Origin of the sequence: Flectobacillus longus (genome assembly GCF_030056705.1) — a bacterium.
Taxonomy (GTDB): domain Bacteria; phylum Bacteroidota; class Bacteroidia; order Cytophagales; family Spirosomataceae; genus Flectobacillus; species Flectobacillus longus.
In genome coordinates this window covers 57,672-173,014 of the sequence record NZ_JASHIC010000014.1, presented here as the reverse complement: position 1 = coordinate 173,014, position 115,343 = coordinate 57,672, and the positions used below count along the sequence as shown (strand labels likewise).

The 115,343-nt window shown below is 36.8% G+C and carries 88 protein-coding genes and 1 tRNA gene (2 of these 89 cut by a window edge); 44 read left to right on the top strand and 45 right to left on the bottom strand.

Going from position 1 to position 115,343, the window contains the following annotated elements; all coding sequences use genetic code 11:
• The 3 genes from QM491_RS12095 to QM491_RS12085 form a co-directional block, all read left to right on the top strand.
• Positions 1-255: the 3' portion of a mevalonate kinase family protein gene (locus tag QM491_RS12095; RefSeq protein ID WP_283327751.1), read on the top strand. It extends 819 nt beyond the left edge of the window; only the last 255 of its 1,074 coding nucleotides appear in the window; its start codon lies off the left edge, out of view; it ends in the stop codon at positions 253-255.
• Between the two features lie 237 nt (positions 256-492).
• On the top strand, positions 493-1,368 hold the full coding sequence (locus tag QM491_RS12090; RefSeq protein WP_283327750.1) for a sugar phosphate nucleotidyltransferase: 876 nt from the start codon (positions 493-495) through the stop codon (positions 1,366-1,368).
• A 66-nt stretch (positions 1,369-1,434) separates the two neighbouring features.
• Positions 1,435-2,793 (top strand): Gfo/Idh/MocA family protein, encoded by a 1,359-nt coding sequence (locus QM491_RS12085; protein ID WP_283327749.1) that lies wholly within the window; start codon positions 1,435-1,437, stop codon positions 2,791-2,793.
• Between the two features lie 557 nt (positions 2,794-3,350).
• On the opposite strand, the gene QM491_RS12080 is transcribed toward QM491_RS12085, so the two are convergent.
• A complete protein-coding gene (locus tag QM491_RS12080) occupies positions 3,351-5,951 on the bottom strand; it encodes a carbohydrate-binding domain-containing protein (protein WP_283327748.1) in 2,601 nt (866 codons plus the stop codon).
• Positions 5,952-6,671: 720 nt separating this feature from the next.
• Between QM491_RS12080 and QM491_RS12075 the strand changes: the two genes are divergently transcribed.
• The gene (locus tag QM491_RS12075) at positions 6,672-7,898 is read left to right on the top strand and encodes a pyridoxal phosphate-dependent aminotransferase (RefSeq protein WP_283327747.1); all 1,227 of its coding nucleotides are present in this window, start codon (positions 6,672-6,674) and stop codon (positions 7,896-7,898) included.
• Between the two features lie 345 nt (positions 7,899-8,243).
• Here the strand turns inward: QM491_RS12075 and QM491_RS12070 are convergent, their stop codons facing one another.
• Together QM491_RS12070 and QM491_RS25540 are read right to left on the bottom strand one after the other, a co-directional pair.
• Complete coding sequence (locus QM491_RS12070) at positions 8,244-13,697, bottom strand: BACON domain-containing protein (RefSeq protein WP_283327746.1); 5,454 nt, start codon at positions 13,695-13,697, stop codon at positions 8,244-8,246.
• A gap of 114 nt (positions 13,698-13,811) precedes the next feature.
• Positions 13,812-14,102, bottom strand: coding sequence for a LytR/AlgR family response regulator transcription factor (locus QM491_RS25540; protein ID WP_374761255.1), 291 nt, complete (start codon positions 14,100-14,102; stop codon positions 13,812-13,814).
• Positions 14,103-14,672: 570 nt separating this feature from the next.
• On the opposite strand from QM491_RS25540, the gene QM491_RS12065 reads away from it, so the two are divergent.
• The 12 genes from QM491_RS12065 (at position 14,673) to QM491_RS12010 (ending at position 30,781) form a co-directional block, all read left to right on the top strand.
• Positions 14,673-15,647, top strand: a complete 975-nt coding sequence (locus QM491_RS12065) for a hypothetical protein (RefSeq protein ID WP_283327745.1) — start codon at positions 14,673-14,675, stop codon at positions 15,645-15,647.
• A 797-nt stretch (positions 15,648-16,444) separates the two neighbouring features.
• Positions 16,445-17,224, top strand: coding sequence for a queuosine precursor transporter (locus tag QM491_RS12060; protein ID WP_283327744.1), 780 nt, complete (start codon positions 16,445-16,447; stop codon positions 17,222-17,224).
• A gap of 212 nt (positions 17,225-17,436) precedes the next feature.
• The gene (locus tag QM491_RS12055) at positions 17,437-17,691 is read left to right on the top strand and encodes a hypothetical protein (RefSeq protein ID WP_283327743.1); all 255 of its coding nucleotides are present in this window, start codon (positions 17,437-17,439) and stop codon (positions 17,689-17,691) included.
• 168 nt (positions 17,692-17,859) lie between these two features.
• A complete protein-coding gene (locus QM491_RS12050; RefSeq protein ID WP_283327742.1) occupies positions 17,860-22,302 on the top strand; it encodes a hypothetical protein in 4,443 nt (1,480 codons plus the stop codon).
• Positions 22,303-22,307: 5 nt separating this feature from the next.
• A complete protein-coding gene (locus QM491_RS12045) occupies positions 22,308-23,363 on the top strand; it encodes a PQQ-binding-like beta-propeller repeat protein (protein WP_283327741.1) in 1,056 nt (351 codons plus the stop codon).
• A gap of 158 nt (positions 23,364-23,521) precedes the next feature.
• Positions 23,522-24,130, top strand: a complete 609-nt coding sequence (locus QM491_RS12040; protein ID WP_283327740.1) for a hypothetical protein — start codon at positions 23,522-23,524, stop codon at positions 24,128-24,130.
• 173 nt (positions 24,131-24,303) lie between these two features.
• Positions 24,304-25,134: a glycosyltransferase family 2 protein gene (locus QM491_RS12035; RefSeq protein ID WP_283327739.1), complete on the top strand. Its 831-nt coding sequence runs from the start codon at positions 24,304-24,306 to the stop codon at positions 25,132-25,134.
• A gap of 94 nt (positions 25,135-25,228) precedes the next feature.
• On the top strand, positions 25,229-26,383 hold the full coding sequence (locus tag QM491_RS12030; RefSeq protein ID WP_283327738.1) for a glycosyltransferase family 4 protein: 1,155 nt from the start codon (positions 25,229-25,231) through the stop codon (positions 26,381-26,383).
• 72 nt (positions 26,384-26,455) lie between these two features.
• Positions 26,456-27,436 (top strand): glycosyl transferase, encoded by a 981-nt coding sequence (locus QM491_RS12025; RefSeq protein WP_283327737.1) that lies wholly within the window; start codon positions 26,456-26,458, stop codon positions 27,434-27,436.
• 60 nt (positions 27,437-27,496) lie between these two features.
• Positions 27,497-28,528 (top strand): glycosyltransferase family 9 protein, encoded by a 1,032-nt coding sequence (locus QM491_RS12020; RefSeq protein WP_283327736.1) that lies wholly within the window; start codon positions 27,497-27,499, stop codon positions 28,526-28,528.
• Between the two features lie 17 nt (positions 28,529-28,545).
• Positions 28,546-29,523, top strand: coding sequence for a hypothetical protein (locus tag QM491_RS12015; RefSeq protein WP_283327735.1), 978 nt, complete (start codon positions 28,546-28,548; stop codon positions 29,521-29,523).
• Between the two features lie 133 nt (positions 29,524-29,656).
• Complete coding sequence (locus tag QM491_RS12010; protein WP_283327734.1) at positions 29,657-30,781, top strand: hypothetical protein; 1,125 nt, start codon at positions 29,657-29,659, stop codon at positions 30,779-30,781.
• Between the two features lie 56 nt (positions 30,782-30,837).
• On the opposite strand, the gene QM491_RS12005 is transcribed toward QM491_RS12010, so the two are convergent.
• From QM491_RS12005 to QM491_RS11975, 7 genes are all read right to left on the bottom strand, one after another.
• Entirely contained in the window at positions 30,838-32,040 is a 1,203-nt protein-coding gene (locus QM491_RS12005) for a glycosyltransferase family 4 protein (RefSeq protein WP_283327733.1), read from the bottom strand.
• Positions 32,041-32,151: 111 nt separating this feature from the next.
• Entirely contained in the window at positions 32,152-32,703 is a 552-nt protein-coding gene (locus QM491_RS12000) for a WcaF family extracellular polysaccharide biosynthesis acetyltransferase (protein ID WP_283327732.1), read from the bottom strand.
• Positions 32,704-32,757: 54 nt separating this feature from the next.
• Positions 32,758-33,666, bottom strand: coding sequence for a glycosyltransferase family 2 protein (locus QM491_RS11995; protein ID WP_283327731.1), 909 nt, complete (start codon positions 33,664-33,666; stop codon positions 32,758-32,760).
• 11 nt (positions 33,667-33,677) lie between these two features.
• On the bottom strand, positions 33,678-34,820 hold the full coding sequence (locus QM491_RS11990; RefSeq protein ID WP_283327730.1) for a glycosyltransferase: 1,143 nt from the start codon (positions 34,818-34,820) through the stop codon (positions 33,678-33,680).
• Positions 34,817-35,887 (bottom strand): acyltransferase family protein, encoded by a 1,071-nt coding sequence (locus QM491_RS11985; RefSeq protein WP_283327729.1) that lies wholly within the window; start codon positions 35,885-35,887, stop codon positions 34,817-34,819. The genes QM491_RS11990 and QM491_RS11985 overlap by 4 nt, the downstream gene beginning before the upstream one ends.
• 115 nt (positions 35,888-36,002) lie before the next feature.
• Positions 36,003-37,154 (bottom strand): glycosyltransferase family 4 protein, encoded by a 1,152-nt coding sequence (locus QM491_RS11980; RefSeq protein WP_283327728.1) that lies wholly within the window; start codon positions 37,152-37,154, stop codon positions 36,003-36,005.
• A 7-nt stretch (positions 37,155-37,161) separates the two neighbouring features.
• Positions 37,162-38,493, bottom strand: a complete 1,332-nt coding sequence (locus QM491_RS11975; protein ID WP_283327727.1) for an O-antigen ligase family protein — start codon at positions 38,491-38,493, stop codon at positions 37,162-37,164.
• Between the two features lie 336 nt (positions 38,494-38,829).
• Between QM491_RS11975 and QM491_RS11970 the strand changes: the two genes are divergently transcribed.
• Positions 38,830-39,237, top strand: a complete 408-nt coding sequence (locus QM491_RS11970; RefSeq protein WP_283327726.1) for a VOC family protein — start codon at positions 38,830-38,832, stop codon at positions 39,235-39,237.
• Between the two features lie 86 nt (positions 39,238-39,323).
• Here the strand turns inward: QM491_RS11970 and QM491_RS11965 are convergent, their stop codons facing one another.
• From QM491_RS11965 to QM491_RS11955, 3 genes are all read right to left on the bottom strand, one after another.
• The gene (locus QM491_RS11965; RefSeq protein WP_283327725.1) at positions 39,324-39,977 is read right to left on the bottom strand and encodes an ABC transporter ATP-binding protein; all 654 of its coding nucleotides are present in this window, start codon (positions 39,975-39,977) and stop codon (positions 39,324-39,326) included.
• Between the two features lie 192 nt (positions 39,978-40,169).
• Positions 40,170-41,531 carry a RagB/SusD family nutrient uptake outer membrane protein gene (locus QM491_RS11960; RefSeq protein ID WP_283327724.1) on the bottom strand — a complete coding sequence of 454 codons (1,362 nt, stop codon included), beginning with the start codon at positions 41,529-41,531 and terminating at the stop codon, positions 40,170-40,172.
• 42 nt (positions 41,532-41,573) lie between these two features.
• Positions 41,574-44,627, bottom strand: coding sequence for a SusC/RagA family TonB-linked outer membrane protein (locus QM491_RS11955; protein WP_283327723.1), 3,054 nt, complete (start codon positions 44,625-44,627; stop codon positions 41,574-41,576).
• 544 nt (positions 44,628-45,171) lie between these two features.
• On the opposite strand from QM491_RS11955, the gene sucC reads away from it, so the two are divergent.
• Positions 45,172-46,371: an ADP-forming succinate--CoA ligase subunit beta gene (sucC, locus tag QM491_RS11950; RefSeq protein ID WP_283327722.1), complete on the top strand. Its 1,200-nt coding sequence runs from the start codon at positions 45,172-45,174 to the stop codon at positions 46,369-46,371.
• A 131-nt stretch (positions 46,372-46,502) separates the two neighbouring features.
• On the opposite strand, the gene QM491_RS11945 is transcribed toward sucC, so the two are convergent.
• On the bottom strand, positions 46,503-47,354 hold the full coding sequence (locus tag QM491_RS11945; protein WP_283327721.1) for a M48 family metallopeptidase: 852 nt from the start codon (positions 47,352-47,354) through the stop codon (positions 46,503-46,505).
• A gap of 316 nt (positions 47,355-47,670) precedes the next feature.
• Between QM491_RS11945 and QM491_RS11940 the strand changes: the two genes are divergently transcribed.
• From QM491_RS11940 to QM491_RS11895, 10 genes are all read left to right on the top strand, one after another.
• Positions 47,671-48,282 (top strand): fumarylacetoacetate hydrolase family protein, encoded by a 612-nt coding sequence (locus QM491_RS11940; protein WP_283327720.1) that lies wholly within the window; start codon positions 47,671-47,673, stop codon positions 48,280-48,282.
• Positions 48,283-48,498: 216 nt separating this feature from the next.
• Positions 48,499-50,373 (top strand): M23 family metallopeptidase, encoded by a 1,875-nt coding sequence (locus QM491_RS11935; RefSeq protein WP_283327719.1) that lies wholly within the window; start codon positions 48,499-48,501, stop codon positions 50,371-50,373.
• Between the two features lie 180 nt (positions 50,374-50,553).
• On the top strand, positions 50,554-51,006 hold the full coding sequence (gene bcp, locus QM491_RS11930) for a thioredoxin-dependent thiol peroxidase (protein WP_166553442.1): 453 nt from the start codon (positions 50,554-50,556) through the stop codon (positions 51,004-51,006).
• A gap of 43 nt (positions 51,007-51,049) precedes the next feature.
• Positions 51,050-51,907 (top strand): transketolase, encoded by an 858-nt coding sequence (locus tag QM491_RS11925; protein ID WP_283327718.1) that lies wholly within the window; start codon positions 51,050-51,052, stop codon positions 51,905-51,907.
• Between the two features lie 54 nt (positions 51,908-51,961).
• Positions 51,962-52,945, top strand: a complete 984-nt coding sequence (locus tag QM491_RS11920; RefSeq protein WP_283327717.1) for an AAA family ATPase — start codon at positions 51,962-51,964, stop codon at positions 52,943-52,945.
• Entirely contained in the window at positions 52,939-53,523 is a 585-nt protein-coding gene (locus tag QM491_RS11915) for a hypothetical protein (RefSeq protein ID WP_283327716.1), read from the top strand. Before QM491_RS11920 ends, QM491_RS11915 begins: the two co-directional genes overlap by 7 nt.
• A gap of 10 nt (positions 53,524-53,533) precedes the next feature.
• The gene (locus tag QM491_RS11910; protein ID WP_095163453.1) at positions 53,534-54,493 is read left to right on the top strand and encodes a transketolase family protein; all 960 of its coding nucleotides are present in this window, start codon (positions 53,534-53,536) and stop codon (positions 54,491-54,493) included.
• 152 nt (positions 54,494-54,645) lie between these two features.
• Positions 54,646-55,191 (top strand): RNA polymerase sigma factor, encoded by a 546-nt coding sequence (locus QM491_RS11905; RefSeq protein ID WP_283327715.1) that lies wholly within the window; start codon positions 54,646-54,648, stop codon positions 55,189-55,191.
• A gap of 176 nt (positions 55,192-55,367) precedes the next feature.
• Positions 55,368-55,820 carry a hypothetical protein gene (locus QM491_RS11900; RefSeq protein ID WP_283327714.1) on the top strand — a complete coding sequence of 151 codons (453 nt, stop codon included), beginning with the start codon at positions 55,368-55,370 and terminating at the stop codon, positions 55,818-55,820.
• Positions 55,821-55,877: 57 nt separating this feature from the next.
• Entirely contained in the window at positions 55,878-56,381 is a 504-nt protein-coding gene (locus QM491_RS11895; protein WP_283327713.1) for a Spy/CpxP family protein refolding chaperone, read from the top strand.
• A gap of 668 nt (positions 56,382-57,049) precedes the next feature.
• Here QM491_RS11895 and QM491_RS11890 read toward each other — a convergent pair.
• Positions 57,050-57,436, bottom strand: coding sequence for a response regulator (locus QM491_RS11890; protein ID WP_283327712.1), 387 nt, complete (start codon positions 57,434-57,436; stop codon positions 57,050-57,052).
• Positions 57,437-57,664: 228 nt separating this feature from the next.
• Between QM491_RS11890 and QM491_RS11885 the strand changes: the two genes are divergently transcribed.
• Positions 57,665-57,865 carry a YtxH domain-containing protein gene (locus QM491_RS11885; protein WP_095163449.1) on the top strand — a complete coding sequence of 67 codons (201 nt, stop codon included), beginning with the start codon at positions 57,665-57,667 and terminating at the stop codon, positions 57,863-57,865.
• An 83-nt stretch (positions 57,866-57,948) separates the two neighbouring features.
• Here QM491_RS11885 and QM491_RS11880 read toward each other — a convergent pair whose 3' ends face one another.
• Positions 57,949-58,383: a response regulator gene (locus tag QM491_RS11880; protein ID WP_283327711.1), complete on the bottom strand. Its 435-nt coding sequence runs from the start codon at positions 58,381-58,383 to the stop codon at positions 57,949-57,951.
• Positions 58,380-59,780 carry a sensor histidine kinase gene (locus QM491_RS11875; protein ID WP_283327710.1) on the bottom strand — a complete coding sequence of 467 codons (1,401 nt, stop codon included), beginning with the start codon at positions 59,778-59,780 and terminating at the stop codon, positions 58,380-58,382. The genes QM491_RS11880 and QM491_RS11875 overlap by 4 nt, the downstream gene beginning before the upstream one ends.
• Positions 59,781-60,019: 239 nt before the next feature.
• Here QM491_RS11875 and rpoN point away from each other — a divergent pair, with 239 nt between their 5' ends.
• Positions 60,020-61,426: an RNA polymerase factor sigma-54 gene (rpoN, locus tag QM491_RS11870; protein ID WP_283327709.1), complete on the top strand. Its 1,407-nt coding sequence runs from the start codon at positions 60,020-60,022 to the stop codon at positions 61,424-61,426.
• A 226-nt stretch (positions 61,427-61,652) separates the two neighbouring features.
• On the opposite strand, the gene QM491_RS11865 is transcribed toward rpoN, so the two are convergent.
• The 3 genes from QM491_RS11865 to porQ all read right to left on the bottom strand — a co-directional run bounded on the left by QM491_RS11865 (position 61,653) and on the right by porQ (position 66,720).
• The gene (locus tag QM491_RS11865; RefSeq protein WP_283327708.1) at positions 61,653-64,028 is read right to left on the bottom strand and encodes a ChbG/HpnK family deacetylase; all 2,376 of its coding nucleotides are present in this window, start codon (positions 64,026-64,028) and stop codon (positions 61,653-61,655) included.
• Between the two features lie 119 nt (positions 64,029-64,147).
• Positions 64,148-65,539 (bottom strand): ATP-dependent protease ATPase subunit HslU, encoded by a 1,392-nt coding sequence (gene hslU, locus QM491_RS11860; protein WP_283327707.1) that lies wholly within the window; start codon positions 65,537-65,539, stop codon positions 64,148-64,150.
• Positions 65,540-65,691: 152 nt separating this feature from the next.
• Positions 65,692-66,720 (bottom strand): type IX secretion system protein PorQ, encoded by a 1,029-nt coding sequence (gene porQ, locus QM491_RS11855; RefSeq protein WP_283327706.1) that lies wholly within the window; start codon positions 66,718-66,720, stop codon positions 65,692-65,694.
• Between the two features lie 567 nt (positions 66,721-67,287).
• On the opposite strand from porQ, the gene QM491_RS11850 reads away from it, so the two are divergent.
• The 5 genes from QM491_RS11850 (at position 67,288) to QM491_RS11830 (ending at position 75,265) form a co-directional block, all read left to right on the top strand.
• On the top strand, positions 67,288-68,844 hold the full coding sequence (locus tag QM491_RS11850; RefSeq protein ID WP_283327705.1) for an acyl-CoA carboxylase subunit beta: 1,557 nt from the start codon (positions 67,288-67,290) through the stop codon (positions 68,842-68,844).
• A gap of 169 nt (positions 68,845-69,013) precedes the next feature.
• Positions 69,014-70,084 carry a M42 family metallopeptidase gene (locus QM491_RS11845; protein WP_283327704.1) on the top strand — a complete coding sequence of 357 codons (1,071 nt, stop codon included), beginning with the start codon at positions 69,014-69,016 and terminating at the stop codon, positions 70,082-70,084.
• Between the two features lie 365 nt (positions 70,085-70,449).
• On the top strand, positions 70,450-71,856 hold the full coding sequence (locus QM491_RS11840) for a sigma-54-dependent transcriptional regulator (RefSeq protein ID WP_283327703.1): 1,407 nt from the start codon (positions 70,450-70,452) through the stop codon (positions 71,854-71,856).
• A gap of 395 nt (positions 71,857-72,251) precedes the next feature.
• Positions 72,252-73,805, top strand: coding sequence for a sensor histidine kinase (locus QM491_RS11835; protein WP_283327702.1), 1,554 nt, complete (start codon positions 72,252-72,254; stop codon positions 73,803-73,805).
• 8 nt (positions 73,806-73,813) lie between these two features.
• A complete protein-coding gene (locus tag QM491_RS11830) occupies positions 73,814-75,265 on the top strand; it encodes a hybrid sensor histidine kinase/response regulator (protein WP_283327701.1) in 1,452 nt (483 codons plus the stop codon).
• 200 nt (positions 75,266-75,465) lie between these two features.
• Here QM491_RS11830 and QM491_RS11825 read toward each other — a convergent pair whose 3' ends face one another.
• Complete coding sequence (locus QM491_RS11825; RefSeq protein WP_283327700.1) at positions 75,466-76,215, bottom strand: DeoR/GlpR family DNA-binding transcription regulator; 750 nt, start codon at positions 76,213-76,215, stop codon at positions 75,466-75,468.
• A 100-nt stretch (positions 76,216-76,315) separates the two neighbouring features.
• Here QM491_RS11825 and QM491_RS11820 point away from each other — a divergent pair, with 100 nt between their 5' ends.
• From QM491_RS11820 to QM491_RS11805, 4 genes are all read left to right on the top strand, one after another.
• Positions 76,316-76,702, top strand: coding sequence for a VOC family protein (locus QM491_RS11820; protein WP_283327699.1), 387 nt, complete (start codon positions 76,316-76,318; stop codon positions 76,700-76,702).
• A 226-nt stretch (positions 76,703-76,928) separates the two neighbouring features.
• On the top strand, positions 76,929-77,462 hold the full coding sequence (locus tag QM491_RS11815) for a 5' nucleotidase, NT5C type (RefSeq protein WP_283327698.1): 534 nt from the start codon (positions 76,929-76,931) through the stop codon (positions 77,460-77,462).
• A 36-nt stretch (positions 77,463-77,498) separates the two neighbouring features.
• Positions 77,499-78,647: an MFS transporter gene (locus QM491_RS11810; RefSeq protein ID WP_283327697.1), complete on the top strand. Its 1,149-nt coding sequence runs from the start codon at positions 77,499-77,501 to the stop codon at positions 78,645-78,647.
• Positions 78,648-78,665: 18 nt separating this feature from the next.
• Positions 78,666-79,142, top strand: coding sequence for an NUDIX hydrolase (locus QM491_RS11805; protein WP_283327696.1), 477 nt, complete (start codon positions 78,666-78,668; stop codon positions 79,140-79,142).
• Between the two features lie 54 nt (positions 79,143-79,196).
• Here the strand turns inward: QM491_RS11805 and can are convergent, their stop codons facing one another.
• The 6 genes from can to QM491_RS11775 form a co-directional block, all read right to left on the bottom strand.
• Positions 79,197-79,862, bottom strand: coding sequence for a carbonate dehydratase (can, locus tag QM491_RS11800; protein ID WP_283327695.1), 666 nt, complete (start codon positions 79,860-79,862; stop codon positions 79,197-79,199).
• Between the two features lie 186 nt (positions 79,863-80,048).
• On the bottom strand, positions 80,049-81,644 hold the full coding sequence (locus tag QM491_RS11795; RefSeq protein WP_283327694.1) for a SulP family inorganic anion transporter: 1,596 nt from the start codon (positions 81,642-81,644) through the stop codon (positions 80,049-80,051).
• 208 nt (positions 81,645-81,852) lie between these two features.
• The gene (locus QM491_RS11790; protein WP_283327693.1) at positions 81,853-82,176 is read right to left on the bottom strand and encodes a hypothetical protein; all 324 of its coding nucleotides are present in this window, start codon (positions 82,174-82,176) and stop codon (positions 81,853-81,855) included.
• Positions 82,177-82,566: 390 nt separating this feature from the next.
• A complete protein-coding gene (locus tag QM491_RS11785) occupies positions 82,567-83,949 on the bottom strand; it encodes a sensor histidine kinase (RefSeq protein ID WP_283327692.1) in 1,383 nt (460 codons plus the stop codon).
• Between the two features lie 13 nt (positions 83,950-83,962).
• Positions 83,963-84,640 carry a response regulator gene (locus QM491_RS11780; protein WP_283327691.1) on the bottom strand — a complete coding sequence of 226 codons (678 nt, stop codon included), beginning with the start codon at positions 84,638-84,640 and terminating at the stop codon, positions 83,963-83,965.
• A 692-nt stretch (positions 84,641-85,332) separates the two neighbouring features.
• Complete coding sequence (locus tag QM491_RS11775) at positions 85,333-85,626, bottom strand: hypothetical protein (RefSeq protein ID WP_283327690.1); 294 nt, start codon at positions 85,624-85,626, stop codon at positions 85,333-85,335.
• A gap of 827 nt (positions 85,627-86,453) precedes the next feature.
• Between QM491_RS11775 and QM491_RS11770 the strand changes: the two genes are divergently transcribed.
• Both QM491_RS11770 and QM491_RS11765 read left to right on the top strand, forming a co-directional pair.
• The gene (locus tag QM491_RS11770) at positions 86,454-87,515 is read left to right on the top strand and encodes a GntR family transcriptional regulator (protein ID WP_283327689.1); all 1,062 of its coding nucleotides are present in this window, start codon (positions 86,454-86,456) and stop codon (positions 87,513-87,515) included.
• Between the two features lie 41 nt (positions 87,516-87,556).
• Entirely contained in the window at positions 87,557-88,360 is an 804-nt protein-coding gene (locus QM491_RS11765) for a ThuA domain-containing protein (RefSeq protein WP_283327688.1), read from the top strand.
• A 57-nt stretch (positions 88,361-88,417) separates the two neighbouring features.
• Here the strand turns inward: QM491_RS11765 and QM491_RS11760 are convergent, their stop codons facing one another.
• The 5 genes from QM491_RS11760 to QM491_RS11740 all read right to left on the bottom strand — a co-directional run bounded on the left by QM491_RS11760 (position 88,418) and on the right by QM491_RS11740 (position 95,239).
• A complete protein-coding gene (locus QM491_RS11760; protein ID WP_283327687.1) occupies positions 88,418-92,254 on the bottom strand; it encodes a hydantoinase B/oxoprolinase family protein in 3,837 nt (1,278 codons plus the stop codon).
• 110 nt (positions 92,255-92,364) lie between these two features.
• The gene (locus QM491_RS11755; RefSeq protein WP_283327686.1) at positions 92,365-93,048 is read right to left on the bottom strand and encodes a pseudouridine synthase; all 684 of its coding nucleotides are present in this window, start codon (positions 93,046-93,048) and stop codon (positions 92,365-92,367) included.
• Between the two features lie 154 nt (positions 93,049-93,202).
• Positions 93,203-93,652, bottom strand: a complete 450-nt coding sequence (locus tag QM491_RS11750; RefSeq protein ID WP_283327685.1) for a GNAT family N-acetyltransferase — start codon at positions 93,650-93,652, stop codon at positions 93,203-93,205.
• Positions 93,653-93,799: 147 nt separating this feature from the next.
• Complete coding sequence (locus QM491_RS11745; protein WP_166552648.1) at positions 93,800-94,018, bottom strand: hypothetical protein; 219 nt, start codon at positions 94,016-94,018, stop codon at positions 93,800-93,802.
• Positions 94,019-94,219: 201 nt separating this feature from the next.
• Entirely contained in the window at positions 94,220-95,239 is a 1,020-nt protein-coding gene (locus QM491_RS11740; protein WP_283327684.1) for an RluA family pseudouridine synthase, read from the bottom strand.
• A 177-nt stretch (positions 95,240-95,416) separates the two neighbouring features.
• Between QM491_RS11740 and QM491_RS11735 the strand changes: the two genes are divergently transcribed.
• A complete protein-coding gene (locus QM491_RS11735; RefSeq protein ID WP_283327683.1) occupies positions 95,417-96,343 on the top strand; it encodes a 1-aminocyclopropane-1-carboxylate deaminase/D-cysteine desulfhydrase in 927 nt (308 codons plus the stop codon).
• A 118-nt stretch (positions 96,344-96,461) separates the two neighbouring features.
• Here the strand turns inward: QM491_RS11735 and QM491_RS11730 are convergent.
• From QM491_RS11730 to QM491_RS11700, 7 genes are all read right to left on the bottom strand, one after another.
• Positions 96,462-96,545 (bottom strand) — tRNA-Leu (locus tag QM491_RS11730).
• Between the two features lie 165 nt (positions 96,546-96,710).
• Positions 96,711-98,369 (bottom strand): hypothetical protein, encoded by a 1,659-nt coding sequence (locus QM491_RS11725; protein WP_283327682.1) that lies wholly within the window; start codon positions 98,367-98,369, stop codon positions 96,711-96,713.
• A 102-nt stretch (positions 98,370-98,471) separates the two neighbouring features.
• Positions 98,472-100,676, bottom strand: a complete 2,205-nt coding sequence (locus QM491_RS11720; protein WP_283327681.1) for a hypothetical protein — start codon at positions 100,674-100,676, stop codon at positions 98,472-98,474.
• A complete protein-coding gene (locus tag QM491_RS11715; RefSeq protein WP_283327680.1) occupies positions 100,673-101,857 on the bottom strand; it encodes a BatA domain-containing protein in 1,185 nt (394 codons plus the stop codon). Before QM491_RS11715 ends, QM491_RS11720 begins: the two co-directional genes overlap by 4 nt.
• Before the next feature lie 48 nt (positions 101,858-101,905).
• A complete protein-coding gene (locus QM491_RS11710; protein ID WP_283327679.1) occupies positions 101,906-102,757 on the bottom strand; it encodes a DUF58 domain-containing protein in 852 nt (283 codons plus the stop codon).
• Between the two features lie 90 nt (positions 102,758-102,847).
• Entirely contained in the window at positions 102,848-103,834 is a 987-nt protein-coding gene (locus QM491_RS11705) for an AAA family ATPase (RefSeq protein ID WP_374761254.1), read from the bottom strand.
• A 142-nt stretch (positions 103,835-103,976) separates the two neighbouring features.
• The gene (locus QM491_RS11700) at positions 103,977-104,591 is read right to left on the bottom strand and encodes a DUF4159 domain-containing protein (RefSeq protein WP_166552657.1); all 615 of its coding nucleotides are present in this window, start codon (positions 104,589-104,591) and stop codon (positions 103,977-103,979) included.
• Here QM491_RS11700 and QM491_RS11695 point away from each other — a divergent pair.
• On the top strand, positions 104,562-104,762 hold the full coding sequence (locus QM491_RS11695; protein ID WP_283327678.1) for a hypothetical protein: 201 nt from the start codon (positions 104,562-104,564) through the stop codon (positions 104,760-104,762). The two genes, QM491_RS11700 and QM491_RS11695, sit on opposite strands and share 30 nt — an antisense overlap.
• Positions 104,763-104,915: 153 nt before the next feature.
• On the opposite strand, the gene QM491_RS11690 is transcribed toward QM491_RS11695, so the two are convergent.
• From QM491_RS11690 to QM491_RS11675, 4 genes are all read right to left on the bottom strand, one after another.
• The gene (locus QM491_RS11690; RefSeq protein WP_283327677.1) at positions 104,916-106,256 is read right to left on the bottom strand and encodes a TldD/PmbA family protein; all 1,341 of its coding nucleotides are present in this window, start codon (positions 106,254-106,256) and stop codon (positions 104,916-104,918) included.
• 42 nt (positions 106,257-106,298) lie between these two features.
• A complete protein-coding gene (locus QM491_RS11685) occupies positions 106,299-107,939 on the bottom strand; it encodes a TldD/PmbA family protein (RefSeq protein WP_283327676.1) in 1,641 nt (546 codons plus the stop codon).
• A 442-nt stretch (positions 107,940-108,381) separates the two neighbouring features.
• Complete coding sequence (locus QM491_RS11680) at positions 108,382-109,698, bottom strand: TldD/PmbA family protein (protein WP_283327675.1); 1,317 nt, start codon at positions 109,696-109,698, stop codon at positions 108,382-108,384.
• Between the two features lie 24 nt (positions 109,699-109,722).
• On the bottom strand, positions 109,723-111,369 hold the full coding sequence (locus QM491_RS11675; RefSeq protein ID WP_283327674.1) for a TldD/PmbA family protein: 1,647 nt from the start codon (positions 111,367-111,369) through the stop codon (positions 109,723-109,725).
• Between the two features lie 621 nt (positions 111,370-111,990).
• Between QM491_RS11675 and QM491_RS11670 the strand changes: the two genes are divergently transcribed.
• Positions 111,991-112,986, top strand: coding sequence for an AraC family transcriptional regulator (locus QM491_RS11670; protein WP_283327673.1), 996 nt, complete (start codon positions 111,991-111,993; stop codon positions 112,984-112,986).
• A gap of 253 nt (positions 112,987-113,239) precedes the next feature.
• On the opposite strand, the gene QM491_RS11665 is transcribed toward QM491_RS11670, so the two are convergent.
• Entirely contained in the window at positions 113,240-114,190 is a 951-nt protein-coding gene (locus QM491_RS11665; protein ID WP_283327672.1) for an NAD-dependent epimerase/dehydratase family protein, read from the bottom strand.
• A 224-nt stretch (positions 114,191-114,414) separates the two neighbouring features.
• On the bottom strand, positions 114,415-115,343 hold the 3' portion of the coding sequence (locus tag QM491_RS11660) for a RagB/SusD family nutrient uptake outer membrane protein (RefSeq protein ID WP_283327671.1). Its footprint extends 706 nt past the window's final position; the window shows 929 of its 1,635 coding nt (coding positions 707-1,635); its start codon lies beyond the right edge, outside the window; the stop codon is at positions 114,415-114,417.

Below are 115,343 nucleotides of genomic sequence, written 5' to 3'. Positions count from 1 at the left end.
TTGGGACAGTTGTTGAGCGCTCATCAGGACAACTTGAGAGACGCAAAACGAGTTTCTACACCTAAAATTAATAGAATGATAGAAGCCTCCCTAAAAGCAGGAGCTTTGGGAGGTAAAATCAATGGTTCAGGAGGTGGAGGCTGTATGTTTGCCTATGCACCCACCAACACCGAAGCTGTGGTAGAAGCCATCGAAAGAGAAGGTGGCAAAGCCTATATCATCGAAGTAGCAGAAGGTTCGAAAGAAGAAATATAATCTTACGAAGACGGTAGAATATCATTACCGATTTACCAAATAAGTTAGTGGGCTAAATGAAATTAATTTTACCCGCAATAGGCATTAAGCCCAAAAGCTTTTTTGAATTCATTAAGAATATTTTTGCCGAAAGCCCATTGTTGAAAGTCGAAAGCAAAAAAATGTATCAATTCTGATAACTGATACACGATTAACTAATAACATCTTATTACCATCAAATTATACATCCAATTTTCTATGAAAACTCAAAGAATTGTAATCCTTGCAGGGGGTGCAGCTACTCGCATGAAAAAAGCTGCACCTGACCTAACAGACCTTGATCCTACGTTGGCTAATCAAGCCGATACGTTGACAAAAGGGATGATTGGTCTGGGGGATTCGGGAAAATCTTTAATAGATTATCAGTTAGAAAATGCCTCAAATGCAGGATTTAATGAGGTTTTGATGCTACTTCATCCAGACGATGATTTTACACAACAGTATTACGAAAAACTAGCGCAAGAAGGTAATAGTTGGGGCATACATTTTGTATTTGCCCGACAACATATTCATGCAGATAGAGTAAAACCCGCAGGAACTGCCGATGCTGTTTTACAAGCATTAGAGCAACATCCTGATTGGCAACAAGGGCGAATTGTAGTTTGTAACAGCGATAACTTGTATTCGACACAGGCTTTTGAAGCACTTTGGCATAGTCCTAATCCTAATGCTTTGATAAGTTATGATAGAGATGCTTTAGATTTTCCACTGGAGCGAATCAAAGCATTTGCCATTGTAGAACCAGATGAGAATAATTATTTACAAAATATCATAGAAAAACCTTCAGACGAACAGGCAGAAGCTATTGCTCATCGCTACGGTCGTATTGGTGTAAGTATGAATGCTTTTGTGTTTGAAGCCTCAGATTTGTTTCCTGCCTTACAGAAAACCCCTTTTCACCCTGTAAGAAATGAAAAAGAATTACCAACGGCTTTGTTAATTATAACCAGAGAATTGGGAAAACCTATTTCTTGTATTCCAATGGCAGAAAATGTACCTGATTTAACTTCAAAACAAGATATATTAGTAGTACAAGAATACCTTAAAAAAGTAAAAACATTGACATTACATTAAAGAAACCCTAAGACTTTGCTAAAGTCGATACCTCATAATTTACCATTTAAACCCAAATAATTGGCAATGAAAAATAATACACTTCAACGACGCGATTTTATTCAAAAAGGAGGCTTGGCCTTAGCAGCAGGGCTGGTTTTACCAAAAGATGTCTTTGCTAAAAAAGACGACCGCAAAGTACGCCTTGGTTTTATTGGCACAGGTCTCCGCGGGCGAAACCACCTTGCCAATGCCATGGCTTTTCCAGAAGTAGAAGTCACTTGTATTTGTGATATTGACCCTAATGCCATAGCAAAAGCTCAAAAAATTCTCAAAGAGAAAGGCCGTAAGGAAGCAGTAGCCTATGGAAAAAATGAGAAGGATTTTGAAAACATGGTAAAACGTGATGATATCGACGGTGTAATTATTGCCACACCTTGGGAATGGCACGTACCGATGGCATTGGCGACCATGAATGCAGGAAAATATGCAGGCTTGGAGGTATCTGCTACAGTTAAATTGCAGGAATCATGGGACTTGGTTAATACTTTTGAAAAAACAGGTTCTCACTGTATGTTGCTCGAAAACGTATGTTATCGTCGTGATGTGATGGCGGTACTTAATATGGTGCGAGAAAACCTATTTGGTGAAATCACTCACTTGGAATGTGGCTATGAGCACGATTTGCGTCATGTCAAATTCAATGATGGTAAACAAGCTTATGGTGGTGGTGTAGAATTTGGAGAAAAAGGCTTTAGCGAAGCCAAGTGGCGTACACAACACTCAGTAGACCGCAACGGAGACCTTTATCCTACACATGGTTTAGGTCCAGTTGCCGAAATGATTAATATCAACCGTGGTAATCAATTTTTGTATTTGACTTCAATGGCATCGAAGGGAGTAGCATTGCATAAATATATTGTTGACAAAGGAGGAGCCAATCACCCAAATGCGAAAGTAAAATTCAAACTTGGTGACGTGGTTCAAACAATGATTAAGTGTGCTAACGGAGAAACCATCTTAATTACGCATGATACCAACTCTCCTCGTCCGTATTCGCTTGGTTTTAGAGTACAAGGTGATAGCGGATTATGGATGGACGATGGTAACCAGATTTATGTAGAAAATGTATCTGCCAAAGCGGATGTTTGGGAATCGGATGAGGCATATATGAAAAAATATGATCACGGTATCTGGAAAAGATTTGAATCTGAAGCTGTCGGCGCAGGTCATGGTGGTATGGACTATTTTGTTTTGAGAGATTTTATTAATTCTGTTAAAAACAAAACTACCCCTCCTATCGACGTGTACGATGCAGCAGCTTGGTCAGCTATTAGTCCATTGTCAGAAATGTCGATTGCCAAAGGTTCAGCTCCAGTTCAAATTCCTGATTTTACTCGTGGAAAATGGAAAACGAATAAGCCGATTTTCGGGTTTGAAGTATAGATTCATTGAGTGAGTGGCGATTGAGTGGATGAGTGATTATTTTTAAAAATATCTAGTTCGAGACTTAGTATCGGACTAGCGTTTGTTTCAGTTTTAAACTGTTAAAAAAATAAGTTCAAGACTAAGTCTTGAACTAGTAATTTCAAGTTTTTCTAGAAATAAAAAGGTGGTCGAAATTAATTTTCTAACCACCTTTTTTCATGATAAAATCCACAAATCAAAAATCATAACCTTTTGGTTATGAACACCATAAACTATCAAAAATAATACCTTCTTACTCAAATAATCGTGTAAAATAAAAATTAATAACCAAAATCACCTTGTATTTCATTGTAAAAGCGCCGTAGGTGCGACAGAAAGCCAAAATCTTGAAGTCTGTCGCACCTACGGCGCTCTTTTAACTGTTCAAGGGAATGACTATTTACTACCAAACTGTCGCTCCTACAGAGCTGATGAAAAGATCGGTTCCTGAAAAAAATCCTAATAAACAGGCATATCTGTGGTGGATAATTGATAAATTTTCTACTTATGATTAATTAACAACTAAGAAAAGTCCCTTAGAATGTTATGGTATTCACAGTGCTAGAGGTTGAAGTCGTGGTGGTTGATTTCAATGTCGCACCAGAAGTGGAATACGTTCCTCCTGTATATAAACCCCAACCCGATGAACCTCCAATATAACTACCTCCTGTATATGCTCCTCCAAAATAGATTTTGTACTGAGCTCCTTTAGCCATACTCGGAGTAGAAACATGGAGATATCCTGAAGCACTTTTAGGCTTGAATGTTACGATGTCTTTTCCATTTGCGTCTTCAATATGAAATAACGAAGAAGTTGCCACGGATGCACTGGATTTTATAAACATACCCACTTGTGTAGAAGCCGTCCCCATTGCTTTTGTCATATTACTGGCGGGTTCTGCTCCCATTAACGTTCCTCCATTAACCAAGAAATTTCCATTCACGTCAATATCTTCATTTCCGTTGGTAATCACATATCCTCCACTAATCGTAAAATTACCATTGCTATCTATTGCATCAGAACCTGTTACGATTAATACGCCACCTGTAACTTTCAAATGACTATTATCGTTTGATTCTGTACCTCCCGAAACAGTTCCGTAAGAAGTATTAATACCGTCATTGCTGGCGGTCAAGTTACATACTCCACCAGCAATGGTAATGAAGATTGATTCCATACCCTCATACGACTTGGTAACATTGACATTTCCATCATTAATCGTAATGGAAGTATTTGATTTTAAACCATCGTCAGAAGCTGAAATATTAAGTGTGCCTCCATTCATAACAAAAGTACCATCACTCTTAAAACCTTTTGCTTCACTCGTATTAGCAGAAGTATAGGTATAAGTAGCGCCAGATGCTGTAATTGTAGTCGTACCTCCATTAACAGTAGCAGTTCCATCTACAGTTATGCCTTTTCCTCCTTGTCCAGTACTTGTAATAGTCAAATCCCCTCCCTTGATAGAAAGATTTTTATCACAATTGATACCTGCAGGCGCAACAATGTCAAGGTCTGTGGTATTGTAATATGCTACGCCAGTAGTCGTAATTTTAATAGTTCCAGAAGTCAGCGTAAAGTCTCCCCCCGTTTTAATACCTTTCGAGCCCTTGCCAGATACAGTCAAAGTCACAGCGTCTGAAGTACCAATAGTGGTATAACTTTCACTTTTGATGGCATTGCCTTTTTCGCCTGAAGTATTGACAGTAATCTTTCCTCCTTTGACCAAAACATAAGGCGTAATCGAAGCATCCGAACCATCATAAGAAGCTGTAATTCCATCATCTACACTTGAAACATTGATCGTACCACCATTTACCACAATATAACCTTCATCGGCTTCTACTCCATCGCCAGAAGATGTGACCGATAATGTTCCATTATCCATCTGGAAATAATCTTTGGCATGAACACCATCACTAGCCGCAGATTTAACGATGATAGTTGCTTCACTTATGGAGATATAATCGTCAGCTGCGATGCCATGTTTGTTATTTCCAGTAACATTCAAAGTACCTGTGCCCTTAAAGAGTAATTGTCCTTCACTAAAGAATGTTCCTTTTTGATCTTCGGTACTGGTGGTATAGGTAGCGCCGTCTACAAGCGTATTGGTAGTTCCAGCTACAATATTAATCGTACCTTTTTTACTAGATTGAACATTAATTGCAGGCCCTACACTATTGGTTACACTTAGCCCTTTCATAGCAATATTGTATTTGTAATCACTGTACAACTTGAAACTTCCCTTACTAGCAGTTCCTGACAATAAATACACGATTTCTTTGGTAGTATTTGTCGATTTTACCGTTACATCTGCTCCACTTGTAGTAACAGTTACGCCAGCACTTTGATATGGATTACTTACCGAAGCGGTTGTTCCTGAATACACAATTACTACGGTATCAACAGCTGGAGTGGCAGTTCCTGAGCTACCAGCGGTAACGGTAATTGTGATAGTACAGGTCTGTCCGCCAAAACTTAAATTAAAGGTCGCGGTTCCAGCGGAGGTTGGTGTACCTGATATTTTGTAAGTCAATGTACCCGAACCTGAAACAAGCGTTCCAGCATCTAATGTTGCTGTCAAACCCTCTACACCTGTCGAAGAAGCCGTTGACACATCATAAGTTCCACTATTACTTCCTGTATAAGCCAATGTGGCAATACCTGTATATGCCGTGCCACTCACACCTGCCGCAGGCACAACACTACTCAATACCAAGCTAGCAATACTTGCTTTTGAAGCTACAACGGGCAAAGACAATGTACAAGATTGTCCACCCAAATCAATCGCAAAAGTAGCAGTACCAGCCGATGCAGGCGTTCCTGTAATTACAAAGGAAGCTGTACCACTTCCACTAGTCAGTTGCCCCGCCGATAAAGTTGCTGTTAGACCTGTTACCCCTGTAGACGCCACTGGAGTTCCAGCTTGATAGGCCGCGCCATTTCCGCCTGTGTAAGGAACTGTTGCCGTAGCAGTGTAAGATGTTCCACTTGTTGCTGTAGCTGAAAAGGTAGCATCGCTACAATTTAATCCTGTAATACTGGCAGAAGCTGTAATATCGTCAGTCTTACACGACTGGATACTTAAGATAAATGTTAGCAAAAGGCTAAACGCAATAAAAAATCTTTTAGTCATAAGTATGTGTTTTTAGGAAATATATTGGTGCAAAATTTTATTTTATCCTGCTGCAATAAATGACCAGAAAAGGAGTAAAAACGTTACAGATTTTTAAAAAACAGCATACTTTATCAAAACACTATTTAGAAAGATTATAAAATAAAAAATTAATTTCAATCAAAATAAAATAGCATTTAACACTCCAAATAAATATCTATAAAATACTGATTAAAAACACATTATATTAATTAACCACAAAAAGCACTAAACTTTAATTATTCGCATTACTTAAAAAGTATAGTTAATTAATAGGAGTAAACTTTCTTTCAATTGTAGACAAATACGTACAAAACGTATACTCTTTTATCTACACAAAATCTTAAGTTTTGAGTAATTGTGCTGAGTCCGAGACCAGATAGTCAAGTCGAAACACCTAGTTTCTTTACAAAAAATATCTCTAGTGCTTAAGTAGGATTCATATTTTTTTCGGAACTTTACCGCTATTACTTATTTGAAACAAAACTATTTAGCCCCAAGCTTGGATTTAGTCAAGAACAGCCATCTAGTTTACGGTATTGTAGTGTCGCAAGAGGAGTTTGAGTACAACCAAGTCTAGTACAAAAGATGTAGTGTTAACCAGCCCAAATAAATCAATTAGCAGATTCTCTTTCCCCAACTTAGGTCCTATTCTCGTCTAACTTCCTGCCGAACGACTAAATATTTCTTACAAAAGCAATTATGGAAATCCTAAAAAGTAGTCGCCTTGACGCGCTCCGCTACGACATTCGTGGTCCCGTTTACGAGAAGGCTCTCCAATTACAACGTGAGGGCTACAAAATCACTTCTCTAAACATCGGCAACCCAGCGGCATTTGGCTTTGAGACACCAGACGAAATCATTCATGACATTATCATGAATATTCGCAATGCTCAAGGTTATGCCGATTCTAGAGGGTTGTTTGCCGCCCGCAAGGCCGTTATGCAGTATTACCAAAGTCGCGGTGTAAGAAAAGTCGAAATCGAAGATGTTTTCATCGGAAATGGGGTGAGTGAGTTGATCACAATGGTAATGACTGCTTTGTTGAATAATGGAGATGAAATTTTGATACCTTCACCAGATTATCCTCTTTGGACAACTTCGGTAGGATTAGCGGGTGGTACTCCAGTACATTATGTATGTGATGAAGCTTCGGACTGGAATCCAGATTTGAAAGACATCGAATCTAAAATTACCAAGAAAACCAGAGGTATCGTTTTAATCAACCCTAATAATCCAACCGGAGCAGTTTACGAAAAAGAAATTGTAGAAGGAATTGTTCGTATTGCAGAAAAACATAAGTTGATTGTTTTTGCAGACGAAATTTATGATAAAATTTTATACGACGGAGCGGTGCATCACACCACGGCAGGGATGTCTGAAGAAACCCTCATTATTACCATGGGTGGTATGTCTAAAAACTACCGTGCTGCAGGTTTCCGTGGAGGATGGATGGTGTTGACAGGGGCAAAACATAAAGCAAAATCCTATATCGAAGGTTTGACTTTTATGGCTAGTATGCGTTTGTGCGCCAATGTAATTACCCAATACGGTATCCAAACGGCGCTGGGAGGCTATCAGTCAATCAATGATTTGGTGATTCCGACGGGTCGTTTGTACAAACAAATGAATTTGACACACGAAAAGCTTGTGGCTATTCCAGGAGTGTCTTGTGTAAAGCCTAAAGGTGCGATGTACCTTTTCCCAAAATTTGATTTAAAACAATTTGACTTCAAAAATGATGGTGATTTTGTATTAAGTCTTTTGGAAGAACAGCGTATTTTGGTTGTGGCTGGAACAGGCTTTAACTTCAAAGAACCAGACCATTTCCGAATTGTATTTTTACCGCATTTGGAACAACTAGAATTAGCCCTCGGCAAAATCGGAACGCATTTCGAAAACCATAGAAAAGGTAAGCCCAAAAGCTAGTGGTTCTAATTTGAGGATTTGAAAATGAAACTTCTTTGTAATTACTAGTCCAAGACTTAGTTCTGAAGTTAATAACACATGAATCATCCCAAATTTAGTAATTGAGTGCATGAGTGATTATTTTTAATCTGCATTTTACTAGTAGAAACGTAAAGCTTTGCGTCTAAAGAGATCTCATGTTGAAATATAGTATGCAAAAAGGCGGTCGAAATGAGTTTTTCGATCGCCTTTTTGCATAAACAATACAATGGTTCACCTTGTGAATCCCAATAAGTACAAACAAGAAGTCTCTATTTTAAATTATTCCAAAATTAGGGATGACTTAGGTTTTCATCATACAAGTTTTTAGCGTTGTATTTCAATTTTTTTACTTACTTGATAGTTACCAGATTGCAACCTGACAATATATATACCTACTGGTTGATTACTCAAATTTAGCTGTAATTGACCTGAAGCATGAGTTCCCATTTCTTGTTGAAGTACCACTTGTCCAAGCATATTGGTTACAGATAATATTATGCCATTTTGTACTACTTCCTCTTTTAAGTTATATGTTAGTGTTGGTTTACCTTCATTAGGATTAGGGTAAATATTCAATAAGCTATTATCTTGCTCCTCCATCGCTACAGACAATGCTGTTGATTTTAGGGTGTCAGCTGGAATAGAGAGACTGCTGCTTCCATAAATATCTTTTGTTGTTGCCAAGATTGTAAAAGTCTGCGGAATTTTACGAGGTGATGATTCAGCAATACATGTTTCACTTTCTTTGAAGTAGCCGCCTATACCGTATGCTTGAGAAGAACCTCCTCCATCAAATAATACTATTTTAGTTGCGTTTTTTTGTATTTCTGTTAAAAAGATACTACCATCCTGATTTTCTGTAAAGAAATAGGGAACTCCTAGTATCTTCATTAGCTTACACGCATTATGGTTTGTACTCTTACCAATATAAATAACCATTTTTTCAAACCCAGCTTTTTTTACATCTGTATCAATCCCACTTATTATAGTTGTGTTTTCCTTTTTCTTATAGAAGTCTGAATTATCACAAGCACTGCCACAACCAGTAAAACTATACCAATCGCTTTCCTGACACGTTACATTCATAAAATTTCCTGTTATCACATGAGCAAACCCTGGTATTGGTAGTTTTGTATTATTATCAATACTTTCGATTTCAAAATTTCCACTGTAACCTGTCATTTTTAGAGCCTGGTAAAATCTTGAACTCTTGCCTGTTAGCATACCACCTATTACGAGTGGGGAATTTTCAATCTGAAGAGAGTATTTAGCATTAGATGACTTATCAAACATTTCCCCATTTATTGTTGTAATAATATTATTTTCTCCAAAATAAGTCCCTCTGTCTTTAATAAGTTTCTCAAACACTTGTTTCGCAGAAGATGAAGATTGATATTTAGGAATAATCTGTGCTTTACTCATATCTACTACAAAAATTACTTCAGCATCACTTGAGCCTCTATTCTTAGTATAAATCACAACACCGTTGTTTTTATGAGAAATGTCAACAACATCAAACTTTATTGCTTGTCTATTTCTTTCTTCATCAGAAAGGATTCCTCCTGTTTGTGTAATTTTAGCAGAAGCCAGAGCAGCTTTTATCGTTTTAATGTTTAATGTAGATACTCTAGTACCGTCTACAGCTAACCTCCCTCCTGCCAAAGCGTAATCCAAATAGCTAAGTGTTAGTTTCTGTCCCTTTCCTGCATTACCGCTTTTGGGGCTAACGCTTAGCCAAGAAGCATCAGTACTAGCTGTCCATGACTCAGATGCATCTAAAGTTACTTCAAAACTGCCTGCATTATTAGCTACATTTTGGGTGTTTGGATATACAATCAAGCGAGAGTCAAAGCAATACTCAGCAGATTCGGCACTTCTTCCACCGTTAGCACATATTGCTATTACCTTGAAACAAAAATTGGTATTGGGGCTAACAGCTTTAGTAATGTAGGTGTTGTACGAGTTTTCTAAAAAAGACCAGTCATTTTTTTCAAATTTAGCATATACCTGATAGCTCGAAGCGCCATCAACAGGCAACCACGATACCGTTGCCCAGTCATTAGAATTCAACGTATGTCCTAGGCTTACAGGAACATCACAAACAGGTGGCGGCGGTACTACATATTGTCCTGCTTGAGTAATGCTTACCGTTATGGTTTGTGACGTAGCTCCCCCTTTTTGACGTACTACAAAACTACCAGTACGGGTTTCTGTGCTAAAGTTTTCGTTTATATTTATCGTAATTTTACCATCTTGAAGGTTATTCTGAGGTGTCATAGTTATTTGGTGTGTAAAAAAACCACCCGTAACATTCACAACCTCCCACTCGGCAGTAGAAAATACAAAAACATTTGGACTACCACCTTTTGCCAAAGCATTTATCTGTGTTGTACTTGTGGCAAATTTTGCACTAATGCTTCCAACACATAATTCTTTAGACCAACCAATCCAACCAGCGGGACAATTAGGACTAAGTTGTACACAAAGTGTTTGGCCTGCCTGATAAGCAAAATCTTTGTATGTAGCTGTAGTAGAGACCATTTGGGTGCCACCATTAATACTCAAACTATAATCCATAATATCGGGTACAGCATCCCATTCAAAACGAGCAGTATTGCTATTCAAAATAGTATAACGAAAATTGGGAGGCATCATACATTTACTAGGAGGAGGGGTTTTCACACAGACCTCTGCACTCGATTCACTCGTTAGTCCGTTGGCACACGTTGCCTCAATCCTGATACAAGCATTGGCAGAAGGCTTAGCATAAAAACCACTGTATTCGGCAATAGTGGGAGAACTCCGCTGAACATAAGGATCCGAGTTTTCGCTATACCAAACTTTATAGCGAGTTGCACCACTCACAGGCACCCAAGTAGCTTTTATTAAATCACTGACAATGCTTACTTTTAGATTTTGAGGTTTCCCACAAGTCGCAGGCACTGGAGGTGCTCCAGCTTTTTGCATAACTACAATAGTACGCTGTACATTTTCTCCTGTAATATAAATCGTGCCCGTTCGACTTGCCAATGTTGTATTAACATCTATTGTGAAGGCAATATGAGCATTTCCAGCCTGTCCTGTTGTTGTACTTACTTTTAACCAAGTTACATTTGAGGTTATTGACCAGTCGGAGGTTGCAAATAAGTCTATAAAACGGTTTAATCCATCTACGCTCTCAGCTTCTACAGCAGTAGGTAGTACAGAGAGCACTGCTTTATATCCTGCCTGTTCTAAACGAATATTTTGTGATAAAACGCCATTCGTAATAACTAGCTCTCCTTGTCGAATATCATACCCTTTATTATTTGAAACCGAAACAGTAAGTGTACCGCTACTTAATCCCGTTTCAGGTGAAACCATTACCCAATTTGGTTTTTCACTCACTTGCCATTTTGTATTACTGTTAATAGTAATAATTTGATTATCAGACGTAATTGGGGTTGAAGGAAAAGATAATAGTTGAGGGCTTGCAGTCAAAATATATTGAGCCCCTGCCTGTGTAACTGTAAACACCTGTGAGAGACTCCCAGACTTAAAGGTTAACTTAGCTATACGACTTGTCGTTCCTGAATTAGATTGATAATCAAATCCTACTACTTGATTGCCCGTTCCTGTCGTAACCTTAGGTACTAGCCAAGAACCATCGCTACTCACTGTCCAATTAGTATTAGAACTTACAGACAACGTCCCTGAGCCACTCGTCAAAGGAGCTGAAAATGTACTCGTGCCAATACTAAGAGTTGGTGCAATACCAGCCTGTGTAACTGTAAATACCTGTGAGAGACTCCCAGACTTAAAGGTTAACTTAGCTATACGACTTGTCGTTCCTGAATTAGATTGATAATCAAACCCTACTACTTGATTGCCCGTTCCTGTCGTAACCTTAGGTACTAGCCAAGAACCATCGCTACTCACTGTCCAATTAGTATTAGAACTTACAGACAACGTCCCTGAGCCACTCGTCAAAGGAGCTGAAAATGTACTCGTGCCAATACTAAGAGTTGGTGCAATACCTGCCTGTGTAACTGTAAATACCTGTGAGAGACTCCCAGACTTAAAAGTTAACTTAGCTATACGACTTGTCGTCCCTGAATTAGATTGATAATCAAACCCTACTACTTGATTGCCCGTTCCAGTCGTAACCTTAGGTACTAGCCAAGAACCATCGCTACTCACTGTCCAATTAGTATTAGAACTTACAGACAACGTCCCTGAGCCACTTGTCAAAGGAGCTGAAAATGTACTCGTGCCAATACTAAGAGTTGGTGCAATACCTGCCTGTGTAACTGTAAACACCTGTGAGAGACTCCCAGACTTAAAGGTTAACTTGGCAATACGACTTGTCGTCCCTGAATTAGATTGATAATCAAACCCTACTACTTGATTGCCCGTTCCTGTCGTAATCTTAGGTACTAGCCAAGAACCATCGCTACTCACAGTCCAATTAGTATTAGAACTTACAGACAACGTCCCTGAGCCACTCGTCAAAGGAGCTGAAAATGTACTCGTGCCAATACTAAGAGTTGGTGCAATACCAGCCTGTGTAACTGTAAATACCTGTGAGAGACTCCCAGACTTAAAAGTTAACTTAGCTATACGACTTGTCGTCCCTGAATTAGATTGATAATCAAATCCTACTACTTGATTGCCCGTTCCTGTCGTAACCTTAGGTACTAGCCAAGAACCATCGCTACTCACTGTCCAATTAGTATTAGAACTTACAGACAACGTCCCTGAGCCACTCGTCAAAGGAGCTGAAAATGTACTCGTGCCAATACTAAGAGTTGGTGCAATACCTGCCTGTGTAACTGTAAATACCTGTGAGAGACTCCCAGACTTAAAGGTTAACTTAGCTATACGACTTGTCGTCCCTGAATTAGATTGATAATCAAACCCTACTACTTGATTGCCCGTTCCAGTCGTAACCTTAGGTACTAGCCAAGAACCATCGCTACTCACCGTCCAATTAGTATTAGAACTTACAGACAACGTCCCTGAGCCACTTGTCAAAGGAGCTGAAAATGTACTCGTGCCAATACTAAGAGTTGGGATTGTAGCAGTGTCTTGAAATAGAGCTAATACTTCAGCATCAGTCAATGAACGATTATATAGACGTAATTCATCAATTTTACCATTAAAATAGTATCCCCAACAATTCATTCCGCCAATTACCAAGTTGGCATTATTAGAATCCGTAAAATCTATTTTAGTTACCTTAGTAGAGAGTAACTTACCATTCTTATAAAGTTTCATTTGTGCTCCGTCATAACTAGCAGCCAAGTGCATCCATGAACCAACGGAAAAAGGTATTTTATCCACAGAGTTCCCTCCATACCAAGTTCCCGCATTAAAAGAGCACTCTTGCTGAGAGGAGTATCCGAGCCCTGCATAAAAATTTAATCTATCGCAATTTTTTGAAAAGATTGGATGATAGCCATAATTATTATTTCGCCCATAACCATCAATACCTGCTGTAGATAATGGCATTACCCAAACGCTAAATGAAAAACCTGTGGTGAATTTCAAAGAATTACTATTAGCAACTCTAATACCTCCTTGCACAGCAACCTGATAAGCGGTATTGCTAGTATTATTTTTATCAGTAGTAAATGTTCCTCCACTAATAATACCATGATTATTATTACCACTTCCATCATTAGCATTATTATTAAACGAGTAATAAGCAACCTGTCCCTGTGTAGGGATGTTTTGAGCTACTAATGATGAAGAGATCATTAAGCTCACAAACCAGTATAATAGGTATATTTTTTTCATAAATAATTGCTTTTTGTATAAAATAAATATTTTGAATTCTAATTATTTGGCAATACCAATAAACTCAAGTTGAGCTCTTGATAGACATACTTTTTCTAATTATTAGGCTTTATATCAGCAATTTTCTAGAACTACTCTTTGCTCAAATAGTGATTTTTTTCGCCTTGCTACTTGAAGATTATGCCCATTTGACAACTCTACTGTACGAGTCCAAGGAGCATATTTATGGAGATGCTCAAGATTAACATAAAAGGAGCGATGTATTCGAAAAAATCGGTTTTTAGAACATCCCTGAGCTATTTTATTACTAAGGTATTTTAATGTCCTTGCGTAGAGAACCTTTTGTCCATTCAAAAGATGAATGATTGAATAGTTAGTTGCCCCCTCTATGTATATAATATCCATATACTCAATAGATTCTTTATTTTTATTACGGATATACAATGAATTTTTAGTAGTAGTCTGGAAAGTCATAGTTAGTTTTGATAGTTTGAGCTTAGACCATAAGAATTGTAAAGGCCAAAATAATTTGGTATATAAAAAGAACTAAACCATATCTCGATTAAACAACTCCTTTTCTTAAACAAATGAGTTCTATCTATTCGCTAAAACTAGCTACCATGAAATCATAGCTATTTAATTGTACTAATAATAGTAGCATGAAAACTAGTCAATATTTTAGTGTGCAAAATCGAATAAATTAAGAGTCAATTGATACTTGGTATATGTTATTAAAAGAAACTTATGTTGTTATTTTCTGAAATTACATCTGTTGAAAATTGTGAGCTAAATAAAAATTTTGTGTAATATCTTTGAGAAGAGTTTTTTAGGTACACAAGAACATGAAGGCTTAGAATATTTACTTTGCGAAGAACAAAAAAATATATTAATTGCATGAATAATATAGATTTATAAATCTATATTATTCAATATATTATATATAAACTTAGAAAAGTTCAAAACCTACAACAAAAAATGAAAATACTAACGTTAAAATCATTAAATAATTTCACGATTAAAGTCAGTAAAAGAAAGTTTTTGGACGAGCTAAGAAAGCAGTTTGTTCTTGAAATAAAAGAATTTTATTATAACACATACGTAAAGATTACAGACGAAGCTGAATATGTTTCTAATTTTGAAGATGACATGGTGAAGCTACGATTTGCCAATAAATTAGCAGAATATTTCGAAGAAAAAGTAGAGGAAAAAATCGAAAAACTTAAGTTTTTAAATCTAGAGATTCCTCAAATTGGAATCAAAAATACACAATATGGAATATCGGGGACATCACTTCTTAACAATTACCTGAAACCGAATAAATTGAGTAATGCTGTCAAAGACGCTACACTTTTACGTATTTGTCTTTTTTTAGGATACAATGATTTTAATGATTTTCAGAATAAAAATACTTTAGCACTTCAACCTTTTTTAATAAAGCAATGTATTTTTTATCCATACCGAATAGTATTCTTTTTACTCTTCTGTATGGGATTATGCTATCTAAAAACTGGAGCCCCATCTGACCAACAGATTAAAAGTACCATCATTACTGCAAATAAAATCGAGTTCGACTCCTACAAAAAACTAAAGCTAACGGATTCATTAACTACCCTTATTGATAGATACTGGGCTAAGCATATTGCAAGAGAACGGATTTTGAATATCATCAAAAAGCACCCAATAAGAGGTCGAATTTTAATAGATACATTAAATTCCTCGCAAGCAAAAATCCTCAATATAGATGTGGTTTTTAAATCTCGATACTATATAAGAGTTGAAACCGAAGAAAGTTGGAAACTTATTTGGTTCAACACAAAACTAAAAATAGTTGATGTTTCTTATGATAGAATTGACAATCAAGTTTATGAGTTAGTAATAGTGGATGGAAAATTGAAAATATTCGATAACTGGCACATTAAGAAGCCTTTAGACATAAAAGTTAGTAACTAAACAAACTACTATGTATTTTTTCATCTTAAGTTAGTAGGCAAAATAAAATTTAAGATTGGGCTTTGTGCTTTCAGGTGACGGCTTTCGGCGGTAGGCTTTGGAAAAAAGCATGGCTGTGGTTATTAAAAAACATTTTAACACTCTTTGCCTTGTGCCTGTTGCCTAGTGCCTAAACACATAACCTAAATCTTATTCTGCACGATTACTTAAGTATTAATGCAAAATAAAATTGCATTAATACGCTTTAGGCTGTAAGTCTTAGGCATTAGGCAAAAAAGTTTCTATTACTACATGAGAAATACTTTTCAACTTATAGCCTATAGCATAAAGCCTAGAGCTTAAAGCGGGTAAAATTTATTTTAATTTTGCCTACTAACTTACCTTTTTTATTTTAAATAATAGCTGTTTAAAACAATCAGGATTTTCTTAATAGACATTGTAGACTAATTTACTCCACAGATTTGCCGTAACAGGAAGTATAATAATTGCACTCAAAATAAGCTTTAAAAACTAATACGCCCTAAAAAGGACTCTAAAATAAATAGTTCAAGTCGTTGTCTTGAACTCGCTCTTTCAAAAGTTTAAAAACTTTTTTTATATCTATCCTACTAATCAAAACGTTCAAACAAACACTTCTATCTATTTTTGAGTTAAACCATTAGCTTTCGAACCATTCTGTTTGAACTTTTACGGCTTTGTTCGTATTTTAGAATTAAAATCTATCTCAATAGTGGTGATTTTACCCTAAAACCAACAATTCAACTAATAAATAGCTTTATCATTAAGCGCACTTACTTATGCACATCGAAACTTCGACCTTGGACTCGAAACGTACTAAACTGTATATCTTTCTTTTTGGAATATTCCTTACCAATGCCATTGTAGCCGAAATTGTTGGTGCCAAGATTTTTTCAGTAGAAAAAACTTTGGGTTTTGAACCACTTCACCTCAATACCTTTTTTGGTATTTGGGACTTAAATCAAACCGCTGGAGCGCTCAACTGGCCATTTGTTTTTATTACTTCCGATATTATCAATGAATATTTTGGTAAAAAAGGCGTAAAACGTATTTCTTATTTGACGGCTGGTTTTATCGCTTATAGTTTCTTGATTATTTACGGTGCAACCCTACTAGTACCAGCAGACTTTTGGTTAGATGTAAACAAAGGCGACCATAATTTCAATATTAATGAAGCTTTCGCCAAAATCTTCCGTCAGGGATTGGGTATTATCACAGGTTCATTAAGTGCATTTTTGATTAGCCAAATTCTCGATGCGTATGTGTTCCATTCAATTAGAAAAGTAACGAAGGGGGAGAAGATTTGGCTTCGAGCTACGGGTTCTACCTTGGTATCGCAACTAATCGATAGCTTTGTTGTAATTGGTATTGCATTCGTCGTATTCGGTAACTGGACAATAGACCAATGGATTTCTACTTCCCTGAACAATTATCTATACAAATTCTTCTCGGCCATTGTCATGACCCCATTAATTTACCTAGCCCATAATTTGATTGATGGATATTTAGGAAAAGAACTATCTGATCAACTCATTTCGGAGGCTGGTCAGCAGGAGTAGATAAAGATTTTTTGAATGATACAAAAATGAGCTTCAAATAGAACTTTAATGGTTTTGTTTGAGGCTCATTTCTATTAGAAATTTTTCGGAAATATTTCTGCAACTCTAAAACCAATAAGATAATCAAGTTTAAGTCAAACTAAACAAATAAAAACCCTGATACTTTATGGAGCTAAGTTAGTCTCAACAAAAAACTAATCTAACAGTTCTCCATGAAGAAAATCTACCACTTATTCTTATTTCTGGTTTTATACCTCAATCTCTCATTACCTAACGCCTACGCACAGAATTACTCTATTTCAGGCTATGGTGCTTTTATGACACCCTCGTCTCTCACTTGGTCGAGTCTTTACAATACCCAAGCACTCAATCTTACTCTAGTAGCCAAGGATATGGGTAGTACACCCGGTGAAATATTTGCTCGGATACGTTTGTCCCGTGTGGGTATTGAAATAGTTAACCCCTAAAGTTTTGTAGCCACTAAAGGCATAAAAGTCAACTTTGGATCTCCTCTGCAACTCTCAGGAATAGATTTCGCTGAGAACTTCAACTATCAGAATTTAGACGCCTCTGGAGTTTCCGAAAGTCTCTTTACCCAAGGAGGAGTATTACCCAATGGCTTTTGGACGATTGAGTTGACTTTCTTTGAGTTAGATGCTTCTAGAAATCACCGACAGGTATCTGACAAGATTTCAATAGCCTTTACTGTCAATAATGGGCAAGCTCCTTTGCTAAACCTTCCTAGTAACGAATCGGAAATAGATGCTCGTTATGGACAGAATTTTAGTTTTGCATGGACTCCCCGAGGAACATCCTTGTCGGGTGCTGGAGGTTTGACCTATAATTTTAGCCTCTGGGAATTGGGCGAAGACGAAAACCCTTACGATGTAGCCGAAGGTAAAACACCTATTTACACCAGTAGTGTATCGGTACCAATGTTAGCGTATGATCCCACCAAACCTCTTTTGCAAGTAGGTAAACACTATGCTTGGCAGGTGCAGGTAGTAGACCCTTTTGGTAACAATGTCTACGAAAACAATGGAAAAAGTGAAGTATGGGAGTTTAGATACGGACTCAAATGTCAAGCACCCGCACTCAACTTCAAAAGTATAGGTTCTGGCTACACCGAAATCTATTGGGACAAAATCAATCAAGCTCAAAACTACGACCTACGGTGGCGCATACAAGGCACCAATGAGTATAGTCACTATATTACTTTAGGGAATTATCATCGATTAGCCTTTCAAAAGAATCAGGTATATGACGTAGAAATTCAAAGCCAGTGCTATGGAGGCGAATATAGCGATTGGAAGTCAAGCAAATATCCTGAAAATACTACCCCAATGCTCACTCCTGCAGCTCCTGTTGTTGTTTATACACGGGAAGAAGCCATCAACCCTGCGGATATTCCCGTGAATGGCGCTGATGTTGACCCTACTGTCTACGATAATTTGGTCAATACCTTGAACGCTGAACCAAAATCCGAAATTCGATGTGGGAAAGTAAATCAAACTGCCGTATTCGCTTGCCAACCAGACGATGTTTCTGATTATCAGGGAACAAAAGATTTTACCAGTAAGCCTAATGGTACATTTTATGTCAATGGTTATGATGTTCGTATAACCAAAGTAGTCAACCAAACCTCTGGGGAAGGCTTGTTGTATATGCCTCTTTTTGGGCAACGTATCCCTGTAGTTTGGAGTGGCATTACCCTCAAAGAAGGAGAAGGAAAAGACTATATGGGAAATGCTTATGGCTGTCTGACCTCTGGCGAGGTAATAGTTGCAGGTTCCAATCCCAACCTCATAGTCGGTGACCTTAATACACAATACCAAGCACTTTACAACTCGCTCAACAGCCCCGGGAGTTATTCAGGTACTTTTGGACAGGCAATTGAAGCCATGAAGGCGAAGGCCCAAGAGTTGATTGATAAAATAAGTCAGAAGCAAACACCAACAGAAGAGGAACTTAAAAACTTTAAGAGTATCTGTAAGGCTGTAAAAAAAGGCATAGCTGCTTGGGAGGACGACCTCAACAAGGAGTTTGGTAAGGATACCAAAAACACCTATATCCTCCAGTTAAAAAAAGACTTATTAGCCAACAGCAAAAAACTCCAAGACTTGTTGGATTGTGATAAAGTTGGCTATTCGCCAATCAAGCGAAAGTCCAATGAGTTACCTGCCTTATATGCATCTGCTCAAAAGGGTTTGTTAGGCACGAGTATTTCGTTAGTAAGTTTATTAGCACCTTGTCATATAGAGGATGCTGCGCCAATGGCTGAGCTTATGACTAATGGATTCAATGAAATTGAGAAAATCAAAAATAATAAGCTAGACTTGGGTGATAATACAGGATATTACGTCATGACCATCTATGATGACCCAGAAAAGAATGTCTATATAACCAACGATGCAAAGAAATTTTACTTTACCAATGGGGCTAAATTGGTTGAAAAATCCACACAAAATGTCATTAGAGTTGAGATAAATGGCGTAGTTGAGGAATATGTACCCATGTATCATGTTGAAAAAGAAGGCGACAAATATGTGCAGAAAGGTTTTGCCATTTTTTATAAGAAGGCGTATTTAGATAATCCTCCTAGTTGTACAAACACTATCGGCTACAACATCAAATCATTGAAGAGTACCCCCGCTTGTAATGATGGTATCTTAGACCCCAAATACTATACTCAATCGCATACAGGCAATAAGTTTTATGAAGACATTCGTTTGAATGCTAGTCTGGCAGATGCCAACAAGGATTTAGTCAATCAAATCGATGATTTGGTTGAAGAGTTGCTGTCATTCAGCGTCTACAGAGAACTACTCCAAACACCTATCAAACAAAAAGGTGTCAACAAACTCACCGTAGCAGACCTCCAAAGAATAAAGAAATTACTCGAGGATTATAAGGCAACCATGCCTTCAGGAATTGAAACTTCTACCGATTTGCGCTTGAGCCACATCAGCCAGTTGTGGGATATCATCAAAAGCTGTTGGAATTCAGCCCCAAATGACAATAGCGCTTGTAATGTCTCGCCAGGGATTTTACCAAGATGCCTTTGGGATAACAGCGACGCAACCAATATTGTCTTAAATGAAGCAGGTCTAGTAGCAGGTGCTATCGATGGTGCAGCCGAAATGGTCAAAGGGCTGTATGATGTAATTGAATTTTCTACTTGTTGGGCAAACCCACTTTTAATTACCGATGATTGTTCAGCTACTCGAAGTCAGACTATCAGCGCAATGAAGCAAATAGGTGACTTGAAAAACAAAGTAGGCTGGACAGGCCTAGGAAGCCAATTGGGTAGCACCTTAGGTACCGAATTTAATGATTGGCTTACCCAAATAGTCGCATTAGAGCCCAACCTAAATGTAAACTGTAGGTCTTATCAGATGGGCAAACTCATTTTTAATGTAGGCTCTTTATTTATAGGCGCAGGCGAAATCAACGCAGGCGTAAGGGCAACAAGTTTGATGGACAAGGTAATCCAATCCATGGGGTCGGTTAAGAAGCTATCGAGGCTATTTGACAAGACCAAACAAATCGCAGTAGGATTGGGTAAAGTTGCCCAAACTGTTGCCAATAATGTAGCCACTAGAAGGCTTCCACTACTATTAGACGGAGTCGAAATAGCAGGAGCAGTAATTTATCAAGGCTTAAATCAATCGATACACCTAGGTTTTAGGGTATCAGGGTCTAGAGCATTGCTTGAAACAGAACGATTGCTATTTAAAGCTGCTCCCAAACTCGAAGAACTAGGCGAAATAGGCATAAAAGTAGGTGATGACCTATTAGAAGACGGTGCAATGGTTGTTAAAGAAATAGAGGATGCAGGTAAAACCAAACGTCTTTTCGGCAAGATGCTACCCAAACCCACAGGCGATGGTACTATCTTTAAACCCATAGCATTGGTAGGCATGACGGGCAAGTTGGTAGACGAAATTGTAAAAATTACCGACGATGGCATCGACGAACCTGAGTGTACTATTTGCTTGGCTCGAAAACCAAGTATAAGTTTATGTAGAAAGCTGGAGCAGTTGGCAACTCGCGGAGCAAACCGAAGTGCTGTTGAAGACAAATTATGTAGTAACATTTCAGACGCAAAACAATTAGAGTCTGTTGTTACTAAATTATTAATGTTACAAGACAGTGAAATTAAAGCGTTTTTGGGGGATATTACCAATACCTCAGTATGTTCATCAGGTGGTTGTTTAGCCAATAATGTCAGCAACTTAACCGTAAATTTGATAGATGCGTGGAAGATTGTTTATGATGGACGTTGTGCTGGTGTTACCAATTGCAATGAGAATGTCAGAAAAGACTGGGCTGTCCTTTTCCAAGTAAATAGTATGTATCAAGATAATGCTGTACTTACAGCTTTGGGAAATAGAGCGGGATTAGTAGAAATTATACAAAAAAATGAACGTACCCCTTGTAATACTTGTGGAAGTGGCGGAGCATCCTATCTAAACAAGATGGATGTTTATTTAAAAGATGTTGAGTATTTTGTCGAAAACTACCAAGGTATAAGTGGTTGGAATACTGTAATAGGAAGCCAAGGAATAAAGAATGGTGGTGTAAACCAAGTAGAAGCAACGGCGTTTATGCTGAGAGTTTTGCACGAAAACCCAGTAGAGTTTGAAAGCCAAGTGAGTGGCTTCGAGGTATCCACAGGTGTAGGCAAACGTAAAATGGATATTCAAAAACACAGTGGCACAAATGTAGAATGTAAAAGTTGGGACGATAATGCCGATACCTTTGCTGATTTTGTAGCAGGCACAAGCAACTCTTACCAACAATTCTTAGCTTATTTGCAAGTAGCACCAGATTTGAGTAAGTTGGAGTATTGGTTAGATGGTAAGAAGCTTTCGGGTTCAGACAAACTACAAACGGCAAAATTGAAGTTTCAAACTTTGTTTCAGAATAAAGCAATTGAAATATTCAGAGAACCTATCAATGGAGGGATTGGGTTAGCCAAATGTCAGCAACTTTTTCAAATTATAGATATTTCTGATTTCCTAAATAAAGTTTCAAATACATCAAGTTCAATTTATAGTTTTATAAAAATTAAATAAAATATATGATAAAATTATTTGAAGTAAAAAAGATGATTAAACACAGTCAAATGTGTTTTGCTAAAAATTTTGTTTTTGGAATCCAGAATGTAGAAGGTCAATTATATTTGAAAAAATACGATAGGACTACACTAAATCCTTTACTTTCAAAAATTAGTCCTAAAGAAGTTGAATTAGGACATTGTATTTATTCAACTGATGAAGAACTCATATTTGTCAATATGTTCAGTCAAATTCTCAAGTTTGACTCTAATTTGAATTATTACAAATGTGAAAATAATTTAAGTTTTAACTTATCTTCAAATATTGTTAATGCCAAAATAGTAATCCTATTGAGAAATGAGTTAAACGTTCGTTTAGTCGGACTATTTGACATAGAAAAATTTACTTTGTTATGGAGTTTGGAAGAGAGTATTGGTTTTTTAAATTACCAATACATAGATAAGATATTTTGTAATCATCAACACGATAACTTTAAAATACTTGCATTGAATACTAATGGAGCTATTATATGGCAAACACAACTAAACCGCAATGGAAAAATATTAAATTTCTTAGGTGTTCACGAAGATGTCTTAGTGGTTTGTTTGCAATTTGGCAATACTTATGGTTTAATGGGGCTTGATATCAATACAGGTAAAATCTTATGGAATCGTGATGATTGGGGTTTGCTTCAAGGACATCACACTACGATGCAAAATGGTAAAATATTTAGCCTAAAAGGTGGAGCTTTTAGCGATAGCTATTATTTAGAAGCCGATATTGCCACTGTAAGTTTACTTCGTTATGGCGAAGTACCCAACCTAAAAAAACATGGTTTCAGTATCTTCAATTATACTCTTTATGAAAATTTTATTTACTTCACTGCTAGCAAAATAGGCACATCTGAGGCAACTATTGTTGGCGTTTTAGCTTATGATAGCTTAGAACTACTTTGGTGGCAAGAAGTGGAGTTAGAAAACGGAGCATTTTTAGCCCAAAAACCTCAAGTAGATGGTGATAAGCTATATATTTTAGATACTGGTGGTACACTCCACATCTTCGAAAAAGAACAAGCCTAACAAAATCCCTCTTTTAACTACGGTTAGAAGAGGGATTTTTGTTGAAAAGACGAACCTGAGTGTACTATTTGCTTGGCTCGAAAACCAAGTATAAGTTTATGTAGAAAGCTGGAGCAGTTGGCACAACGAGGAAATAATATCCCTGCAGTAGAAAAATTATGTACCAACATCACCGATGCCAACACATCTATGCAGGCAGAAGCGGAGCAAATGACCGACAACGCACTGATTTTGAAACTATCAAAAATGTTAAAGCTATGCGTGATGTGGCTTTATTGCCTGCCGCTGAGATTTCTAAAATAATAGAAAAAAATGTATTGGCTGGTTGTAATACTTGTGGTACAAGTGCTGCCAGTCATGTAAACAAGATGGATAAATATATCAAAGATGTAGCATATTTTATTAATACCTTTAAGAATACATCAGGTTATAGCTCTGTATTTAGTTCAGGGATTACATCAGGAAACCAAGGTCATGTAATTGGAGCTATGTCTATGCTAAAAGTACTAAATAGCGACCATTCGATAATTCCGACCCAATTTGAAGATCGGTTAACAGGGCCTTTAGCCAATTGCGAACCAGATGCCCGAGTAGGCACAAAGATATTAGAGTTTAAGAGCTGGTCACCTAATCCAGGGGATACAGACATAGGTTCAATGGGTGATGATGAAGATTATGCTACAATCGGTGGTAGCTCCGCCTTTTTAAAATTTGCCAATAACAGATACGCTATCAACGATTTCCTTCCTTTTATTCAAGCACATTAATTTGTCTTTTTGAAACTAAACTAGACTTCAAAAACCTGACTAATCACCCTTTAATAACTTATACTCTAAAGAAGCAATACGTTTGAAACATTCCCATAATTATCTTTGCTTGCTCAGCATTTTCCTAGCATTTTTGTAGGCTCATTGTCTAAACAATGTTAAAAAATTGATTTATGGAAAAATTGCCCAAAGTAAGTATCCTTGTGCCTGTGTATAATCATGGTAAATTCATTGCGCAAATGTTGGATGGAGCACTCACACAGCAGGTGAATTTCGAGTATGAAATTGTCATTGGCGATGATGCTTCTACAGACAATAGCGCCGAAATCATTCAGACGTATAGCCAGCGTTATCCTCAAATTAAAGCTTTTTTACATCCTATCAACCTTGGACCTACCTCTCCTCGTGAGTTGGGTGGGAAAAATAACGTAGCCTTTATTTTTGGTAAGGCTCGTGGTGAATACATCGCTTTGTGTGAAGGTGACGATTATTGGACAGACCCACATAAGCTCCAAAAACAAGTAGATTTCCTAGACCAACATCCAGATTTTGCTTTAACTCACCATCAGCTTGAAGTCATTTATGAAGATGGTTCTGAAAGCCATCCTTTTAATGTCTTAAATCAAAAAGAAGTTTCAACGCTAGATGACTTATATAAGGACGAAGAATGGATTTTGGGTACTGCTAGCACTGTTTTTCGGAATGTTTTCAAAAATGGCTTAGCTCCTTGGTGGTGGAAAAGCGCCAGTGGTGATATTGGAATCTTTATTCAGGCCGCTAAATTTGGCAAAATAAAGTTCTTCCCAGAAACGATGGGCTGCTATCGCAAGCACCGTGGCGGCATGACGAGTATTCATACGCCTCAGAATTACTTTTTTCTGGAAAACCGCAAACAAATGTTTGAGGCTTTGTTGGCTGAGTCTGAAGAAAATTTACAAAAAACTTTAACTAAAACCATACAGCGTTACGAGGAAATTCTTGAGGGTTTGAAATTGTCCCAATAAGCCGAGCATTCTTGCGATGAACGAGTAGAAGGTTCAGAGAATCCAAGATTATTTTGTAATTTTGAAATCCAAATTTCCGTCGAAGCTTATTTTTATGATACAAAACATACTTTTTGTGGGTCACGATGCCAATCGTGCAGGCTCCCAAATTTTATTACTCAGATTTTTGAAATTGCTAAAATCCTATGGTAAAGTAAAGTTTTCGGTACTTCTCAAGCACGACGGTCCATTAGTTCAAGAATACGAATCCATTGCCCCAACATACCTTCTTCATCAGGAGAAAACAATCGGATTAAAAAATCAGATTCTTCAAAAAATAAAATCCAAATTGGGTCAAACCAGCACAGAAAAGAGTCATGTTTGGCAGACCTTAGCAAGTCAAAAATTTGACTTAATCGTATCAAACACTTTTACCAATGGTGATATTTTCGAAGAATTAAGTCAACTCAATATTCCTATTTACTCGTATATTCATGAGCTTCGAATGGGTATCGAAATGTATAATGGGTCGCAACAGGCAATAAACAATACCTTACGTTGCACCCAAAAGTTTATTGCTTGTGCCAATTCGGTCAAACAAAATTTGATGCAACAGTTTGAGATTCCTGAGCAAAAAATAGATATTTTATGTTCCCTTTTACCTGAGTCAGCGCAAGATTATCACATTTCTAGCACTAAAGTTGATACTCTCAAACAAGAACTTGGAATACCACAAGACGCCTTCGTGGTTGGTGGTATGGGCACCATCGATTTAAGAAAAGGAACAGATTTATTTGTTCAACTTGCACATATTTTGCAGCAACAAAATATCTATTTCCTTTGGATAGGTGGCTCACACTCACAAAATGATTTTAAGATTTTTTCAATAGATTCTCAACGATTAGGCTTACACAATATCAGGTTTGTAGAAGCAGTAAGCAACCCATTAGACTACTTGGCTGTTTTTGATATTTTTGCACTCACTTCTCGCGAAGACCCTTATCCTTTGGTGGTTTTAGAAGCAGCTTTATTACAAAAACCGATGGTTTGTTTTGAAAATGCTGGTGGTGCTCAAGATTTAATTGAAACAGATGCAGGTATTATTGTGCCTTATCTTTCGCTGAATGCTATGGCAAATGCCATTGTAAGTATCAAAGAAAACCCAGCGTGTCGCTTACAAATGGGAAAAGTTGCTCGAAAGAAAGTCCTTCAAAGACATGCAACAGAAAAAGCATTTCATGAATTTTTGACAATTTTGCATATTTCCTAATAGTTCTCAACCGAACCCAAAACAACTTAATTAGACTGGCGCAATTTGCCAACAGTTTAGCTGAAAACGATTATGACTTTAGCATTTACTATTTGTTCGATTAACTATTTGGCCCAAGCCCAAACCTTGGGGCAGTCCTTGCAAGAACAAAACCCATCCATAGAATTTGTAATTGGTTTGGTAGACAGGCTCGACAAAGTGGCGCTTGAATCAGATAAAATCCCTCCTTTTCAAATGCTCGAAATTGATAAAATCAATATCGAATCATTTGAACAAATGTGTGAAAACTATAATATCACTGAGCTCAACACCGCCGTAAAGCCCTATTTTATCGATTATTTCTATAAGAATCGCCCTGATATTCAAAACGTTATCTACTTTGATCCAGACATCATTGTTTTTGATAGCTTGAAACCTCTCGAAGATTCTTTGAAAAAATATCCGATGGTGATAACACCACATATATGCTCACCTATCAATGACGATCTGAATACTAAAGAAACTGACCATTTGAGCACGGGGCTTTATAATCTAGGATTTATTGCAACCTCTCGAAGTGAAGCCACTTATCACATGGTAAACTGGTGGAAAGATCGCTTAGAGAAAGATTGTAGAATTGACCTTTGCAATGGCTTATTTGTAGACCAGCATTGGATTAATTTTGTCCCTTTATTCTATCCAAATGACGTATTGGTAGATAAATATCCAGGTTATAATATGGCTTATTGGAACTTGCACGAGCGCACAGTGAGTACGAGAGATGGTAAATATTTTATCAATGAAAAGCCATTGATTTTTTTCCATTATAGTGGCTATGAATTAAAAAAACCTAACGAGGTTTCGAAATACCAAAATCGCTCGAGCTTTGAAAACAGACCCGATATTGTGCCATTGTTTCAGTATTATGCCCAAAAACTGAAAGACAACTTTAACGATTATTATATCAAAATTCCTTGTTTTTACATCAAACCACCCAAGGTTAAACGTTATATACGTGTCAGAAAGGCTTTACAAATGCCTTTTCGCAAAGTGGTTTCCCTATTAAATCGTTAATTTATATATGTTGGATAGTCATAGCTATCTAATTAATTTCAGACAAATCTTAAAGTAAAAATGGGCATTCAGCGTTTTATTGACCTCTGGAAACATCGCTATAATAAATACATTGTTCAACAATATATCCCAGCTTGGAGATTCGCTCAAAGTTATTTGTTTGTTGGTCAGATTAAATTAAAAAATCCCAAAAAACAGATGATTGGCGTACTACTAGCCGAGCATTTTGGAGATATTGTAGCCGCAGAGCCTCTCTCTCGTATTATTAAACAAAAGCATCCAAATAGTAAGGTATTTTGGATTGTTCGCAAACCATTTAGAGAACTCATTGATAGTAATCCCCATATCGACTACACTATTGAAGAAACCAATTTGTATCAAAGTATCCTCACTAGCAGGCACCATAACTTTGATATTTTTTATAATCTTCACATGCCAGAGTTACGCCTTCATATACCAACACTTACTTTTTTGACAAACCCTTATGCAGAACAATTAGGAATTCATGTGAAAAATTATTTCCAATTTGGAAATTTATTAGAAGTGTTTGCCAAAGTAGGCGGTTTGCCTTTGAGCGAAGAAACTCCCAAAGTATATATCAGCGAAGACGACAAACAAAAAATAGACCTGCAAGCTCTACCTCAAAAATTTGTTGCAATTCATTGTCACTCCAACTTTTCGCCCAAAGATTGGCAAACATATCATTGGGAAAACCTCATTCAACGCCTCCATACTCTTGGCTATCATGTTGTTGAAGTAGGCTTAAAAAGTAGCTTGAATCAATCTTTAGCAGGATATATTAATTGTTGTGGTAAATTTAGTTTGCTCCAAACAGCCGAGATTATCCGTAGAGCACAGTTCTTTATAGGCGTTGATAGTGGACCTGCTCATTTGGCCAATGCCGTTGGAACGTATGGATTACTATTATTCGGAAGATTTGTGAATTTTGATAAATATCTTCCCTACTCAGGTGGATATGCTACCAACAATGCCACTATTATTACCGATGGACAAAAACCTTGTGCTGATTTGCCATTTGAAGTAGTTTGGGATGTGATAGAAAAACATATTCAAAGTACTTCTATATCCTAACATCACTCCATTCAAATATGATACAATTAGTTTATACAGTTTGCTCAATCTCTCAAATACCATTTGCACTTGTATTGGGCGAAGACTTACAGAAACACGAACCTGATACAAAATTTGTCATCGGTATTGCAGACCGTTTGCCTAGCAATTTACCCGCTACAGCATTTCCTATCATAGGTGCCGATGAATTAGGTTTGCCTTTTTTATCAGAAATGGCAGAAAGATACACAGTGGATGAATTTACCCGCTCGCTAAAACCTTATTTTGCGTCATTTTTGGAGAAAAAGTACCAAGCAGACAAAATTGTTTTTCTTGAAAGTCAAACTCAACTTTTTCAATCTTTAGCAAAAACTTGGCAAATTCTTGATGAACATGACATTGTTTTGAGCTCAAATATTACACAACAACGTAATCCAAAGCATCCTATCAATGAGCCATCATTTTTAAATGCTGGACTCTATAATGCTGGATTTTGGGGCTTCAAACCAAGCACACAAGCCCATAACTTTTTAACCTATTGGAAAGAAAGAACGAAAGATAAAGGTTATTTCGATTTTTGTCATGGATTTGGTGCAGAACAACTTTGGTTAAATTTCATTCCCATTTTTCAAGAAAAGGTATATATACAATCTGAAATAGGAACTCATTATCACCCATACAATTGGATCGAAAATCCGCTTTCAATTAATGAAAATGGCAATTATGTTGTAGCACAGTCATTTCCATTGCATATTCTTCAATGGCAACAATTGTCCTTAACTACGCAAAAGGGCTATTTCAAAAATCAGATTGGACTCAGTGAGTCAACACTCAAAACCTTAAAGAAGTTACAAAGTGATTATCTCATGAACGTCAAAAAGTATAAGGGGTTTGAAAGCTTTGTACCAAGCATGGGCAAAGTAGAGGTTAAAGTATCAAAAAACTTTTTGAGTAGTGCTATCGAAAAGGGATGTTTAAAAATGATTGATTGGATCGAAGAGTTTGAAGTCCAGTAACTTAATGGAATATGTCGAAAAGAGCTGAGATTCGGCATGTTTTTTGTTCTCCTCCAATCGTTAGTCATTTGCTCAGTAGTAATCAATCTTATAACCTCTACTACGGAATCCACAACATTCCTTATTCCTTACGATGGATACAAATTATTCACAAAATATTCTTGAACCAGAAGATTCAGAAACAGCATACCGTGCCATGAGAGACTCTATTTTACAGGTTTTTCATTTGGGTACCAAAATCGCTAAAGAGTCTAATCCAGACCATGAATTACAAGTTTCGTGGGACTTGGCAGATACCTCTTTGATGAACTGGATTAGTGATACTCATTGTTACTTAAGCCGAAAAGGTCACAAACTTCAATTTTTGGCTCGTCCATCTAAACTAGACATCATTAGTTTTACCCTAAACGAAGGTGACAAGTTATTGATATGTAGCGAAAGCTTAAGAAAGCATCTATCTGATAACGAAATTGACGAAATTTTGCAAAAAAGTAATACGCCAGAAAATGGTATTCAAAATTTGCAAAACGCTGTAGACCCTCAAAAAAAGTTAAAAATTAACCTTGTCATTTTAGAAGTTATCAATAGTAAAAAGTCTGAAGAATCACCAGTCGTAAAACCTTTAGTACCTGTTGAAGAAGCTAAAGTTGAGAAAGTAATCACCTCTACTCCCTCGGTCAGTAAACCTAAGAGTAAAGACAAAGAAACAAATTCGCTTATTCTTTGGACAAGTTTGGGGTTAATCGCTGGCGGGATTGCCTTCTTTCTCTGGTACAGTTCAAATAGCCATCGCTTAAACGGTGATACAATTCCAATTGTCGACTCGGTTCAGCTCAGCAAAACTCCTAGCGCCGACTCTACTGCAATTGCCAAAGCAAATGCTCAATTAAGTGAAGAATTAGGAATCGATACCAATAGTAGCAATACAAGTACCTCTCAAAATTCAACTAGTACCACAGAGACAACACAAAAATCGAGTACTTCAACAGTAGGGTTTCAATCTTCTGACAAAAATTCAACTGAAAGCTCATCTTCGAAAAATAATACTAGAACTAAACGAGCACTCACACAAGATGAGGCTGTTTTGCAACAAGAATTATTAAATCAGCAGAAAACGAAATGGACTTCAATTAGAGATGCTCTCAAACAAGAAGTAGACAATGGCTCGAAAGAAAGTATAGAGAAGCTTAAAAATAGTGAAATGGTACTTAGTAGAATTGATAAAAAACTTAAAGAAACTGCAAAATACCTTCCCTAACACCATAAAAAACCCTGTTAGTATTGCTAACAGGGTTTTATTTTATATCGTAATCACTATCGAATTTCTAAAGCAGGCTTGGCTAATTTCTTTTCCTCTAATAAAATAGCTTGTTGTTCTTGAATTTCTTTTTGTCTCTCTGCTTCAGCTTCCTCTGCATCAAGTATTTCTTGACGTCTAGCGTTTCTAGCTTTCAGAATATGTGATAACCACATATAAACCCCAAATAACCCTGCAAGAATGTAAAGAGAAGTGGTATTATCACTATTTTTAGTAATAAACAAAAAAGCAATAGTAGATACAACCGTAAACACCCAAAGTACAACAGAAGCCTGAAGGTGAGTCATGCCGCTATCTATCAAAATATGATGTAAATGGTTTCTATCGCCAACAAAAGGCGATTTTTTATCTTTTAATCTAACAATGAAAACACGGAGTGTATCAAAAATTGGGACAATCAGTACAACAATTGCCAAGATTGGTGCACTAAATAAGGCATTAGGATCAAAACGGTAAGCAATGTTTAATTGAACAAACTTAATGGCAAACATTGTCAATAAAAACCCGACTATTAAAGATCCAGTATCACCCATAAAGATTTTGGATGTTTTAGAATAATTAAAACGTAAAAAACCTAAAAGTGAACCAGCCATTGATGATGCCAAACAAGCTAATGCAAAATAGCCATTCAAATAAAACCACAAGCCAAATAATCCTCCGCAAATCATACCTATCCCACCTGCTAATCCATCAATTCCATCGATAAGATTAATGGCATTGATCAAAGCAATAAATACAAATACGGTAAGTGGCAAACTCAAAATATAAGGAATCTCGTCGATACCAAAAATTCCAAACAAATTTTCGAGACGAACATCACCAAACACAACCACTAACGCTGATGCTGCAATTTGTACATACATCTTTTTCTTGGGAGACAGTACCAGAATATCGTCTTTGACTCCTAAGAAAAAAAGAATCACCATTGCCGAAATAGAAAGGTGCACAAATTCTCCTTCATCAGGATTGCTCCAAAGGAAGTAACTAATAAGCGTGGATGCAAAGATAGCGACACCGCCTAAAGTAGGGGTCTTTTTGATATGTGAGCTTCTTTCGCCAGGTTCAGCCATCAGATTTTTCAAACGAGAAATCTTGATAATTACAGGTATAGCGGCCACCGAAACAATAACTGCTACTATCGCTGAAACTGTAATTTGAAAAAGCCTATCATTGTATATTTCAGTAAAAATACTATTCATAACCACTTAACTAAATGCCCTAAAATTCAATTTTTAGTAAGAGCAATATCGGAGAAACTCCTTAAAATTTATTATCGAATTTACAACTATTCTATAAAACAACAAGAATTACTAGGATAAAATGCTTCGGTCTCTAACTTTAACCGCAGGGTTACCTTGGTATATAGAGTACGAATCTAGGTTTTTGGTTGCAATAGACCCTACAGAAAGTACTGCATGTGATTCAACGGCTACTCCTGGGCACACAACAGCCTTGGCTCCTATCCATGCCCCTTCTGCCAGTTTGATTTCGCCAATCATAAGTCCAAAACCAGAGCTTTTATAGTTATGATTGCCAGTCAGTAGCATCGCCCCTTGCGATATACATGAATTATTTTCTAAGGTTACCCATGTATAATTATCAATCCAAACCTCCTCTCCTATCCAGACATAATCACCGACTTTCAAAAACCAAGGATACTTGATATTTACCTTTGGTTTTATCATGACACCTTTACCTATCTGTGCTCCAAACAACCGTAATACTACAATTTTCAAACCAACTGGAATAGGTAGGTAATTATTAATTACACAGGTATTGACTAAGAACCAAAGTATGATTTTTACTTTTGACCCTGGATTATACCATGAATTATCATATTTAGACAAATCTGTTTTGAACATTGTCTTCAAGTTATCTCTTACGCTATTATCGCTTCCCTCCATTTATTATTTAAACTACGAACGAAGGTTCTTATTATATTCTTTTTGAAAAAAGTCAACAATTGCATTCTTATCTTTCCCAACACGCTGATACACTTCAAATATTTTAGCATCTACCAAAAAACGATACCAAAAACCCTGTAAAAAATGCCAAACCAAACCTTTGGTTCCATCCAAAAAACCTAACCTAAAAAAGTATCTATATATGAAATACATAAAAGGTCTCGTAAATAAAGGTAAAGAGGCATATTTCATTTTCAAATACCTTTTCCGCTGTTCTTGAGAACCGAATAACTTTGGCTCGACTGATTCAAAATCCCGAAAGTCGTATTTCATATTGAGTAAGTCTATTACTTCTCTAATAGCATACAGGTTATGTTTTTGAGTCCACCAAGTTAGATTATTCAAATTGTGATCTACTATGTCATTCAAAAAGTTCTGGGTGGTGCCTTCCGTAATTTTGATATGTTCATCCATCCAAGTTTCTTCACAAACGCCTTTTCCATTTTTCCAAATTCTAAGCAACCAAATAGGATAATATGCACCATGACGAATCCATTTATTAAAAAACATTACTCGACGCTTTACATATATTCCCGAAATATTGTCAGATAAATTCCCTAATTTTTGGGTAATCTCTTCTGATAATTCAGGCATGATATACTCATCCGAATCCATACGCATCAACCATTTGGTTTTATGAGGGTTGTTTTCAATACCAAAATTAAATTGTTGCGCATAATTTACCCAAGGATTGTACTGAACTACAGCACCTAAACTTTCGGCAATTTTCACCGTTTTGTCGACAGAGCCAGAGTCAACGATAAAAATTTTATTAGTAAATGGCAAAATCGACTTAATACAGCGGGCAATATGTTTTTCCTCATTAAAGGTCAGAATGATTACTGATATATCTTGTTGCATACTGTAATTGTTTATTTCATAATTTTAACAAACTCATTCATAATTCGTTTTCCTACCACACGAATATCATATTGAGTTCGCACCAAATGTTGACCATTTTTGGCAATACGTTTACCTTCCTCTTCGTCACTCAAAAGCCTGTTTATTGCATTCTTAATGGAATCTACATCCAAATCTACGATTATAGCCGACTCTGTTTCAATAATTTCTTCAGCAAAACCAACTTTATCTGAAAAAACGGAAGGAGTACCAGACATCAATCCCTCTAATGCTGCAATAGAAAATGCCTCGGTATGAGATGGCAATACAAATATATCTGCTCCTGCAAATGCGTCAAGCTTTTCTGAACCCGTCTTCATCCCTATCCACTTTATATAATCTTCAGCTCGATTTTGTTTAATAAAAGTATTCGTAAAGTCTAAATAACCACTATCAGGGCCTGCTAATACAAGGATAAAATCGCTACGTTCATTAGATAATTTTTGAATAGCAGGGAGCAATAAATCAAGCCCTTTTGTGAAGTCTATTCTTCCTAAGAATAAGATTATTTTTTTATTTTCAGGAAAACCCAGCGAAGTTTGAAAGTACGTTTTTGAGGTGAGATTTTCAAAAGGCTCTATTTCTATTCCATTGGGAATTATGACAACATTGGGATGAGATTCGCCCAGAAACTCCATTACATCATGATATTCTTCTTTTGAATATACATGTATCATTTCGGCATTAAGTAATGCTTTCTTTTGAAAAAGCCATTTGAATATAAGCTTTTTCCAGTATCCATTTCGGTATGCCCATGGACGCAACAAGCCGTGTATTGTTATACACTTTGAAGCCTTTAATCCTAACAAAAATGGGGCTACACTTCCAAAGTGCCATATTCCATGCAAATGCAATATATCAAATGTATCGCCATTGTTTTTTAACCAAGTATATAACTCTGGTGAAAACTCAGTCCAAAATCGAGCTAATTTATGACGTTTACAAGCAACTACATTTACTCCATCGGGGGCAGGATACAGCTTTTGTCCCTCAGAAATTGGAGTTAGTATCGTAACTTCAGCTCCATTGGCAACTTGAATTGCTGCATTGTCATATATAACTTTTGGGGGGCCTCCCATGTCCCAAGTATAGGCGCAAATATGTAAAATTTTCATTTATTAGATCTCTTAAAATAATGGCTTAACTTAGTAGTAAGTGGTAATTCTATTTTTTTGTGAATTAAAATGGCCAAAAGTACATTTATTAAAATTACCATGTAATTAAATATTGAAGCATTAGTGGCATCAAGCTTTATTCCGATGGCCGATGGAAGTTTGTTCATTATCAGGAATGTCGGAAAATGTATCAAATATAATACATAAGATGCCCCCCCTAATAAAATTAGAGATTGAGGCGCCTTTATTATTCCTGCATTTTCTAGGCTTAAAAAACTAACTAAAACTAAACACGCACTAGAACCAAAAACTAATATTCTTTTAAAATTATCATAGTCACCCACATCGTACCCCCAAACCCCTATTATACACAAAGCTGCCAGTAAGACTCCCAAAGACATAAATACGCTCAGTTGTATTTTTTCTAAATATCTACAAATGAGACATCCCAATAAAAACTCAATATTATAATTGCTGAATAAAAAGTTATAATACGAAAATCCCGAAGAAGGTTCTCCGTAGGGATGAAAGAAAGAATTATGAACCGACAAGCAAAATACGATAATAGGTAAAAACCATAAACGTTGTGACAGAATTAGTAATGAAAATAAAGTATAGAAATACAATTCATGACTCAATGTCCAAGTAACAGGGTCTATGGCAATATGATTAGGGAATAAGGTATATGTCTTTAGCGTATTCCAAAAATTCATATCATACTCAACTGTAAAATGGACCACATGGAGTTGTTTGGACAAAAACCATTGCAATAACTGAATCGACAAAATTACAAGCCAATAAATAGGAAACACCCTAATACTTCTTTTACTCCAATAGCTCAAAAACTGATTAGGTTTTCCAATCAAACCATTCGCTGTGTAGTAAATAATAAAGCCACTAATCACAAAAAATAAATCTACTCCAGCAAAGCCAATTCGAAATATATCTCCGAAAATTGCTTGAGAATAATGCATTTTCTGATAACTAGACACATGATATATTAGTACAACAAATGCGGCAATTCCTCTTAATACCTGTATTGAGTTTAATATTCTTTTTGGAGGCATATTTATCTTCTGTATAAAGATATTTACTTAAAAGTAACTTCTTTTATGAATAAAATGACAGTAAATTCTGGATACAGATATGCTTACACTCGTACACAAAATTCCATTTTTATACTTATTTATTAAGCACTTTTTTAAAAGCGGCATACATTTCTTCTGCTACTGTTTTGGGCGTATATGAATTGATGATTTCTTCAGAGACCATTCCCATAGTAGGAATTTGGTCTGAGTTGCTCATAAAATATGCCAACTTTTCAACTAGAGATTCGATTGAATGCGGATTGAAGGTAAATCCATTTTTCCCATTTTGCACTAAGTCAGGTGCACAACCACACGATTCCGAAACTAAAACGGGCATTCCACAGACCATAGCCTCATTTACAACCAATCCCCAAGGTTCTGAATAACTTGCCAAAACCAAGACATCAGACAACGCCAAGTATGCTGGCACCTCTTTCCAGCCCACTCCTGGCAAAAATGTTACATCTTGAATCTTTTCATTTGATACTATCGAGGCTAATTCTGATTTCTGTTCACCATCGCCCAATATAATTAATCCCCATTCAGAGCTACATTTAGCTTTAGCCTGTTTAAATGCCTGCAATAAAAAAGCTAAATTTTTGAATGGAATCAGTCTACCAACAAATATAAAGTTATGTTTTGAAAGATGTAACTGCCTTTTTCTTTGTTCGCCTTTGGTATATTCTTGATTATATATCAAGCGAATAGTATCATTATCGACACAACTTTTATTTACTAGCTGTTGCTCTGGTTTGGCACCTAATTCGACCATATAAAGAGATGATAATGAACCAAAATTAAAAAAACCATTCATCTGTGAGACAAATATCTTTTTCAATAATTCACGTAAAGTACTACGAACATGGTCATTTGCTGTAGACTCATTAGATAATATAACCTTTATTCCTTTAACCTTACAATATAGTGTAACAGCCCAAAATGCCAAATCATAGTATCCTGCCACATTTACTACATCAGGTTTGAATTTGGCTATTGCATTAATCATTCCTTTGGTTCTAGTCGATAAAGATACCTCTTCAATAATTCCATCGTGAATTAACTCGTAAGGATATTTTATTGTTGATGTATCAAAATTCCCCATCGCCAAACGGCTTTTTTCTGTTTTTGCAATTTGACAAACCAATAATTCAAAATCGTCAACTTGCTGACTTACGTTATAGAGCTCATCAAATAATATAGACTTATAATGTGCCCAAAGGACATTATGAAAAATTAATACCTTCATGCTACACTTATATGGTCGGATTAACTGAACTGTTAGTACTTTTTTCTATGTGAGATGCTGTTGGAGTCAGCTCAAGGTATTTTACTCCAACAAAGCGAATCATAACAGCAAACACAAACCAGTATGCAGAATCGTTGGGTCTTCCTCCTGTAAATAATCCTAGAAAATAAGTTAGATAAAAGTAACCAAGAAACATAGTGAACATATTATCACGTCGCTTCATGGCAAGTAATGATTCTTTCAAAATTAGCAAATTCATTAAGCCAAAACTCCAAAAACCTATAATCCCATAATCCAACAATGATTCTACAATAGGCATATCCATATACCAAAATCGATACCCTTTACCCAAAATTAAAGAATGTGGCTCATTGAATAGAATAGCTTTAAAAAACTCAAGATTACTTACTCGACCCAACGCAGAATAGTCGAGTGTTTTTTCATCGGCCATACCCGCAGCAGTCAATAAAGCTTTGGTAAGAGCAGTACTCGAATTTTCATAATAATTAAGTAGAATACCTAAGACAGCTTCATGAGTCATGAAAAAATAGACTACCCCAGCAATGAAAAATGCGAAAACTAAGATGTTTCTCTTACTAAAGAATCCTTTTATCAAATTCTTGATATCTTTAGCCGAAGAATTATAATAAACATATAGCGCAACTGCGATAAAAAAAGTGAGGAGAATCGTTCTCACCTGTGCCATGACTAATAATACCAATGAGATAATTATATTCAACGCACAAAAGATTTTCCACAACGAGTTTTTTGTTTTTAACATAAAAAACGAAGCAAATATCCCAGCAAACGCATTTCTTGCATATACGTGAGGGTTTCCACCTTGTGCTGAGGTTCCATCACCAAATACAACTGTTGCTCTTTGTCCTAAAATAAATAAGGGATTACTAATCATAGAGTAGATCAAGCAGATACTCCCAATAAAGGTCAACACTACAACTACAGGCAGGAAATAGTCTTTGATTTCATTAGAAACAAAGATTAGCATAATAAAATAAATGGCAATCAACGCATAATTAGCTATATCTCTCCCTACGATATAGCTATCGGTGTACACATCATTATAGGCATAAAAGTAAATCAGAGAAATCCCTGTAAAAATCATCCCCAAGCGAAATATAGGTATATTTAATTTGTAGAACTTTCTAAAGGTATCTCTGGATAACATCAATGCAAAACCCACAAAAAAACTTGCTAATGTGAATGTTGAGGAACCTCCAAAACCTAGTGCTTCTTTGAAGAAAAATATCAAAGAAGACCCCATAAATACGAGGAAAATACCAATGGATTGGCGTGTATATTTAAAATCAAAAAGTTTCATCTCTGCAAAAATAATGAATCGCCTACAGTATCTTATCAAACAACACGCAATTTAACACTAATCTCTTTGTAAAGTAAACAAACAACTTGTCAACTTAGTATTCGATAGTATCAACACGTCAATTGTCTTCTCTTACTACTTTTACGACCTTTATACAATAAAACTATTACTAAAACTTTATCGTGAGCATCTGTCTCATCACAGACCATTGAAGTTCAACAGATTACTGTTAGTTTATCTTTTTTTTCATTAACATTGTATCAAATTTCAGGTAGTATATAACAATTTTGAAATTGTCTGCCTTGCTTAGTCAAAACCAAGTTAACAATAATATAGATGAAAAGAGTGACAGGAATCGGTGGTGTCTTTTTTAAATGTAAAGATCCACAACAATTAAAAAATTGGTATGAAGAACACCTCGGCTTCAATACTGATGAATATGGAACAAACTTTGAGTGGCGTCAAATGGATGAACAAAAAGGCTTTACTCAATGGAGCCCTTTTCCTGATAGTACTCAATACTTTGCACCATCCAATAAAGAGTTTATGATTAATTATCGTGTCGATAATTTAAAAGAATTAGTAGAAATACTCCGACTTGAAGGTGTGACTATTTTGGATGAAATAGAAGAATTAGAGTTTGGCAAATTTGTTCATATTTTGGACATTGAGGGCAACAAGATTGAGCTTTGGGAGCCCTACGACACCGAATACGATAAAATTGTCGGTGGTAGAACAAGCTAATAAATAATATTATGCTAGGTATAATTTTTAAGATTCTACAATTTACCTATCTGAAGCTTTTAATACCTAGCATAATACAATTCAAATCAATTTACAATCAAACCATCTTGCATAACGAGCTTTCGATCTGCCATGTTGGCAAGTTCCTCATTGTGAGTAACAATCACGAAAGTTTGCTGAAATTTATCTCGTAAGGTAAAAAACAACTCATGTAGTTCTTGTGCATTTTTGGAATCTAAGTTACCCGAAGGTTCATCGGCAAAAATAATGGCTGGAGCATTCATCAACGCTCTAGCTACAGCAGTACGTTGTTGCTCGCCGCCCGACATTTGCGAAGGTAGATTGTTGATTCTATCTTTGAGTCCTAACATTACCAGTAATTCTTCTGCTCTTTCTCTTATAGCTTTGTCTCCCTTTCCATTAATAAATGCAGGCATACAGACATTTTCTAGTGCTGAAAACTCTCCTAAAAGGTTATGAAACTGAAAAATAAAACCAATTTTTTCATTTCTAAAAGTAGCCAAAGCCTTCTCTCCTAGCTGAGTCACATCTTGCCCATCGATGATTAAACTTCCAGAATCTGGCTGATCTAAAGTACCAAGTATGTGTAATAAAGTACTTTTGCCAGCCCCAGAGGCACCAACGATTGAGACAACTTCCCCTTTAGTGATATTCAAATCAATTCCCTTAAGAACCTCCAACGAAGCATAACGCTTGATGATATTTTTTGCTATTAACATTCTTAGCTGCTGTTTTAGATGCACTACATATAACTTACAACCTTCTCTGCATCTTGATTAAAACGGTAAAACCGATTGCTTCCTTTTGAAATAGCAAAAAAACGATAATATTTCTGAAAAAGGAAATATCTCTAAAAACAAAAGGCATCAACTCTTTTGAGCTGATGCCTTTTGTTTTAAACAATCCTATGATTAATAACCTTCATTCTGAATCAACTGAGTATTTGCATCAGTTTCTCTCATTGGAATTGGGAATATCAATTTTGGTGAGTTATAAGGATATACTCTTACATCACTACCATTCGTTTTTACAATTGTTTGCTTGTTGCGTTTAATATCGTGAATCAAATGACCTTCAAATGCCAACTCAAAGCGTCTTTCTTTTAGAATGGCATCTAGAGTTAAAGTAGTGTACAATGACGCATTTGAGCGAGCTCTTACACGGTTAATATCTGCCAAAGATGTAGCTCCTACAGGCGAGCCTCCCAATCGGAAGTTAGCTTCGGCACGAATCAAATACATTTCTGCCAAACGAATCACTGGGATATTGGCAAACTGATCAGCCCATTTTGCAGTAAAGATATCACCTGATTCATAGAAGAATAAACCACGGTCATCGCCAGGCTCATAAGAACCTAAATGTTGGTCTGTTATTTTAATGTCACCTCTACCACCATAGTCAGGCGATGCAAAAAAGGTATTATATCCGTTGTCATTGTCTTGCTCAGTCTGCTGAACTGCAAAAATATCTTCTGAAGAGTTTGAACGATTATTGAAAGCTAAGTCAAAAGATTTAGCCAAATCATACGCCCCTGAAGAAATAACTCTATTGGCAGCTTGACGAGCCAACTCATAATTTCCTTGAGACAAATACACTCTTGCCAAAATAGCTGCTACTGTATTTTTACCGATATAAAACCCATTTGTTGATGGCAACAATGATTCTGCACTAGTCAAGTCTGTAATAATTTGTTGATAGACTTGCTCAACGGTGTTTCTCGAAGTAAAGCTCGCTGTCGTAATTTCTAAGGTTGGCGTTGTAACAATAGGAACACCCAAATTAGTCTTAGGGTCGCCATCAACGTATGCCTTTGCATATACACGTACTAAGTTGAACAACATCCATGCACGGATTGCTTTGGCCTCGCCTTCTACTTTACTTTTCTTGGCAGCAGTTACTACACCAAGGTTAGCCAATACAATATTTGCTACGTTGATTGTACGATACGTATCCAACCACGTAGTTGCAGCTTGACCATTATCTCTCAACATATTTTTATTAAATATCTGAGCAGGGGGAACAAAAGTACCCTGCCATTCGATATCACCATTATCACCAATGAGTTCTGCATCGCGTTGAGGGTTTCCGCCCAAAACATCTGCATCACCCATCGAATCGTAAGCACCAATCAAGATTGCTTCAACATCGGCAGATGTTTGAACTGCTGATGAAGCATCAATATTGGTGACAGGCTTTACATCTAATTTATTGTCACAACTCGACAGAAATAAGCCAAGTGCGATGGTATATATTAATTTATGCTTTAATTTCATTTTTTCTTCAATTTTAAGTTAACCTTTTCAACTTCGTCCTAATTAAAAACCTAGATTCAAACCTACTGTGATGGTCTTAGGTTGTGGTGCTGAGTAAAAATCGTTACCAGCAGCTACACCACCCAAATAGTCCGTGTTAACTTCAGGATCCCACCCTGTGTATTTAGTGAATGTCAACAAGTTGTTAGCTGTTGCATAAACTCTTAATTTGCTCAATTTTAATTTATTCACAACCGAGCTTGGGAAAGTGTAACCCAACGTTATCGTTTTCAAACGTGTATAGCTAGCATCTTGCAAATAACGTGAAGATTCAGCCGTACCATTACCTCCTAAATATCGAGCCTGAGGTACGTTTGTAATATCACCAGGTTTTTGCCAACGACTCATCTGGTCAATAGTTTGGTTATCATAAAAATCACCATTGGCTGACATAAATTTACCAGCACCATTATAAACAGAGTTACCATAAACACCTTGGAAAGTAAACGAGAAGTCAATTCCTTTATAAGAGAATTCGTTTGTGAAACCACCAATCCATTTCGGGTTTGGATTACCAATCACTACGTATTCAGCTTGATTCACATCGTTGGTAGTACCTCTGTCAATCGAGCCATCAGTATTTTTAGTATTTTTGTAGTATAGGGCATCTCCATTGGCAGGATCTACACCAGCGTATTCAGGCCCTACAAAAACACCTAAAGGCTGACCTTCTACAGCTCTGTTTAAGAATCCTCCTGTAATTACTTGACCTTGCAAGTTCAAAATTTTATTGGCGTTGGTTGCAGCGTTAATTGATGCTTTCCACTTCAAATCACCAAATGAATTATCAGTTCTCAATACAAACTCCCAACCTTTGTTTTCTAACTCACCTACGTTTTTCAACAAAGTAGAATAACCACTTGTACCAGGTACGTTTACATTAAGCAACAAATCCGTTGTTTTCTTTGTATAATAATCTACTTCAGCAGAGATACGGTTATTCAAGAAGCCAACCTCTAAACCAATATCAGTCTGAGCGGTTTTTTCCCATTTCAAATCAGGATTGGCCAATTGTACTGGTCTTTGACCAGGCGTACCAACGTACCCGAATGAAGCAGAGTATAAACCTAATGCAGCGTAGTTGTTAATCTCTGCATTACCCGTCAAACCATAACTTGCACGTACTTTCAAATAGCTAATCTGTGGAATATTCTTAATAAATTCTTCCTCCGAAAGAAGCCAACCTGCCGATGCAGATGGGAAGAAACCATATCTGTTATTAGTACCAAAGCGAGAAGAAGCATCTACACGACCTGTAAATCCAAACAAATACTTATTGTTAAGCTTATAATTTACACGACCAAAGTATGATAAGAATGAATAAAAGTTCTCTGTAGAGTTTGCATCTGCCTTTGTAGCTCCAGAAATCAACATTTTGTAAGAATCACTCGGAAAACTTCTTGCAGTTGCATCCAAATAGCTTCTCTTTGACTGTTGATAGGACATACCTGCTACTGCCTGAATATCATGCAAATCATTAAGATTTTTATTGAATGTAAAGAAGTTGTTAGTAGAATAGTTAAACATCAATGTATTTGTTTTGTATGCTTCACCATTCACTGCGGTAGTATTGTTACGTGAAGTTTCTTTACCATAGTATTGTTCTTCATTTTGGAACAACATATCATAACCATACTCCGAACGGAACGATAATGAAGGCAAGATATTCCACTGCCCATAAACATTACCAATACTACGATATACCTCTGTATTGTTATCTGTATATTTTATTGACAACAACGGGTTGTAATATTGAGTTACTACAGCACCATTATAACTATCGGTATATTCGCCGGTACGAGGGTCAATCACAGGAGAAAGTGGCGCTAATGCAATAATTTGCATTGGAGTAGAGAAAGCATTGTCATTAGACAAACGAGTATTGAAAGTTCTCGCCATACTGAAGTTAATACCCAACGACACCTTATCTGATGCTTTATGGTCTACATTCAAACGGCTTGAGATACGTTCGAAGCTATTTTTAACAATAATACCATCTTGTTTACTATAAGAGCCAGAAGCATAAAACTTAGTTTTGTCATTACCACCCGTAATACTCAAATCAAACTGATTAATTTTACCTGTTCTTAATACCTGTTTCTCCCAGTTTGTACTTGTATAGTTTGCCGAAGTTGGGTCTTGCCAACGAGCTCTTTCTCCCAAAGCATATCTATCAAAGCGAGTATATCCACCAGACGCTGAATATCCATTGTTTACACGAGCTTCTGTAAATAATTCAACATATTGTGCAGTATTCAAGAAGTCTCTATGTCCTGTAGCTTCGCTTGAACCTGAGAAATAATTGATATTTACGTTTGTTTTACCAGCTTTACCTCTCTTGGTTGTGATGAGAACAACACCATTTGAAGCACGTGAACCATAAATAGCAGAAGCTGCTGCATCTTTCAATACATCAATTGATTCAATATCATTGAAGTTGATATCAGCAATTGGGTTAGTTGGTCCACCAGTAGTAGATTGATCATTGGAAGTAATCGGAATACCATCCACCACGTACAATGGGTTATTTCCTGCCGAAACAGAAGAAGAACCACGAATACGAATCTTTACTCCTTGCCCAACTTTACCGTTTCCAGATTCGATAAAAACACCGGCTGCACGTCCTTGAATAGCTTGTTCTGTTGATATTACAGGCAAGCCTTCGATAGACTTAGAACTAATCTGAGCCACATTACCTGTTAAGTTAGTTTTGGTTTGTGTACCATACCCAACTACCAGTACCTCCTCAAGTGCCTTTGAATCTTCCTTTAAGGTAACATTAAGGATCGTTTGGCTACCAACAGGTATTTCCTGTGTTATAAATCCTACAAAACGAAATGATAATACAGATTTCGAACTCGGTACAATGATTGAATAATTTCCTAGTGCATCTGTTTGAGTACCTTTTGTAGTACCCACCACCTGAACTGTCACGCTCGGTAATGCCGAACCATCAGCAGAAGATGTAATCTTTCCTGTAATCTTGCGTTCTTGGGCATTTGATTGAAACAAAATACCAACCACAAGCAGGAAACTCATTAGTAAAAGCTTCTTCATGAAGTGTATGTGTTTAGTTAAAAAATGAAAAAAAATAGAATAATTAGACTGCATTGAGCACAACGCACCCTACAAGTTTACACCCGTAAAAATAAAAAATGAAAATAAATTCACTAATAACTACTTTAAAGATGAGTATAAACTACTAGTAGCAAAAAAACTCAACTTAAATTAGTTATAATTCTGGGAAGAGAAATGATATAATTATTGGCGAAATTATGTTAGTGAGTCCAAGTTGTAAAAAAATCGTTAACAAGTCAATTTTTTTAATTCCGAAGGACAAAAATAATTTCGATTTTTACGCCTGTCAATGTACCTGTTACAACTCATTTTAAGGATAAATAATCAACGGGCTATAAATATTTAGCAAAGAAAAATACTATGTTTAGAACTTTGTCAGTAATTTAGCAAGCGATTTCTTCAATAGCTGTATTCTACGACATTTTGTGTGTCTTAAACCTTATACCGTTATTGAGGCATTGTCCCAAAAGGAAGCTTTTTTCCAGTATTGTATATTAAAGTTTCATAAACAATTGTATATCAAATGAACATTCACGAGTATCAAGCTAAAGACATTTTGAAAGGCTACGGTGTTCGCATCCAAGAAGGCATCGTTGTTGATACACCAGCACTGGCAGTAGAAGCTGCCCGTGAATTAACGGCCAAAACTGGTACCGGGTGGCACGTAGTGAAGGCTCAAATCCACGCAGGTGGACGCGGTAAAGGAGGAGGTGTTAAACTTGCTAAAAACCTAGAAGAAGTTCGTGAAAAAGCTGAACAAATCTTAGGAATGCAGTTAATTACACACCAAACTGGTCCAGAAGGTAAAAAAGTTCACAAAGTTTTGATCTCGGAAGATGTTTACTATCCAGGTCCTTCTGAAATTAAAGAATACTACCTTTCTATCCTATTAGATCGTGCTAAAGGTTGCAATGTAATCATGGCCTCTACAGAAGGTGGTATGGACATCGAAGAAGTTGCTGAACACTCTCCAGAGAAAATCATCAAAGAATGGATTGATCCTCGTGTTGGCCTTCAGCAATTCCAAGCTCGTAAAGTAGCTTTCGCTCTTGGTTTGTCTGGCGATGCTTTCAAAGAAATGGTGAAATTCATCAACGCTCTTTACAAAGCTTATTTAAACACTGACTCTTCAATGTTCGAAATCAACCCTGTGTTGAAGACTTCAGATAATAAAATCTTGGCAGTTGATGCTAAAGTGAATCTTGATGATAACGCTTTGTTCCGTCATCCAGACTTTATCGCTTTGCGTGATACTAGCGAAGAGGATCCTTTGGAAGTTGAAGCTTCTGCAAACGACCTTAACTATGTAAAACTAGACGGTAACGTTGGTTGTATGGTAAATGGTGCAGGTTTGGCAATGGCTACAATGGACATCATCAAACTTTCTGGTGGCGAGCCTGCTAACTTCCTTGATGTTGGGGGAGGCGCAAACGCTAAAACAGTAGAAGCTGGTTTCCGTATTATCTTGAAAGATCCAAACGTTAAGGCTATTCTTATCAACATCTTCGGTGGTATCGTTCGTTGTGACCGTGTTGCTACTGGTGTTGTTGAAGCTTACAAAGCTATTGGTGATATTCCTGTACCAATCATCGTTCGTTTGCAAGGAACAAACGCTGCTGAAGGTGCTAAAATCATCGACGAGTCAGGTCTTAAAGTTTACTCTGCTGTAGTTTTGAAAGAAGCTGCTGAAAAAGTAGAGAAAGTTTTAGCTGGAACTATCTAATTCTAGATATACTCACAACAAAAAAGCTATCCTTCGGGATAGCTTTTTTTATTTAACACGATTCAAGATATTGGTGAATGGTGAGTACTAATTCACAACTAATCATTCATCATTCAAAACTCATCACTCCTTTAGTTTCTCTGTACTCCACCCGAACCTGCTGGTTTGTAATATTTCATAGCCTCTGGTAAGATGCTTCTAATATCAGCAATACGCTGTTCGTCAGTTGGGTGGGTTGACAAAATTTTAGGAGGCTTTGAACCTGAGCCTAATTTTGCCATTCTTCCCCAAAAACTAACCGCTTCGTTTGGATCATATCCTGCCATTGACATAAAAATCAATCCCAAATGGTCAGCTTCTGATTCTTGTCCACGACCATTTGCCAATAATGTCAGTTGTGCTCCTGCTGGTGCGGCTACGCCAAAAACAGAATTCCATAAGTTTTGGGTTGCTTGGGGTTTATCTTTCATCGCAACTCCCAAACCCACTTGTCCAGCTGCCAAAAGCCCTTGAGCAATCATACCTTGACTCATACGCTCAGCACCGTGTTTTGCAATTGCATGTGATACTTCATGACCCATTACTACGGCAAGACCTGCTTCATTTTGTGTTACTGGTAAAATACCTGTATAAACTACCATTTTGCCACCTGGCATACACCAAGCATTTACTTCGCTACTTTGTACTAGCTCTGTTTGCCATTGGTACCCTTTCAAATAATTAGGATTACCAGTTTGCTCAAAATACTGCTGAGCTGCCCTAGCAATTTTATCTCCTACCTTTTTTACCATCGCAGCCTGTTGAGTAGTAGGAGATATTACTTTATTGGTATCTAAAAATTGCTTATAACTCGTCAATGCCATCGAGTTCATTTCATCGTCAGATACCAACAAAAATTGTTTACGTCCTGTAATAGGTACACTACCACAAGCCCACACTAACCCCGCTACTACAAGCGGAATGTATAATAAGATACGTTTCATAATGATATGTAAATTGATAAATAAAAAATGACGGTTGGCATTTCGAGACTGTAATTATTGAAAATACCAGTGTGACTATACATATTTTGTATTCAGACGCAAAAGTTGTAAAAAGGTACTAAATTTTCTAGTATTTCGACGTAGTTTTGTAATAAAGTATAACATTCGTCAACCTTGCTAACCCAATAAGCGTCCATTGTTTGATGATATCTAAGCATTAGCTCTGCGCTATGAGACTGATAATCATCGTTTTTTGAGCATATTCGATGAAATAGTACTTAGAGAACTCTTTCAATTTCACTATTAACGATTTCTTATGAAAATTTTGTGTATAGGTCGTAATTACGCCGAACATATTGCTGAACTTCAGAACGAACGTCCTTCTGAGCCCGTTATTTTTATCAAACCAGATACTGCGCTCCTTCGTGACAATGAACCTTTTTATATTCCTGATTTTTCAAATGATTTACATTATGAAGTTGAAATCGTTTTGAAAATCAATAAGATAGGTAAAAACATAGAAGCAAAGTTTGCCAGTAAATACTATGATGAAATCGGTATTGGTATCGACTTTACTGCACGCGATGTACAAGCCAAATTGAAAGAAAAAGGCTTACCTTGGGAAAAAGCAAAAGGATTTAATGGCTCTGCTCCTATTTCTGGTTTCTTTCCTAAATCAGAAATTGCAGATATGAATAACCTTAATTTTCGTCTAGAAATAAATAATGAAATTCGTCAAAATGGAAATACATCTATGATGCTGTGGAATTTTGATGAAATCATTGCCGAAATTTCAAAATATTTTACCCTCAAAACAGGTGACCTTATTTTTACTGGTACTCCTGCGGGTGTGGGCGCTGTAAAAATTGGCGATCGACTCACTGCTTATATCGAAGACAGAAAAATGCTTGATTTCGAAATCAAGTAATTCAATTCATATTCTGGTCAGCAGGTTCTTGCCTGCTGGCTTCTTCTTTTCATCAACGCTTCAAAATATATACTGCCCTATTTTAGTTAATTCATCCAACACAGATTCATCTTTTAATTATAGCGTGTTTTGAAGAAAGTATTATTCTTTTTATTCTGTAGTTTATCTCATGTAGTTTTTTCTCAAAAACTTGTATTGCCATACCCAAAAGGGAGTATGCTTTTTCCCATTAATCCTCACAAGCTCAATTATTTGGCAGGTGGTATGGGTGACTTACGTCATAATCACTTTCATGCAGGGTTAGATATCAAAACTCAAGGTCGCGAAGGCTTGCCAGTATATGCTTCTGACGATGGATATATTTCGGAAATGCGTATCCAAACCCGTGGTTATGGACACGTGATGTATGTAACACATCCTAAAACAGGGCTTATTACAGTTTATGGTCACCTAAAAGGCTTTGCAGAACCGATGGCTTCGTTTGTCAAGCAAGAGCGTTTGAAAAAGCAAACTTTCGAGATTTCTGTAAAACCTTCTCCTAATGAGTTTCCTGTACAAAAAGGGCAGCTGATTGCCTATTCAGGAAATACAGGAGGTTCTGCTGGGCCACATTTACATTTCGAAGTTCGTGATAGTCGTAATAATCTCCTGAATCCTTTACTATTTGGCTTTACAGAAATCGTCGATAATACCCCTCCTACTTTTCAAGAAATTGCCGTAAAACCGCTCGACACACAGGCAAGAGTTATGGGTGATTTTGAAACACACCGATATAGCCCTACAAAGTCTGCTGATGGTATTTTTTCGATTGCTGGTGGAGAAATTCTAGCAAATGGTTGGGTTGGTATCGAAATGATGGCAGTTGATCGCATGAATTATACCCATAATACCAATGGCTTGAATTGTGTTGAAATGATGGTAGATAATCAGGAATACTATTTTTTTCATTTAGAGCAATTCCCTGATGCACATTCCAACGACATTAATATCCATTTAGACTATCCTACTTACAAGAGCACAGGTAGAAAAATGCAAAAGCTTTTTATAGACGATGGCAATATAAATTTACCTGTTTATAAACCTATTGCTAATAAAGGTAAAATTTTTGTCAAAGAAGGAGAAACGCATCAGGTAACTATCAAAATTTGGGATAGTAACGAAAACCTGAGTATCATGCACTTTACCCTGAAAGGTCAAGCTAGCTCTACTACCGTACCAAGCGTGATTCCAAGCAATGTGCCTACGCAGGTTTCAACTCAGGTAAATGAGAATACTTTGGTTATTAAGGCCAAAAATATCAAAACGCCAACGTCTAATTGTGAGGTTATTACTGCTCATAAAAGCGAGCTTTTGCCGATTCATTTTGTTCGCAACAACTCTGCTATCTATTTGTGGGATTTAAGAAAGGGAGTTCCAAGGACTATCCGAATTGACTCGACCGATTTTTCGGCGGGTATTCAAGAAGCAATTTTATCTGGAATTGAAAAAACGTTTCAATCTTCGGGCGTCAATATTCTCTTCCCAGCAGAATCTTTGTACGATACTTTATATCTAGATACCAAAATAGACAAGAATAAAATTCAGGTTTCAAATGATTTAATTCCTTTGAAAAAACCTATCACAGTTACCTTTAGACCAAACACTTCTATTATTTCGCCTGATAAAACGGCAGTTTATAATCATGACCGAAAATACTTAGGAGGTACTTGGCGTAATGGTTCGGTAACTTTCAAAACTGATATTTTAGGAGATTTTCAGGTATTAAGCGATACGATTCCTCCGAGAGCTACCATAGTCAACAAAACAAAGGATGCTTTCTCATTTCATGTTTCTGATAATTTATCAGGCATCAAATCTTTTAGAGCAACTGTAAATGGGAAATTTGTTCTGTGTGATTATGAATATAAAAAATCATTGATTTGGTCTGTCAAAAGTGATTCTGCACAGACTTTTGTCGGAAATTTAGCATTAGAGCTAACAGATAACCAAGGAAATAGTAAAACATATACTGCAATTATCGACAGCTTAAAAGCGCCACATGTTGTTAAAAAGGCTTCGATAAAGGCTACGAAAAAAAATAGAAAAAAATAAGTGTTCTACACTGTTCTAAATAAAATTTTTCTCATATATTTGTGGAATATTCAAATCGTGTCTTTTTGACACCATACACTTAAACCTCTAAAAATCAAAAACCTACTAGTAGCGGGATTTTTTTCTCGGATTATGTCCTAATATTTCCCGATATTTGTACTAGAATAAAACCATGAAGATATGTCACTAACAGTAGGCTCAGTAGCTCCAGATTTTGAACAAAAAGACCAAAATGGGGATTTAGTAAAACTTTCGGATTATAAAGGTCAAAAAGTTGTCCTTTATTTTTATCCTAAAGATAGCACCCCTGGATGTACTGCACAGGCTTGTAACCTAAATGACAATTTGGATGCACTTAAAGCTAAAGGATATGTTGTGTTAGGTGTAAGCGTAGACAGTCCAAAATCTCATAAAAAGTTTATCGAAAAATACGGTTTAGGATTTACCCTTATTTCGGATGAAGATCACAGTGTTGTGGAAGCTTACGGAGTTTGGGTCGAAAAATCTATGTATGGTCGTACCTATATGGGTACAGCTCGTACCACTTTTATTATCGACGAAAATGGCATTATTCAAAATATCATTGGTAAAGTCGATACCAAAAACCATACGAATCAGGTGATTTCTGAATAATCGTATGTCTCAATTTAGCATTATAACTTATAACTAATCAATAATGGAAATTTCAGAATTACAGAAAGTTGCTTCACAAGTAAGACGTGACATTGTGAGACAAGTTCATGCATGCCAATCTGGTCACCCAGGTGGTTCATTAGGCTGTACAGATTTGCTTGTAGGGCTTTATTTTGACCAAATGACGCTTAAATCTGACGAATCTGGTAAAAGAGTATTTGATATGAACGGTACTGGCGAAGACTTATTCTTCTTGTCAAACGGTCACATCTCACCAGTATTTTATTCAGTGTTGGCTCGTTCAGGGTATTTTCCAGTAGCAGAACTCGCAACATTCCGTAAATTAAATTCTCGTTTACAAGGTCACCCAACTACTCACGAACATCTTGAAGGTATTCGTATTGCTTCAGGTTCATTGGGTCAAGGTTTATCAGTATCTATCGGTGCAGCACAAGCAAAGAAATTGAATAACGACAATTCTTTGGTATTCTGCTTGATGGGTGATGGTGAGCAAAATGAAGGTCAAGTTTGGGAAGCAGCGATGTACGCTCCACACCACAAAGTTGACAACCTAGTAGCATTTATTGACTTGAACGGTCAGCAAATCGACGGTCCTACTGAAAAAGTAATGAACAACCGTGATTTGGGCGCTAAGTATGCTGCGTTTGGTTGGAACGTTATCACTATGCAAGGTAATGATATGGCTGATGTAGTGAAAGTTTTGAACCAAGCTCGTGAACTTTCAGGAAATGGTCAACCAATCATGGTATTGATGTACACAGAAATGGGTGCAGGTGTAGACTTCATGATGGGTTCTCACAAATGGCACGGTGTTGCACCAAACGATGAACAATTGGCAGCAGCATTGGCTCAATTGCCAGAAACTTTAGGCGACTATTAATCATTGAGTGAATTAGTGATTTACTGAATGAGTGAATATTAAACTTTTATCACTTTGAAAATCAAAAAATTACATATCAAAAATTTTAAATCTATTGCAGATTTAGAAATCATTGAACCCAATCCATTTACGGTCTTTGTTGGCCCAAATGGATCAGGGAAAAGTAATATTTTTGAGGCACTGGAGTTTTTTATAAATCCTTTACCTATAGAGGATAAGGTTCATTTGTTTGGGGGAAAAGATGAAATCAATAAAAGAGACATATCCGATAAAGAATGTCAGATTGAAATTATTCATGAGCTTTTTGATTTCAGCGAATCAACATCATTCTATCCAAATACGAAAACAATTCCTTGGGGAGAACTGAATGACTTGTTTAGAAATTCAAGTGACGAAGAGGGAAAAGCAAAAGGTAACTTTCTTTATTCATTTAGGCGCTTGTTCATAAAGAACTTAGAAAAACAAAAAATTAACTTTTCAGATAGTTATAAACTTTCATTTTCAGGTAATAATCTCGAAAAAGTTCTAAAGCGAATTTTACTTGATGAAACTAAAAAGGGCGAAATATCTGAATGGCTTGATTTATTTATTCCAGGTTTTGAAAGAGTAGAAGTTGCTACAAGTGATTTAAGTAACACCGATACTTTACTGATTTATGAAAAAGGTATCAAAAAACCTTTTCCTAAAAATTTAATCTCAGACGGTACATACAACATTCTGGCTCTTTTAACAGCCATTTTTCAATCTGATGAACCTCAGTTTTTGTGCATCGAAGAACCTGAAAATGGACTTACTCCCGATGTGATTAAAGAGATGGTTAATTTTTTCAGAAATGCTTGTGAAGAAAAAGGTCATTATATTTGGCTCAACACTCATTCGCAATCATTGGTGTCTCAACTCAGTTCTGATGAAATAATCACGGTAAATAAAATCAAGGGTGAAACAAAAATAAAGCAGTTCAAAGGAGAAGATTTTAATGGTTTGAGTATGGATGAAGCATGGCTGACTAATACCTTAGGAGGTGGGTTGCCATGGTAAACATTGGTTTTATTTGTGAAGGTTATACTGAGCTTTTTATTTTAGAATCCAACATTTTTAAGGCTCTTCTGAATCAACTCGGACTTCATTCTGTTGGCGTAATCAATGTCCAAGGAAATGGCAATTTATTACCCCACAATATTAAAAGTCACAGAGAGAATCTTTTTAAAAAAGGTGCCTCAGTTATTTTTATTTTAACAGACCTTGACCAAGACCAATGTATTACTAAAACTCGATTGAGGATTACTGAATCTGAAAATCAAATTATTATCGTAGCTATTAAGCAGATTGAGTCTTGGTTTCTATCAGATAATTCCGCAATGAATCAGATTTTTCAAGGCGATTATTCATTTGAATATCCTGAAAATGAAGACATTCCTTTTGAAACTATTCGAAATAAATATTTGGAAAAGTTTAACAGAGGACTTGTGGGGAGAAATGAAAAGAAAAGGCTCGCTCAAAAAATGATTAACTCAGGTTTCTCCATTGAAAATGCAGCTAACCATCCCAATTGCCCTAGTGCAAATTATTTTTTAACAAAACTAAAGCAATGTGCCTCGATAAAAGCAATCGAGTAAAAATAGGAAGATGAAAAAATACACATTCACAGAGAAAAAAGATACTCGCTCAGGTTTCGGAGCTGGTATGCAGGTGTTGGGACAAACCAACCCAAATGTCGTAGCACTTTGTGCTGACTTAATTGGCTCTCTTAAACTAGATGCTTTTATTAAAGAAAACCCTGAGCGTTTCTTCCAAACGGGTATCGCTGAGGCTAACATGGTAGGTATTGCAGCTGGTTTGACAATCGGTGGCAAAATTCCTTTCGCTACAACTTTTGCTAACTTCGGTACTGGTCGTGTTTATGACCAAATCCGTCAGTCAGTAGCCTATTCAAACAAAAACGTTAAAATTGCTTGTTCACACGCAGGTTTGACATTGGGTGAAGATGGTGCTACTCACCAAATTTTGGAAGACATCGGTTTGATGAAAATGCTTCCAGGCATGACTGTAATCAACCCATGTGACTTTAACCAAACTAAAGCTGCGACTATTGCTGTTGCCGAATACGAAGGTCCAGTTTACTTACGTTTTGGTCGTCCAGTAGTACCAGTATTTACTCCTGCTGACCAAAAATTCGAAATTGGTAAGGCTTGGATGGTAAATGAAGGTACTGATGTGAGTATCTTTGCTACAGGTCACTTAGTTTGGGAAGCTATCCAAGCAGGTGAAATTTTAGCTGAAAAAGGTATCAATGCTGAAATTATCAATATTCACACAATTAAACCTTTGGATGTTGAAGCTGTCTTAGCCTCTGTTAAAAAGACAGGTTGTGCAGTTTCGGCTGAAGAACATCAGGTAAATGGTGGCTTGGGCGATTCTATTGCACAAGTTTTAGTACAACATCATTATGTACCTCTTGAATACGTAGGTGTAAACGATTCATTCGGTGAGTCTGGTACTCCTGCACAATTGATGGAAAAATACGGCTTAAATGCTGCTAGCATAGTCGAAAAAGCACTCAAAGCTATCGAACGCAAAAATGCATAATATTCTGAGATAATTCTCTTTTTTATCTTTCAAAAAGAGACTATCTTGGTTGTTAACCCAATGAAGATAGTTTCTTTTTGAAAGAAATTGTTTACGTTTTCGTTAGTTGATAGACTTCTTCTTATCGACTTTCTAAACATTGAGAGAATTATATGAACGATCACGAGTTAATCGAAAAATTTAACCACCCCGACTCTCGAAATTATGCTTTCAATTTGTTGGTACGCAAATACCAACAAAAGGTATATTGGCATATCCGAAAAATGGTTATTGACCATGACGATGCCGATGACCTTACGCAAGAAACCTTCATTAAGGCTTGGCGTGGCCTCGAAAACTTCAAAGGTGAATCTCAACTCTACACTTGGCTTTATCGCATTGCTACCAACGAATGCTTGAATTTTTTGGCCAAGAAAAAACGTCGATTCTTTCTTCCTATCAACGATATTACTGAAGAACTTTCTAATAAGATTGAGTCTGCCGATTTGATATCGGGTGAGCAAATTCAACTTAAATTACAGAAAGCCCTCCTCACTCTTCCTGACAAACAGCGTTTGGTTTTCAATATGAAATATTTCGACGATATGAAATATGATGATATTGCAGAAATTACAGGTACTTCTGTAGGAGCACTCAAGGCGTCTTATCATTTGGCCGTAAAAAAAATTGAGCTATATTTTGAAGAGCATGATAATTAGTAAGTCTTGTCCTTTCTAATACTCAGAAGCATCGATAAATCACTTAATTTCTGATAACTAAATTTCAAACATTTTTTATCCTGTATTAAACCTTACAAAATTTGGCCTGTCAAAGAACCAAAATAGTAAGAACAATATTGAGGCCTCGATATTTATCCTTTACTAAATTTAATGCCATGGAATATTCATCCAATAAATTTGATCTTGATAAACTCCCAAAGGAAACCATCTTTCAAGTTCCTGATGGGTACTTTGAGGATTTGCCTATGCGAATTCAAGCACGGACCTCTGCCAAAAACCAAACGGTTCCTTTGGTGACATGGTCGGCAAGACGCACTTGGGCAAGCCTAGCTGCTTGTACACTCGTAGCGGTATTGGGGTATTTTACGCTAATGCCTCGTCAAGACTCAATTGGTGAAGAATCTCTCTCTGGTGTGAAAACAGAGGACATTGAAGGCTATTTAGTTCATCAAAATATTCATCAGGCTGATTATATCGAGCATATCGACGAAACCGAAGTTAGTGCTTCTACAAATATTGAAGATTCGGAGGTATTAGATGAACTAAAATTATCTTCTCAAGACATTATTCAAAGCATCGACACACAAGATGTGGTCGAGGATATTTAGGTCTTTGGTGTTTCTGTATCTAAGCAACAAATAGATTATTTAAAACTTACCAAAAACATGAAAAAGTTATTTGTTTTAATCGCATTATTAGGTTTCGCTGTGAGCTTTACTGCAACCGCACAGGACGATCCGCAACAACGTGGTGGTAGAGAAAAAATAAAAGCCGCTCGTCTAGGACTGATTACTAATCGTCTAAATTTGACTGAAGAACAAGCTAAAACCTTTTGGCCTATTTTTAATGATTATGATACCAAAAGAGGTGAAATTCGTAAGAATGTTCGCCAAATTACTGCCGAATCTCGTAGTTTGACCACTAGCGATGATAAGATTGCAGCCAACTTGAAAGAAATTCTTAATCTAAAACAAAAAGAAGTTGATTTAGAAAAAGAATATCAGACAAAATTCTTGAAAGTACTAAATGTTCGTCAAGTTTCTGAATTATATAAAACAGAACAACTGTTTAATCAAATGTTGATGAAAAGATTGAGAGGTGGCGAAGGTGACCCTCGCGAGCAAGGTGACCGTGGAGGAAAGCGTGAGCATTTTGGCAAAAACAGATAGTAGCATAAGTTATATTTTAGTCATTGTATTAAAAAATCCCTTGAGCATCTTTTTGTTCAAGGGATTTTTTAATGGAAACGGCTCCACTTAAGCGAAGCCGTCCATTCAGATTTCAACGTGTTTCACAAGTAGGAGGGCATCAATGCAAAAGCATTGTTATCTATATACGCACGGAAAATTACATGCAAAAACAGCATCGAAAATGAATATTTTGAAAGTTAATATATCTGCAAATAAAGCAAAGAAATTAAACGTGTTAGGCAAAAGATTGGACATATACTCTTACTTCAGAAGGGCGGAACAAAGCTTGAGTTTTTGAAACATTGATGCAAATATAGCTTTCAACTTCTTAACAAGGCTTAATAGCAAATATTTTTAGCTCAACAACTACTCTTTTATGTCAAAAGGAATTAGTTTTAGTATAAACAGTTATTGACTTTTGTTAAGATTATAATTGTAGAATTCTCGCCCCTATCTTGTAGAAATTTTCTCACATGAGTGATGCGTATTTTTAATTAAAAATTATAAACCACTTATTGTCAGCTACATAAAAGAAACGTTTTAAATGGCACAATTTTGTCAACTAGATACCTGCATTTATAATCCTTACTTTAACAAAAAAGGAGAGTCTTACAATTAAGACTCTCCTTACTTTTTATATCTCTTCACTAATGAATAGCGCATTCAATAGAGGCAAATGATAGAGGCTTTTCAATAAACTTGTCTACCCCCAAACTAAATGCTATATCCTTAATTTTACCCAAAGCAGTAATCATTACAATCTGAGTTTCAGGAGAAATCCGTTTTATATCGTGTATTTTATCGATACCATGCCCGTCAGGTAAATTATTGTCGAGAAATACCCATTTAGGCGATAGGTCTATTATTTTAGAAAGACCTTCGCTTAAGGAATGAGCTTGGTAGGCTTCAATTCCTTTTTTATGTAAAAATAGTTTGATGAGTAAACAAGTATCTACTTCATCATCCACAATCAGGGCATAGGGTTTTAAAATACCTGAGTTTTCTGACTGTAAAACATCAGTTGTTGTCAACATGCAAAAGCAATAAGGTTATAAGGGATAATAATGGGTTTCAATCGTTAAATAAATTAAGACATATTTTATGCCTATACAAATAGAGAAAAAAATCATGCCAAGCTACACATCTAACCGCTTACTCAAATTTTAAGTCAATTTTAAGCTCTATTCGGTAACATTTAAGATATTGTAGGCGTTTAAAGTATATAAAGTAAAAACGTCTCCAACTTATAAATCCTTTGTACCATGACAAAAAACACGAAAATTGCATTGAGCTTGTTCGCAGCAGCAGCCGCTGGAGCAGTGGTTGGTATGCTCTTAGCACCTGAGAAAGGGAAAGACTTACGTAAGAAAATTAAGGATGGGACTGGCAATCTTACAGATGATTTGCTTTCAACACTAAAGACTGGCAAAGCCAAGTTGCAAGAAGTAACCAACAAGGCATAGTTAAATAGAGTGATAAAATGTTTTATCCTTACTCAAGAATTTTAAAAATCAAACGCCCTCAATTAAATTGAGGGCGTTTGATTTTATTGCGGTAATGAAGCAGTTACAAACCAAAATTGTTGTAGATTTTTAATAATTTCGAGCAAGCCTTCAAAAGAAGATGGTTTTGTAATAAAGCTATTCGCTCCTAATTCGTAGCAAGTTCTAATATCACTAGGTGCATTAGAAGTACTCAATACTACAATTGGAATAGCTCTAAAATTGGTATTTGCCCGCATTTCCTGAATAATTTCTCTTCCATCCTTTTTAGGCATATTCAAATCTAAAAGAATCAACGAAGGCTGCTTGTACACATTGGCATCGGCATAAGCATTTTCATTATTCAAATACTGCATCAGTTCTAATCCATCTTGTACAAAAAACAATGAAATGGAAGAACCGCACTCCTCAAATGCTGCTTTAATCAAAAATCTATCATCTTCGTCATCATCGGCAATTAAGATTGGTAAGTGTTTCATTCTTCGTTGCGGTTATTTGGCAAATAAATAGTAAATGTGGCACCATGACCTGAAACAGATTCGGCCTTGATGTATCCATTATGATTAGTAACTACACGCTTACAAACTGCTAAGCCAATTCCAGTACCTTCAAACTGACTTTTTGCGTGTAATCGTTGAAAAATCATAAAGATTTTATCGGCGTACTCCTGCTCAAAACCAATCCCATTGTCTGAGATTGTTATTTCATGATAGGTTAAAAATGGTTTAACTTCTGGAATATTAAATATTTTGCTTCCCAGCAATAATCTATAACGGATAGTAATATGAGGAGCAATACCATTTTTACTAAATTTAAGTGCATTGCTAATCAAATTCAATAATAGTTGATGTAATTGAAAACTCACACCTGAAATTGTCGGCAAATGATCGTACTCGATAATGGCATTTTTTTCGATTGTCAACATCGAAAGATCTTTTAGCACATCTGAAAGTAGAATATCCAAAGATACAGTTTCTACATTTTGAGCATTTTTGTTAACCAATCTCGAAAAGGCCAATAAATCATTAATCAGATTTTGTAATCTTTCTGAACTTTTAGCGATTTTTTGAAGTGTCGACTTTCCATCTTCGTTCAGAACGGCTCTTTGGCGTATCAATAACATATCGCTAAATGCCCTGATTTTACGCAAAGGCTCCTGCATATCGTGTGAAGCCACATAAGCAAACTGTTCTAATTCAGAATTGGAGCGTTTTAATTCTTCTATTTTGCGCTCTAATTCATCTTGAAAAGTAATTCGTTTTCGTAGTTCTGAAAAAATTAAGCCAAAGCTTACCAATAGTAAAATCACCGTAAATAATGCAAATAAGAACATTTTTCGACTCATTTGATTATCAGTCTGATCTTTTTGCATGCCCCGAACCGACAATAATTGCTTTTGATAATTTTGGAAACTACTCAAATCACGCAACATTTGATTTGCTTGAATTTGGCTTTTAGAGACTGCATCGTTATCAACTTTTCCTGCAGTACGAATTGCTCGAATACTATTATTCAAAAAAGCTATATGTTTTCTAAAGCCCCGCTTAAAAGACTCTAATCGGAACAACTGACTTTCGTTGTCTTTTACTTTTCGTTGTAGCGAAGCCAAAAGCTTACTGATTTGTTCTTTACTTGCAAAGATTAAGTTTAAATATTGATCTTCTTTCGTAAAAACATAACCCTTATGTGAATTTTCAAGCTCCTTGAGTGTTGCTCCTAGCTGTTCTGCCTCATGCTGAATAATATGTATTCGCTCCACAGATTTTGCATATTCAAGGGATTCTCGAACCTCATGGTAAGCCGAAAAGGAAAGCATACCTAGTAGCACAATACTTCCTGCAAATAATATGACTACGTTTCGGAGAGAGTTATACATGAACAAAAGTAATGTGGTAAGTTTTCTACAGAATGTAGAGGTTTCTCTATAATAACAAATTCGCTGTAGTACAAACTTACAGGCTTTCGTAGATTTTTCATCAATATACTAGCCTTTTTTTACTGTTTACTTCTATCTAGGTGATATTCGTCGGAATTCCTCTTTTTTTTTATATTTTTAAAAAATTCGGTGCTTTCTTTGACATAACTTTTATACACTGAAATATGATACATGAAAATATGCTGAACCTAACACAAAATACCAAACAACAACTCAAAATATCATCTAAACAAATTCAATGGCTTAATTTTCTTCAATACTCTACACTCGAACTTCATACCAAAATAGAAGAAGTACTTACCGAAAACCCCCTCTTAGAATTAGAAGAAAATCCCAACAGTGAATTTGAGCATGAACTATCAAACTCATCTTCATTGTCGGAAAACTCCAATTTTAAAGATTGGGACGAAATAGATGAAGAAAACAGTTCAAACTATAACTTTACCGAAACAAATTCAGGCATTTCGATTGAATCACTCCAACTTAGACAAGATACTTCATTGCTCGACGAAGTACTTGAGCAAATCTACCATTTAAGTATTTCTCACAAACAAGCAGAAATTTGTCGATATATCATACATTCATTAGACGAACACGGCTTTTTGCCATACGAACTTGAGGATTTAGCTGATGACATCTCTTTTGCTCAAAATACCTTCGTTAAAGAATCAGAGATAATCGATGCTATTATACTTATTCAGCAACTAGAGCCTCAAGGTCTAGCAAGCAAAAACCCTGCCTCATATTTGTTTTTCCAACTTAAAAACGATTTTTCTCCACTTGCCGAAAACTCTAGAATAATAATCACTCAATATTTTCAAGAATTTGCCAATAAGCAATTCGATAAAATTATGCGAGAATTAGCATTGAGTGAGGAAGAGTTACAAGCAGTTCAAAAGCTAATTTTATCATTAAATGTACATCCACTTCATACTAAGTTGCTTGCATCTTCCTCTCAAGAATACGTCGTACCTGACTATATTATCATTCAGGGAATGAATCAGTTAGAAGCAAGTCTCAATTCTAGATCACTTCCCAAAATCAAAATCAATGAGCCTGTTGTTACTAATCTTCAACAGCAATTTACTAAAAATGCGTCGTCGTTTATTCAACAAAAAATAACACAAGCACAATGGCTTATTCAGGCGATTGAGCAACGAGAAAGAACAATGCAAAAGGTTATTAAAACGATTATTAGATTACAAAAAGACTATTTTCAATCGGGAGATATTCAGTTGCTTAAACCCATGATTTTGAAAGATGTTGCACATATTATTGATATGGATATTGCGACTGTTTCGAGAGTTACAAGTGGAAAATATGCCCAAACGCCCTTTGGCCTAATTCATTTAAAGGATTTATTTTCAGAGGCTACACAAAAAGAGGATGGCAATTGGGTATCAAATAAATCTATTCAGCATGTAATAAGAGATATTGTTACTTGCGAAAACCCTAAATCTCCACTAAATGACTCACAAATAACAGATATTTTGAAGGAAAGAGGCTTTCCAACTGCCCGAAGAACAGTCGCTAAATATAGAGAACAATTAGGTATATTACCCGCTCAGTTACGGAAAGTATTATAATATGCCTTAGGTTATAAGCCGTAGGCATTAGGCAAAAATGTATTCCTGATTTTATTAGAAACACATTTATACCTTCAGCTTACGGCATATTGCTTAATACCTATTTCGGGCAAAATTAAATTTAAGATTGGGCTTTGGGAAAAAGTATGTCTTTGGCTATTAAAAACATTTTAAAACTCTTTGCCTAGTGCCTGTTGCCTAGTGCCTAAAGCACACAACTTAAATCTTATTTCAATTTTTGTAAAGCTTCCTTATAGCTTACAAGTTCAATTCCTTTTTTTACTACTGCTTCTCGTACTTCTTCACTTGTAAAAATAGTCGTTACGTCCTGACGGCCTTCGGCTACGTCTTCGTAGCCAATGTGCGAAATAGCTCGTAATTCATGATTATCGAGCCCAGGATGCTCTACAAAAACATACGTTTTGCCATCTTCGAGCTTATCAAACATCTCGATAAATGCTTTTACTTTTTGTTGTGTATTCAATCCTCTTGTGTCAAAACCAGTATAATTGATTTTATAATCCTGTGTACCATCGGTATCAACCATGGGTAGATTATACTGTTTGGCAACTCGTTTTGCCATTTCTTTGACCTCAGGCGCAAAGCCCAAACTAAACATGTGCCCCGAAACATGGCTCAATCTTGGGATATACTTCAAGGCTATTTTGATTTGGGCATGGAGTTCTTTTTCTATATCTTCTATTTTCCAATCTTGATCCATTACCGCTTGTTTGGGGTAATTTTTATTATGAAAAAGCATTGGATAAAAATAACCATCAGCATTTTTGAGACTAGGACAATCAGTGAGTGGACGCCATTTTACATTATCCCACTCGCTAGTAATAGCAAAGTGTAAACCTACATCGATATTAGGATTATCTTTCAACAATTTTACCGCTTCAGGAAACCAAGACGAGGGAACAATCACCTCAATAGAAGTTTCGATGCCATTACGATATGATTGAATCAGAGCGTCATTTCCTGAATGTGAATATCCCATATCGTCGCCACGAATAATTAATTTAGGCGCATTGGTGCGAGAAACCGTCTGAATACCTTTGAATAGTGTTCGCTTTGTATTTTGATTAAAAATATTCTGGAAATCAACTGATACTTTATCGCCATCAAACTTACATACGATGGTTTCGGTATGTGGACTTTCGATATAACGCAAGGTAAGCATCAAGGTATTATTGTCTTGCCAAGTATAGCTTCCTGCAATCTTAAAAGCAGGCAAACCTGTGCGGTTAGCTTTTGCGCCAGCCACCAAATAAGGACCTCGCTTAGTAGTTTGGTCAAAAATCCATTTGCCTGAACCAAACTTTAGTTCATGAGCTACAGTATCTGTTCCTAATTTTACGACACATACACCATCCTGAAAATCAAATTTTATATTCTTAAAACTCACATCGCCAGAAGTTATCGCAAAGGTCTTTCCTTGAATACTTGACTGCATCGTTGAACTTGTCTGTTGCTGAGGGATTGGCAAACTGAGGCTCTGAATTGTATTTTTCAATTTTGCATAAGCTGTTTTATTGGCAGGTACTTTTTGCGTTTTGAGCGCTGGCAAAAGGTATTCCCAAACCAAATTAATTTCAGACTGCATATCTGGTGCTTCAGCCGTAATGATTACAACAGCATCTTGCTCTGGCATGACGATAATAAATTGTCCGTTGGCACCATCCCCTCTAAAAGCATTATTTCGACAACGCCACATTTGATAACAATAGCCCTGTAACCAATCGCTAGCATCTTTTTTATCCTGTGGTGCTGATGGGTCTTGCATGATTTTCATGGTAGAAGCCTCCTCAACCCACGCTTTTGGTAAAATTTGTTTGCCGTTCCAAATGCCTTTTTGTAAAAATAGTTGCCCAAATTTGGCCATATCCTCCGTCTTTAAACGCAAACCCCACCCTCCTACATTAATACCTTGGGGGTCTACTTCCCAATCGATTCCCTCTACTCCTAGTGGGTCAAATAGGCGTGGCTTTAAATAGTCTAAAATCTTTTGACCTGTAACTTTCTGAACAATTGCCGAAAGCATATAAGTTGCTGCCGAGTTATACAAAAACTTTGTGCCCGGCTCGTTGACAATTTGCGTATTCAAAAAAGCTTTTATCCAATTTTCATTCTTGCTCGCAATCTCAAATGTTGGATCCATTTTGTGCCCTACACTCATCGAAAGCAAATCTTTAATCTTCAATTGCTTTAAAAATTCGGACGGTTGAGCGGGAGTTTCTTCTGGGAAAAATGAAATCACAGGATCATTTACTGAAAGCTTTTTTTCACTTACTGCAAAACCTACAGCAGTAGCTGTAAAACTTTTACTAACCGAATACATGGTATGTTTCAAATCAGAGCGATATGGTGACCACCAAGCTTCTGAAATCACTTTGCCATGGCGTAACAACATAAAACTATGAAACTCATGTTTGCTTTTGCTGGCAGCTTCGATAAACTGATTGATTGCTTCGGAAGATACACCTTCGGCTTCGGGGGTGCTTCGAGGTAAAGAGCGATTAGTTTGAGCAAAAAGCAAGTTGATGCTCAAAAGACTCAAAGCTAAAACCTTTAAGCCCCTAGGTAATACATAGTTAAACATAGGATTTATAATTAGTATTTGTTTGGATAATAAAAAGCCTGAAGCTTTTAGCAAATTTATCAATTTACATAAAAAAAGCCCTCTATTTCTAGAGAGCTTTTTGATTATTCTAATACAATTTATAAAATAAACTGGCTCAAATCACGATTTTTCACCAATCCTCCTAAACGTTCCTGTACTAATTCTTTGGTTACAACCACCTTGGCATTTGGTGCAATTACATCAGGTATATCAAACATTAAGTCATTGAGTAAATGCGACATAACTGTTTGCAAACGACGAGCACCTATATTTTCAACTTCGGTATTGACGTTATAGGCAATACTCGCTATTTCCTGAAGCGCATCGTCATTGAATGATAATTCTACATTTTCAGAAGCTAATAATGCTTCGTATTGTTTTGTCAACGCACCTTTCGGTTCTTTTAAGATTCTATAGAAATCCTCTTCTTTCAGACTTTGTAGTTCGACACGAATCGGAAAACGTCCTTGAAGCTCTGGAATCAAGTCACTCGGCTTGGACACATGGAAAGCCCCTGCCGCAATAAACAAGACGTGGTCGGTATTGATAACACCATATTTGGTATTTACCGTTGAGCCCTCCACAATTGGTAAAAGGTCTCGTTGTACTCCTTCACGGCTTACATCTGGGCCACCACCTCCACTACGATTAGAAGCAATTTTATCTATTTCGTCAATAAAAATAATTCCCAAATTTTCAGCTTTACGAATCGCCTCATCTTTTACCTCGTCCATGTCAATCAATTTTGAAGATTCTTCCTCCATCAAAATTTTGCGGGCTTCGGCTATGGTAAGTTTTCTTTTCTTTTGTTTTTTAGGAATCATTCCCCCTATCATCTCCTGAATGTTCATCATAGACATCTCGTCAATAGGACCACCCATTACACCGATATTGGGAGAATTAGAAGCTTTCACATCAATTTCTATCTTACGATGTTCCAATTCGCCACGACGCAATTTTTCACGAAATAACTCTCTTGTTTTATGATTCAACTCCTCGTCCGAAACAGGCATTGCATCAGGATTGGCAGCAGCCTCTGCTTTGGCTTTTTTCGAAATCTTTGGCATTGCAGGCACAAGCGCTTCCAAAATAATTTCTTCAACAGCTTCGGTAGCCTTATCCTTTACGGCTTCTTTCTTGGAAAGTTGTACCAAATGTACCGATGATTCTACCAAGTCTCTGACCATTGATTCGACATCGCGACCTACATAGCCAACTTCAGTAAATTTGGAAGCCTCAACCTTGGTAAAAGGGGCATCAGCTAATTTGGCCAAACGACGAGCAATTTCAGTTTTACCAACGCCCGTCGAACCTATCATCAAAATATTATTAGGCGTAATCTCTTTTTGAATATCAGCAGGGGTATTCATTCTTCTCCAACGGTTGCGTAAGGCAATCGCAACGTTTTTCTTTGCATCGTGCTGACCGATAATATGTTTGTCTAGCTCTTCTACAATCTGTTTTGGAGTCAATACATCTAAGTTTGTCATATTCATATTTTCAAGTGTGAGAATTACATGAGTAAGTATAAGTTAAACTCAAGTAATTCTAAGGTTTTCGTTAGGGAAATTAGTTAACGTATATTTTCGACAAATTTATTGAATTCTTTGAGTGCTATCACAACACTTTCAAAAGAGAAATATCATTTTACTATTTTTTTCAAGTCTAAAATCAATCCAAAGCTATTGGCTGAAGCACTAGCATGATAACCCGAATAGCTATAGGACAGTTCAAGGTATTTAGTCTTGAAACGTAAACCAACCGAAAAGCCACCAAAGCTTGAGCCTTTTGTCAAACTTAATTCTCGGTTTCGAAGGTGGTTATATCCGATGAGTGCTTGGAGGTTTTTACTAAACAATAATTCTACGCCAAAGACCAAATGCCGTGCTACCTGATCAACCACACCCGCTTTCTGGCTTATCACATTGCCATTTAGGTCAGTAACTACTACATTAGGGTTTGTGTAAGCAATATCGTATTTGTAAAGATGATGACCCATCAACGAAAACCTAGCTGGCATATTAATGGGTTTGAAATGTAACCCCATTTGAACGTCCAACGGTACTTGACTATCGCTTGTTGGGGAGTAATCTTTGAGCACAAATCCAAAATTTTTGACTACTAAAGAATATGAAATTTCTTTAGTAGGATGTATAAAAATAGCCCCAAAATCTGCCAATAAAGCTGTAGAGTTGTATTGTTCAATCGTAGAGCCTACCAATTTGAGACTTGTACCAAAACGGATATTGCCTTGCTGTTGTGATGTTCCTAGACTAACAGCAAAATCATTGGCGTTGAACTGCCCTTGCTGATTTCCAAGTGGGTCAGTCGTCACAAAATCCCCATAATCTAAATACTGTACTCCTATCCCCCAACTACGTCCCAGAGCCGAAAAATTGCTCGTAACTGAAAGCAGTTTTGCCTGTTGAAAATAAGGCATAAAATTGAGCGACATTTTACCTTTTTGAGAAGAATCTACGAGTGCAGGATTTTGGAAAAAGCCATTTACATCTTTTATGTTATTCTGAATACCACCCAATGCTGCTATAGTAGGTGCTGTTGGTATTTTCAAAAAACTGTAAGCTTGCGTGTCATTACTTTGAGCAAAAACATCTATACATATTCCTATAAGTAATACGCTCAAGGTTATCTTCGTAATTGTTTGTAACATATACCCTCTAAACACGGTAAAGCTATTTTTTATTGTTATATCAAAACGATGCAGTCGAATCAAAATCTTCCTCCACTCACTTATGAAACACAAAGATAGGACTTCTCAATATAAGTAAGTGCGAGTTGTGAATTTTGCGTGCGGAGTTATGAGTGCCGTAGGTGCGACAGAATTCAAGATTATGGCTTTCTGTCGCACCTAAGGCGCTCAAAAAAGGTTTTTCTCAAAACTTATTGCTACCAAACTGTCGCTCCTATGGAGCTTTTACAAAGGAATACAAGCTGATTCTGTTTATTGAGTTTTATTTTGCACAAATACTTTAGTAACAGAAAAAATTCAAGTAAAATATATCTGTGTCATCCGTTGAGAGTATCTTTCTGATTATTAGTACTGTTCAAATGAACAGATATACCATTAACGAATAACTATCCATTGCCTTTCTCAAAATAATTCAAAATTAAAACTTCAAAATATACAATTTTAAATAAACTATATCAATTTTACACGTTATCTAATTTCTGCCCTTTATATTTGACACAAATACAAAACAAATACCATAGGAATACCATGAAGGTAAAGACAAACCAAGAGAAATTTGAAATTTTAGAGCGTAAAAACGCCGAGGCTCTTTTAGGAGGTGGCGAAAAACGTATTGAAGCTCAACATAAAAAAGGCAAACTTACAGCTCGTGAGCGTATCGCTTTGTTGATGGACGAAGGTTCTTTTGAGGAAATTGGCAAATTTGTCATGCACCGTTGTAAGGACTTTGGTTTAGAAAAAGAATATTATCTAGGCGATGGCGTTGTAACGGGCTATGGTACCGTAAATGGTCGTTTGGTGTATGTCTTTGCTCAAGACTTTACGGTTTTTGGAGGCGCTTTGTCAGAAACTTTTGCTGAGAAAATCTGTAAAATCATGGATCTCGCTATGAAAAGTGGTGCTCCAGTGATTGGTTTAAATGACTCAGGTGGTGCGCGTATTCAAGAAGGTGTGATGTCATTGGCAGGATATGCCGATATTTTTTATCGCAATACTCTTGCTTCGGGTGTTATACCACAAATTTCGGCTATCATGGGGCCATGTGCAGGAGGTGCAGTGTATTCTCCAGCCATTACCGACTTTATTATGATGGTCGAAAACACCTCATATATGTTTGTAACAGGACCTAACGTTGTTAAAACGGTTACGCATGAGGTAGTTACATCTGAAGAACTTGGAGGCGCATCAACACATTCTACGAAGTCTGGGGTGACACACTTTTCATGCTCAAACGAGGTAAGCTGTATCAACGACATCAAGCGATTGCTTTCTTACATCCCTCAAAATTGTGAAGAGACCGCTCCTGCCCTAGCGTATGAATCCACTGACGAAATCAGAAAAGAATTAGATAAAATTATCCCAGAGAATCCCAACCAGCCTTATGATATGAAGGAAGTTATCGACCACATTGTTGATAGCGATTCTTTCTTTGAAGTACACAAAAACTACGCAGAAAATATCGTGGTGGGTTTTGCACGCATTGGTGGTCGTAGCATTGGGATTGTTGCCAATCAACCAGCTGTGATGGCAGGTGTATTGGATATTCAGGCAAGTATGAAAGCGGCTCGTTTCGTTCGTTTCTGTGACTGCTTCAATATTCCGTTATTGGTACTTGAAGACGTGCCAGGCTTTATGCCTGGTACCAATCAAGAGTGGGGAGGTATAATCAATCATGGGGCAAAATTACTTTATGCTTTCTGCGAGGCTACGGTGCCACGTATCACAGTAATTACTCGCAAAGCCTATGGCGGTGCCTATGACGTAATGAACTCGAAGCATATTGGTGCCGACATGAACTTTGCATGGCCAACTGCCGAAATTGCAGTGATGGGTGCTAAAGGTGCTGCCGAAATTATTTTCAAAAAAGAAATTGCAGTTGCCGAAAATCCAGAAGAAAAACTACAAGAAAAAGTAGACGAATACACAGAGAAATTCGCTAACCCATATCGTGCTGCACACCGTGGCTATATCGACGAAGTGATTTTACCATCAGATACTCGCCAAAAATTGATTCGCTCATTCAAAATGTTAGAAAATAAAGTAGCGAATCTTCCACGCAAAAAGCACGGAAATATTCCATTATAATCAGCATTGATGGTATTATTTTAGATTTAGAACCCCAAGGGCTTTTAAAACCTTTGGGGTTTTGTATTTTTGTGAAAAGCAGATTTTTTATTATTTCAAAAATTAATATCCTATTCTTAGTGTTATTTACTAAAAGGTTATTAATACAACAATAGAACTCATTTTTACAATGACAGAACAATCAAAAACTTTCCTCTACGAATATTTGAATAACGCTTCGCCAACTGGCTTTGAAGCTTCGGGTCAACAAATTTGGTTGGATTACCTAAAACCTTATATCGACGAAACCATCATTGATGTCTATGGTACTGCTGTTGGTGTTATCAACCCTGGGCAGCCTTACAAAGTGGTGATTGAAGCACACGCCGATGAGATATCGTGGTTTGTTAATTATATCGATGATAATGGTTACATTTTCGTACGTCGCAATGGCGGTTCTGACGCCGTTATTGCTCCTTCAATGCGCTGTAATTTACACACCAAAAAAGGTGTCGTAAAAGGTGTATTTGGATATCCTGCCATTCATGTGCGTGACTTGGGTAAGGATAAAGCTCCTACTGTAAACGATATTTTCATCGACCTTGGTGCTGCCAACAAGAAAGAGGTAGAAGAAATGGGAGTTCACGTAGGTACGGTAGTTACTTTTGAAGATGGACTGACCGAACTCAATGAGCGTTATTATGTAGGTCGTGCCCTCGACAACCGTGTGGGTGGCTTCATGATTGCAGAAGTGGCTCGTCTTTTAAAGGAAAACAACATTCAACTTCCTTACACTTTGTACGTAGTAAATGCAGTACAAGAAGAAATTGGTTTGCGTGGTGCCGAAATGATTGTTCGTCGTTTGAAACCAGACGTTGCTATCGTAACTGACGTAACTCACGATACACAATCGCCTATGTACAACAAAAAAGAACAAGGTGACTTGAAATGTGGTAAAGGTCCTGTAATTTGTTATGGTCCTGCTGTTCAAAATAATCTTCGTGATTTTATTATTGACGTAGCAAATGAAAAAGAAATAGCTATTCAACGTCAGGCAGTATCTCGTTCTACAGGTACAGATACGGACTCGTTTGCTTATGCTACAGAGGGTGTAGCTTCAGCTTTGATTTCGCTACCACTCAAATACATGCACACAACTGTCGAAACTGTTCATAAAGATGATGTTCAGGCGGTAATCAACTTGATTTATGCGTCTTTATTGGCATTGAAAGGCAATGAAGATTGGCGTTATATCAAATAGAAATTAATCTTAATGATTTTGGAAAGTTAGAGGTAGCTAGGAAAACTTTAAATTCGCCATCTAACATTTCAAAGTATCTACTCTGCCCAGTAAATGTAGAAATATCATTTACTGGGTATTTATTTTTATAAAATCTATGTCTATTTGTTAGATAAGCTTTTTTTATAAACACTTTTTAGGGAAAAAATCAAAAATAAACTAATTTCGACTTCTTGGTAATTCTACCCTACCGTCAGCAAATGAATTACCCTTACCCATTATGCTCCTAAAACATGATTTACAGCACTCACCTATAGTTTGGCTTTTATGACTGCTATATCCCAACCAACTATTTTCTTTTAATAATAATTTAAACAAACTAAAGAATGCAAAAAATTCTTGTAATTGACGACGATACAGACATTTGTATGCTGTTGCGTCGCTTTCTTACAAAAAATGGCTATGAGGTAGCAATTTCTAAAAGTGGTAATGGAGGACTCGTGTTACTTGATGAGTTCCACCCTGACTTAGTTATGACCGACTTCAGATTGGGAGACATGACAGGAGCGACTATTTTACAGAAAATCCATGAAAAAAAACCTCAGCTTCCAGTATTAATTATTACTGGATACTCGGATATCAAAACAGCGGTTAATGTCATGAAAATGGGTGCCGTAGACTATATTACAAAGCCCTTATTTCCTGATGAAATCTTAGTAACGATCCAAAATGCTTTACAAAAAGCAACACATACACCGAGTACATCGCTGAACAAACCCAAAGCCAACAGCCCTAAAAAAGGCTTAACTCTAAAAGACCATATTGCAGGTTCGGGACATGAATCCAAAAACTTATTTAGACAATTAGACCTTGTTGCACCAACCAACTATAGCGTAATTATCTATGGAGAAAGTGGCTCTGGGAAAGAATCTATAGCCCAAGAAATCCATACAAGGAGTAAGCGAGCTAGTGGACCTTTTGTTGCTATGGATTGTGGGGCTATTTCAAGAGAATTGGCAGCTAGTGAGCTATTTGGTCATGAAAAAGGATCATTTACAGGTGCAATCAATCAAAAAATTGGACATTTTGAAATGGCTGATGGTGGTACTTTATTTCTCGACGAAGTTGCCAATCTGCCCTATGACGTTCAGGTATCTCTGTTGCGTGTAGTCCAAGAAAGAACCTTAAGGAGAATTGGCGGTAACAAGGAAATATCGGTAGATGTAAGAATCATTGTTGCCTCCAATGAACGTTTGCTAGAATCAAGCAGAAAAGGAAAATTCAGAGAAGATTTATACCATCGATTCAATGAGTTTAGTATCGAAGTTCCTCCGCTTCGCCAGCGAAAATCAGATATCATGGAATTTGCTCATTTCTTCTTGGCTCAGACCAATGAAGAACTCGGCAAAAACATTACCACATTTGCTCCTGAGGTAGAAGCGGTATTTAAAACCTATGGTTGGCCTGGAAATCTTCGAGAGATGCGCAATGTCATTAAAAGAGCTACGCTACTTTCTGAAAAAGATTACATAGAAGCCAAAAGCTTACCGTTCGAACTCATGAATCATGAGAGACTCTTGGTTTTTGAAACCCCGTATGAGCAACGTACTCCTGAAAGCATTTATCAAGAACCGACTCAAAACCTTAACCTTAAATCTATAGCATCTGATGCAGAATACGAAACTATTTTGCAAGTTCTAAAACAAGTAAACTATAACAAAAGTAAAGCCGCTAAACTTTTGGGAATTGACAGAAAAACACTTTATAACAAAATGAATAATTATAATATGTAAATAGTAGTAATGAATTGAAAGTGATAAATTATGGATATAATTTACTATTTATCAAAACTTTACATTCAAAAATAACACACTATCATTTGTAATATTACGCATTAGGCAATCGGTTGTTGATATTTGACAATGTAATTTTAAATCAGCAATAGCTTAGTGACTCACAATTCTACATTATTACTTTACTCTTCCAGCTCAACATATATTTCAAAAAAACAGATAAGTAAATACGAGAATACCTACTATACTATACAACTTAAACAAAGCTAGGAATAGTTTTTTATAACAATATTATCATGGTAGTGCTCAGAAAATACTTTATGAAAAACAATACGCTACTTTGTTTGTTCTTTGTTTGATTAGTTGATCTTTTCCAAATCTAAAAATAGAACCCAATGCCTTTATACCAACGAGACAATATACCTTTAGAAAAGTTTATCCAACTCATTCCAGATTTGGTTTATCTCCAAGAGTTTCCATCAAAAAAAATCACCTTCATCAATCGAAAGTTTACGGATATTCTTGGTTATCAAAAAGAAGATTTAGTTCAAAATGACTTTTTATTGGACTTTGCATTAAGTGAAGGTGAATTAAAAAAATGGGAACTCAGACTCGAAGAATATAATAAAGTCCTAAATACAGGCGAACGTATTGAATATAATATTGAAATAAAACATAAGAATGGGTTGAAAGTTATTCTACGCCATAGAAGTATGGTATTAAAAAGCCAAAATCCAGAAGCTCAATTTGAAATTCTTCATATTGCAGAAGATATTACGCAACTCCAAAAACACAATGAATTGATTCTGCAACAAAGAAATCAGCTCAATGAAGCTGAAAAAATTTTTAAATATGGTAGTTGGGAATGGTATGTAGGAGCTGATACTGTTCGATGGTCAGACGGACTATATGAGGTATTTGGTTACAATGCAGGAGATTTTGAAGATAAAAAAATGACTTATGGTTTTTATCAAAAGCATATTCCAATTCATGAACTAGAGTACACAAAAAATATTTCTATTCAATCGGTACAAGACAAAAAAACCTATTATGAGCTAGAACACTCGATTATTGATGCCAAAGGTGTCTTCAAATATTTGGCCGTAAAAGGAAAATGTTATCTTGATACGGCAGGTAATGTCATCAAGGTATTGGGTACTACTGCTGATATTACCCAAATTAAAAATTATGAATTAGCGCTAGAGAAAAAAATAGAAGAGCTATTTCGCTCGAATCAAGATTTGGAGCAATTTGCCTATATTGCCTCGCATGATTTGCAAGAACCATTACGCAAAATTACCGCTTTTGCCAATAAGCTCACTGAGCGTTGCTCAGATGGTTTGAGTGACGATGGTCGCTTTTTCATTGATAGAATTTTGTACTCAAGTGATAGAATGAAAAGCTTAATTGATAACCTTTTGGCTTATTCAAGAATATCACGCAACAATATTCCGCTTCCGCTGTCGGAAGTAAACCTAAACCAAATTGTTCAAAATGCAATAGGAGATTTGGAGATTCCTATATCTAAAAAAAAGGCACAAATTACAGTAGACGAATTACCCATTATTCAGGCCTTTTCCTCTCAAATGCACCAATTATTCTTAAATTTGATTTCAAACGCCATTAAATTTGTAGAGGATTCGATACAACCATTCGTCAATATTACAGTAGAAGAAGCCTCTTTAGAAGAAATCATAAAATTCAAACTAAAAGAACCTCGCTACTGGAAAATTTGTATAAAAGATAATGGCATTGGATTCGAAGACGAATACAAAGATAAAATATTCACGATGTTTCATCGTGTACACGGCAATGCCGAATTTGAAGGAACTGGATTAGGTCTAGCAATTTGTACCAAAATTATCGATAACCATAAAGGATACCTCACAGCACAAAGCACGCTACAGCAAGGTTCCGTATTTATTTTATATTTACCTTTAAAACCTTAAACTCTATTATGTTATCCCGCTCAAACATTAAATTACTATTGGTCGATGACGACGAAGATGACTATTTTCTCACTTGTGATTATTTAAAACAAATACCTAGTCAATGTATTGAAGTCGTCTGGGCCAAATCGTTCTCGATGGCCATTAGTAAACTTACTCAAGCCAAGTTTGATATATGCTTTTTTGATTTTAGATTAGGCGCCAAAACGGGTCTTGATTTACTCCGTATCGTGAAAGAACATAGGATTTTGACCCCGATGGTCATGCTTACTGGAAAAGGGTACAAGGAAATTGATGAAGAAGCCATGAAACTTGGTGCGATGGATTACCTCATCAAGGGAGAACTGGATGCCGAAAAAATTGAAAGATGTATTCGGTATTCCTTAGAACGTTCTCAAACTTTGCAAACACTGCAAGAAAGTGAAGCCCAGTACAAAAGTATTTTTGATAACATTCAACAAGCAATTGTTTTGACAAGTCCTATTGATGGTAGCTTTTTGTATTTCAATCCTGAAGTTTCTGTCTTAACAGGGTATAGTCCAGAAGAGCTACGAAAAATGACGACAATTAGTATTTTTGGTAGTACCCCTAGTCGACAATCCTTTGCTACACAATTGGCACAAAATGGGCGCTTAGACAACTACGAAACATGGCTTACAACTAAAGCAGGCGAAAAAAAGCTTTGTCAGATTAACGCCTTCAAGCGTACTGATAGCAATGGACAAGAACATTTTTTGGGAGTTGTCAGAGATATTACCAACCTTAGAAAAGCAGAAAAAGAACTTGTAATATCAGAGAAAGTAGCTGCCACGGGTAGATTAATTCGTACTCTAGCACATGAGGTACGTAACCCACTGACCAACATCAACCTTTCGATAGACCAATTAGCTTCAGAGTTACAGGACAAAGAACTACACTTTTTCTTAGAAATCATACAGCGTAATAGTAAGCGAATCGGAGACCTAATTTCAGAATTACTGAATTCATATCGCCCCGCAGCTGTTTCACTTAGCCAATATTCAGGTTGTTTGATTATCGAAGAAAGTATCCAACAAGCGATTGACCGTTTAAACCTGAAAAATATTCAGCTTTATAAAGATTTATCAGCAGATGCACTACTGCAAATTGATGCAGAACAAATTAAAATAGCCTTGCTAAACATTGTTATCAATGCTATCGAAGCCATGGAAACAGGCAAAGGAATCCTAGAAGTAAAATCAGCAATTAAAGGTTCTTCGTATCTGATTAGTATCAAAGACAATGGAATGGGCATGTCTGTAGAACAAATAGACCGCTTATTTGAACCTTATTTTACTTCTAAATCAAATGGTTTTGGTTTAGGGCTTTCTGCAACTCTTAATATTATCCAATCTCACAAAGGAAGTATCGAAGTAGAATCTACGCTCGGTGAGGGTAGTATTTTTATTATTAGTCTTCCTATTCACAGTCAAGCAGCTTGATTTTTTTAATACTTTCAATTTGCTTGTATAAGAAAAAAGGTGAGAATTATCATTCTCACCTTTCTGAACTATACCTAACCACTATTATATTTAATTCTATTATTGAAATATTCGTGCCAATTGCTATTCTGCGTATTTTCGCTAGCTAAGTAGATTATATTCCACAGTTTTGTGTAGAAATATTTCTACACTTTCCCCAGTTATTGAATTACAATATCGTGTTTCTGATAGTCTTTTAATAAAGCTCCATCAATACAATCATCCGTTAGCATAACGTCTAATTCATCCAAAGTACATACGACATAACTTTCGGCGGTATTCACTTTTGAAGCAGTTACAAGTGCGACAACTTTTTGGGAAATATCTACCATTTTACGTTTTACCTGATTTTCGCCCCAATCCTGAATCGTTACACCTATATTGTGGTGAATCCCACAAACACCTAAAATACATATATCTGCACGAATTTTTTGGAGCATCTCAATCACCTCTGCCCCATAAGTATTTTGGGCATCTTTGAAGACTTTTCCTCCTAAAAAGAACAATTGAATCGATGGGTGTTCGCATAAAATTTGAGCAATCTGGAGACTAGTTGTAAAAACGGTTGCTTTTAAATCGGGCGACATCATACGTGCCACCTCCATATTGGTAGAACCATTATCCAATAAAATTACTTGTCCATCATGAAAATAGGCTTGTGCTTTTTGTGCCAAAACCATTTTTTCTTCATGAGCTACTTTGATTCTTTCTTTCAATTTATAAGGATGTGCCGACCTAGGCACAGCGCCACCGTGCACCTTTTTGAGTAGTCCATTTTCAGCTAGCTCATTCAAATCACGTCGAATGGTATCGTCCGAAACATTAAGAATTTCGGATAGCTCAACCGACGAAACCCTTTGATTGGTTTCCAACATTTTGAGGATAATTTGAAGGCGTTCTTCTCTAAGCATAAATTCGTTTTATTTCGGTTTTATTCACAAATTTAATAAAAAAACTTTGATTTGTACGTTTTTATTCGGAAAATTGCATCATCAATTAAACTTTAAAACTATGATTATTGAACATATTGCTATTTGGGCAAACGACTTGGAATTGATAAAAACCTTTTATATGCGCTATTTTGGAGCAAAAAGTAATACAAAATATTATAATCCAGTCAAGGAATTCGAATCTTACTTTTTAAGCTTTGAATCAGGTGCAAGAATTGAAATAATGAAAAAACCGCAAATTCCCGAAAGAGAAAACCCTAAAATCGAAACATTAGGAATTACTCACTTTGCATTTGCTTTGGGCAGTGAACAAAAAGTTGATGAACTTACCGAATTGATGAGAAAAGAAGGCGTTCAAATCGTGGGCGAACCTCGTCGTACAGGTGACGGCTATTACGAAAGTGTAATCTTAGACCCCGAAAATAACAGAATTGAGTTAGTAGCCTGATTCAAAAGGACATATAAATGGTTATTGAAATGTACTTTTAAATAATTTTATCGCCCTAGGTAATAAGCTGTAGGCATTAGGCAAGCACAGTATAATACTGCAAGCTTGCAGTATTATACTAATTGTTAGTGTAAAAATTGATAATTAAAAATTACATTCATAATTCAGCACTCATACTTACCAATCCCAATAAATAATAATTATTTACTTTATCTCCCTTTATTTTATGAAACGTATTGCAATCGACATGGATGATGTTTTGGCAGACACAACATCAGGTATTATCACCGAAACCAACCTTCGTCTTGGAACAAATTTTACCAGAGAAGACATTAGTAATCCCGAAAAAGCAAAGGAATTTTATGAGCAATATTTTCCCATTCGTAACTTTTTGCATGAAAAAGGGTTTTTCCGTAGTCTTCCTGTATTTGATGGTGCTATAGAAACCGTAAAAAAACTACAAGACCATTACGAAATTTTCATTGTCTCGGCTGCTACAGAATTTCCTAATTCACTAAGTGAAAAATTAGAATGGCTCGAAGAATTCTTTCCCTACATTGGCTGGACACATACTGTTTTTTGTGGGCACAAATACATGATCAAAGCTGATTATTTGATAGATGACCACGAAAAAAACCTAGTAAAATTTGAAGGAACAGGTTTATTATATGATGCTCCTCATAATTACCATATCGAAGGTTATAAGCGTGTATACTCTTGGAAAGAAATTGGCACTCTCTTACTTCCTGAAGAAGTTTAGTAGTTTTGTATATTCTTTCCACTCATATTAAAATTTATGGAACTATCACTAACTTCTAATCATGCAAAGGCCGCCCGTTTGGCAACTAATGCATTATTTTTTATTTCGGGACTAAGTTTTTCAAGTTGGGCTTCTCGTATTCCTGATGTAAAAGAGAAATTAGGCTTAGGCGACGCTGCACTCGGCACAGTCTTGTTTGCGATGCCCATTGGGAGCTTATCAGCCTTACCTTTGGCAGGCGTGATTATCAACTACATTGGTAGTCGCAAAGTCACAGTGATTGCTGCAATTATCTATTTGCTGTCTATGCCTTTTTTGGGTATATCTAACCAAGCATGGCAGTTAGCTATCACACTTTTTGTATTTGGTTTTGGGGGCGACCTTCTCAATATATCGATGAATGTACAAGCGGTAAATGTTGAAAAAACCATGAGTAAATCCATTATGTCATCTTTTCATGCCATTTTTAGTATCGGTTTTATGATTGGAGCAGCATTGGGTGGTATTCTTGCTTCTCAGGGGATTTCTACGGTATGGCATTTGAGTACAGTTGGTATTTTGGATATCATTGTTGCCTTATTTGTTTATCAATATTTAATAGCGCAAGACTTCAAATCATCTGAAACTCAACCACTATTTGCTTTACCCGACAAAGCACTTATGCTGTTGGGCGTTATTTGTTTTTGTGGAATGCTTTGCGAAGGAGCTATGGCCGATTGGAGCGTATTATATTACAAGCAAGTATTGGGTAGTGTTTCCAAATACGCCACGGCAGCGTTTACTGCATTTTCAATTACGATGGTAATCGGCAGAATCATAGGCGATAAAACTGTTGCTAAATTAGGGCTCAAAAAGACGCTTATTCTTAATTGTTTACTCGTAACTATAGGAATGATTTTAGCATTAGCATTGCCTATTTCTTGGACTGTGATCCTTGGGTTTTCGATTACGGGATTAGGCTTGTCCACAGTTGTTCCGCTGATATACAGTGAAGCTGGGCATTCTAAAACTATGTCAGCAGGAGTAGCACTAGCTGCGATTTCAACAGTAGGTATATCTGGTTTTATGATTGGCCCAGTAATGATTGGTTATATTGCCGAATTTACATCTTTAAAAATTGCCCTATCTTCATTGGTAGTATTAGGTGGCTTAGGTACTATTCTAAGTACCCGAATCAAAAATTAGGAGAAATATCATACAACAATGGAAGGATTAAAAAGAGTAGCGGTGATTTGTATTCTCCGAAATCAGACTAATTTCTTATTATTGAAGAGATTCAATGAACCACTCAAAGGACTTTATGTACCTGTGGGAGGAAAAGTTGACCCTTACGAAAATCCTTATGAAACGGCACTTCGTGAAGTAAAAGAAGAAGCTGGCTTAGTATTGGAGAAAATGAGATTTTGTGGCACATTGGTTGAAACATCGCCTATCAAATACAATTGGATGAGTTTTGTCTATGAGGCAGAAGTCGATTATTTTGAACCACCTATCTGCAACGAAGGCATTTTAGAGTGGCACGATTTCCAGAATATCGATACCTTTCCTACTCCCAAAACAGATTTTTTTATCTACCAATATGTCTTGAACAAGCAACCATTTGCACTCAATGCGGTATATAATGAAAAAGTCGAATTAATTTCGATGATAGAAGAAATTGAAAACTTGAAGGTTATTTAAAACAAAAAGGGGCTATCGCCCCTTTTTTATTACATTGTGTTTTATCACAATCTATTAATCTTTTGAACTGTTGGTAATTACCTCATCCGTGTGAAAGTCGTAACGGAAAATAGGATCAACTTCAGAACCTGCATCAATATTCAACACTTCTTTAATCAAACCTGTGTGAAGGTCAAATACCCAGCCATGTAAGTGTGGATATTGGAAGTTTTTCCATGCACGTTGAATAATGGTAGTTTTTGCAAGGTTTTTTACTTGTTCATGAACATTCAATTCGACCAAACGGTTAAATTTTTGTTTTTCATTTTCAATACCACCTAACTCTACTTCATGCTTAGAGTACACTTCTTTGATATTACGTAACCACTTGTTAATCAAACCAAAATCTTGATTTCCCATCGCAGCTTTTACGCCTCCACAATTGTAGTGACCACATACGATAACATGCTTTACTTTCAAGACTTCAACTCCATATTGGAGTACTGACAAAAGGTTCATATCGGTATGAACCACCATGTTTGCCACATTTCTATGAACAAACACATCGCCAGGCTGAGTATTGGTGATTTCTTCAGCAGGTACACGGCTATCGGCACAACCAATCCATAGAAACTCTGGGTTTTGATCTTTTGCCAATTTTTCAAAGTAGGTCTCGTCCATCGACAAGCGGTCAGCTGCCCATACCTTATTGTTGAGCAATAGTTTTTTGTAATCTTTCATCGAAACTTGTTTGTAGCTTATAAATACTCTGATACTTTGTCAAAGCTATAGGTTTATTGTCAGAGTAAATTCGAACATTGATTATAACTAGAGAAATGAAATTATAGGAGTGTCAATCTTTAAAATTTCATTTCTTTATCGCTGATGAACTTTGAGTTATTTTTATTGAATGCTCAAAGTTACGAATTAATGTGCGGAAACCGATTCAGGGAGGTACTGATTTATATCTCCTTGTATTTTTCTTGACACTTTTTTAAAATCGACCTCTATATTTCTATGATGTGCTGCTGCTTTGAACTCATAAAGTAAATTATAGATATCATGATCAATAAATTGTGCTTTACTAGCATCAACATAAACTGAATCTCCGTCTTCTAGGTTAAGTAATATTTGTTTAATCTTGGGTTTATTCAAGAAAGATACATCCTTATTAAACTGAATTAGCACATGCTTTCCTTCTCTTGCAAACGAAACTGCCGAATGAAAGTTAGTAGACAACACAAAAATTAAACCTACTCCTGTTCCAACAAAAATACCAAAAAGCAAATCTTTAAAAACAATAACTAAGATAGTTACCGCAAAAGGAATCCATTGATCATAGCCCTCTTTAAATACTTTGACAAATACTTTGGGGTGCGCTAGCTTGTATCCAACTGTCAAAAGTACTGCTGCAAGCGAAGCTAAAGGTACTTTGTTTAATAATGTCGGAATCAGCACTACAGACCCTAATAATAACATGCCGTGTACAAAAGAAGACATACGAGTACGTCCTCCCGAATATACATTAGCCGAAGTTCTAACGACCACCGAAGTGATAGGCAAACCTCCAATCAATCCCGAAATCATATTACCTATTCCTTGCGCCACCAATTCTTTATCGGGCGATGACTGTCTCTTTAGGGGATCTATAGCATCAGATGCTTCTAGATTTAGTAGCGTTTCAAGACTTGCTACAATTGCCAAAGTAAGGGCTACAATATAGACTTTAGCAGTCATTAGTGCTGAAAAGTCAGGAAATGAAAATGCGGCAACAAAATCACCTATCCCATCCATTTTAGGGATATTCACCATGTGAATCGGAGAATTGCCTAAGTAGTAAAACGGCACATATATACGATAGGCCTCATTCATGAGTGTACCAATCAATACAGTCACCAAAGCAGCAGGAATCATCGCAAAAATTCCTTTCTTCTTCTTGGCAGCTCTTTCCCAAAGTAATATAACTGCCAGACACACAATCGCAATTGTTACTGCACCGTAGTTAAAATCTACTACCGAACGAATCAACTCCGTGATAGTATTCTGATGATCAGCAACTTGCTCAAATTCGAACTCACCTTCGTAATCTTGATCGTCACCTAGTGCGTGGGGTATTTGCTTTAGAATAATAACGATACCAATGGCTACTAGCATACCACGAATCACGCTTTCGGGGAAATAAGCGCTAAACTTACCTGCTTTAATAAGCCCAAGTGCTAATTGAATTACACCTGCTAAAACAACAGCCACCAAAAACCCTTGAAATGAGCCTATATCATGAATTGCTGTTGCTACAATTACAGTAAGACCAGCGGCAGGGCCACTAACTGAAATTTCGGAACCTGAAAGTAAAGCGACAAAAGTACCTGCTACGATACCTGCCAAAATACCAGAGAAGAGAGGAGCACCTGAGGCTAGGGCAATACCTAAGCACAAAGGCAATGCTACCAGAAAGACTGACAAACCTGATTTCCAGTCGCTTTTAAATAAAGCGGTTTTGTAATATTGAACTGAATTATACATTTTGTTTGATGTTGGTTTATTATGGAATTCGAGCTAAAAGAGCTCATAAAAACTCTACACCAAACTTATAGATTTTTTGACTTAGATTAGAATACGGTTAGAGTTTTTTTGCTAAACGAAAATAGATTCTCATTACTATTTTTATATAAAATAGTAATAATCCATTAAATACGGTCATTTATTGTAATAATTAAAGAAATTCTAATCTCTATCTAATGTCCGATTGAGTGAGAATAACGTTTCCATTTTGTGGAGCAACAACTCGGCGAGATGATTTGGAACGGCGTATTAACTTTTTTTTCAGTCTTTCAATTTCTTTATCAGACTCTAATTTACTGGCCAGTGTAGAGTCTTGTCGAATGAGCGCTTCTCTCAAGTTTTCAATCACAACGATACGCTCTCTCCACTGATACCAATTCGCTGCAATTGACCCTAAGCAACAAATTGTAATAAGACCAATGACCCAATAGAGTTTGGATAAGGTCTCATTTTTTGTGGTAACATTTGTATTTTTTTGGTTGATTACAATCATAATTTCTTTGACTAAAACGATTTCCCCTACTTCTATCAACCAACTTCACCGTGAGATTTACAAAATAACTTCCATTTTGCAGGTCGCTTAACATCACTTAAATGTACTTGCTAAAGTTACATTCGTTTTCACTTAGCATTAAGTTAAAAATTTTATTAATAACATGCAAATGAAATACCTAAGGGTTATGGGATTAAAGTATCAAAAAAAAGTTTCTGCAGCTCCATACAACTGCAGAAACTAAGCACCTTAAACACCTATATTAATAGTACTAAAATCTTTTTTCACGAAAAGGCTTTTGTTAACTCTTACCTCTAATACTGTTATAGCCTTTTATTAATTTAAAATAAGTAACAAATCTTTAAGAAGGAATGAAGATAAAATTAAAATCTAGTTAACAACTATAATTTTTTCTTCAAAGAATTGCACTTTAAAGACAGTTTTATCAAGCGTTGACTCCTTAATAAATAAATTCCCTTTATGAAGTTTGATGATTCGTTCGGCCAATGGTAAGCCAATTCCATAACCACGAGTATCAGCGGTTTTTTTAGAGCGGAAGAATGGCAAGAAAATAAGCTTTTGATCTTTGGTATCTATAACAGCACCTTTATTAATAAACTCTAAAAATAATCCTTTATCAAAACCTATATTGACATTAATGGTCTGATTATTAGAAAACTTACAACCATTTTCGATAAGATTCATAAAAGCTACTCTCAAAAGTTGACCATTACCCAAAATACTCAATTGCTCATCGGAGTCGATATTCTCAGAAAACTCAATAGAAATGCCATAGTTTTTGTGCACTTTCAGTAGTGAACTCCTTGCTTCCCAAATAATATCGTCGATTCTGATACTCGTAAATCTATTGGGCAGGCTATCATCACTTAGTTTGGTGAGTTCGAGTAGCGTATTTGTCAAAAGGTTCAAGTCTTTTACATCTTGCAAAACCGATTCCATTGTTTCTTGATATTCTTCTTCAGTTCGTCGATTTAGCAATGATACGGTTAGCTGCGAAATAATCTTGGTCAAAGGGTTTTTGAGTTCATGACTCACATTAGAGATAAATACCTGCTGATGCTGAAATGCCTCCTCTACCCTAGTCAAAAGGTTATTAAAGGTAAAAGTCAATTGTCCGATTTCATCTTTCACATTTCGGACTTTCAAACGCTTTTTGAGGTTATTTGGATAAATATCATTCATCTCATTAATTACCTCAGCAATTGGCAGTAAAGCTCTTCCTGCGAAAATCCAACCAAATATGGCAGACGTAAACACAATAATGATATACAAAGAAATAAGAATCCGCTGCAAATCTCGCAGGGTTTCAAGCCCTTGTTGATCGACACCACCTGCTAGCACTAGCAAACGGTTGTATTTATCGTAATAAGGAATCCCCAGAATTTGGATATCTTGATAGGTCGTAGTTGCGGTTCCTTCCAGACGGACATCGTTGAGAAACTTTCGAGTGACTACCACTTTTACGGTATCGTTGTTTGTGTAAATTTCCTCGTTTTTGTAATTGTAAATCGATATCTTCTCTTTGTACAAAACATCCTTATTCGTTTTTTCGATGACCTTCAGCAATTTTGAGTCAATTTGGTCAACTTTTACTAAGAGCTCTGCGGTTGTGATAGCTTTTGACCGTAATCTTGAATAAAATCGATTCTCGATGTAGGTATGAGTAAAATAATAAATCCCTAAAAATGACAAAAGCACGATTAGGGATACTAAGAGGGTAAATTGTAAAGTAAGTTTAAAGCGAATACGCATAGCGTTTGAGCATTTATTCTGATTTCAAAACATAACCCATTCCATAAACATTATGGATAAGTTTTTGAGGAAAATCTTTATCTACTTTTTTTCGTAACAAATTGATATATACCTCAATAACATTTGTTCCAGTATCAAAGCTGACATCCCAAACTTTTTCGGCAATTTCTACTTTTGAAAGTACTTTCCCTTGATTACGGAGTAACATTTCTAATAATTCGAATTCTTTGGCAGTCAAAGGAATTTTCACGCCCGAACGTAACACAACTTTTGAGTCTAGGTTCATTTCTAAATCCATAAACGTCAAGGTATTTTTGTGCATACTCACGCCTGTACTCCGACGCGACAATGCTCGAATACGAGCGAGAAGCTCTACAAATTCAAATGGTTTTACCAAATAATCGTCAGCTCCAGCATCAAATCCTACTACTTTATCCTGAAGATCGCCCAAAGCTGTAAGCATCAAAATGGGTGTAGTTATGCCTTCTTTCCTTAATTCTTTACATAATTCAATGCCATTAAGGCCTGGCATAATTATGTCGGTAACAATTACATCGTAGGTGTTTTTTTTGGCTAAGTGTTTGCCTATCAAACCATCATAACAATAATCCACCTCAAAGCCCGATTCCTTCAAACCCTTGCTAAGCGACTGAACGGTTTTTGCTTCATCTTCTATCAATAATAACTTCATAAGGTTACTGTTTTAACTCTGTATGCGCCAACCCGATTATCATTCAAAATCAGGGTTAATAATAATTCTTCAAAACTACTGAAAAAACATAGACTTTCTATCATTTAGTTCGTGGGTCGCATGAATGAAATGGTCTAAAACAACATTGGGTTGACGAATATCGTCAACCCAATAGATATAATAAACCACATACAAACTAAATTATTGCTATAATCAGTTTTCTAAATCCAGACACTTTCGACGAAAGTGTTCGGCTCTTTCGAGCCCAAAATGAATATGGCACAACGCTTCTACATCTTACGACACACCCATATTTTACTTTGTTACCTTGTCAGGTATATTTTTTGACTACTCTACTTCTCAAATCGTTGCTTCTCAGAAGTAGTTTTTATTTAATTTCTTTAGTTACAAAATTCAATCCTAAACTAATGGTTACAAGCTTATAATTTACTTACAAGGGTAAGTACAATTTATGAATTCAAATCAAATAATTATTGGCTATATCAACTTCACTAAAGTATAGATTGCGGTAGGAAAAACAAAATGTTTATAAGAGATTTATACCTATGCAAAGTCCATGCAAATCAGTTCTTTAGAAAGGAATGTGTCAACCTAATAGGGTTATCAATATTGACTTATACCCAATAGACTTTCACATTTCTTTGGAAAGAAATGTTACAAATAATAAAATCTTAAATTCTAAAGTTTTCAAACAGCATAAATAGCTGTCGATCTGAGGAGTATTTCTGGAAGAATATATTATTGTTCTTGCGATTTTGTTCTGCAATCAAATAATTAGTAAATAAATCGTAGAATGGTGAAAAAGACAAAATTGCTGTAGAAGCAAAAGGATGAGCTGCGTCTTCTTCGTTTTCTTCACTTTCAGAAAGATTTTCTTCGCTGTATTGGAAAGTGCTTTTGTTTTTTGAGGCTGACACTACAAACTTCTTAATATTCGTATTTGCACCTTCCAAGTCAGTAGCCATAGAAATAGCCACCTTGAAACTTGCAAGGACGAAAATTAAAAATATTTTAAGATATAACCTCATGTATCTACGCTAAAAGTCTCTATAATCTTTGTTTTGTGACTTCTGATGACAAATTAAAAAAATGGTTTAATCATTTGACAACAAATTTTATATTTTTTTCACTTACAGGGTATTTTACTTCAAAAAATACAACTAAATAGTAAATTAAGACAAAATGAAGCAATAAAAAAATCCATTCGATTCGCAAATGGATTCTTTCAATATATTAAAAGTAGGAGGAATCATTTTTTGTAATTCTTAAGACAATTGCCTGCGGAGACACCGCTTTGTGACTCCGTCAGACATTGTACACCATTAACCATTTTTATAAACAAAAACTAACCAAATATCGAGTGCTAACGCATCTGATATGTAGAATATATATTTTGAAAGCTAGTTATACTTTTTCTAAAAAATGAACAGTTTAGATTGGATAACTATGCTACACTATGCTATGTCAAAATTCAAGGCAAATATAAAGACATTTTTTTCTATTCAAAATAATTTCAATAATAATTTGTACATATTGGGTAGAATTCCTCTATTTTTTTGAAGTTCGAATTATTTTTCACTTATTTTAAACTATTATATTACCGAAAAGGCAAATATTGTAACTTATTAAAAGTTCGTATAGTTTTGACTTACATCTGATATAAGTGTATTTAAACATTTTCAACATTCTTATGTTAGGTCATTTAGTATAGCTTTATAAACTTTTAGGCAATTTATTAGTCAAACATAATGACATCCATTTATTGGGCAAATGAATCAGATTTTTCACAGTTTTGACTCAAACACCAATAGATACTCCAACGATTCTATTCGCATTAATGAAAGATTTTGCTCTAATCGATTCACAATCGAGTAAACCTAAATATCAACAACTTATAGAATATATCATCGATTCGATTGAGAACGGAAAGCTCGACAGAGGTCAACAGCTTCCCTCAATCAATGAAGTCGCCCAAAATTTTGGTATGGCTAGGATGACCGTAACAAAGGCTTATGACGAGCTACGTGAAAGGGGCTTAGTGACCTCACACCATGGAAAAGGTTTCTATGTCAATAGCACAGATACTCGTAGCCAAATGAACATTTTTGTGTTGTTTGACGCACTTACGCCCTACAAAGAAATCTTATATGATGCTATTGTCGATGGCCTTGGAGAAGACGTAAATGTCAATATTTTTTTCCATCATCATAATATCAAAGTATTTGAAAACCTAATTCTCAACAATTTAGGCCATTATAACTTCTATGTGGTGATGCCACATTTTAACCAAGATGTTTCAGATATTTTGAAGCAAATTCCCAAAGAAAAGCTCTTATTGTTGGATATTGATGTGCCTTCATTTGGTGAAGACTTCGCACTACTTTATCAAGATTTTGAGCACAACGTTTATCAGGGTCTTTCTGAAGCACAAAGTTTAGTGCAAAAATATCAAACTCTTTCCTTGGTATTGAGCAGCAAAAGTTTTCAGTACACACCTGTTGGTATTATCAATGGATTCAAAAAGTATTGCCTCGAAAATCAGATCCCTTTTGAAATTATTCCTGACCTTGAAGAGGAAGAACATTTACAAAAAGATCATGCGTATTTAGTTTTCAGGGAAAACGACTTAGTACGTTTTATCAATTGGTCAAACAAAAAAGGATGGAAATTAGGTAAAGACATAGGTCTTATCTCTTATGACGACACCCCTATTAAGGAAATCTTAGCAGAGGGTATTTCCGTGATTTCTAATGATTTTCAAGCAATGGGAAAACGTGCCGCAGAAATGATTTTGACCAAACAAAGAGGTCGAATTATTAATCAATGTAGTTTTATCAAGCGTAAATCATTATAAGCAATATCATTTCGACAAACCCAATTGATTAATCTAAAACTATGAAATTTCTAATCACCTTACTCTTCACTATCCTTAGTGTTCACATCAGTATTGCTCAAAAGTTCAAGGTCTTGGCTTTTTACACAGGAAAAAACGACTTAGCTCATATTAGTTTTGTGAAAGAAGCCAACACGTGGCTTGAGCAACTAGCCAAGGAAAAAAGGTTTAGCTATCATGCTACTAGTAACTGGGATTCTTTGAATACAGAAGTATTAAAATCGGTGGATGTTGTATTATTTCTGGATACGAGACCCGAAAAGCCTGAACAAAGAGAAGCCTTTGAGAACTATATGAAAAATGGTGGCGCTTGGTTAGGGTTTCACTTCGCTGCCTTTGCCCTAGACAAATCTACCTATCCTCAAAACTGGGATTGGTATCAAAATCAATTTTTGGGAGCAGGACAATATGAAGGAAATACGTGGAGACCCACTTCTGCTATTTTGAAAATTGAGAAAAAAGGACATCCAAGTTTGAAGAAACTAGAGAAGGAATTCACGACTTCTCCAAATGAATGGTATAGCTGGGAACATGACCTACGTCAAAACCCTGATATTGAGATTTTATTGGCTATTTCTGAAAAAAGTTACCCATTAGGAACAGGTCCAAAGAATCATGAAATTTGGTATTGTGGCTATTATCCTGTGATGTGGACTAATAAAAAATATAAAATGGCATACGTCAACATGGGACATAACGATATGGATTACGAAGGAGGAACTAATGCTACTTTGTCGTATCAATTTGCCAATCAAAACTACCAACAGTTGATTACAAATACGCTGATTTGGCTAGGTAAGAAATAGTTTAAGAAAAATAAAATACCTAGTCCGAGACAAAGTCTCGGACTAGGTATTGGTCAATCAACATATTGGATTCCCATAGCCACCGCCGCCTGGCGTCTTCATAATTAGTCTATCTCCTATTTCCAATTCGGCACCATCGACTCCAGCCAATAAGATTTTTTCACCAGATTCCTTCAAAATATATTGTTCTCCGCACTGTCCATTTTCTCCACCATTTAAACCATACGGAGCATATTTTCGATGTTGAGTCAAAATAGAAAGCTTTACTGGTTCTAAAAATAAGAATGTTCGAGTAATACCATTTCCTCCACGGTATTTACCTTGTCCTCCTGAACCTTCACGAATTCCAAAAGATTCGAGACGAACAGGATAGCGTTTTTCCAAAATTTCAGGGTCGGTAATACGCGTATTGGTCATGTGGGTATGTACCCCCGAAGTTCCGTCAAAGCCATTTCCTGCTCCACTTCCCCCACAAATGGTTTCGTAATACCCAAACGAGTCGTTACCAAAAAGAGTATTATTCATAGTACCTTGTGAACAAGCCATAATTCCAAAAGCTTTGAATAAGGTATCCGTTAAACGTTGGCTAAGTTCGACATTACCACCTACCACGGCAGGGCATTCCTCTGGATTTTCTGAAAATATTGGACTCAGTAAGGTATTATTAGGAATTACTAATTCGGCAACTCTCAACAATCCATCGTTTAGAGGAATATTACTTTGCAACAGTACTCTCAGTACATAAATTACCACTGAGTTTACAATTGCTTCATTAGCATTCAGATTACCTTTATGAACCCCAGATGTTCCCGTAAAATCAATAGCACATCTACCATTTTTCAATGTCATATTTACCTCTAATCGAGTATCATCATCTAATAACTCTACAGCATGATAATCGCCATTAGGAAAGTCCATTAAACGTTCCTGCATTTTGTCAGCAGAATAAGATTTGAGCAAATTCATGTAATAATGCACTCGCTTCAAGCTATGTTCTTCTACTAATTGCTGAAGTGCCAACTCTCCATTTTTGATAGATGCCAAAGCAGCATTCAAATCTGCCAAGTTTTCAGCAACAGCTCTGGATGGATATGGCGCATTTTGGAGTAAATCTGTTATTTCTGTCCAATCTATTTTCCCATTTTTGGATAAGAATATAGGCGTAATTACCACCCCTTCTTCGGCTAAATTTTTGGCATCGGGTGGCATCGAAGCTGGGCGAATTCCTCCTATTTCTGAATGATGACAGCGATTGACCACATAGCCTATGAGTTGATCGCCTTGTTTGGTATAAACGGGTGCTATCAGCGTTACATCAGGTAAATGGGAACCTCCAAATTTTGGATGGTTTGTAATGACAATATCGCCTTTTTCAAGTGTAACTTGCGCCAAAAGCTTTCTCACGCATACACCCAAACTCCCCAAATGCACAGGGATATGCGGTGCATTGGCAATTAGTTCGGCTTTGTGGTCGAGTAAAGCACAAGAAAAATCAAGACGCTCTTTTACATTGACCGAAAGCGAAGTTCTTTGTAACAAAACACCCATATTGTCTGCAATAGACATAAAGCGATTCGTAAAAAGCTCTAATTGGGTAATATCTTGTTCAGAAGAGGCTATTTTTTCTTGAACATTGGTATCTACTTGAGAAAGAATGGCTGAGCCATTAGTGGACAATTGCAATTCCCAACCTTTTTCAATAACGGTTGTACTAAAGCGGTCGAGTAATAGAGCAAAACCTGTAATTACAGAACCCTCTTCTAATTGTTCACGCAAAAAAACAGAAACTTCTTGCCATTGTCCTTCCACCCAAGCTTGTATTGTATGTGAAGGAATAGCTTGCTTTTTTTCTGAAACTACCTGATTTTTTTCTTCAAAAGTATCTTGCTTTTGAGCTGCAATCAAACGGATATTCTCTACCTCAATGGCACGATTTTCGGTCCAGTGACCATAAATTTGGCGATACTTTTCCTGAAAGGATTTAATACTGTTGTCGTAGCCCTCCCACTCTATTTCTAAGCTTGCATCTTGTCCTTTCAGACGTAAATAAATATAGCGATGTTTGATATAGCTTTGAGTTGATTCAATGCCATCTTTTTGTAGCTCGATGTAAGCTTTTTCAGCTAAATCTTGATATCTATCTTCTAGGTTAGTATCTAGATTTTTATCATAAACTTCCAAAACAGAAGCCTCAGTAAAACGCTCGACTTGGGCTTTAGAAATACCATAAGCAGAAAGCAACCCTGCATCGAGTGGTAATAATATTTGGGAGATTCCTAACAAGTCAGCTATGCCACAAACATGTAAACCTCCAGCCCCACCAAAAGCCACAAGGGCATAATCAGTAGTGGCATACCCTTTGGCTATGGATATTTTACGGACGGTTTCTGCCATTTTCTCATTGGCAATGGCTCTAAAACCCTCCAATATCTCCTCAGCTTGCGGACGGGCTCCTGTATTTTTTTCGATGCTAGATAAAATTTCTTCTAAACGTTTTTTAGCACCATCAACAAATACAGGTATGCCAAACTGTGTACTATCCAAACGCCCTAATAACAAATTGATATCCGTAATTGCTAATGGTCCACCAGCGCCATAACAGGCAGGTCCTGGCCATGAGCCTGCACTTTCGGGACCAACGCTCAATTTGTATCCATCATACGCACATATTGAACCACCGCCAGCCGCTACTGTTTCGATAGCCAAGGCTGGGCTAAAAATCTGGGCATTACCAATTTTTTGGACAAACTGATATTCAAGTTCATGGTCATAACGAGCCACATCGGTGCTTGTGCCACCCATATCAAAGGCAATAAATTGGTGAATACCAGCTTTTTGAGCCACTTTAGATGCACCAACCACACCACCTGCTGGACCTGAAAATAGGCTATCCTTAGGGTGAAAAGCGTCATATCTTACCAAACTACCAGCACTGGTCATTACCTTCATATTGCCTTCGCCAACTTTGGAAGCAATATTGCTCAAATAACGATGAATCACGGGCGCCAAATAGGCATTCACCACTGTAGTTTCGGCACGTTGTTGAAACTTGATTTGTGAACTTAACTCTGTGGAGATATGGACAAACTCAAAATACGGACTCAAGGCCTCTTTGAGTGCGATTTCATGAATGGAATTTCTGTAAGAGTTTTTTAAACAAATCGCTATTGACTCTATTTCAGCAACTTTAAGTTTTTGAATTAGCTCGTCTATTTGCGTAATATCTATAGCTTGCAAAACTTCACCGTTGGCGTCTATCACTTCCGAAACCTCCTCGACTAATACATACAAAGGTTCAGGACGTTCGATTTTCATAGCAAAAATATCAGGACGGGCTTGGTTGCCTATTACCAATAAATCCTTGAATCCTTTACTGACTAAAAAAGCTGTTTTGGCGCCCTTCAATTCCAACAAAGCATTAGTTCCTTTGGTAGAGCCAACACGCAATTCGATGGAAGGAAAAGCCTCGTGTAAGGCTGTTTCAGTAATGAGTCTTGCACCCAATACTGGCGCTTCTTCAAAAGCAGTGAGCGCAAAGTTTTTTCCAATCAAATCAGTTGGGATAGGTAGCTCAAGCGTCAATATTTTTTCCTCAAAATCATAAGATATAACCTTCGACTCAAAAGACTGATCGAGGCTGTATAATTGGTATCCTGCCAAAATATCTTTTGACAAAAACCATGACTCTTTAATTTTAAGGCTATTCTCGGACACTAATGCTAAGGCTTGACCACGCAAAGTACCATTAGATAAAATCTTTTTTCGGTATATTTTTCCTTCGGAATCAGTTGCAATGCAATCAGTAAATGTTCCTCCAGTATCTATTGACACATTGTAATGCACAGACATCTTTCGATTGGGGATTTGGGATTTTTGATTTCGGATTTGAGGCATAAATTATCAATATTCGATAATTCATTTTTGCTAGAAAAAATTCTTGTTCATGTAGCCATAAGACGCAAAACATTGTGTCTCTACAATTGAATGTTGAATTATAGGTTCATTTACAATTCGCCTATAAACTCTCCGACTTTTTTATATTCATTAGGTTGCAAATCACCCAAATGAATTTGATCAATTCTTATTCTTTTGAGAGACAATACTTCGTAATCTAGTTTATAGCACATACGACGGATTTGTCTATTGAGCCCTTGTACCAGAATAATGCTAAAAGTATGCTCATCAAGGGCTTCTACGGAACAAGGTAATGTAGTTTGACCCATAATCGTAATACCACTTGACATTTGGAGAATAAAAGATTCTGTAATAGGCTTGTCGACCGTCACGATATATTCCTTTTCAGTCTGATGTTCCTTTCGAAGAGTTTTATCAAAAAGTCTTCCATCATTGGTAAGCAATAAAAGTCCTTCCGATGCTTTATCGAGGCGACCTACAGGAAAAAGTTTTTCTTCAAAAGGCAAAATAGCCTGTAAATTATCAGGGATAGTTTGATTGAGGGTTGTTTCTATTCCGACAGGTTTGTAAAAGGCGATATAGTGCAACTTTTTTTCTTCTCGCAGTATTTCCTCCTTCCAAACAATTTCTTGAAACGCTTGTATTTCTACATTTTCAAACACCTGTTTTCCAGCAACCCGACATTCACCAAGCGTAATCAATTCAAGGGCTTTTTTATTTGAAATTTGTAATCGTTTTACCAAAAAATATTGGAGTCTATTCCGAAAAGTCATGAGTTTGTGTTTGAAGGATTTGGGCTAGGCTTTAGGCAAATACAATTTTAGATTTCGGATTTGGGATGTTGGAATTTTATAAAATAGATATACTTCCGAAATCAGAAATCTGCAATTGTTAGCAAACTTATGCCTCTTACCTAACCCCTATCCCCTAATAGTCAATATGTACATTAATCCAACCAGCATCGAAACGTGCTCCAAATTTTTTGTAAAAATTAATAGCAGGTTCATTCCAATCTAACACTTGCCACATCAAACCTGTACAGTTGTTTGCTTTAGCAATATCGAAAGTTCCTTCCAAGAGTTTTTCGCCTACCCCTTTTCCACGCATTTTTTCACGAACTACTAAATCCTCTAAATATAAACGTTTGCCTTTCCAAGTAGAATAACGATAGTAATACAGCGACATTCCGACCACTTCGCCATCAACTTCAGCTAGAATAGCGCCAAAAACAGGATTTTCACCAAATCCATCGATATACATTTGTTCAACAGTATTGGTCACTTGTTCAGGAGCTTTTTCATATACTGCCAACTCCATAATCAAATCAAACATCACTGGGAGATCATCAGGAGTAAATTTTCTTATAATAACAGACATTGAGGAATGGTTTTAGGAAATAAAAAAAGACTTCGCAATAGCCTTTCTATTTCTATAATGATTTTTCAAATATAATAAAAAAGTCAGTTGCGAGGCTTTTGCTCAACAACTGACTTAGCTTACATTTTCAGACAAATTGCTTTGTTGCTAAAAATTGTAAATAATATCTCCATTCAATCCAATAAAAATCCAACCTTTTTGCTCTAATTCTCGCAAGAGGTTGTGCGGGCTTTGAGGAGGATGCGATCCCACAAAAAAAGTGGAAATGTAGTTTTTTAAGGACTTGGCCTTTTTAGGTCTTTTAGCTCGTTCGATGCCTGCTAAATAATCGACTAAATCTTCTGTTTCGGTAACAAAGGTATTCATGGCTTTACAAGAACAAATTGTTAAGAACTCAAAAAATCGTGTAAATATGAATGAAAATCTATTTACACATTAACTAAAAAATTGATAAAATCTTTCAGAAAACAATCAATACTATTTTAGCGATAATTCATGAATCAATACGATGTTTGCTTAAATCATGAGTTATTCAAACCATTTTTATGACAAAATAATAAAAAAATTCTATTCGTTGTTTACGTATTTTTCCCATTTTTCAAGCAAATTCTGCATGTCTTCTGGTAAATCAGTATCAAACTGCATAAACTTGCCCGTCGTTGGATGAATAAAGCCTAAAGACTTAGCATGTAAGGCATGACGCGGACAAATTTTAAAACAATTGCCTACGTATTGTTCATACTTTGAGAACAAAGTTCCTCTCAAAATTTTATCGCCTCCGTAAGTACTATCATTGAAAAGAGGATGCCCAATATGCTTAAAATGCACACGAATTTGGTGAGTACGCCCCGTTTCTAAGTTACACTTTACCAAGGATACATAACGCAAATTTTTCAAGACTTTGTAATGCGTTACGGCATGTTTTCCAACCGAACCATCAGGAAATACCGCACGGATTTTACGGTCTTTTATACTACGACCAATATGTCCTGTAACAGTACCTTCTTCGTTTTTAAGTTCGCCCCAAACCAAGGCATAATACGTACGCTCGATGCTATGATCAAAAAATTGTTTAGCCAAATGCGTCATGGCATAGTCGTTTTTGGCAATTACCAAAAGTCCAGAGGTTTCTTTGTCGATACGATGTACCAAACCTGGACGAACTTCACCATTACGATGTGTGGGTAAATTTTGGAAATGATATACCAAGGCATTCACTAGTGTACCCTCCCAATGCCCAAAAGCAGGGTGAACCACCATACCCGCAGGTTTATTTACCACCAACAAATCTTCGTCTTCATAGACAATATCCAAAGGAATATTCTCAGGCTCGATACCACCTTCACGTGGAGGGTGTGGCAGCGACACCGTAACCACATCAAAAGGTTTAACTTTATAACTTGCTTTGGTTACAATATCGTTGACTTTTACGAGACCTAAATCTATGCCGTTTTGAATCTTGTTTCGAGTCGCATTTTGCATACGCATCATCAAGTATTTGTCAAGACGTACAAGATCTTGGCCTTTTTCTACTACGATTCGATGATGTTCGTATAATTCTTCTTCGTCTTCTTCCAGTTCTTGCATAATTTCGTGTTTTCAAATACAAAATTATTAATTTTAGTTAAGAAAAGCTGAAATAAATTAAGGATACAAGATTAGTCTTAAAATTCATTGCTAGGTATAAAGGGACTACCAACCTATTTAAGGTAATTTTGTAAGACTTATAAATTCATTCATTACAGACGCTTCAAATGCCTTATTATGCCAAGTTACCCATCATTTGACCTTCCTATTTCTCCTATACAAACAATTTTTCATCCTGTTTTAGAAAAAGCAGAGATTCAACTGATTTTGAAACGTGATGACTTAATTCATCCGAGTATTTCAGGAAACAAATGGCGCAAAATGAAGTATAATTTGATAGAAGCGCATCAGCAAGGCTTTAGGCAACTTATTACTTTTGGAGGAGCTTATTCAAATCATATTTATGCGACTGCCTCCGCAGGAAAAGTTTTTGGTTTTGATACTTTAGGAATTATTCGTGGTGATGAACTCAATCCACAATCGAGCCCAACCTTGCAATATGCTTCTCAACAAGGAATGCAGTTCAAGTTTGTCAGCCGAACAGCGTATCGAGACAAAGAGGAGATTTTAAGACAGTTAAAACAAGAAGATATCGCTTTAGAAAAAGCCTATTATTTACCAGAAGGTGGTAGCAATCATTTAGCCTTAAGAGGCTTAGCAGAGTTGAGTCAAGAGATATATCAACAAACCCAACCCGACTATATCGTTTCGGCAGTCGGTACAGGGGGAACCATTGCAGGCATACTTGCTTCGAGTAAAGCCCCTACGCAAGTCATTGGAATTACGGCACTCAAAGGGGCAACCTCGGGACTTTTGAATGATATTCAAGACCTCCTTTCCAAAAACTCTACCATTGATTTTACGCGCTTTGCCCTACTCGACACCTACCATTTTGGTGGATACGCAAAACATACTCCTGTGCTACTAGACTTTATCCGACAACTTGAAAGCTATAATCCAACCCTCCAACTCGAACAAGTCTACACAGGCAAAATGCTCTATGGCATCATAGATTTAGCCGAAAAGGGACATTTTAAAAAAGGGAGTCAAGTGGTGGCTGTGCATACAGGAGGCTTGCAAGGACGAATTGATAGTTTATTTTGAGAGTCACATTTCTATTGAATTACAATATCAAGAAGACTTGATGAAAATGTTACAGAAAGAAGTTTAGGTAGAAAAAGAGCACAAAAAAAAGAGGAACAAATAAATTTGTTCCTCTTAGTACCCAGAGCCGGAGTCGAACCGGCATGCCAATGAAGGCATTGGTGTTTGAGACCAACGCGTCTACCAATTCCGCCATCTGGGCATTTGGTATTCAAGTAAACTTGAATGCGAATCGTTGTTCTTTCGTTTCGTGATGCAAAGGTAGAGAGTTTTTATTTATCCTCCAAATCTCATCAAAAGAAAAATCAATAATTATTTTCTTCTTTCTTGCAAAAAAATAGCTTTTTTATCTATTCAAAGGGCTTTTTTAGCATTTTGGTTCTACCCATAAAGCCGTAAGAATGAATAGGATAAGCACCCACCAAAGCCAAGGCGAAAGGCTCGCTTGTCGGGCGATTGAAAGATCTATATTTTTTTGTTTTTTTTCTGAAAAATTATTTTCAACATACATTTTTAGCCGTTGTAAGTACGCCAAACCCTGCGTTGAGTCCTCGACATATACCGATAAACTGTCAAAAAGTGGTTGCCAACCAGCCTTTGTAAATCGGTAGTTTTGATACTCATTCTGCGAGTTCAATGACGATACCGACGGCTTAAGGGTATCTTCCCCTACTTGCCAATCGCTATTTCTCTTCAGTGTATTCAGCCTGATTTGTGTAGGAATATTGACAAAAACAGGGGCATTAACTTGTACTGATATTGGCTCGGAAGGAAGAACAGCTTCCAAGGTTGAAGCCCAAATTTTGTTATAAGTAACACTATCGCCACTGAGCATCAAAGGATAGGTTTCGTTGAGCAAACTCAGCCCTACTCTCCCCTTCTGGCGTTGTACGGCAATGGGATATTCCTTCAAGCTTTTTTGCCAAGTATTGGGTTGTATTTGATAAGGTAAGGCTGTCAAATCATTGGATAATTGGATAGCTTCTTGTGTAGAGCTTTTTGTCAGTCGCCATTGTGTTCCCAACGCCTGATTGATGATACGGGTTTCTGTTTCGGGATTGGTCAAATTGATAATCAAAACGCCTTTATTTTCTCCCAATACCTTCTTGACCCTTGCATCGCCTGCTAAGCTAGGGTCAGTCACAATCAAGTCGTATGATTTAATGGTTTGCTTGGTATTAATTTGAAATTGATTTTGGGTATTCTTCGCTACTTTAGTCCAAACTTCTACCTTGTAACCACGTTTGCCCATCCAGTCGGCCAAAGTTTTACTTTCAAAATCGGGGTTACTTTGTAATACCAATACACTTTTACTCGGTTTTTCCATTACTGCAAAATGTATGGGCTGCAATAGCTTTTCGCCAAGCCATAACTCACATTTGGCTTTTCCTTTGGCAAAAGCTGAAAATTTAAGATCAAAATCAACTAAGCCTTTTTTAAGGGAAATACTATCCAATACTTGTTCTCCAATTTTCAGGCTCAATACTTGCGTTTTCTCACTCAATATTTTTCCACTGACACGTTGCAAATCTCCTCTGTACAAAACACCTTCCCATCTAATAGACTCAACTTGATTATTTTCCCAAGCAGGTAGCCATTTCCATTCTTTATCGAGCAGTTGATTGAGCAAAGTTGGCTCAAAATGCGTCCCAGCTAAGTAGACAGTCCCTATCTGTGTAATCCAAGCTGGATGCTCATTAATGGCTTGTAATAGTTCTTTTTCTGTAAAACTCTCAGCTACATGAAGACTATCTTGCCAATGTTGAAGGTTTGTATGTGGTATATTCTGTTGATAAAGTAATATCTGATTTGAATCTGAGGAACGGGTAATGGTGGGTTGTAATATCCAGCCCAATACGCTTATCCAAAGTAAAAAATTCAGTAATACTTTTAAACTCCATCTTCCTTTTGAGCGGTTTCTCCAAAGGGCTAAAAATTGTACTATTCCCATAACCACCACAGCTACCAATAAGATTATATTGGATACAGTGTTGAGTTGGAATTGAAAGTTGATCTGTAATATCATCTGGTTTTCAATATTTTTCTGTAGATGCCTTGCATGCCTTTTCCTGTGAATCGTTGATTTTTTATTGATCTACCTTGAAGACGTTGCATGCAACATCTCTATCTAATTGTTTGCCCAATTTCTGAAAAAAGATTTTTCCAATCTTTTTTCAGAAACATTTCCTTGTGGCGTTGCTGAAGACGGTTTGGGTAAATCTGTATTGAGTAAGGCGAAAATACGAGTATTCAAGCGTTTGGCTTGTACTGAGTCTAAAACTTTTCCGCTAGCCAATTTTTGTAAATCCGACAAAATACTCCATTGATTCATGCCTGTATCCAATACCTTTTGACTCAATGCCATGCTTAGCGTCAGCACCTTTTGTTTTTGCAAACCATTTAGCGTTTTTTCTTCTTGTAAATAGCCCATTACTTCAGCGGCCAAAGCTGTTAATTGTTCTTGAGAAAGTTTTTTTGCATAACTAAACTTGGCATTGAACTTGGTCAACTCGCCTGACAGTCTCTTTTCTTTTTCCTTGATTGGAGGTGGGTCAAAGCTCGTTTTCTTGGCAAAAGTTCTGGCCTTGTGTTGTGCGGCTTTCAAAAACTCCAAAGCTTTTTTCTCGTACGGCAATGCCTTTTCTGGTTCATACATGCGCAAATGCAGTTCGGATTGCCACATTTGTTCAAGTGAAGACTTCAACAAACTTCGAGTGGATTGTTCGTAAAAGGTATTAGCTTCTCCATCGTCGTGCGAGTGTACATAATCCGCTAGCATACTTGCCAATGGATCTTTATTATCATCATTGGACTGTTCATGATGATGATGTTCTTCCTCATGTTTTTCGGCTTGGTCATGATCATGCTCACCTTCATCGTGGGCATGGCGAAAACCTTTTAAAACATCACCATCTTTATCAGCATTGTCTGGTAAGGGATTGCCTCCACCTATCGAATTTTCGAACTCTTCACCCAAATATTGCCCATATCTCAAACGCAAGGCTTTTTGGTCAAAACCAATTTCGTTTGAGGCACTTTTAAACTCTTTATCGGCAATTTTTTTACGTTTGGCAATCAGTTTTTCAGTATCAATAATAATCTGGCGCTGGCTTCTGAAATACTCAGGCATGATATTCATAGCCATTGTTGCCAAGTCTGATTCTTCTGCCTTGGTCGTATCTTTATAAACAATAAAATATGTATCTGATTTTGTATAATTTGGCTTAGGTTTACGATTATCGATTGCTGCCCAATAATAGTATAATTCATCTCCTGGCGTAAAATTGAGCGCTTTTAAGTCGATAGATTTACTCAACTGTGCTGTTTTAAAAGCCTTTTGTGTGATAGGCATTTTTACTTCACGAAACTTTACATTTTCACCGCTACCTCTTGCCAAAGTCGCAATCATATAGACCTCATTTACCATAAAATCATCCGAAACCTTGGCATTTAACTGTACTGTTTTAGGGTCTTTGAGGTAATGAAAACTATATAATTCTTTGCTACTTGGTTCAATTTTAGGGGCTGCGTCTGGTAAGGCCTCCAAGCGATAATAGTCTGAAGCATAAATCAATGAGTCTTTCCAATAGGCTTTGATCGCATATAAACCTGAGCTCAACAATTGATCTTGGTAGATATATTTATCTTCTTTTTGTGAAAAAGAAAGTTCAACGCCTCTGGCATTGCTGAGCTTAACCTTGAGTTGGTCTCGATGTGAAAATGTCAACTGCCAAGTCAAATTTGAGCCTACAATTGCTGAGGCATTTAGTTGCTCGGATTGAACAGTCTGTAAACCAGTATAAGCTGGTGGAACGACCGTTAACACTGCTTTTTCAAATTGGGGTGGTACGGCTGGTGTATCTTTTTTTCCTGAAACAATTTCTGTCAAAGACTTTTCGGATAGTTTTTGAACAAAAGATTGGTCAAACAAAACAGTCAATAAAATTGATGCAGCAACGGCTCCCAGATAATACCACAAATGATGCGTAAAAACCCAAGGTGTTTGCAGATTTCCTTTTTCGAATAAGCGATTAATTTGGAGTTGCTCGGCAATATTAAGCTCGTTTTTCTCCAATAAATCTAGGCTATATTCAGTATTATCGATTTTTTGATGCACTAAGCGAATGGCTTGTTGGTGTTTTGTGGAAAAAAAGCCTTTCCAAAAAGACCAAGCCAAAGCAGCCACAAAAGCCAAAGCCCATGTCCAGATTGCAACAGGGAAATAGTAATGAAGCCAAATCGCAATTACGCCGAAAACAGATAGCCCTCTGAGCAAATCTTCGGTATGCAATTGCCATTTAACTTTTGATATGATTTGTGAGAAAGGATTCATGCGTTTCGGTGAATTGAGAGCCAACGCTCAAGACTAAGCAATAAAACCAAGAGAGTGATTAATACTGCGGTAAACCATTCTGTTTCGAGCGGTTTGACTAATTTTTGTTCCTTAAATAAGGCTTTCAACTGGCGATTTGAAATGGTATTATTCTCAGCTTTGATTCCTTGATAGTCTAGAATTTTCTCTAATAACCATGCAGGAAATTTCCCCTCAAATACCGCATCATCAGTTTGAGGATTCATTGAGTTTGACCACTCTATGACATTCGAAGCCAAGGACTTTTGCGAATACTTATCACTTTCTGGAATCAAATAGAGTACTTCAGGATTTAGCACTTGAGGAAGTTGACTAGTACAAACTAATTGTGCTTGCTCCTTTTGGTTTTTATCCAAAATTTGAATCGGAAGTTGATACACTTCTTCAATTGCTTTCAAACTCGCTTTCAGCGTTTTCTGAGCTGATTCAGAAGTTGAAATCCAAACTTTCAAAGCGCCTTTTTGTACTATTTCTGGATTATTGGCGGTTACTATTCCTAATTGCCCTTCGGGATTTATTCCTACATTTTTCTGTCCATCTACTTGCCAAACCTTTATTTGATGTTGCCTAGTACTATCAGGAATAGCGTGTAAATTCAGTGGCGTTGGGTGATAAATTACAGGCAAATTTGTCAATGACTGTTGGTTCACCACATACAATTCCACAGATTGTTTCGGGTACTTTTTTCCTAACTCTATAAGCGCATTTTGTAATACACTTGCCTTAGTAGCTTCTTTAGGCTGTTCGGACAAATCTTTCAGTTCAGTTGGAGGATTTTCTATCCAAAAACACGGTTCGCCTTTTCTGAGAGCCTCCTCTATTTCAAATCGGAAGTTATTGGTAACCAATGTATTCGACTCTATCAAATGAATTTTAGAGAAAGTTGACGACGTTTGAAAAGTATTCCAAAGTGGCTTGGCTAAAGCCAAACACAGCAATAGCACAATTGCCAAACGCAATACTAATAGCCAAATATTATCTAATCGTATGCCTCTAGCTTGTTGTAAGTTTTTTTCGCTTAACCACTGAGTAGCAGCCCAGTCTAGTCGTTTACCTTGTTTCTGATGCCAAAAGTGAATCAGAATCGGTATCGCTAGACCAAACAAGCCCCAAAGCAATGTTGGCGTATTAAAATCTATCATTAGAATAGTCAAATTTTGAAAGTTCAAAATCAGCTTGATATATTTTCATCAAAGGATTTCTCTGATAATACCCGCAATCGGATCTTTAAGGCTGATTTTTTTCCAGTAAACAAAAGGCACTTTTAAATCTGATTCGATTTGTGACAAAAACGTTTCGGCATTGGCTTTTACTTCAGCCTTAATTTGTTCTGCCTGAAGCTCTACTTCTTGTCCTGTTTCCAAATCTTTGAAGCGATAAAATCCTTTTAAATTAAAATCTAGCTCATGTTGTCCAAGTACCTGAAAAACATAGATTTCTCTTCGTGGATTAGCTAATTTTTTCAACAATTGAATCCATTCATTATCTAGCTGTAAAAGGTCTGAAGCAAAAAAGAGTATCTCTTTTTGTTTTTGCTGAAAAACAGGAAAGCTTTTGGTATCGCTTGTCCATTTTCCTGACGCTTCTGCTTTTTCCAGAGAATATAAAATTCGTTGAAAAGCTTGCTTGCCAGCGGCTACTAAAGTATGTACTTGATTGTCTTTGAGCACATATAAACTTAGTTGATCGCCTTGTCTAAAACCCATGTAGGCAATAGAAGCCAACAAGATTTTGCAATATTGTAATCGACTTATCCCCTCCTCGACATAATTCATCGAACCAGAAAGGTCGAGTACAAAACGGATATGATAATTACTTTCGGTAGACGATTCTCGCACCAAATGTTTTTGGGTACGGGCAAAAAGCTTCCAATCTATGCGTTTGGGGTCGTCTCCTATTTCGTAATGTCTATATTGCTCAAATTCAATCCCGTAGCCATATCTTTTACTGGCGTGAATCCCTAACATAAGTTCCTCACTTACCAATTTGCTGGCTAATTGGAGATTGGTAATTTTTACTAATTCGGAGCTGAGTAAAGCCATCCTTTGAGTAGTGAGTGATGAGTTTTGAGTGATGAATTACAGTTTGTCCTTCAACTCATTAGCCCATTAATTATCATAAGTTGAGTTATACTATTTTCCTGAAAGCATGGCTTTGATTACATCATCAGGAGCAATTCCTTCGGCCTCTGCACGGAAATTTAAGGAAATACGGTGGCGTAAAATAGGATAAGCTAGCGTATGAATATCTTCAGGAATAACCGAAAAACGTTCGCTCAACACTGCACGGGCTTTAGCACATAATACCAAGGCTTGTCCCGCACGGGGTCCAGCACCCCAGTCGCACCATTCTTTTACAAAAGCCGAGCTAGTTGTATCAGGACGAGTACTTCTTACGATACGATTGACTTCCTCAATCAATTCATCACTGATATGAACTTGACGTGTTAGTTTTTGTAAGTCTAAAATATCCTTATCGCTCATTACTGCCGATAATGTCGGTTTTCCTGAGCCTGTGGTGCTTTTTAATACTTGTAATTCTTCTGCTTCGGAAGGATACCCCAATTTGATATACAACAAAAAGCGGTCGAGCTGCGCCTCTGGCAATGGATAAGTACCCGCTTGTTCGATAGGGTTTTGCGTAGCAATAATCAAGAAAGGCTTTGGCAAATCGTAGTTTGTACCAGCATAAGTCACCTTGTATTCTTGCATGGCTTCAAGCAAAGCAGCCTGTGTTTTGGGAGGAGTACGGTTGATTTCATCGGCCAAAACGATATTGGCAAAAATAGGTCCTTTGCTAAATTTAAAGAACTTCTTGCCCGTTTCGTGGTCTTCTTCCAATATCTCCGTACCGACAATATCCCCTGGCATCAAGTCTGGGGTGAATTGGATACGTTTGAATTGCATTTCAAGTGCCTCCGAAATCGTTTTTACCATAAGGGTTTTTGCTAATCCTGGCACACCTTCTAGTAGGCAGTGTCCACCAGCCAAAAGGGAAATAATAATCTCGTCAATAGCCTCCTCTTGCCCAATAATGACTTTTGCGATTTCCTTTTTGAGTAGAGGTAATTTGCTTACCAAGGATTTATAATATTGAAGCTCTTTTGTTTCCAGTGTCATTTGTTAATGAAAATATAGTTAGATGGCTCTAAATATTTAGCCATGGGTAATTGTCGTAAGTAAAATAGTCAGTCAAAACGATTTTTGTCTTTAGATTAGAAGCACTAGACCGATTTGACTTTAAATTAGGATTCGTAAAATCTTAAATTGTCAATGCGTAATTGATGATGTTTACGCCAAACTTGGTATTGTCTTCGGCAAGCCAGCGTTTATTGCGAAAATCATAGTCCCATTCGCAACCATAATCTTTGTTGCTATACAATACGCCAATACGTCCGTTGATGGTAACTGCTTTGAGATAATCATGCACAAGGTCGTCGCCCCAGCCGTTTAGTTCGAAACTAGTTGTGGGCGGACCTTCAAATTCGAAGAAACATCGATAAATTTCGTGAGTATTAGGAATCTTTTGAAGGGCCTTTTGTCCAAAAGTTTTAGCCATTTCTTGCTCGAATGACTTTGCAAATAGCCCATCAATATCGTGATTACAGTCGTCTACAAATACGAATCCACCGTTTTGTACATATCGGTGAAAAATATCTCGTTCTTTACTCGAAAATTCTACTAATTTATGACCACTCAAATAGCAGAAAGGGCTTTTAAAAATCTCGTTACTACTCAATAAAACCACTTTTTCCTTTTCATCGATTGGAATAGTGGTGTACTCAACCAACGAATTAAGCAGATTGGAGGGCATTCGTTGATCGGTATCCCAGTCGCCTGAGTTATATTGAATACGAGTAAATACAAATGGTTTCATAATTTTGAGAGTCGTGATACTGTAAGGGCTTTGGGCTTTGGGCTTTGGGCTTTGGGCTTTGGGCTTTGGGCTTTGGGCTTTGGGCTTTGGGCTTTGGGCTTTGGGCTTTGGGCTTTGGGCTTTGGGCTTTGGGCTTTGGGCTTTGGGCTTAAGAAAATTTGGATTCTCTAATTTTATACTCAAATTTTCTCTATAGTTTAAAAACTAATTTGGATTTGAGATTTCTGATTTCGGAAATATAAAAACCTTCAATTTATAACGTAATATCCTAGAAAGTTTCTTTTACTTCCGAAATCAGAAATCCGACATCAATTCATCACTTTACTACACGGCATCCGATAATGAAGAGAACGTAAACTCACGAATCTTCATGGGAGGTACCATATAGTTGGCGTTTGATTCCGTACTCACAACACGCTCAGTTTTCCCCAACATTTCTAGGTTGTTCAACATAATAATAGGGCTTTCGTTGAAACGGAAGTTTTTTACTGGATACTTAATTTTTCCATCTTCTATCAAGAAAGTACCGTCACGTGTTAGACCAGTTTGTAATAAAGTCTGCGGGTCAACAGGTCGGATATACCAGAGTTTGGTGACCAAAATACCTCTTTTGGTACTCTTAATCATTTCTTCCAGCGTAGCTGTACCACCTTCCATAATCACATTGCTTGGAAAAGGAAGAGGCTTAACTTTTTTCTGTTGAGCCCAATATCTTGAATAGGCAAGGTTTTTCACCACACCTTTGTCTATCCAAGTCACTTTTTCTTGTGGTTGACCATCGCCTGCCCAAGGAGCCCCAGGGAGCGCAGGATAAGCAGGGTCAGAGAAAATCGTGACACGTTCGTCCACAATCTTATCCCCTATCTTGGTTTTTCCACCTTGTTTACTAAAAAACGAACGACCTTCATCGGCGCTACGAGCATCCATATCAAAATAAATACTTTCGAGCAATACCGCTGCGGCTGTTGGTTCGAGGATTACCGTGTATTTACCAGGCTCTAATGCTTTAGCATTTTTAGAACCAACTGCTTTTTGCATCGCAATTTTAGTGGCAGCTACCGTATCCAATTTTTTAACGTCGTTGTACCCTCTAGTTACATAACCCGAACCTGTACCGTCCTCTGTACGAACGGTCAGGGAGAAATTAATACCTGAGTCTTTATAATAAGCAAACAATCCTTTCGAATTCATCATGGCCGAAAAGCCTTTTTGATCTTCTAAAAAGCCTGCTGCTACTAATTTTTGTGCACGAGCCAATTCAAGACTTTTGAAGACCATATCTGCACGAGTATCAGGATTGATATTCGCTGTATCTTCAAGGTATCCTAATGAGTGGCTTTTGTACTGCTGTGGTCCTAAAAGTCCAACATACTCAGGATTTTCAGGAGCTAGGCGAGCCAATTCCTCCGAGCGACGAACAACCTTTTCTAAGGAAGCATCATCAAACTCGTCAATAGTTGCCACACCTACTTTTTTGCCAAATGCAGACTGCACTTGGAGATTTTGATTGATTAATGCACCACTGGTCGAAACCTCGTTACGTGCATAACGAATATTTCCACGAATGTTTCCTAATAAATTAGCCTCACATTCGTCGGATTTTGAATAGCTCATCACCTTTTTTAGCAAGGCTTTTGCTTCTTCTTCGGTTAATATTACAGACATAGTTTTCTTGAGAAGTTAAAGTGGATTAAAGGTTGGTTGCTACTAAATTTTACGAGCTGTATTAATGACATTTACGCCATTGAAACGAGCCGTTGAACTACCATGTGATACGGCACTAGACTGAGAAGGCTGACCTTTTCCGTCGAAGAACGAACCACCTAAACGATAATCACGATCGTCACAAATCTTCGCACATGAATTCCAGAATTCTTGTGTGTTAGATTGGTAAGCTACGTCTTTGAGCATACCCACGATTTTTCCATCTTTAATTTCATAGAACAACTGTCCACCAAATTGGAAGTTATAGCGCTGTTGGTCTATCGAGAATGAACCATCACCAACAATATAAATTCCTTTTTTGACATCCTTAATCATCTCGTCAACCGACAAAGGTTCTTTGCCTGGGGCAAGCGAAACATTTGCCATACGTTGAAACTGAACTGATGACCAGCTATCGGCATAGCAACAGCCATGTGATTCGGTTTCACCAATAATTTTTGCTTGGTCACGAATGGCTTGATAGTTGACTAACTTACCATCTTTGACCAAATCCCATTTTTTGGTTTTTACACCTTCATCATCCCAACCTACTGCACCTAACGAACCTACTTGAGTTTTATCAGCAAAGAAGTTAACGATATTGCTACCATAGTTAAAATTCTTGCTTTGCCATTTGTCCAAAGTAGCGAAAGAAGTACCCGCAAAGTTAGCTTCATAGCCCAATACACGGTCAAGTTCGAGCGGGTGCCCTACCGACTCGTGGATAGTCAACCAAAGGTGAGATGGGTCGAGCACAAGGTCATATTTACCAGCCTCTACAGATTTAGCCGAAAGTTTCTGTTTTACTTGTTGCGAAGCTGCGATGATGTCTTCCATCATATCGTAACCCTTGTTGTAACGAGTAGTAATACCAGTTACTTTATCCTTCGGATTGGTTTGCAGATATTCATAGCCCATACCCGTTGGAGCACTCAAAGTCTGACGATTTTCGAATTTACCCGTTTTAGGGTCAATAGCCGTTACCGTAAATACAGGCCAAATACGGTGTACATCTTGGTCGATATACGAGCCATCCGATGAAGCAAAGTATTTTTGTTCATTTACTAAAAACAAGAGAGAGTTAACATAGTTTGCGCCATTTTTCATGGCCGCATCGTTAACACCTAATAACAAATCCACCTTTTCTTGAATAGGTACTTCAAAAGCATTTTTCTGGATAGGTGCTTTCCAACTTACTTCACCAAAACCTTTTTGTGGCGCTAGTTCCACAGGCTGACTCATCAATTTTGCATTAGCTTTTGCAATGGCAACTGCTTGTTCGGCTGCTCTAGCAGTATCTGCCTCTGTTTTGGCATCTACAACTGCTGCAAAACCCCAACAACCATTGGCAATCACACGCACACCTACGCCATACGACTCAGTGTTTACAATGTTTTGCACTTTGTCTTCGCGAGTAATCACAAACTGATTGAGATAACGACCAATACGAACATCCGTATAAGTAGCACCTTTTGCCTTGGCAGCATTGAGCGCTGCATCTGCCAAACGTTTTTTCACGGCTACATCGATACCTTCATTGAGAAAGGATTCGGCAGCAACGGACCTGCCCATAATCGGAATATTAGGAAGCATCATAGCTCCTAAACCTAGACCCGACATCTGGATAAAATCTCTTCTTTTCAAGTTTTTTTTAGTTTATTAATTGAAAAATCGTTTAAAAGAGGCGTTCTCTCAAAAATCTTTTGTAAGTAGTTATTTGTTAAATGTTTATTAGTTGTTAAAAAGTTAAAACCTTCAGTCAGTAATCAACTAAAAAATCAATTATTGACCAGATTTTTTACCCTTGCGGAAATTTCCGTTTAACAAATCAACCCATAACAAATAACTTATTAAGACTATAAAACGCTTACAAAAGGCAATAAGAGCCTAATTGAGAGGTTTTCCCAATCTTAATATACCAAATTTTCAAGAAGATGCCCAGCCTGCCAATAGCTGATTTTGATGAATGGCTTTTTTTCGTTGTAAGCGGAAAAGGATGTTAGTGCTTTAAGCTGTAAGCTATAGGCACTAAGCCATTATTAAAAATAAAGCTTAGTGCTTACGGCCTACGGCTTAAAGCAATTTTCTATACTGCATCCGATAAGCTACTGAAGGTAAAGTCACGGATTTTGAGAGGTGGTACCAACGACCCGCCAATACGAGTTGGCTTGCCCATAGCCTCAAGGTTGTTGAGCATAATGACAGGACTCTCGTTGAAACGGAAGTTCTTGATTGGGTATTTGATTTGACCATTCTCAATATAGAAAGTACCATCACGAGTAAGACCCGTGTATAATAATGTCTGAGGATCTACCGCACGGATATACCAGAAGCGAGTCACAAGGATACCTTTTTCTGTTCCTTTGATTAAATCTGCTAATGATTCTGTACCGCCTGCCATGATAAAACCACCAGGATTTGGCACAGCCTTTACACCTTTTTTCTCAGCCCAATAGCGAGAATAGGTTAGGTTTTTCACCACGCCATTTTCAATCCAATATACTTTTTCTTGTGGACGACCATCACCAGCAAAGGGAGAACCCGGAATTTCGAGGTTCATTGGGTCTGAGTAGATATTTACTCTTTCGTCGAATAGTTTTTCGCCTAAACGAATACCACCTCCTTTTTTACTCAAGAAGCTACGGCCTTCGTCAGCATTACGAGCATCCATGCTTCTCATCATATTTTGAAGCAAATCGATAGAAGCCGCTGGTTCAAGGATTACAGTATATTTACCCGGTTCCAAAGCACGTGCCGAAGTAGATGCCATTGCTTTTTGCATCGCTATTTCAGTCGCTTGTTTTGTACTCAATTTTGATACATCGTTGAAATCACGAATGGCATAGCCAGAACCCAAACCGTCGGCAGTACGTACCGTAATAGAAAAATCTACCGAAGTAGCTTTGTTGTATCCAAAAAGTCCTTTGCTATTGCCAATGGCATTAAAACCAGTACGATCTTCCATATAACCCGCAGCCGTCAAGTTTTTCTTGCTACAAGGGTCAATACTATCAAAAGCTGCACTAGCACGATAATCTGGAGAAATATCAGCAGTTTTTTGAGAGAAACTAGCTGGATCCACATATTGTTGTGGCCCTAATGCAGGAACAAATTCAGGGTTTTCTGGGGCTAAGCGAGCAATTTCTTCGGCGCGTCTTACGGCTTTTTCCAAAGACTTATCGTCAAATTCGTTAATCGTTGAAGTACCCGAACGCTTGCCAAATACTGCGGTAATAGAAAGTGATAAGTTGTATGATTCTCCACTCGTCGAAACCGAGTTACGAGCATAACGGATATTACCCGTGCGACCTCCTGAAAGTGCCACACTCATCTCGTCAGCTTTTGAAAAAGACAAAACCTTATCTATGATTTTTTTAGCTTCTTCTTTCGTTAAAATCGTCATTGTTGATGCTGTTTAAGGTAAGTTTTAGATTTTTCTTCCTGTATTAATCACATTCACTCCGTTGAAACGTGTAGTGGCACTACCATGTGACACGGCGCTCACTTGTGAAGGTTGACCTTTTCCATCGAAGAACGAACCGAATGTACGATAATCATCTTTATCACAAATCTGAGCACATGAGTTCCAGAATTCTTGTGTATTTGACTGATACGCTACATCATCGACCATTCCTGCAATTTGACCATTTTTGATTTCGTAGAATAACTGTCCACCAAATTGGAAGTTATAACGCTGTTGATCAATTGAGTACGAACCACGACCAATGATATAGATACCTTTTTCAACACCTTTAATCATGTCTTGTACGTTCAACTTCTCTTTACCCGGACGCAAAGAAACGTTTGGCATACGCTGGAATTGTACTGAATCCCAGTTGTCGGCATAGCAACAACCGTGAGATTCTTTTTCACCCAAGATATTTACTTGGTCACGAATCGCTTGGTAGTTTACCAAAACGCCATCTTTAATCAAATCCCATTCTTTACAAGGTACACCTTCATCATCGTAACCAACTGTACCCAAAGTGTATGGTTGAGTTTTATCAGCAACGATATTCACTAATTTGCTACCATAGTTAAATGATTTGGTTTTCCATTTATCCAAAGTAGCAAAACTTGTACCTGCGTAGTTGGCTTCGTATCCTAATACACGGTCAAGTTCTAATGGGTGACCTACTGATTCGTGAATTGTCAAACCTAAGTGATTAGGGTCAAGAACAAGGTCATATTTTCCAGCCATTACCGACTTGGCAGTCAATTTTTCTTTCGCTTGTTTCGCGGCAAAAATCGCATCTTCGACCATGTCGTAAGAATTGCGATAACCAACCAAACCATTTGGCCCTGCAATTTTTTCAGAAGCTAAGCCATCTAAATACTCGTAACCCATCCCCATTGGCGAAGAAATAGCGTCACGAGTTTTGAATTTACCTGCTTGCTTATCTATCGCAGTCACGGTAAATGTTGGCCAAATACGGTGAACATCTTGATCGATATATGATCCGTCAGTTGAGGCAAAATATTTTTGTTCGTTGATGAAAAACAAATTGGAGGTAACGAAGGCAGCGCCATTTTTCATAGCTTCACCGTTTACATTCATCAACAAATCGATTTTTTCTTGAACAGGAACTTCGAATGAGTTCTTTTTGAGTGGCGTTTTCCAAGATACCTCTCCTACTCCTTTTTGTGGCGCAAGAACTACCGGTTCTTTCTGGATTTTTGAGTTTGCTTTTGCAATAGAAACAGCCGTTTCAGCGCATTTGGCAATACCTTCAGGCGTAACATCGCTAGTAGCAGAAAAGCCCCAAGTTCCGTTGGCAATCACACGAATACCTACACCATAAGATTCGGCATTGACTACGTTTTGAACTTTGTTTTCACGGGTAAATAAATACTGTTGGAGGTAACGACCGATACGAACATCGGTGTATGTGGCGCCTTTGGATTTAGCAGCGTTTAGAGCTACGTCTGCTAAACGTTTCTTTGTTGCTACGTCGACACCCGAACCTATTAAGTGCTCGGCTGGAACAACATTTCCCAAGACAGGTATAGCTGATGCACCCATAAGCGCACCTAAGCCCATACCAGATAACTGGATAAAATCCCTTCTTCTCATATTGGGGTTTGCTGATTGAAGTTAAATAATTTTGAAATAAGATAGATTCTGTAAAAGACGTTATCGATTAAAAGTATATCTGTTGTAAGTATGCACCAGAATACTGATAATTACTTTTACGGTTATAAGCACAAAACACAGAGCAACATTATTTCATATTAATAATTATTGGTATGTGGATTTATTAATTTTCAACTTTCGACCTAAAAGAGAACATGTAGGTCGTGTTGTATTGTGTGATGCTTAACAATAAAAATACAAAATATGGGCTATTATCCAATACGTTATTCGACAAAATGCGGGCTTTTATCGACATCAGTAAAAGAAAATATTGGTGTATAGCACTATTTGCAGAAGAAAATTGGGGAATTAGGACTTTTTGTAGGAAAGATTGTTTTGCAGATTTGCATTAAGCATTTGGCTTTAGAAAATCAGATTTTAGTTTAATATAGAGCTGAGGTTGTTTGAAAGAAGCTATTTGTATTTTATGTCCATGCAACAACTGTATCTAAGAATCTGATAATGATGTACCAAATCTACAATTATCAAATGACTCTTTGTAACTTTAGTTCTTTGTACCTTGATTACTAATTTCCTTATTAACCCAACCTGCATTATTCCATGAAAAAGACTCTAGCGATAGGTTCTGTAAATATGATTCTTTGGGCTGCCAATACTAAAGGACTAGACACTTCTAATATTTTGAAAAGCCTTCGGATTTCGCCACAAAGTTTACAAAACCCTGATGAAAGAATCGAAATTGCTAAAGTACAAACTATTTGGAAAGCTATTGTCGAAAAGCTTGGAGACCGCTCACTTCCTTTACAAATGGGCGAAATTATCAGCCCTATCTCTGTAGGTATTTTGGCGTATGTGATGATGCACGCACCCAATTTGGGTAAGTCTATCGAAAAACTTTGTCAGTATCAAGACATTGTTTGTAATGCTGTCGAAACAACCTTTATTCAAAAAGAAAAACTATCAGTTATTGACTTACGAGTTAATGCTGAGGATATGATTTATCCTGAGTTTGCCCTCGAATCCGAAATGTCAGTCTATGCTAGCGCTTTCAGAGCGCTCACACTTTCAGAATTTAAACTTTCGGAAGTCCACTTTGAACATAGCCCCACAAGTGATTTAGCAATATATCAGAGAATTTTCCAATGTCCTGTTTTTTTTGAAAGTGGTAAAAATTGGATGGTATTTGAAAGTTCTCAGCTTGAAAAACCTATCCTCAATGCCAATGCAAGCCTGTTCCCCGTTTTTGAACAACATGCCCAAGATTTACTTGCTCCTTTACAACCCAAAGTTTTGTTTAGCGATGTAGTAAAAACAGAAATAGTCAAATGTCTGGTCGGACAAGAACCTTCCCTCAATCATATAGCGATGACTTTGGGCGTTGGCATAAGAAACATTCAGAAAAAGTTGAAGGAAGAAGGTAAAAGCTTTCAGCAATTATTGGATGAGGCTCGAAAAGAATTAGCCATCAAACATTTGAAACAGCCTTATTCCAGTACGACTGATATTGCGTATTTATTAGGCTATTCTGAACCAAGTGTATTTTATCGTTCCTTTAAAAAATGGACTGGGCAAACGCCAAGTGCGTTTAGGGCGTAATATATAATCCCTAATTTAGTAAATTAAGATGGGGTGATTAATTTTAAGAAGAAATTCGTCTGTAGAGATATACGAAGGATTCCTTATTAATACTTAAGAAAATTGTAATATATTGTCTTATTGTGCTTTAGGCTATAAGTTAAAGGTATTAGGCTAAAAGTTTGAATATGTCTCCTAAGAAACTATAGAAATATTTTACCGAGTGCCCATATCTAACAGCCGAAAGCTCCATAATTTCATTTTGCATGAATACCTATGATTGGTATCCTTTCCATGACAAAGCCGTTTTTATTGCCTCCTCCAACCGAGTTTCTTTAAATTCAGGAAAAAGCTTTCTCAACTTATCATCATTCAATACCACTGTATTTTCATAGAGATAGGTCATTTCCTTAATCTCTTTTAGAACAGGAATAAAAATAGCCAACAAATTTATCATCCATTTTGACATTAATTGATATTTGGCTGGCTGTCCAGCTTGTTCGGCTATTTTGGCAAAGAGTGTTCGCATAGATGCGTGTACTTGCCCTCCGTAATTATACACTGACACCTCCTCGACCTGCTTAATCTTCATTAATTCAACCATGATTTTGGCAGCATCTGGGGTATAAACTGTCTGGTGAGGAATATCCATATTGCACAACCAACGCATAGGTTTACCTTTGAGCGCATTGGCAAAAATGGGACGAACGCCTTCGTTCATCACATTGGGTCCCCAAAAGTCTGGAAGACGTACAATGAGTAATCTGCATAGATTATTTTGTGCAGCAGTACGCATCATGGCTTCTAATTCTACACGAATTTGACCTTTTACAGCACAAGGATTTTCGGGACTTTCTTCTGTAATAGGAGTCTGCATCAATCCATAATTGTAGATATTACCAGGGAAAATAATTTGAGCTTTATTTAAGCTGGCGGCTTCGATAACGTTTTGTGTAGCCTGTTGCATATTGCCCTTCCATGCTTCATAGGAGTAGTTAATTCCGTGGAATATAACCTTTTTATCTTGGGCTATTTTTTTCAATAAAACACCATTTTGTACATCTCCTTCTACAAATTCAATCAATGGTGTTTGATCAAAAATTTGTTGAGCCTTCTGAGTATCCCTAACCAATAACATTACAGGGATTTTTTGCGCTACAAGTTCCATAGTAAAAGCATATCCGATGCTTCCTGTTCCACCTAAAATAAGAATATCTGAGTTCATAGTTTTGTTTGTTTTGATAGTACAAAATTGGCACAGATAATCTGTTTTGCTTGTGACCAAAAGCGAATGGCAATATGACAAAAAGCGAAAAATTAACTTAGATTATCACATCGTAGAATAAACAAAAACGCCCCTTCACCGTAGCGAAGAGGCGTTTGAATAAAAGCAATGAATGATTAAGTTGATTTGTACGAGTTTCAAACTTCTAAACTCAGCACTCAATCTTATTGTTTAGGGTTCTTGATTGGAGCACTACCAGCCGCAGCAGGGTTGTATGCCAACTCATTGTCTGGTACATCCCAGTAATCTAAGTATCCGTAAGTAATAGATGCTTTAGTATTGATAGTTTTACCATCTTTAGAAATAACCACTGCATTTTTGCGACCGCTATCCAATACACCCCAACGACGTGCATCGTAGAATGCTAAACCACGGAATGCCAAAGCCACACGTCTTTCTTTACGAAGTTCTTCTTTTACCGTAGCCAAGTCTGTCGAAGCAAGAGCTGCCAAGCCAGCACCTTGATAAGTACGAATGTTGTTGATACTAGTAGCTGCACCAGCAATATCGCCAGTGTACAATTTAGCTTCAGCTTTCATCAATTCATTTTCTTCGTAGCTACCCAACATATATAACTCGGCCATACCAGCAGTACGGTTTGTATAAACCATAACGCCAGCCAAACCATTACCGCCATCTTTGATACCCCAACGAGTGTTGAAAGCATTACCACGGTCAGAGTTACCAACCCAAACAGCAAATTGGTTGAAGTTATTAGCCAAACGCTTATCGCCAGTATTAAAATCTTGAATCAAACGTTCAGAGATTTTGAATGTACCACCTGATGCGTTAGCACCTACACAACGAGCCGCTACAGAATAGCTCAAAGGTGAGAAAATATCACCAGCAGTGTTGGTATTACCAGCAAATACAGGGTCAGAAGAACCAACACCAGCGTTAGTCAATGTTAGAATTTGATTCCATTGAGCAGCAGTCATCGAAGCCACAGGAGTATTTACGATGATATTGCGAGCTTTCAAGGTATTCAAGTTCTTAATAAATTGTGCTGTTGTAGGAACAACTCCTTTACCTGTTTGGAAATAACTTGGAATCAAAGCACCCAATACTGATGAATAATCCGCTGTATTAGTGA

What these genes read in the sequence shown, in the direction of transcription:
- QM491_RS11940 (WP_283327720.1), top strand. Translation starts at nt 47,671, where the DNA reads ATGAAAATTTTGTGTATAGGTCGTAATTACGCCGAACATATTGCTGAA.
- QM491_RS12045 (WP_283327741.1), top strand. Translation starts at nt 22,308, where the DNA reads ATGATAAAATTATTTGAAGTAAAAAAGATGATTAAACACAGTCAAATG.
- rpoN (WP_283327709.1), top strand. Translation starts at nt 60,020, where the DNA reads ATGCTGAACCTAACACAAAATACCAAACAACAACTCAAAATATCATCT.
- QM491_RS11830 (WP_283327701.1), top strand. Translation starts at nt 73,814, where the DNA reads ATGTTATCCCGCTCAAACATTAAATTACTATTGGTCGATGACGACGAA.
- QM491_RS25540 (WP_374761255.1), bottom strand. Translation starts at nt 14,102, where the DNA reads ATGGATATTATATACATAGAGGGGGCAACTAACTATTCAATCATTCAT.
- QM491_RS11665 (WP_283327672.1), bottom strand. Translation starts at nt 114,190, where the DNA reads ATGAACTCAGATATTCTTATTTTAGGTGGAACAGGAAGCATCGGATAT.
- QM491_RS12020 (WP_283327736.1), top strand. Translation starts at nt 27,497, where the DNA reads ATGGGCATTCAGCGTTTTATTGACCTCTGGAAACATCGCTATAATAAA.
- QM491_RS11960 (WP_283327724.1), bottom strand. Translation starts at nt 41,531, where the DNA reads ATGAAATTAAAGCATAAATTAATATATACCATCGCACTTGGCTTATTT.
- QM491_RS12035 (WP_283327739.1), top strand. Translation starts at nt 24,304, where the DNA reads ATGGAAAAATTGCCCAAAGTAAGTATCCTTGTGCCTGTGTATAATCAT.
- QM491_RS11935 (WP_283327719.1), top strand. Translation starts at nt 48,499, where the DNA reads ATGCTTTTTCCCATTAATCCTCACAAGCTCAATTATTTGGCAGGTGGT.
- QM491_RS12070 (WP_283327746.1), bottom strand. Translation starts at nt 13,697, where the DNA reads ATGAAAAAAATATACCTATTATACTGGTTTGTGAGCTTAATGATCTCT.
- QM491_RS11705 (WP_374761254.1), bottom strand. Translation starts at nt 103,834, where the DNA reads ATGACACTGGAAACAAAAGAGCTTCAATATTATAAATCCTTGGTAAGC.
- QM491_RS11820 (WP_283327699.1), top strand. Translation starts at nt 76,316, where the DNA reads ATGATTATTGAACATATTGCTATTTGGGCAAACGACTTGGAATTGATA.
- QM491_RS11975 (WP_283327727.1), bottom strand. Translation starts at nt 38,493, where the DNA reads ATGAAACTTTTTGATTTTAAATATACACGCCAATCCATTGGTATTTTC.
- QM491_RS11840 (WP_283327703.1), top strand. Translation starts at nt 70,450, where the DNA reads ATGCAAAAAATTCTTGTAATTGACGACGATACAGACATTTGTATGCTG.
- QM491_RS11760 (WP_283327687.1), bottom strand. Translation starts at nt 92,254, where the DNA reads ATGCCTCAAATCCGAAATCAAAAATCCCAAATCCCCAATCGAAAGATG.
- QM491_RS11850 (WP_283327705.1), top strand. Translation starts at nt 67,288, where the DNA reads ATGAAGGTAAAGACAAACCAAGAGAAATTTGAAATTTTAGAGCGTAAA.
- QM491_RS11715 (WP_283327680.1), bottom strand. Translation starts at nt 101,857, where the DNA reads ATGATAGATTTTAATACGCCAACATTGCTTTGGGGCTTGTTTGGTCTA.
- QM491_RS11725 (WP_283327682.1), bottom strand. Translation starts at nt 98,369, where the DNA reads ATGATATTACAGATCAACTTTCAATTCCAACTCAACACTGTATCCAAT.
- QM491_RS11885 (WP_095163449.1), top strand. Translation starts at nt 57,665, where the DNA reads ATGACAAAAAACACGAAAATTGCATTGAGCTTGTTCGCAGCAGCAGCC.
- QM491_RS11965 (WP_283327725.1), bottom strand. Translation starts at nt 39,977, where the DNA reads ATGTTAATAGCAAAAAATATCATCAAGCGTTATGCTTCGTTGGAGGTT.
- QM491_RS11780 (WP_283327691.1), bottom strand. Translation starts at nt 84,640, where the DNA reads ATGAAGTTATTATTGATAGAAGATGAAGCAAAAACCGTTCAGTCGCTT.
- QM491_RS11905 (WP_283327715.1), top strand. Translation starts at nt 54,646, where the DNA reads ATGAACGATCACGAGTTAATCGAAAAATTTAACCACCCCGACTCTCGA.
- QM491_RS11865 (WP_283327708.1), bottom strand. Translation starts at nt 64,028, where the DNA reads ATGTTTAACTATGTATTACCTAGGGGCTTAAAGGTTTTAGCTTTGAGT.
- QM491_RS11795 (WP_283327694.1), bottom strand. Translation starts at nt 81,644, where the DNA reads ATGTATAATTCAGTTCAATATTACAAAACCGCTTTATTTAAAAGCGAC.
- QM491_RS12060 (WP_283327744.1), top strand. Translation starts at nt 16,445, where the DNA reads ATGCACATCGAAACTTCGACCTTGGACTCGAAACGTACTAAACTGTAT.
- QM491_RS11745 (WP_166552648.1), bottom strand. Translation starts at nt 94,018, where the DNA reads ATGAATACCTTTGTTACCGAAACAGAAGATTTAGTCGATTATTTAGCA.
- QM491_RS11810 (WP_283327697.1), top strand. Translation starts at nt 77,499, where the DNA reads ATGGAACTATCACTAACTTCTAATCATGCAAAGGCCGCCCGTTTGGCA.
- QM491_RS11765 (WP_283327688.1), top strand. Translation starts at nt 87,557, where the DNA reads ATGAAATTTCTAATCACCTTACTCTTCACTATCCTTAGTGTTCACATC.
- QM491_RS11880 (WP_283327711.1), bottom strand. Translation starts at nt 58,383, where the DNA reads ATGAAACACTTACCAATCTTAATTGCCGATGATGACGAAGATGATAGA.
- QM491_RS11875 (WP_283327710.1), bottom strand. Translation starts at nt 59,780, where the DNA reads ATGTATAACTCTCTCCGAAACGTAGTCATATTATTTGCAGGAAGTATT.
- QM491_RS11740 (WP_283327684.1), bottom strand. Translation starts at nt 95,239, where the DNA reads ATGCAAGAACTGGAAGAAGACGAAGAAGAATTATACGAACATCATCGA.
- QM491_RS11790 (WP_283327693.1), bottom strand. Translation starts at nt 82,176, where the DNA reads ATGATTGTAATCAACCAAAAAAATACAAATGTTACCACAAAAAATGAG.
- QM491_RS12010 (WP_283327734.1), top strand. Translation starts at nt 29,657, where the DNA reads ATGGATACAAATTATTCACAAAATATTCTTGAACCAGAAGATTCAGAA.
- QM491_RS11690 (WP_283327677.1), bottom strand. Translation starts at nt 106,256, where the DNA reads ATGTCTGTAATATTAACCGAAGAAGAAGCAAAAGCCTTGCTAAAAAAG.
- QM491_RS11755 (WP_283327686.1), bottom strand. Translation starts at nt 93,048, where the DNA reads ATGACTTTTCGGAATAGACTCCAATATTTTTTGGTAAAACGATTACAA.
- QM491_RS12080 (WP_283327748.1), bottom strand. Translation starts at nt 5,951, where the DNA reads ATGACTAAAAGATTTTTTATTGCGTTTAGCCTTTTGCTAACATTTATC.
- QM491_RS12040 (WP_283327740.1), top strand. Translation starts at nt 23,522, where the DNA reads ATGTACCAACATCACCGATGCCAACACATCTATGCAGGCAGAAGCGGA.
- QM491_RS12000 (WP_283327732.1), bottom strand. Translation starts at nt 32,703, where the DNA reads ATGTTCAAAACAGATTTGTCTAAATATGATAATTCATGGTATAATCCA.
- QM491_RS11805 (WP_283327696.1), top strand. Translation starts at nt 78,666, where the DNA reads ATGGAAGGATTAAAAAGAGTAGCGGTGATTTGTATTCTCCGAAATCAG.
- QM491_RS11845 (WP_283327704.1), top strand. Translation starts at nt 69,014, where the DNA reads ATGACAGAACAATCAAAAACTTTCCTCTACGAATATTTGAATAACGCT.
- can (WP_283327695.1), bottom strand. Translation starts at nt 79,862, where the DNA reads ATGAAAGATTACAAAAAACTATTGCTCAACAATAAGGTATGGGCAGCT.
- QM491_RS11815 (WP_283327698.1), top strand. Translation starts at nt 76,929, where the DNA reads ATGAAACGTATTGCAATCGACATGGATGATGTTTTGGCAGACACAACA.
- QM491_RS12005 (WP_283327733.1), bottom strand. Translation starts at nt 32,040, where the DNA reads ATGAATAGTATTTTTACTGAAATATACAATGATAGGCTTTTTCAAATT.
- QM491_RS11995 (WP_283327731.1), bottom strand. Translation starts at nt 33,666, where the DNA reads ATGCAACAAGATATATCAGTAATCATTCTGACCTTTAATGAGGAAAAA.
- bcp (WP_166553442.1), top strand. Translation starts at nt 50,554, where the DNA reads ATGTCACTAACAGTAGGCTCAGTAGCTCCAGATTTTGAACAAAAAGAC.
- QM491_RS11750 (WP_283327685.1), bottom strand. Translation starts at nt 93,652, where the DNA reads ATGTCTGTTATTATAAGAAAATTTACTCCTGATGATCTCCCAGTGATG.
- QM491_RS11825 (WP_283327700.1), bottom strand. Translation starts at nt 76,215, where the DNA reads ATGCTTAGAGAAGAACGCCTTCAAATTATCCTCAAAATGTTGGAAACC.
- QM491_RS12085 (WP_283327749.1), top strand. Translation starts at nt 1,435, where the DNA reads ATGAAAAATAATACACTTCAACGACGCGATTTTATTCAAAAAGGAGGC.
- QM491_RS12015 (WP_283327735.1), top strand. Translation starts at nt 28,546, where the DNA reads ATGATACAATTAGTTTATACAGTTTGCTCAATCTCTCAAATACCATTT.
- QM491_RS11925 (WP_283327718.1), top strand. Translation starts at nt 51,050, where the DNA reads ATGGAAATTTCAGAATTACAGAAAGTTGCTTCACAAGTAAGACGTGAC.
- QM491_RS11675 (WP_283327674.1), bottom strand. Translation starts at nt 111,369, where the DNA reads ATGAGAAGAAGGGATTTTATCCAGTTATCTGGTATGGGCTTAGGTGCG.
- QM491_RS12030 (WP_283327738.1), top strand. Translation starts at nt 25,229, where the DNA reads ATGATACAAAACATACTTTTTGTGGGTCACGATGCCAATCGTGCAGGC.
- QM491_RS11900 (WP_283327714.1), top strand. Translation starts at nt 55,368, where the DNA reads ATGGAATATTCATCCAATAAATTTGATCTTGATAAACTCCCAAAGGAA.
- QM491_RS11910 (WP_095163453.1), top strand. Translation starts at nt 53,534, where the DNA reads ATGAAAAAATACACATTCACAGAGAAAAAAGATACTCGCTCAGGTTTC.
- sucC (WP_283327722.1), top strand. Translation starts at nt 45,172, where the DNA reads ATGAACATTCACGAGTATCAAGCTAAAGACATTTTGAAAGGCTACGGT.
- QM491_RS11970 (WP_283327726.1), top strand. Translation starts at nt 38,830, where the DNA reads ATGAAAAGAGTGACAGGAATCGGTGGTGTCTTTTTTAAATGTAAAGAT.
- QM491_RS11775 (WP_283327690.1), bottom strand. Translation starts at nt 85,626, where the DNA reads ATGGCTACTGACTTGGAAGGTGCAAATACGAATATTAAGAAGTTTGTA.
- QM491_RS11670 (WP_283327673.1), top strand. Translation starts at nt 111,991, where the DNA reads ATGAAAAAGACTCTAGCGATAGGTTCTGTAAATATGATTCTTTGGGCT.
- QM491_RS12065 (WP_283327745.1), top strand. Translation starts at nt 14,673, where the DNA reads ATGAAAATACTAACGTTAAAATCATTAAATAATTTCACGATTAAAGTC.
- hslU (WP_283327707.1), bottom strand. Translation starts at nt 65,539, where the DNA reads ATGACAAACTTAGATGTATTGACTCCAAAACAGATTGTAGAAGAGCTA.
- QM491_RS11700 (WP_166552657.1), bottom strand. Translation starts at nt 104,591, where the DNA reads ATGAAACCATTTGTATTTACTCGTATTCAATATAACTCAGGCGACTGG.
- QM491_RS11915 (WP_283327716.1), top strand. Translation starts at nt 52,939, where the DNA reads ATGGTAAACATTGGTTTTATTTGTGAAGGTTATACTGAGCTTTTTATT.
- QM491_RS11990 (WP_283327730.1), bottom strand. Translation starts at nt 34,820, where the DNA reads ATGAAAATTTTACATATTTGCGCCTATACTTGGGACATGGGAGGCCCC.
- QM491_RS11895 (WP_283327713.1), top strand. Translation starts at nt 55,878, where the DNA reads ATGAAAAAGTTATTTGTTTTAATCGCATTATTAGGTTTCGCTGTGAGC.
- QM491_RS11720 (WP_283327681.1), bottom strand. Translation starts at nt 100,676, where the DNA reads ATGAATCCTTTCTCACAAATCATATCAAAAGTTAAATGGCAATTGCAT.
- QM491_RS11680 (WP_283327675.1), bottom strand. Translation starts at nt 109,698, where the DNA reads ATGACGATTTTAACGAAAGAAGAAGCTAAAAAAATCATAGATAAGGTT.
- QM491_RS12055 (WP_283327743.1), top strand. Translation starts at nt 17,437, where the DNA reads ATGAAGAAAATCTACCACTTATTCTTATTTCTGGTTTTATACCTCAAT.
- QM491_RS11710 (WP_283327679.1), bottom strand. Translation starts at nt 102,757, where the DNA reads ATGGCTTTACTCAGCTCCGAATTAGTAAAAATTACCAATCTCCAATTA.
- QM491_RS11955 (WP_283327723.1), bottom strand. Translation starts at nt 44,627, where the DNA reads ATGAAGAAGCTTTTACTAATGAGTTTCCTGCTTGTGGTTGGTATTTTG.
- QM491_RS11980 (WP_283327728.1), bottom strand. Translation starts at nt 37,154, where the DNA reads ATGAAGGTATTAATTTTTCATAATGTCCTTTGGGCACATTATAAGTCT.
- QM491_RS11735 (WP_283327683.1), top strand. Translation starts at nt 95,417, where the DNA reads ATGCCAAGTTACCCATCATTTGACCTTCCTATTTCTCCTATACAAACA.
- QM491_RS11890 (WP_283327712.1), bottom strand. Translation starts at nt 57,436, where the DNA reads ATGTTGACAACAACTGATGTTTTACAGTCAGAAAACTCAGGTATTTTA.
- QM491_RS12090 (WP_283327750.1), top strand. Translation starts at nt 493, where the DNA reads ATGAAAACTCAAAGAATTGTAATCCTTGCAGGGGGTGCAGCTACTCGC.
- QM491_RS11945 (WP_283327721.1), bottom strand. Translation starts at nt 47,354, where the DNA reads ATGAAACGTATCTTATTATACATTCCGCTTGTAGTAGCGGGGTTAGTG.
- QM491_RS11835 (WP_283327702.1), top strand. Translation starts at nt 72,252, where the DNA reads ATGCCTTTATACCAACGAGACAATATACCTTTAGAAAAGTTTATCCAA.
- QM491_RS11785 (WP_283327692.1), bottom strand. Translation starts at nt 83,949, where the DNA reads ATGCGTATTCGCTTTAAACTTACTTTACAATTTACCCTCTTAGTATCC.
- QM491_RS12075 (WP_283327747.1), top strand. Translation starts at nt 6,672, where the DNA reads ATGGAAATCCTAAAAAGTAGTCGCCTTGACGCGCTCCGCTACGACATT.
- QM491_RS12025 (WP_283327737.1), top strand. Translation starts at nt 26,456, where the DNA reads ATGACTTTAGCATTTACTATTTGTTCGATTAACTATTTGGCCCAAGCC.
- QM491_RS11985 (WP_283327729.1), bottom strand. Translation starts at nt 35,887, where the DNA reads ATGCCTCCAAAAAGAATATTAAACTCAATACAGGTATTAAGAGGAATT.
- porQ (WP_283327706.1), bottom strand. Translation starts at nt 66,720, where the DNA reads ATGTTACAAACAATTACGAAGATAACCTTGAGCGTATTACTTATAGGA.